100 protein-coding genes, 1 tRNA gene and 1 pseudogene (2 of these 102 cut by a window edge) are annotated in these 114,607 nt (G+C 66.7%); 30 read left to right on the top strand and 72 right to left on the bottom strand.

The window, feature by feature from the left end; translation table 11 throughout:
• The 12 genes from EEB18_RS17265 to EEB18_RS17210 form a co-directional block, all read right to left on the bottom strand.
• A protein-coding gene (locus EEB18_RS17265; protein WP_187138939.1) for an FtsW/RodA/SpoVE family cell cycle protein crosses the window boundary here: on the bottom strand, window positions 1-84 show its start. The gene continues 1,155 nt to the left of window position 1, outside the view; the window shows 84 of its 1,239 coding nt (coding positions 1-84); it begins with the start codon at window positions 82-84; its stop codon lies beyond the left edge, outside the window.
• On the bottom strand, window positions 81-1,385 hold the full coding sequence (gene murD, locus EEB18_RS17260; RefSeq protein ID WP_187138940.1) for a UDP-N-acetylmuramoyl-L-alanine--D-glutamate ligase: 1,305 nt from the start codon (window positions 1,383-1,385) through the stop codon (window positions 81-83). The genes EEB18_RS17265 and murD overlap by 4 nt, the downstream gene beginning before the upstream one ends.
• The gene (mraY, locus tag EEB18_RS17255; RefSeq protein ID WP_187138941.1) at window positions 1,382-2,452 is read right to left on the bottom strand and encodes a phospho-N-acetylmuramoyl-pentapeptide-transferase; all 1,071 of its coding nucleotides are present in this window, start codon (window positions 2,450-2,452) and stop codon (window positions 1,382-1,384) included. Before mraY ends, murD begins: the two co-directional genes overlap by 4 nt.
• Complete coding sequence (gene murF, locus EEB18_RS17250) at window positions 2,452-3,831, bottom strand: UDP-N-acetylmuramoyl-tripeptide--D-alanyl-D-alanine ligase (protein ID WP_187138942.1); 1,380 nt, start codon at window positions 3,829-3,831, stop codon at window positions 2,452-2,454. Before murF ends, mraY begins: the two co-directional genes overlap by 1 nt.
• Window positions 3,828-5,267 carry a UDP-N-acetylmuramoyl-L-alanyl-D-glutamate--2,6-diaminopimelate ligase gene (locus tag EEB18_RS17245; protein WP_187138943.1) on the bottom strand — a complete coding sequence of 480 codons (1,440 nt, stop codon included), beginning with the start codon at window positions 5,265-5,267 and terminating at the stop codon, window positions 3,828-3,830. Before EEB18_RS17245 ends, murF begins: the two co-directional genes overlap by 4 nt.
• Window positions 5,267-6,958 (bottom strand): peptidoglycan D,D-transpeptidase FtsI family protein, encoded by a 1,692-nt coding sequence (locus EEB18_RS17240; protein ID WP_056346884.1) that lies wholly within the window; start codon window positions 6,956-6,958, stop codon window positions 5,267-5,269. The genes EEB18_RS17245 and EEB18_RS17240 overlap by 1 nt, the downstream gene beginning before the upstream one ends.
• Entirely contained in the window at window positions 6,955-7,557 is a 603-nt protein-coding gene (locus EEB18_RS17235) for a hypothetical protein (protein ID WP_187138944.1), read from the bottom strand. Before EEB18_RS17235 ends, EEB18_RS17240 begins: the two co-directional genes overlap by 4 nt.
• Window positions 7,551-8,543 (bottom strand): 16S rRNA (cytosine(1402)-N(4))-methyltransferase RsmH, encoded by a 993-nt coding sequence (gene rsmH, locus EEB18_RS17230; RefSeq protein ID WP_187138945.1) that lies wholly within the window; start codon window positions 8,541-8,543, stop codon window positions 7,551-7,553. Before rsmH ends, EEB18_RS17235 begins: the two co-directional genes overlap by 7 nt.
• A complete protein-coding gene (locus EEB18_RS17225; RefSeq protein ID WP_056346878.1) occupies window positions 8,540-9,061 on the bottom strand; it encodes a division/cell wall cluster transcriptional repressor MraZ in 522 nt (173 codons plus the stop codon). The genes rsmH and EEB18_RS17225 overlap by 4 nt, the downstream gene beginning before the upstream one ends.
• 285 nt (window positions 9,062-9,346) lie before the next feature.
• Window positions 9,347-10,510, bottom strand: coding sequence for a GldG family protein (locus tag EEB18_RS17220; protein WP_262407980.1), 1,164 nt, complete (start codon window positions 10,508-10,510; stop codon window positions 9,347-9,349).
• Complete coding sequence (locus EEB18_RS17215) at window positions 10,507-10,887, bottom strand: hypothetical protein (protein ID WP_262408250.1); 381 nt, start codon at window positions 10,885-10,887, stop codon at window positions 10,507-10,509. Before EEB18_RS17215 ends, EEB18_RS17220 begins: the two co-directional genes overlap by 4 nt.
• Before the next feature lie 2 nt (window positions 10,888-10,889).
• Window positions 10,890-11,861, bottom strand: coding sequence for a cysteine synthase A (locus EEB18_RS17210; RefSeq protein ID WP_187138947.1), 972 nt, complete (start codon window positions 11,859-11,861; stop codon window positions 10,890-10,892).
• 224 nt (window positions 11,862-12,085) lie between these two features.
• On the opposite strand from EEB18_RS17210, the gene EEB18_RS17205 reads away from it, so the two are divergent.
• Window positions 12,086-14,125 carry a TonB-dependent receptor gene (locus EEB18_RS17205; protein WP_262407979.1) on the top strand — a complete coding sequence of 680 codons (2,040 nt, stop codon included), beginning with the start codon at window positions 12,086-12,088 and terminating at the stop codon, window positions 14,123-14,125.
• A 61-nt stretch (window positions 14,126-14,186) separates the two neighbouring features.
• Here the strand turns inward: EEB18_RS17205 and EEB18_RS17200 are convergent, their stop codons facing one another.
• The 6 genes from EEB18_RS17200 to EEB18_RS17175 form a co-directional block, all read right to left on the bottom strand.
• Window positions 14,187-14,726 (bottom strand): hypothetical protein, encoded by a 540-nt coding sequence (locus EEB18_RS17200; RefSeq protein WP_187138949.1) that lies wholly within the window; start codon window positions 14,724-14,726, stop codon window positions 14,187-14,189.
• A 44-nt stretch (window positions 14,727-14,770) separates the two neighbouring features.
• Entirely contained in the window at window positions 14,771-15,514 is a 744-nt protein-coding gene (gene fabG, locus EEB18_RS17195; RefSeq protein ID WP_187138950.1) for a 3-oxoacyl-[acyl-carrier-protein] reductase, read from the bottom strand.
• A 6-nt stretch (window positions 15,515-15,520) separates the two neighbouring features.
• The gene (locus EEB18_RS17190) at window positions 15,521-15,991 is read right to left on the bottom strand and encodes a GxxExxY protein (RefSeq protein ID WP_187138951.1); all 471 of its coding nucleotides are present in this window, start codon (window positions 15,989-15,991) and stop codon (window positions 15,521-15,523) included.
• A gap of 46 nt (window positions 15,992-16,037) precedes the next feature.
• Window positions 16,038-17,990 carry a beta-propeller domain-containing protein gene (locus EEB18_RS17185; RefSeq protein ID WP_187138952.1) on the bottom strand — a complete coding sequence of 651 codons (1,953 nt, stop codon included), beginning with the start codon at window positions 17,988-17,990 and terminating at the stop codon, window positions 16,038-16,040.
• Between the two features lie 71 nt (window positions 17,991-18,061).
• On the bottom strand, window positions 18,062-19,000 hold the full coding sequence (fabD, locus tag EEB18_RS17180; protein WP_187138953.1) for an ACP S-malonyltransferase: 939 nt from the start codon (window positions 18,998-19,000) through the stop codon (window positions 18,062-18,064).
• Between the two features lie 110 nt (window positions 19,001-19,110).
• Complete coding sequence (locus tag EEB18_RS17175) at window positions 19,111-19,938, bottom strand: LD-carboxypeptidase (RefSeq protein ID WP_187138954.1); 828 nt, start codon at window positions 19,936-19,938, stop codon at window positions 19,111-19,113.
• A 55-nt stretch (window positions 19,939-19,993) separates the two neighbouring features.
• On the opposite strand from EEB18_RS17175, the gene EEB18_RS17170 reads away from it, so the two are divergent.
• The 7 genes from EEB18_RS17170 to EEB18_RS17140 all read left to right on the top strand — a co-directional run bounded on the left by EEB18_RS17170 (window position 19,994) and on the right by EEB18_RS17140 (window position 25,711).
• Window positions 19,994-21,373: a Mur ligase family protein gene (locus EEB18_RS17170; RefSeq protein ID WP_187138955.1), complete on the top strand. Its 1,380-nt coding sequence runs from the start codon at window positions 19,994-19,996 to the stop codon at window positions 21,371-21,373.
• Window positions 21,374-21,720: 347 nt separating this feature from the next.
• On the top strand, window positions 21,721-22,089 hold the full coding sequence (rpsF, locus tag EEB18_RS17165; protein ID WP_056346855.1) for a 30S ribosomal protein S6: 369 nt from the start codon (window positions 21,721-21,723) through the stop codon (window positions 22,087-22,089).
• 11 nt (window positions 22,090-22,100) lie between these two features.
• On the top strand, window positions 22,101-22,325 hold the full coding sequence (rpsR, locus tag EEB18_RS17160) for a 30S ribosomal protein S18 (RefSeq protein WP_056346852.1): 225 nt from the start codon (window positions 22,101-22,103) through the stop codon (window positions 22,323-22,325).
• A 14-nt stretch (window positions 22,326-22,339) separates the two neighbouring features.
• Entirely contained in the window at window positions 22,340-22,963 is a 624-nt protein-coding gene (gene rplI, locus EEB18_RS17155) for a 50S ribosomal protein L9 (RefSeq protein WP_056346850.1), read from the top strand.
• A gap of 296 nt (window positions 22,964-23,259) precedes the next feature.
• A complete protein-coding gene (locus tag EEB18_RS17150) occupies window positions 23,260-24,297 on the top strand; it encodes a hypothetical protein (protein ID WP_187140329.1) in 1,038 nt (345 codons plus the stop codon).
• Window positions 24,298-24,305: 8 nt separating this feature from the next.
• Window positions 24,306-24,962: a Fe2+-dependent dioxygenase gene (locus EEB18_RS17145; RefSeq protein WP_187140328.1), complete on the top strand. Its 657-nt coding sequence runs from the start codon at window positions 24,306-24,308 to the stop codon at window positions 24,960-24,962.
• A 5-nt stretch (window positions 24,963-24,967) separates the two neighbouring features.
• Window positions 24,968-25,711, top strand: a complete 744-nt coding sequence (locus tag EEB18_RS17140; RefSeq protein ID WP_187140327.1) for a class I SAM-dependent methyltransferase — start codon at window positions 24,968-24,970, stop codon at window positions 25,709-25,711.
• On the opposite strand, the gene folE is transcribed toward EEB18_RS17140, so the two are convergent.
• Window positions 25,692-26,288, bottom strand: coding sequence for a GTP cyclohydrolase I FolE (folE, locus tag EEB18_RS17135; RefSeq protein ID WP_056346841.1), 597 nt, complete (start codon window positions 26,286-26,288; stop codon window positions 25,692-25,694). The two genes, EEB18_RS17140 and folE, sit on opposite strands and share 20 nt — an antisense overlap.
• Before the next feature lie 437 nt (window positions 26,289-26,725).
• Here folE and EEB18_RS17130 point away from each other — a divergent pair, with 437 nt between their 5' ends.
• The gene (locus EEB18_RS17130; protein WP_187140326.1) at window positions 26,726-29,758 is read left to right on the top strand and encodes a TonB-dependent receptor; all 3,033 of its coding nucleotides are present in this window, start codon (window positions 26,726-26,728) and stop codon (window positions 29,756-29,758) included.
• 126 nt (window positions 29,759-29,884) lie between these two features.
• Here the strand turns inward: EEB18_RS17130 and EEB18_RS17125 are convergent, their stop codons facing one another.
• Complete coding sequence (locus EEB18_RS17125; RefSeq protein WP_262407978.1) at window positions 29,885-32,542, bottom strand: TonB-dependent receptor; 2,658 nt, start codon at window positions 32,540-32,542, stop codon at window positions 29,885-29,887.
• Between the two features lie 286 nt (window positions 32,543-32,828).
• Between EEB18_RS17125 and EEB18_RS17120 the strand changes: the two genes are divergently transcribed.
• Window positions 32,829-33,956 (top strand): EF-hand domain-containing protein, encoded by a 1,128-nt coding sequence (locus EEB18_RS17120; RefSeq protein WP_187140325.1) that lies wholly within the window; start codon window positions 32,829-32,831, stop codon window positions 33,954-33,956.
• 40 nt (window positions 33,957-33,996) lie between these two features.
• On the opposite strand, the gene EEB18_RS17115 is transcribed toward EEB18_RS17120, so the two are convergent.
• From EEB18_RS17115 to EEB18_RS17025, 19 genes and pseudogenes are all read right to left on the bottom strand, one after another.
• A tRNA-Phe gene (locus tag EEB18_RS17115) sits at window positions 33,997-34,072 on the bottom strand.
• 96 nt (window positions 34,073-34,168) lie between these two features.
• Window positions 34,169-34,363, bottom strand: a complete 195-nt coding sequence (locus EEB18_RS17110) for a DNA gyrase inhibitor YacG (protein WP_187140324.1) — start codon at window positions 34,361-34,363, stop codon at window positions 34,169-34,171.
• Complete coding sequence (locus EEB18_RS17105; RefSeq protein ID WP_316248974.1) at window positions 34,353-35,336, bottom strand: ribonuclease; 984 nt, start codon at window positions 35,334-35,336, stop codon at window positions 34,353-34,355. Before EEB18_RS17105 ends, EEB18_RS17110 begins: the two co-directional genes overlap by 11 nt.
• On the bottom strand, window positions 35,320-35,910 hold the full coding sequence (locus EEB18_RS17100) for a Maf family protein (RefSeq protein ID WP_187140322.1): 591 nt from the start codon (window positions 35,908-35,910) through the stop codon (window positions 35,320-35,322). Before EEB18_RS17100 ends, EEB18_RS17105 begins: the two co-directional genes overlap by 17 nt.
• Window positions 35,907-36,125, bottom strand: a complete 219-nt coding sequence (gene infA / locus EEB18_RS17095; RefSeq protein WP_010162480.1) for a translation initiation factor IF-1 — start codon at window positions 36,123-36,125, stop codon at window positions 35,907-35,909. Before infA ends, EEB18_RS17100 begins: the two co-directional genes overlap by 4 nt.
• A gap of 73 nt (window positions 36,126-36,198) precedes the next feature.
• On the bottom strand, window positions 36,199-37,065 hold the full coding sequence (locus tag EEB18_RS17090; protein ID WP_187140321.1) for a cupin-like domain-containing protein: 867 nt from the start codon (window positions 37,063-37,065) through the stop codon (window positions 36,199-36,201).
• Window positions 37,062-38,267 carry a GNAT family N-acetyltransferase gene (locus tag EEB18_RS17085; protein WP_187140320.1) on the bottom strand — a complete coding sequence of 402 codons (1,206 nt, stop codon included), beginning with the start codon at window positions 38,265-38,267 and terminating at the stop codon, window positions 37,062-37,064. The genes EEB18_RS17090 and EEB18_RS17085 overlap by 4 nt, the downstream gene beginning before the upstream one ends.
• A gap of 226 nt (window positions 38,268-38,493) precedes the next feature.
• Window positions 38,494-40,389 (bottom strand): XrtA/PEP-CTERM system amidotransferase, encoded by a 1,896-nt coding sequence (locus EEB18_RS17080; protein ID WP_187140319.1) that lies wholly within the window; start codon window positions 40,387-40,389, stop codon window positions 38,494-38,496.
• Window positions 40,390-40,402: 13 nt separating this feature from the next.
• Window positions 40,403-41,920, bottom strand: coding sequence for an exosortase A (gene xrtA / locus EEB18_RS17075; RefSeq protein WP_187140318.1), 1,518 nt, complete (start codon window positions 41,918-41,920; stop codon window positions 40,403-40,405).
• On the bottom strand, window positions 41,917-43,122 hold the full coding sequence (locus EEB18_RS17070) for a TIGR03087 family PEP-CTERM/XrtA system glycosyltransferase (protein WP_187140317.1): 1,206 nt from the start codon (window positions 43,120-43,122) through the stop codon (window positions 41,917-41,919). Before EEB18_RS17070 ends, xrtA begins: the two co-directional genes overlap by 4 nt.
• Entirely contained in the window at window positions 43,122-44,168 is a 1,047-nt protein-coding gene (locus EEB18_RS17065) for a FemAB family XrtA/PEP-CTERM system-associated protein (RefSeq protein ID WP_187140316.1), read from the bottom strand. Before EEB18_RS17065 ends, EEB18_RS17070 begins: the two co-directional genes overlap by 1 nt.
• Window positions 44,165-45,025 (bottom strand): XrtA system polysaccharide deacetylase, encoded by an 861-nt coding sequence (locus EEB18_RS17060; protein WP_187140315.1) that lies wholly within the window; start codon window positions 45,023-45,025, stop codon window positions 44,165-44,167. Before EEB18_RS17060 ends, EEB18_RS17065 begins: the two co-directional genes overlap by 4 nt.
• A gap of 642 nt (window positions 45,026-45,667) precedes the next feature.
• A pseudogene (locus EEB18_RS17055) lies at window positions 45,668-46,804 on the bottom strand (XrtA/PEP-CTERM system-associated ATPase); the annotation flags it as partial.
• Between the two features lie 13 nt (window positions 46,805-46,817).
• Window positions 46,818-48,545 carry a hypothetical protein gene (locus tag EEB18_RS17050; protein WP_262407977.1) on the bottom strand — a complete coding sequence of 576 codons (1,728 nt, stop codon included), beginning with the start codon at window positions 48,543-48,545 and terminating at the stop codon, window positions 46,818-46,820.
• Between the two features lie 2 nt (window positions 48,546-48,547).
• Window positions 48,548-49,582 (bottom strand): AAA family ATPase, encoded by a 1,035-nt coding sequence (locus EEB18_RS17045; RefSeq protein WP_187140314.1) that lies wholly within the window; start codon window positions 49,580-49,582, stop codon window positions 48,548-48,550.
• Window positions 49,583-49,596: 14 nt separating this feature from the next.
• Window positions 49,597-51,144 carry an XrtA system polysaccharide chain length determinant gene (locus EEB18_RS17040; RefSeq protein ID WP_187140313.1) on the bottom strand — a complete coding sequence of 516 codons (1,548 nt, stop codon included), beginning with the start codon at window positions 51,142-51,144 and terminating at the stop codon, window positions 49,597-49,599.
• Between the two features lie 52 nt (window positions 51,145-51,196).
• Entirely contained in the window at window positions 51,197-51,856 is a 660-nt protein-coding gene (locus EEB18_RS17035; protein WP_056346818.1) for an XrtA/PEP-CTERM system exopolysaccharide export protein, read from the bottom strand.
• A 321-nt stretch (window positions 51,857-52,177) separates the two neighbouring features.
• On the bottom strand, window positions 52,178-53,407 hold the full coding sequence (locus EEB18_RS17030) for a pyridoxal-dependent decarboxylase, exosortase A system-associated (RefSeq protein ID WP_187140312.1): 1,230 nt from the start codon (window positions 53,405-53,407) through the stop codon (window positions 52,178-52,180).
• Window positions 53,404-54,927: an acyl-CoA ligase (AMP-forming), exosortase A system-associated gene (locus tag EEB18_RS17025; protein ID WP_187140311.1), complete on the bottom strand. Its 1,524-nt coding sequence runs from the start codon at window positions 54,925-54,927 to the stop codon at window positions 53,404-53,406. Before EEB18_RS17025 ends, EEB18_RS17030 begins: the two co-directional genes overlap by 4 nt.
• A 35-nt stretch (window positions 54,928-54,962) precedes the next feature.
• Here EEB18_RS17025 and EEB18_RS17020 point away from each other — a divergent pair, with 35 nt between their 5' ends.
• From EEB18_RS17020 to EEB18_RS17005, 4 genes are read left to right on the top strand one after another with little or no spacing between them, the layout of a single operon-like run.
• Window positions 54,963-56,066: a GNAT family N-acetyltransferase gene (locus EEB18_RS17020; RefSeq protein ID WP_187140310.1), complete on the top strand. Its 1,104-nt coding sequence runs from the start codon at window positions 54,963-54,965 to the stop codon at window positions 56,064-56,066.
• Window positions 56,067-56,073: 7 nt separating this feature from the next.
• Window positions 56,074-56,358, top strand: coding sequence for a phosphopantetheine-binding protein (locus EEB18_RS17015; RefSeq protein ID WP_056346809.1), 285 nt, complete (start codon window positions 56,074-56,076; stop codon window positions 56,356-56,358).
• A 17-nt stretch (window positions 56,359-56,375) separates the two neighbouring features.
• Window positions 56,376-57,044, top strand: a complete 669-nt coding sequence (locus EEB18_RS17010) for a hypothetical protein (protein WP_187140309.1) — start codon at window positions 56,376-56,378, stop codon at window positions 57,042-57,044.
• Window positions 57,029-57,862 carry a hydrolase 1, exosortase A system-associated gene (locus tag EEB18_RS17005; RefSeq protein WP_187140308.1) on the top strand — a complete coding sequence of 278 codons (834 nt, stop codon included), beginning with the start codon at window positions 57,029-57,031 and terminating at the stop codon, window positions 57,860-57,862. The genes EEB18_RS17010 and EEB18_RS17005 overlap by 16 nt, the downstream gene beginning before the upstream one ends.
• 96 nt (window positions 57,863-57,958) lie before the next feature.
• On the opposite strand, the gene trxB is transcribed toward EEB18_RS17005, so the two are convergent.
• Window positions 57,959-58,924, bottom strand: coding sequence for a thioredoxin-disulfide reductase (trxB, locus tag EEB18_RS17000; protein WP_187140307.1), 966 nt, complete (start codon window positions 58,922-58,924; stop codon window positions 57,959-57,961).
• 91 nt (window positions 58,925-59,015) lie between these two features.
• Between trxB and EEB18_RS16995 the strand changes: the two genes are divergently transcribed.
• Window positions 59,016-59,639: a class I SAM-dependent methyltransferase gene (locus EEB18_RS16995; RefSeq protein ID WP_187140306.1), complete on the top strand. Its 624-nt coding sequence runs from the start codon at window positions 59,016-59,018 to the stop codon at window positions 59,637-59,639.
• Window positions 59,640-59,658: 19 nt separating this feature from the next.
• On the top strand, window positions 59,659-60,954 hold the full coding sequence (locus tag EEB18_RS16990) for a caspase domain-containing protein (RefSeq protein WP_187140305.1): 1,296 nt from the start codon (window positions 59,659-59,661) through the stop codon (window positions 60,952-60,954).
• A 157-nt stretch (window positions 60,955-61,111) separates the two neighbouring features.
• Here the strand turns inward: EEB18_RS16990 and EEB18_RS16985 are convergent, their stop codons facing one another.
• The 5 genes from EEB18_RS16985 to EEB18_RS16965 form a co-directional block, all read right to left on the bottom strand.
• Window positions 61,112-61,837, bottom strand: a complete 726-nt coding sequence (locus EEB18_RS16985; RefSeq protein WP_187140304.1) for a rhodanese-related sulfurtransferase — start codon at window positions 61,835-61,837, stop codon at window positions 61,112-61,114.
• Window positions 61,838-61,959: 122 nt separating this feature from the next.
• A complete protein-coding gene (locus tag EEB18_RS16980; RefSeq protein WP_187140303.1) occupies window positions 61,960-63,981 on the bottom strand; it encodes a GMC family oxidoreductase N-terminal domain-containing protein in 2,022 nt (673 codons plus the stop codon).
• 472 nt (window positions 63,982-64,453) lie between these two features.
• Window positions 64,454-64,813, bottom strand: coding sequence for a GFA family protein (locus tag EEB18_RS16975; protein ID WP_187140302.1), 360 nt, complete (start codon window positions 64,811-64,813; stop codon window positions 64,454-64,456).
• Window positions 64,810-66,906, bottom strand: coding sequence for a malate synthase G (locus EEB18_RS16970; RefSeq protein ID WP_187140301.1), 2,097 nt, complete (start codon window positions 66,904-66,906; stop codon window positions 64,810-64,812). The genes EEB18_RS16975 and EEB18_RS16970 overlap by 4 nt, the downstream gene beginning before the upstream one ends.
• Window positions 66,907-66,975: 69 nt before the next feature.
• Window positions 66,976-68,637: a phage tail sheath family protein gene (locus EEB18_RS16965; RefSeq protein ID WP_187140300.1), complete on the bottom strand. Its 1,662-nt coding sequence runs from the start codon at window positions 68,635-68,637 to the stop codon at window positions 66,976-66,978.
• A 114-nt stretch (window positions 68,638-68,751) separates the two neighbouring features.
• On the opposite strand from EEB18_RS16965, the gene EEB18_RS16960 reads away from it, so the two are divergent.
• A complete protein-coding gene (locus EEB18_RS16960) occupies window positions 68,752-69,423 on the top strand; it encodes a spermidine synthase (protein ID WP_187140299.1) in 672 nt (223 codons plus the stop codon).
• On the opposite strand, the gene EEB18_RS16955 is transcribed toward EEB18_RS16960, so the two are convergent.
• From EEB18_RS16955 to EEB18_RS16940, 4 genes are all read right to left on the bottom strand, one after another.
• Window positions 69,420-70,778: an efflux transporter outer membrane subunit gene (locus EEB18_RS16955; RefSeq protein WP_187140298.1), complete on the bottom strand. Its 1,359-nt coding sequence runs from the start codon at window positions 70,776-70,778 to the stop codon at window positions 69,420-69,422. The genes EEB18_RS16960 and EEB18_RS16955 overlap by 4 nt on opposite strands.
• Entirely contained in the window at window positions 70,778-71,977 is a 1,200-nt protein-coding gene (locus tag EEB18_RS16950; protein WP_262407976.1) for an HlyD family secretion protein, read from the bottom strand. The genes EEB18_RS16955 and EEB18_RS16950 overlap by 1 nt, the downstream gene beginning before the upstream one ends.
• The gene (locus EEB18_RS16945) at window positions 71,974-73,644 is read right to left on the bottom strand and encodes an MFS transporter (protein WP_187140297.1); all 1,671 of its coding nucleotides are present in this window, start codon (window positions 73,642-73,644) and stop codon (window positions 71,974-71,976) included. The genes EEB18_RS16950 and EEB18_RS16945 overlap by 4 nt, the downstream gene beginning before the upstream one ends.
• Before the next feature lie 122 nt (window positions 73,645-73,766).
• Entirely contained in the window at window positions 73,767-74,957 is a 1,191-nt protein-coding gene (locus EEB18_RS16940; protein WP_187140296.1) for a GGDEF domain-containing protein, read from the bottom strand.
• A gap of 173 nt (window positions 74,958-75,130) precedes the next feature.
• Here EEB18_RS16940 and EEB18_RS16935 point away from each other — a divergent pair, with 173 nt between their 5' ends.
• The 7 genes from EEB18_RS16935 to EEB18_RS16905 all read left to right on the top strand — a co-directional run bounded on the left by EEB18_RS16935 (window position 75,131) and on the right by EEB18_RS16905 (window position 81,873).
• Window positions 75,131-76,342, top strand: a complete 1,212-nt coding sequence (locus EEB18_RS16935; RefSeq protein ID WP_187140295.1) for a hydrolase — start codon at window positions 75,131-75,133, stop codon at window positions 76,340-76,342.
• Complete coding sequence (locus EEB18_RS16930) at window positions 76,339-77,340, top strand: arginine N-succinyltransferase (RefSeq protein ID WP_187140294.1); 1,002 nt, start codon at window positions 76,339-76,341, stop codon at window positions 77,338-77,340. The genes EEB18_RS16935 and EEB18_RS16930 overlap by 4 nt, the downstream gene beginning before the upstream one ends.
• On the top strand, window positions 77,337-78,590 hold the full coding sequence (locus EEB18_RS16925) for an N-succinylarginine dihydrolase (protein ID WP_187140293.1): 1,254 nt from the start codon (window positions 77,337-77,339) through the stop codon (window positions 78,588-78,590). Before EEB18_RS16930 ends, EEB18_RS16925 begins: the two co-directional genes overlap by 4 nt.
• A 258-nt stretch (window positions 78,591-78,848) precedes the next feature.
• Window positions 78,849-79,388: a phosphatase PAP2 family protein gene (locus EEB18_RS16920; protein ID WP_262407974.1), complete on the top strand. Its 540-nt coding sequence runs from the start codon at window positions 78,849-78,851 to the stop codon at window positions 79,386-79,388.
• 78 nt (window positions 79,389-79,466) lie between these two features.
• Window positions 79,467-80,549, top strand: a complete 1,083-nt coding sequence (locus EEB18_RS16915; protein ID WP_187140292.1) for a helix-turn-helix transcriptional regulator — start codon at window positions 79,467-79,469, stop codon at window positions 80,547-80,549.
• A gap of 273 nt (window positions 80,550-80,822) precedes the next feature.
• On the top strand, window positions 80,823-81,071 hold the full coding sequence (locus tag EEB18_RS16910) for a hypothetical protein (RefSeq protein WP_262407973.1): 249 nt from the start codon (window positions 80,823-80,825) through the stop codon (window positions 81,069-81,071).
• Window positions 81,072-81,120: 49 nt separating this feature from the next.
• Window positions 81,121-81,873, top strand: a complete 753-nt coding sequence (locus tag EEB18_RS16905; RefSeq protein ID WP_187140290.1) for an alpha/beta fold hydrolase — start codon at window positions 81,121-81,123, stop codon at window positions 81,871-81,873.
• Here the strand turns inward: EEB18_RS16905 and EEB18_RS16900 are convergent.
• Both EEB18_RS16900 and EEB18_RS16895 read right to left on the bottom strand, forming a co-directional pair.
• Entirely contained in the window at window positions 81,827-82,861 is a 1,035-nt protein-coding gene (locus tag EEB18_RS16900; protein WP_187140289.1) for an alpha/beta fold hydrolase, read from the bottom strand. The two genes, EEB18_RS16905 and EEB18_RS16900, sit on opposite strands and share 47 nt — an antisense overlap.
• 363 nt (window positions 82,862-83,224) lie before the next feature.
• Window positions 83,225-84,604, bottom strand: a complete 1,380-nt coding sequence (locus tag EEB18_RS16895) for a DEAD/DEAH box helicase (RefSeq protein ID WP_056346766.1) — start codon at window positions 84,602-84,604, stop codon at window positions 83,225-83,227.
• Between the two features lie 529 nt (window positions 84,605-85,133).
• Between EEB18_RS16895 and EEB18_RS16890 the strand changes: the two genes are divergently transcribed.
• Entirely contained in the window at window positions 85,134-86,606 is a 1,473-nt protein-coding gene (locus tag EEB18_RS16890) for a glycerol kinase (RefSeq protein ID WP_187140288.1), read from the top strand.
• Between the two features lie 83 nt (window positions 86,607-86,689).
• On the opposite strand, the gene rpmE is transcribed toward EEB18_RS16890, so the two are convergent.
• The 12 genes from rpmE to rpsB form a co-directional block, all read right to left on the bottom strand.
• Window positions 86,690-86,917: a 50S ribosomal protein L31 gene (gene rpmE, locus EEB18_RS16885; RefSeq protein ID WP_187140287.1), complete on the bottom strand. Its 228-nt coding sequence runs from the start codon at window positions 86,915-86,917 to the stop codon at window positions 86,690-86,692.
• 104 nt (window positions 86,918-87,021) lie between these two features.
• Window positions 87,022-87,501 (bottom strand): 3-hydroxyacyl-ACP dehydratase FabZ, encoded by a 480-nt coding sequence (fabZ, locus tag EEB18_RS16880; RefSeq protein WP_187140286.1) that lies wholly within the window; start codon window positions 87,499-87,501, stop codon window positions 87,022-87,024.
• Between the two features lie 4 nt (window positions 87,502-87,505).
• On the bottom strand, window positions 87,506-88,192 hold the full coding sequence (locus tag EEB18_RS16875; protein WP_187140285.1) for an OmpH family outer membrane protein: 687 nt from the start codon (window positions 88,190-88,192) through the stop codon (window positions 87,506-87,508).
• Window positions 88,192-90,894: an outer membrane protein assembly factor BamA gene (gene bamA, locus EEB18_RS16870; protein ID WP_187140284.1), complete on the bottom strand. Its 2,703-nt coding sequence runs from the start codon at window positions 90,892-90,894 to the stop codon at window positions 88,192-88,194. The genes EEB18_RS16875 and bamA overlap by 1 nt, the downstream gene beginning before the upstream one ends.
• A gap of 71 nt (window positions 90,895-90,965) precedes the next feature.
• The gene (gene rseP / locus EEB18_RS16865) at window positions 90,966-92,099 is read right to left on the bottom strand and encodes an RIP metalloprotease RseP (RefSeq protein WP_187140283.1); all 1,134 of its coding nucleotides are present in this window, start codon (window positions 92,097-92,099) and stop codon (window positions 90,966-90,968) included.
• Window positions 92,092-93,255, bottom strand: a complete 1,164-nt coding sequence (locus tag EEB18_RS16860) for a 1-deoxy-D-xylulose-5-phosphate reductoisomerase (RefSeq protein WP_187140282.1) — start codon at window positions 93,253-93,255, stop codon at window positions 92,092-92,094. Before EEB18_RS16860 ends, rseP begins: the two co-directional genes overlap by 8 nt.
• Window position 93,256: 1 nt before the next feature.
• Window positions 93,257-93,931 carry a phosphatidate cytidylyltransferase gene (locus EEB18_RS16855; RefSeq protein WP_056346752.1) on the bottom strand — a complete coding sequence of 225 codons (675 nt, stop codon included), beginning with the start codon at window positions 93,929-93,931 and terminating at the stop codon, window positions 93,257-93,259.
• Between the two features lie 3 nt (window positions 93,932-93,934).
• The gene (uppS, locus tag EEB18_RS16850; protein ID WP_187140281.1) at window positions 93,935-94,621 is read right to left on the bottom strand and encodes a polyprenyl diphosphate synthase; all 687 of its coding nucleotides are present in this window, start codon (window positions 94,619-94,621) and stop codon (window positions 93,935-93,937) included.
• A 117-nt stretch (window positions 94,622-94,738) separates the two neighbouring features.
• A complete protein-coding gene (gene frr / locus EEB18_RS16845; RefSeq protein WP_187140280.1) occupies window positions 94,739-95,293 on the bottom strand; it encodes a ribosome recycling factor in 555 nt (184 codons plus the stop codon).
• Between the two features lie 14 nt (window positions 95,294-95,307).
• The gene (pyrH, locus tag EEB18_RS16840; protein WP_056346747.1) at window positions 95,308-96,039 is read right to left on the bottom strand and encodes a UMP kinase; all 732 of its coding nucleotides are present in this window, start codon (window positions 96,037-96,039) and stop codon (window positions 95,308-95,310) included.
• 114 nt (window positions 96,040-96,153) lie between these two features.
• Window positions 96,154-97,080, bottom strand: coding sequence for a translation elongation factor Ts (gene tsf, locus EEB18_RS16835; RefSeq protein ID WP_056346745.1), 927 nt, complete (start codon window positions 97,078-97,080; stop codon window positions 96,154-96,156).
• 142 nt (window positions 97,081-97,222) lie between these two features.
• Window positions 97,223-98,092: a 30S ribosomal protein S2 gene (gene rpsB, locus EEB18_RS16830; protein ID WP_056346744.1), complete on the bottom strand. Its 870-nt coding sequence runs from the start codon at window positions 98,090-98,092 to the stop codon at window positions 97,223-97,225.
• Between the two features lie 248 nt (window positions 98,093-98,340).
• On the opposite strand from rpsB, the gene EEB18_RS16825 reads away from it, so the two are divergent.
• Entirely contained in the window at window positions 98,341-98,673 is a 333-nt protein-coding gene (locus EEB18_RS16825; protein ID WP_262407972.1) for a hypothetical protein, read from the top strand.
• Here the strand turns inward: EEB18_RS16825 and EEB18_RS16820 are convergent.
• Together EEB18_RS16820 and EEB18_RS16815 are read right to left on the bottom strand one after the other, a co-directional pair.
• Window positions 98,657-99,430, bottom strand: coding sequence for a CDP-alcohol phosphatidyltransferase family protein (locus tag EEB18_RS16820; RefSeq protein ID WP_187140278.1), 774 nt, complete (start codon window positions 99,428-99,430; stop codon window positions 98,657-98,659). The two genes, EEB18_RS16825 and EEB18_RS16820, sit on opposite strands and share 17 nt — an antisense overlap.
• A 1-nt stretch (window position 99,431) precedes the next feature.
• Window positions 99,432-100,166, bottom strand: a complete 735-nt coding sequence (locus EEB18_RS16815; RefSeq protein ID WP_056346739.1) for a phosphatidylserine decarboxylase — start codon at window positions 100,164-100,166, stop codon at window positions 99,432-99,434.
• Window positions 100,167-100,324: 158 nt separating this feature from the next.
• On the opposite strand from EEB18_RS16815, the gene EEB18_RS16810 reads away from it, so the two are divergent.
• Both EEB18_RS16810 and EEB18_RS16805 read left to right on the top strand, forming a co-directional pair.
• Window positions 100,325-101,539: an NADP-dependent isocitrate dehydrogenase gene (locus tag EEB18_RS16810; protein ID WP_187140277.1), complete on the top strand. Its 1,215-nt coding sequence runs from the start codon at window positions 100,325-100,327 to the stop codon at window positions 101,537-101,539.
• Window positions 101,540-101,603: 64 nt separating this feature from the next.
• Complete coding sequence (locus tag EEB18_RS16805) at window positions 101,604-103,394, top strand: cation:proton antiporter (RefSeq protein WP_187140276.1); 1,791 nt, start codon at window positions 101,604-101,606, stop codon at window positions 103,392-103,394.
• 6 nt (window positions 103,395-103,400) lie between these two features.
• Here EEB18_RS16805 and EEB18_RS16800 read toward each other — a convergent pair whose 3' ends face one another.
• The gene (locus EEB18_RS16800; RefSeq protein WP_187140275.1) at window positions 103,401-106,328 is read right to left on the bottom strand and encodes a M16 family metallopeptidase; all 2,928 of its coding nucleotides are present in this window, start codon (window positions 106,326-106,328) and stop codon (window positions 103,401-103,403) included.
• A gap of 87 nt (window positions 106,329-106,415) precedes the next feature.
• Here EEB18_RS16800 and EEB18_RS16795 point away from each other — a divergent pair, with 87 nt between their 5' ends.
• Entirely contained in the window at window positions 106,416-107,273 is an 858-nt protein-coding gene (locus tag EEB18_RS16795; RefSeq protein ID WP_262407971.1) for a carbon-nitrogen hydrolase family protein, read from the top strand.
• Between the two features lie 100 nt (window positions 107,274-107,373).
• On the opposite strand, the gene EEB18_RS16790 is transcribed toward EEB18_RS16795, so the two are convergent.
• Window positions 107,374-107,622 (bottom strand): hypothetical protein, encoded by a 249-nt coding sequence (locus EEB18_RS16790; RefSeq protein WP_156377663.1) that lies wholly within the window; start codon window positions 107,620-107,622, stop codon window positions 107,374-107,376.
• A gap of 179 nt (window positions 107,623-107,801) precedes the next feature.
• Window positions 107,802-108,578, bottom strand: a complete 777-nt coding sequence (locus EEB18_RS16785; protein WP_187140274.1) for an NUDIX domain-containing protein — start codon at window positions 108,576-108,578, stop codon at window positions 107,802-107,804.
• A 115-nt stretch (window positions 108,579-108,693) separates the two neighbouring features.
• Between EEB18_RS16785 and EEB18_RS16780 the strand changes: the two genes are divergently transcribed.
• A complete protein-coding gene (locus EEB18_RS16780; RefSeq protein WP_187140334.1) occupies window positions 108,694-109,323 on the top strand; it encodes a DUF4126 domain-containing protein in 630 nt (209 codons plus the stop codon).
• Here the strand turns inward: EEB18_RS16780 and EEB18_RS16775 are convergent, their stop codons facing one another.
• The 4 genes from EEB18_RS16775 to EEB18_RS16760 form a co-directional block, all read right to left on the bottom strand.
• A complete protein-coding gene (locus EEB18_RS16775) occupies window positions 109,324-110,547 on the bottom strand; it encodes an NAD(P)/FAD-dependent oxidoreductase (RefSeq protein WP_187140273.1) in 1,224 nt (407 codons plus the stop codon).
• Window positions 110,548-110,661: 114 nt separating this feature from the next.
• Complete coding sequence (locus EEB18_RS16770) at window positions 110,662-111,801, bottom strand: aminotransferase class I/II-fold pyridoxal phosphate-dependent enzyme (RefSeq protein WP_187140272.1); 1,140 nt, start codon at window positions 111,799-111,801, stop codon at window positions 110,662-110,664.
• A gap of 204 nt (window positions 111,802-112,005) precedes the next feature.
• Window positions 112,006-113,184, bottom strand: a complete 1,179-nt coding sequence (locus EEB18_RS16765) for a dipeptidase (RefSeq protein ID WP_187140271.1) — start codon at window positions 113,182-113,184, stop codon at window positions 112,006-112,008.
• Window positions 113,181-114,607, bottom strand: partial view of a serine hydrolase gene (locus EEB18_RS16760; RefSeq protein WP_187140270.1) — the 3' portion only. 151 nt of this gene lie beyond the right edge of the window; the window shows 1,427 of its 1,578 coding nt (coding positions 152-1,578); its start codon lies beyond the right edge, outside the window; its stop codon occupies window positions 113,181-113,183. Before EEB18_RS16760 ends, EEB18_RS16765 begins: the two co-directional genes overlap by 4 nt.

The raw sequence follows: 114,607 nt of genomic DNA, 5'->3' as shown, positions 1-114,607 counted from the left end.
CGGGCCGCGCCGCTTGCTGCTGCGCGTCGTGGCGATGATCGGCCGTTCGTTCGTCGCGTCCATATTGTCGAGCCCCCCGCTCATGCCCCGAATGCCTTGACGATGGCGCGAAACCGGTCGCCGCGCTCCTCAAAACTCTTGAACTGGTCGAACGACGCGCAGGCCGGCGACAGCAACACGATGTCGCCCGGCTCGGCGACCGCCGCCGCACGCGCGACCGCAGTCGCGAGGTCGCCCGAACGGTCGACGGGAATCGCATCGCCGATCTCGGCCGCGAAACCGTCCATCGCCTCGCCGACCAGATAGGCACGCTTGACGTGTCCGAACCAGGGACGGCAGGCGGACAACCCGTCGCCCTTGGCCTGCCCGCCGGCGATCCAGTGCAGACGCTGGTCCGGCGCCGGCGGAAAGGCCGCCAGCGCCGGTGCAGCGGAAGCCGCGTTGGTCGCCTTGCTGTCATTGTACCAGCGGACGCCAGCGACTTCGCCGACCAGTTCCATGCGATGCGGCAACGCCTTGTAGGTGGCGAGGCCGCGTTCGATCTGTTCGTCGTTCAACCCGAGCACCCGGCACACCGCGATCGCGCAGACCGCGTTCTGCGCATTGTGCGGGCCCTGCAGCGCCGGCCAGCGCATCTGGTCGACGGGGTCGACATCCTTGCCCGAGACGCGAAACAGGCGGTGATTGATCCGCCCCGCGATGATCTTCGACGGGTCGTCGTCGACCGCGACGATCGCGACCTGATCCCGGTGCTGGAGCGAGAACAACCGCGCCTTCGACGCGGCATAGCCCGCGAAACCGTCGTAGCGGTCGAGATGGTCGGGGGTGAGGTTGGTGAGCAGCGCGACATCGCAGGCGAGGCTGTGCGACAGGTCGATCTGGTAGCTCGACAGTTCGAGGACATAGACCCCGCCTTCGGGGAGCGGATCGCGGCTGAGGATCGGCAGGCCGATATTGCCGCCCATCAGCGTCGGGATGCCCGCGCTTTCGAGCATATGGGTGACCAGCGCGGTGACGGTCGACTTGCCGTTGGTGCCGGTGATGCCGACGACCTTGTGCGGCGGCAGCTCCGCGCGCGCTTCGGCGAACAGCTCGACATCGCCGATCACCGGCACATGCGCCTCGCGCGCGTGGGCGGCGATCGGGTGGCGGTTGAGCGGGACGCCGGGCGACACGACGACGCCCGCGAAACCGATCAGGTCGATGTCGAGCGGGTTGCCGATGTCGGCGCCGAGCGCCATCGCCTCGTCGCGGGCATCCTCGCGGTCGTCCCATGCGGTGACGCCCGCGCCGCTGGCGACGAGCGCCTCGACGGTAGCCAGCCCCGAGCGCGCCAGCCCCAGCACCGCGTAGCGGCGACCGGCAAAGGCGCGGCTGGTGATCACCGGAGCTTGAGCGTCGCAAGCCCTGCCAGCGCGAGAACGATCGACACGATCCAGAAACGGATCACGACGGTCGATTCGGGCCAGCCGAGCTGTTCGAAATGATGGTGGATCGGCGCCATGCGGAAGACGCGTTTGCCGGTGCGTTTGTACCAGGCGACCTGGATGATCACCGACAACGCCTCGACCACGAACAAGCCGCCGATGATGACGAGCACCAGTTCGTGCTGCGCGGTCACCGCGATCGTCGCGAGCGCGCCGCCCAATGCGAGGCTGCCGGTGTCGCCCATGAACACCGCCGCGGGGGGCGCGTTGAACCACAGGAACGCCAGGCAGGCGCCGATGATCGCGGCGGCGAAGATCGCCAGTTCGCCCGCGCCGGGGACGTGCGGGATGCCGAGATATTCGGCGAATTTCACGTTGCCCGAGAGATAGACGATGACGAGGAAGGCGAGGCTGGCGATGATCACGGGGAAGGTCGCGAGTCCGTCGAGCCCGTCGGTCAGGTTCACCGCATTGCCGAAGCCGACGATCATCACCATCGCGAAGACATAATAAAAGGGCCCGAGTTCGAGCACGATGCCGCTGAAAAAGGGCAGGTACAGGTCGGTGCCGGTGCGCGACACGATCAGGAACACCGCGACCCCCGCGATGACGAATTCGATCAGCAACCGCACGCGGCCGGGGATGCCGCGGTGGCTGGCCTTGGTCACCTTGTCGAGATCGTCGAGGAAGCCGACGACCGCGAAACCGCCGGTGACGAACAGGCAGGCCCAGACGAAGCGGTTCGACAAATCCATCCAGAGCAGCGCCGAAATCATCAGCGAAATCAGGATCATCAGCCCGCCCATCGTCGGCGTGCCCTTTTTCGCGAGATGCGTCTGCGGGCCATCGTCGCGGATCGGCTGGCCCTTGCCTTGCCGCATGCGCAGCATCAGGATGAAGCGCGGGCCGATCCACAGGCCGATGATCAGCGCGGTCGCGACCGCGGCGCCCGAGCGGAAGCTCAGATAACGAATGAGGTTGAGGACCCCCGGAAAGCCAAGCCATTCCGCCAGCCAGTACAGCATCAATATTCCCCGTTGGTCAGCGCCGTCACCAGATGCGACAGGCCAACGCTGTTCGACCCCTTGACCAGCACGGCATCGCCGGCGCGGATCAAGTCTTTCAGCCGCTCTTTGGCGGCCCGATGGTCGGGCACATGCGCGAAATCGATACGCCCCTCAAGCGCTTTGGCGAGCGGCGTCATCTCTTCGCCGACGAGCAAGGCGAACTGCACGCCCGCTGCGACGAGCGGAGCGGCCAAACCGGCATGATAGGCCTCGCCGCCCGGGCCGAGTTCCTTCATCGCGCCGAGAATCGCGACGCGGCGATCGGCGGATTCGCTGCCGAGCTGGTCGATCGTGGCGACCATCGAGGCGGGGTTGGCGTTGTAGCTTTCGTCGATCAGCAGGATATGGCCGCCGCCCGCAACCGGCAGGCGATGCCGCGCGCCGCGTCCGGCAAGCCCGGCCATCTCGGCAAAGGCGAGCCCCGCCGCGGGAAGGTCGCCGCCGACGGCTTTCACCGCGGCCAGCACCGCGAGCGCGTTCGATACCCAATGCGCGCCCGCCTGCGCGATGTTGAAGCAGAGCAAGGCTTCCTGAACCTGCGCGGTGACGAGCGAACCACCCTGCCCGTCGGGCAGCCAGTCGACCGCGCGGACATCGGCGCCGGCGCCGAGCCCGAAGCTCACCACCTGCCCGGCGTGCTGCTCGGCCTTGGCGCGCAGCCGTGCATAATGCGGGCTGTCGAAGGGCACGATCGCGGTACCGCCGGGTTCGAGGCCTTCGAAAATTTCGCCCTTGGCGTCGGCGATCGCCGCTTCGCTGCCGAAGAATTCCATATGCGCCGGGGCGATGGTGGTGACGATGGCGACGTGCGGGCGCACCATCCGGGTCAGCGCGGCGAGTTCGCCGGCGTGGTTCATCCCCATTTCGAACACGCCATAATCGGCGGTCGAGGGCATGCGCGACAGGCTCAAGGGCACGCCGACATGGTTGTTGTAGCTTTTGACCGAGCGATGCGCCTTGCCCGGGCGGAAGCGGTCGAGCGCCGCGAACAGCGCCTCTTTGGTTCCCGTCTTGCCCGCCGAGCCGGTCACGCCGATGATCCGGCCGTGGCAGCGCGCGCGCGACGCGATACCCAGCGCGTTCAGCGCGAGGGCGCTGTCGGCGACGCGGACATGCGGATGGTCGATAGCGGTTTCGCACACGATCCCTGCCGCGCCCGCGGCGATCGCCTTATCGATGAAGTTATGGCCGTCGGTCGCCTCGCCCTTCATCGCGACGAACAGGTCGCCCTTCCCCACCTCGCGCGAGTCGAAGGCGACGCCGTGGACGGTGAAGTCGGCGCTGGCGGTGCCGCCGGTCGCAGCGGCGATGGCGCGCGCGGTCCACAGCGGGTTCATGCCGCCTCCTCGCGCGCGACGGTCACATCGTCGAAGGGAATGACGCGCATCGCGTCGCCCCGGCCGACGATCTGGCCCTGTTCATGCCCCTTGCCCGCGATGCAGACGATGTCGTCGGCGCGCGCCTCGGCAATGGCGGCGGCGATAGCGGCGCGGCGGTCGCCGATGACCTGCGCGCCCGGCGCACCGGCGGCGATCGCGGCGCGGATCGTCGCGGCATCCTCGCCGCGCGGATTGTCGTCGGTGATGATCGCGATGTCGGCCTTCGCGGCGGCGACCCGGCCCATTTCAGGGCGCTTGTCCTTGTCGCGGTCGCCACCGGCACCGAAGACGAGGATCAGGCGGCCCGTCGCGTGCGGGCGCAGCGCGTCGAGCGCGGCCTCGATCGCGTCGGGGGTGTGGGCATAATCGACATAGACCGGCGCGCCCGTTTTGGTGATCGCGGCGCGTTCGAGGCGCCCGCGCACCGGCTGGAGCCGCGCGAGATTGCCGAGCGTCTGCGCCACGTCGCCGCCTGTCGCGATAACGAGGCCCGCCGAAACCAGCGCATTGGCGACCTGATAGGCGCCGATCAGCGGCAGCGTGACTTTCTGCACCACCGGCCCTGCGGCGATGACGAGCGATTGGCCGAGTTGGGTCGGCTCGCGCGAGACGAGACGCAGGTCCTCGCCATGCTGGCCGACGGTCAGGATGCGGACGCCGCGCTGTTTCGCTTCATATTCGGCGGCCGGCGACCACATGTCGTCGTTCCAGATCACCACCGTGCCGTTCGGGTCGACGACCTCGCGGAACAGTCGCATCTTCGCGGCCATGTAGCTGTCCATGTCGCCATGATAATCGAGATGATCGTGGCTGAGGTTGGTGAAGGCGGCGGCCTTCACGGGCAGGCCCTCGGTCCGATACTGGTCGAGGCCGTGGCTCGATGCCTCGAACGCGGCGTGGGTCACCCCCTCGGCGGCAAGGCCCGCCATGTTCGACAGGAAGGTGACGATATCGGGGGTGGTCAGCCCGGTGACGACGCGGTCGTCGCCGGCGGTGACGCCGAGCGTGCCGATCGAGGCGGCGTGGAACCCCGCCATGCGCCACAGTTGGCGGGTCATTTCGACGGTCGAGGTCTTGCCGTTGGTGCCGGTGACCGCGACGCAGGTCGCGGGAAATTTGTGGAAAAAGCGCGCGGCGATATGCGCGAAGGCGCGGCGCGGATTGGCGTCGGCGATATGGACCGCGCCGTCGACCTTCGCCTCGGGCCGCGCGACGATGGCGATGGCGCCAGCCTCGATCGCGGCGGCGATAAAATCCTCGCCGTTGAACTTTTCGCCGACGAAGGCGCCGAAGATCGTCCCCGGCGCAACCTTGCGATGGTCGATCGCGAGCCCGGTGACGACAGGGTCGGCGCCCGACAAAGCCTGATTTTCGATCAGCGCCGCGAGACGCATTACTCGGCTTCCCCGTTTCTCCAGAGCAGCGGGGTCAGTTCGGACACATCGACGTCGCGGCTTTCGTCGGGGAAGACGCCGAGCATCGGACCCGCGCGCATCACGACTTTTTTGACCACAGGCGCCGCGGTCCAGCCCGCGGTGCGCTGGCCCGAACTATAGGCATTGCCCTTGGGCTGGTCGATCATCGCGATAACCACGTAACGCGGGTTATCCATCGGAAATGCCGCGGCAAAGGTCGCGACGACCGACGTCCGGTTATACCCGCCGATGCCGGGCTTTTCGGCACTTCCGGTTTTCCCGCCGACGCGGAAGCCGGGCGCCTCGGCCTGCTTGCCGGTGCCGTCGGACACGATCAGACGGAGCAACTGGCGCATCCGCGCGCTGGTCGACGCCTTGAAGACGCGGCGGCCCTGCGGCGGCGCCTTGTCGCCCAGCTTGAGCATCGTCGCCGGGCGGTAGATGCCGCCGTTGACGAGCGCGGCATAGGCGCTGGCGAGGTGCAGCGGGGTGACCGCGATCCCGTGACCATAGCCGGTCGTCATCGTGGTCAGCCGGCCCCAGTTTTTAGGCCACAGCGGAAACGCCCGTTCTTTCAGCTCGATGCCCGGCCGTTTGTCGAAATCGACGCTGCGGAACATCGCCTCCATCTTCTCGCGGCCCAGTTCGTCGGCGATCTGCGCGGTGACGATGTTCGAGCTGTGGATCAGCGTTTCGGGCACATTGTACCAGCGCCCCGCCGGATGGCTGTCGCGGATCCGGAAACCCGCGATCGCGAGCGGCTGGGTCGCATCGTAGCGCCGCGCCATGCTGGTCACCGTGCCGGCGTCGATCGCCGCCGCGACGGTCAGCGGCTTGAAGGTCGAACCCAGCTCATAGAGATTATAGGTCACGGCGTTGCGGCGCGTCGCGGGGTCGCTGCCGGTCAGCTTGTTCGGGTTGAAGGTCGGCAGCGACGACATCGCCAGCACTTCGCCGGTGTGGACGTCGAGGATGATCCCCGCGCCGCCGATCGCCTCGAGGTTCGTCACCGCGCTGCCGAGTTCGCTTTCGAGCACGCCCTGCACCCGCGCGTCGATCGACAGCGCGAGCGGCTGGCCGCGCGTCGCGGCGTCGGTCAGGCGCTTGTCATAGGCGCCCTCGATCCCGGTGACGCCCTGCCCCTCGGCGTTGATGAAACCCAGCGTGTGCGCGGCGAGGCTGAGCTGCGGGTAGAGGCGTTCCTTTTCGCGCGGAAAGTCGAAACCGATTTCACCGATCGCGTTCACCGCCGCGACCTGGTCGGGCAGCGCGCGGCGGCGGATATAGGTGGCGCGCGGGCCGGTCAGCTTGGCGAGAAATTCCTCGCGCGGCGTGTCGGGGAAGATCTTGACCAGTTCGTCGGCCAGATAGGCGCGGTTGTTGAGCAGCTTCGACGGCACGACGCGGATCGAATAGCCGTCGATGGTGCGCGCCAGCGGCACGCCGTTGCGGTCGACGATGTCGGCGCGCGCCGGAACGAACGCCGCGGCGGCGCCGCGCTGCGGCGTCGTGTCGAACGCCGCGAAATAGAGCAGACGCAGCGACACGAAAAAGATCGCCGCCGTGAACAGCAGCATCAGGATCATCAGCCGCTGCTGTGCGGTGAGCAGCAGTTGCTGCCGCACCCCGGCGGTACGGACGCGTGTCGGACGGACGACCAGCGTGTTCATCGGCCCCTGGCTTCCCCTGCTTCGGCGGCGGCGGCCCGCTTGAGATCGGCGAGCGTCGATTCGGCGAGGAGCTGGTCCTCGATCATCTTCAATTGTTCGCGGCGGCGGGTCGGCGCCATGCGCGGCGGCGTGTCCGACTGGACCGCGGCAAGCTTGATCGCCGCCGGCTTCGGCGCCGCGGCCGGGGCGGCGGGGGCGTCCGGCGCCGTGGCGGCGGCGGGCTTGGCCTTTTCGGGCAGCGCGACCGGCGACACCATCGCCATCAGCACCGGCGCGACGTCATTGGCACCGCGCGCGCGCTGCAAGCGGCCGACCGAGGCAAGCTGGCGCTCGTTCGCGAGATACTGGCTCGCCGACGGCGCCGAATAGCCGAAGGTTTCGGCGTTCCATTGCTCGAGCTGGCGCATCGACGCGCGCACCGCGAGTTCGGATTCGAGGTAGCGGATATTGTCACGGGTGCGATTGATCTGCTGGTTGATCTGCGCGAGTTCGCTGCGCGTCGCCGCGACCTTCAGCGACACCGGATAGAGCATCATCGCGAACACCAGCACGAGCAATACCAGCCCGATACCCTGCAATTTGCGCGCCGCCATCAGCATGAGATCGCCTCCTGTGTCGTCGAACCCGCGGACCATGCCGCCGCATCGGTGCGCACCGCGCTGCGCAGCGTCGCCGAACGGGCGCGGGGGTTGCGTGCTTCTTCATCCTTGCCCGGGCGCACCCGGCGCGCCGGGGGCAGGAAAGTTGCGGCCCGCGCCGGAGGGGCTAGCGCGGGCCGGTGGCGCGAACCGGCGGCATCGCCTCCGCTCCGTTCGCGCAGGAAGTTCTTCACGATGCGATCCTCGGTGCTGTGGAACGACACCACCGCGAGCCTGCCGCCGGGACGCAGCAGCCGTTCGGCGGCGTCGAGCCCGGCCTTGAGCTCGTCGAGTTCGCCGTTGATGTGGATGCGGATCGCCTGAAAACTGCGCGTCGCCGGGTCCTTGGGGGCACCGGGGGGGTGGCGCAGCGCCTTGCGGATCACCGTCGCGAGTTCACCGGTGCGGGTGAGCGGGCGCGCCGCGACGATCGCGCGCGCGACGCGGCGCGACTGGCGTTCGTCGCCATAGTGAAAGAGGACATCGGCGATGGCGCCCTCGTCGGCGCTGTTGAGCCAGTCGGCCGCGGTCTCGCCGTCCTGCGCCATCGTCATGTTCAGCGGGCCGTCGTTCTGGAACGAAAAGCCGCGTTCGGCGCGGTCGAGCTGCATCGATGAGACGCCGATGTCGAAGACGATGCCGTCGACGGCGTCGATGCCGCGTTCGGCGAGCAGCCGGTCGATTTCGCCGAAGCGGCCGTGGACCAGCGTCAACCGACCGGCGGCTTCGGCGACGAGTGCCTGGCCCTCGGCGATCGCATCGGGATCGCGGTCGCAGGCGACGACCTGGGCGCCCGCCGCGAGCAGCGCGCGGGTATAGCCGCCGGCGCCGAAGGTGGCGTCGACATGGCATTCGCCGGGCGCGATCGCGAGCGCGGCGACAATCTCGTCGCGGAGCACGGGGTCATGGCGCGGATCCCTGAAGACATTGGAGGCAAGGTCGGTCATTTCCGCCCCCTCGCCTTGCTGGCTTCCCATGCGGTGGCGACGCGGCGCAGGCGCGGGTCGGCCTCTTCGCAGGCGGCGAGCAGCGGCAGCCACCAGATTTCGAACCGGCGCCCCGCACCGACGAAGGCGCAGGCGCTGCCGTCGAACGCCAGCACGTCGGGATCGTAAGGATTGTCGCGGTGCGAGAAGGTCGGCAGGAAGCGACCGCTTTCGTCGAGCGTGTAGTTCTTCGTGAAGTCGAAGCGCTTCTTATATTCGGCGTCTTCGTCATAATCGCGGTCGCGGTCGCGCGCGATGTCGCGATCGCGGGCGATTTCGTCGTTGAGGCGGTCGAACTGGTCCTGGCCATAAGCGACCAGACAGGGCAGCTTTTCGTGAAAGCCGACCCAGAGCACGCGCTGGCCATCCGCATTGAGGGGCACATTGTTGCGGAATTCAGAGGGGACGGCGATGCGTCCCTTGCCATCGATCGCGGCGAATTCGGTGCCGGAATAGCTGCCGGGCGTGATAACCGCCATCGATTTGCCCCCAGCCTAGCACCCCGGGCAAAACTTCCCCGATCCCGGAATCCAAAAATTCCGAATCCAGTGACTCAGGTGGAGATTGCCCCTCTCCGATTCCTGCCTACCAAGTCTCGGTCGGGGTGGAAAGGGGTAAATTAGGGCCTGACCGGGTCAATTCACCACATTTCTAGGGCAGATCGGGGCGAAAGGAGCGCAAATGAGCGGCAATGGCCCGCGACGCGCACGCCGCAGACCGCTGTGGATAAGAATCAAGGGGCGGAAAAACGCCGGTTCCGGCGGTCAGCGGATCCAGATCGGCTCGAAATAGGCCCTGGAGGGGCCGCCCAAGGCGGAGACCAGCCATTTCATATTGTCGGACCGGCGGAGCCATAGCGCATCGGGGATCGGCGACTGCCACAGGCTTTCGTGGAGCAGGTCGGCGTCCCCGACGAGCCAGACGGTCGCCCGACCGATCGGACAGCGCGCGACGCGGCGGTCGCCCCAGGTCGCACAGCCGGCCGGCAGGCGCGTAAAGCGGCCCGCCGAATGGAGCCGGAGCTTCTGCCCCGCCGGGTCGAGGAAGACATCGACATCCCCTGCCCGCTCAGGGTCGACCGCCGCGAGCGCGATCCCCCAATGGTCGAGCAGCGGGGTGAGCAGGCTGGTTACCGGCGGATTGCGCGGATCGCCGAGCGGGTAGGCGGGCGTCCAGCTCGACAGCGCGTCGGCGAGGATGACGATGGTGCGCGGCTGCGCGGTGAGTGTGTCGAGCCGGACAAGTTCCTCTGGCGCAAGCGCGCGTGGATGAGCGACGAGCAAGGCATCTTCATCGCGGACATCCGCGAGACTATCGACGACATGAACGTCCAGCCTCCGGTATAATTCCGAAAGCGCCTGCGCCTCGGAAGGCCCCGCCTCCAGCATCGCCGCAAAATCGCCGCCCTGCCCGGCCCAGCGCAGCGGCAGGCCCGTTATCGTAGCAACGGGCTGCGAAAGCGGCTTGGTCCATGTTGCATAGGCTGGGCCGATCAACGCCTGCCCGCCGACAAACCACAAAATCAGCGTGAGAAGCATTGCCGGCCAACGCAGCGCCGCATGCCAATTACCGGTGCGCCCGATGAGGATTGCCGCAATGCCGCATCCTACGCCACCACATAGCAAGGTGGCGACGAGTTGGAGGCCACCCATTCGCTCCGCCAGTCCATAGTGCAGCGCCAACTGCGTCATGGCCAGGATCAGCAACGCCGCCGCAAAGGTCCGGGCGCGCGCCCGCAGGCTCTCGCCCCGGATGAGCCATGCAAGGAGCAGCGCGCCCGGCATGAGCAGAGGGATTGCCAGCGCCGCGTCGACCCTTCCGAGCAGCATCTGGCCACCGCATATCCAGGCCAGCGCCAGCGCCGGAAGGACATAGGCGGCGGACAGTCGGAGCGTCGGCGCCAGCCCGGCAAAACGCGCGCGCGTCACTGTGCCGATTTGTTCCGTGCGCGCTGCAGTTCGGGATCGGGTTCGAGGTCGGGAACCTTTGCCGTCGCGGGCGGCAAGGGTGCGGCCTTGGCCGCAGACGGGGCCGCCTTTGCGGCGTCGGCCGTCGGCGTCACCGGCTGGACGCCCAGTTCTTCGAGCGGGGCGCCGCTGCCCTTTTCGGCCGCGCCGGTCGCGGCGGGATTCGCGGTCACGGCATCGTTCGCGACCTGTTCGCGCGCCCGATCCCCGATCAGCCCGGCGAGACCGACGAGCAGCAGCACCGCCATCACCCCGGCGATGCCGATCTGCAGCCGGCGCATCGAATCATTGGGACCCAGCGGTTCGGGCGATACGGGCGAGGCCCTGGGCTTTTTCATGTTCACGCCGCCAATCCTTTGCTCGCCAGCCACTCGGGGTTGTAGAGCGTCGAGAGATAGCGAAACCCGCTGTCGCACAGGATGGTTGCAATGCGCTTGCCGGGGCCAAGTTGGCGTGCCAGCGCCATCGCGCCCGCGACGTTGATCCCCGACGACAGGCCGAGGCACAGCCCTTCCTCGTCGAGCAGCTGGCGCACCACCGCCAGCCCTTCGGCATCCGAGATGCGGAATTGCGTGTCGATCGGCGCGCCGTCGAGATTGCCGGTGATCCGGTTCTGGCCAATCCCCTCGGCGACGCTCGATCCTTCGGGCTTGAGTTCGCCGCACTGGTAATAATTATAGAGGCCCGCGCCGTGCGGGTCGGTCAGCGCGATGGTGATTTTCTCATCCTTGGCTTTCAGGCCGAGCCCGGTGCCGGCGATCGTGCCGCCGGTGCCCGCGGCACAGGTGAAACCGTCGATGCGGCCTTCCATCTGGTCCCAGATTTCCTCGGCGGTGCCGAAGATGTGCGACTTGCGGTTGGCGATATTGTCGAACTGGTTCGCCCAGATCGCATTGTCGGTTTCCTCAGCGATGCGCCGCGAGGTGTGGACGAAATGGCCCGGATTCGCGAAGGGCGCGGGCGGCACGAGCACCAATTCGGCACCCAATGCGCGGATGGTGTCCATCTTCTCGGCGCTCTGATTGTCGGGCATGACGATGATCGTCTTGTAGCCGAGCGCATTGGCGACGAGCGCGAGGCCGATCCCGGTGTTGCCCGCCGTTCCCTCGACGATCGTGCCGCCGGGCTTCAGGCTGCCGTTCGCCTCGGCATCGCGGACGATGTACAGCGCAGCGCGATCCTTCACCGATCCACCGGGGTTGGCATATTCGCATTTGCCCCAGATTTCGCAGCCGGTGGCGGCGCTGGGGCCTTTCAGAAGGACGAGCGGGGTGTTGCCGATCAGCTCGAGGCTGGTGTGCGCAATGGTCATGGCCGTTGATCTAGGGCGCCGTCCCGCGGCCCGCAAGACAGCTTCTTTTGTCCGGGCGAAGGTCGGCCTTCATCGACGGACGGCGCCGTGGTCCCGACGAACGGCGGGAACTGGCCCTTGCCTCTGTAACAATATATCATTACTGACGCCGCCACAGTCGCCAACGAAAACAGGATTTCCTCTCCATGCGCTTGCTTTGCTCCGCCGCTTCGACCCTCGCCCTGATGCTGACCGCGCCCGCCTTTGCGCAGGACACCGGACCGCAGACGGGCGACGACGATTATCACACCGACCAGCCGATCATCGTCACCGCGCCTTATGTGCGCAGCCTCGACATATTGGGCAATGTGTCGGTGATGGAGGGCGAAAAGCTGGCGCAGGATATTCGCGGCCAGATCGGCGACAGCCTGACCAGCCAGCCCGGCGTGTCGGCCAGCAGCTTCTCCCCCGGCGCCTCGCGTCCCGTGCTGCGCGGTTTTTCGGGTGAGCGCGTCAGCGTGCTCGTCGACGGCCTTGGCGCAATCGATGCCTCTTCGACCTCGGCCGACCATGGCGTCAGCATCGATCCGCTGACCGCCGAACGCATCGAAATCCTGCGCGGCCCGTCGGTGCTGCTGTTTTCGAGCCAGGCGATCGGCGGCGCGGTCAACGTCTTCGACCGCCGCATCCCGCGCGGCATTCCCGAAGCGCCCTTTCACGTCGACGCGCTCGCCAGCTATGGCAGCGCCGCCGACGACAAGAGCGTCGGCGCCTCGGTCGACGTCGCCCTGACCAAGCAGCTCGTCTTCCACGTCGATGGCAATTATCGCGATTCGAACGATGTTCGCGCCGGCGGGCTGATCTATGCCGAGCCTTTGCGCCAGCGTCTGCTCGGCCTCGCCGCCGATGCGACCGCCGACGGCGATGCCGACGAGGCCGCGCGGCTGACCGGCGCCGCGAACAGCCGCGGCCGCATCCCGAACAGCGCGAGCACGAGCACGAGCGCGGGGGTCGGCGCCGCCTATATCAACGACGGCGGCATGCTCGGCCTGTCGTTCGGCTATCTCGAAACCGACTATGGCATCCCGCCGCGCGCCGACCTGGGCGAGGAACCGACGATCTCGTCGCGCCAGTATCGCGTCGACCTGCGCGGCGAGGTCGAACTGGGCGATGGCCTGTTCGAGAAACTGCGCGTGCGCGGCGCCTATGGCGATTACGCCCACACCGAATTCGACGACGGCGTCCCCGGCACCACCTTCCTCAACAAGGGCATCGAGTTCCGCACCGAACTGGCGCAGAACGACCGCGGCGGCTGGCGCGGCGCGAGCGGCTTGCAGTACAGCTTCCGCGACTTCGCGGCGATCGGCGACGAAGCCTTTTTGCCGCCCAATGAAACCACCCGCCTTGCCGCCTTCACGCTGCAGGAAAAGGAAATGGGTCCGCTGACGCTCGAGGGCGCGCTGCGGTTCGAAAAGAGCAATATCAAGGCGAGCAGCATCGGTTACGACCGGTCGTTCAACGCTTTTTCGGGTGCGGGCGGTTTCAGCTATGCCCTCGCCGACGGGATCAAGGCGAGCATCTCGGTCTCGCACAGCGAACGCGCGCCCTCGGCCGAGGAACTGCTGTCCGACGGTCCGCACGCCGCGACCCAAACCTTCGAGCGCGGCAATCCCGATTTCGACAAGGAAACGAGCTGGGGCGGCGAAGCGTCGCTGAAGTTCAACCGCGACGGCTATTCGGTCGCGCTCACCGGCTATGCGAGCTGGTTCGACGGCTTCATCTATGAAAGCGATACCGGGCTGATCGAAGACGATCTGCCGCTGTTCCAGTTCGTGCAGGACAAGGCGCGCACCTACGGCTTCGAGTTCGAAGCGGCGGCGCCGATCGCACAGATCGCCGGTTTCAACATCGTCGGCGACGTCACCGCCGACATGACGCGCGCCAAGATCAAGGGCGCCGGCATCGATGGAAACGTCCCGCGCATCCCGCCGCTGCGCGTGCTCGGCGGGCTGGAAGCGCAGGGCGACCGGATCGACGCGCGCGCCGAGGTCGAATGGACCGACGACCAGAACCGCATCGCGACCTTCGAAACCCCGACCAAGGGCTTCACCCTCGTCAACGCGTCGCTGACCTGGCGTCCGCTGCCCGAGACGAAGAATCTGTCGCTGACGCTGGCGGCGAACAATATCTTCGACGTCGACGCGCGGCGTCACGCCAGCTTCACCAAGGATTATGTGCCGCTCGCCGGCCGCGATATCCGGATTACCGCCCGCGCGAGCTTCTAGATTCCGGGTCCGCGGGGCAAAGCCTGGTCCAGTACGGCTGGACCAGGCTTGATCGCCGCAATCAGAACGGCAGCAGCTTGCGCTTGTTCCAGTAGATCGAGGTCGCCGCGGCGTATGCGCCGACCTTTTCCCACACCCCCGAATCGACCTTTTCGATGTCGACGCCGATGTCGATATAGGCCTGGACGATCGACATGATCTGGTCATCGGTCATGTCGGCCGACAGGTCCGGATTCGTGCCGCTCGGACCGAAATCAAGCGCCTTGTCGACCGGCGCGTTCGACAGGCTGTTGCGCGCAAGGTCGCCGATCAGCCATTCGCGCGAAATCCGCGCGAGGCCGTAGTCGAAATAGTCGGCCTTGTTTGCATCGTCGATTCCGTGGCGAGCGACACAGGTGTCGGTGATCGTCGCCAATTGCTTGAACAGCGCGTCGCGCGACACATCGTCGCCGACGCCGGTCATCGCCGCCCCGATCGACGCCTTCAGCGTCGCATTGGCGTCCTTCGTCACACAGTCGAACTTGGCGCCTTCCTGCGCCATTGCGGCGCCAGGCATGGCGGTCCATGCCAGCAAGGCGCCCGCCATGATTCCCTTCAACATAGGATCGTCCCTTCCACCCGAATTTCCCTCGGCAATACAGTCACCTAGGACAGCATGGCCATGCCGCCGTTAACATGCAACGTCTGGCCGGTGACATAGCCCGCCTCTTTCGAGGCCAGATAGACCACCGCCGCGGCGATGTCGCTGCCCTCGCCCATGCGCCCCGCCGGTATGCGGGTGTTGAGCGCGTCCTTCTGCGCGTCGGGCAGTTCGGCGGTCATCGCGGTGGCGATGAAGCCCGGTGCGACGCAATTCGCTGTGACCCCGCGGCTCGCCAGTTCCTGCGCCAGCGCCTTGGTCATGCCGGTGACGCCGGCCTTCGACGCCGCATAATTGGCCTGCCCCGGATTGCCGGTGGCGCCGACGACGCTGGTGATCGAGATGATGCGCCCGAAGCGCGCCTTCATCATCGGCTTGGCCGCCGCGCGCGCGAGGCGGAAATTCGCTTCGAGGTTGATGCGGATGACGTCCATCCATTCCTCGTCCTTCATCCGCATGATCAGATTGTCGCGCGTCACCCCGGCATTGTTGACGAGGATATCGAGCTTGCCGCCGAGCGCCTCGACCGCCGAAGGGACCAGCGCATCGACCGCGGCGCTGTCGCCAAGGTTGCACGGCAGCGCGACATGGTCGCCGCCGAGGGTGTCTCGAAAGGCGTTCAGCTTGTCGGCATTGGACCCCGAAACCGCGAGCCGCGCGCCTTGGGCGGCGAGCGCCTGCGCGATGGCCGAACCGATGCCGCCGCTGGCGCCGGTAACGAGGGCGGTCATGCCGGTGAGATCGAACATCAATATCTATCCTTGCAATGGTCCGGTTTTTCCGGACGTCGGTGTATCAGTTTTTTCGCGCAGAGACGCAGAGGACGCAGAGTCTTTATGGTCGTTTACGAGGCGGCGAATTCCCTGCTTCAATGTCGGCTCGCCAAAATTGATCAGCAGGCCGACGGGCATATGCATCAACCGCAGATATGTGAGAACCTGTTTCGCGTGCACCGGATGCAGATTCTCGGTGGATTTGATTTCGACGACCAGCCGGTCGTCGATCACCAGATCGGCGCACGCAACCTCGCGAAATTCGATCCCGTCGAAAACGACGTTGATCGGCCATTGCCGATCAACCTTGTATCCCATGGCGGCCAGGCGACCGGCAAGGAGCGTCTCATAGACACTTTCCAGAAGCCCCGGACCGATCTCGCTATGTAGCCGCATCGCGACGCCAATCACGTCATGCGATATCTGGTCGATATGGAGCGCCGCCTCGCCCATCCCCAGCCAACTCTCCGCGTCCTCTGCGCCTCTGCGCGCAAATCTTCTACCCCGACCGGCCGCCTTTCCTCGGAGTGAAGTCGATGCGCGCCGTTTCGCGTATCTTCCCGTCCTGCCAGCGGCCTTCGACAAGTTCATAGCCCATCAATGCGAAGATGCGACCGCCAAAAAACACCGGACGCGCGTTGCCGTACCAGTCGACGCATGAGGCGAGACAATGATCGTCGCCCTGCCCCGGGCGGGCGTCGAGCGTGCCCGCGAGCGACAGGTCGCGCGCGGCGCGGCGGAGGTAGAGGATCGACGCCGCGCTGCCGAGGAACTTCGTCCCGTCGTCGCTGCCGCGCATCACCGGCAGGCCGAGCAACCCATCGTCGCCGTTGCCGTCCGGGTCGGGGCGATAGAAAAAGGCGTGGCTGCGATTCTCGCCCTCCGCCGCGGCCGGGAAGGCATAGCGGCTCGCGAGCTTCGGCGCCCCGTCGAGCGCCACCGTCGTGAAGGTCAGCGCGCCGCCATCGCCCGAGCCGACGATGATCGCGTCGCGGCCCATGACGTCGATCCGCCCGACCTGATGACCCGGATCGAGCGGGACGACCTCGCCGCCCTTCACAGGGACGGCGTAGAGCGCGGCCTGCTCGCCGCCTTCCTTGCGCAGGTCGCGGCGTATCTGACCGCCCGCATAGAGCAACCAGTCGCCGACGAAGCGGTTCTGCCGCTCCCAACCCTCGACGCCGGGCAGCGCGCGGAAGTCGGCGGGCTTTACCTTAGCCCCGCCGTCGCCAAAGCGCGATGCCGCAAGGTGGAGCAGCGCCATGTCGCCCTTGTCATTCGCCTCGGCCTGCCACATCGCATCGCCGCCGCCCTCGTCCATCGTCAACACGTTGAGCGCGCCGTCGCTTTCTTCGCGGAAGGAAAACTGGTCGAGCGGCATACCGGCGACCTCGACCGCCTGCGGTGCGCCGCCGCCCAGCGGGATGCGATAGAGCATAGCGCGGTTGTCCGCCGGATCGCTGCTCCATTCGGACCCCATGCCGGCCCAGACATAGACGGCGTTCTGCGAGACATAGAAGCTGCGTGACCAGCTGCCGAGCACGTTGGTCGCATCGCAATCCATATCGTCGCTGCCGAGGTCGCAGATCATCACGCTGTGCAGCACATCGCCGGCGAGCCTGTCGTCGGCCCATGCCGGCTGCGGCATATAAATGTCGCGCGCGCCGGTGAACGGCTTGAAGGCGCCGACCTTGCCCTTCTGCCACGTCGCAAGCGCGGGCAGGCTGTCGACGATCCCCTCATAGGTCGGCAGCGGCGCATAGAAGATCAGCCTGTCGCCGATCAGCCGCGAGGCATAGTTGCGCGACGAATAATAATCGCCCGAACGCAGATAATGGGTGTCACGCCACGTCAGCTTGCCGTCGGCGGAGAGGTGGAAGCGGTTCACCTCGGTGCCGCTGCGCGCATAGCTGTAACCGAGCACGACGACGGTATCGTCGCTAACCAGCATCTCGTCATACCAGGTGCCGTCGGCATCGCTCTTGCCCGGAAAGACATCGACCGCCGCGATCGGTCGCATGCCGCCGCCCGAGGCGTCGATCGTGAAGATGCGCCCACGGCGCAGCACGATCAGCAAATCGCCCTGTTTCTTGACGATGCCACCCTCGTCGACCCCGGCGGTCTGGACATTGGTGATGCCTTCGGCGGCTTTGGTCGCGGGCGGAGGTTCCTCGACGTCGAGGGCCATGGCGGGAGCCGGAGCCGCATCGGCCGAAGCGGCCGATGCGTCCATCGGTGGTGGCGGATTGCGCCGCTCAGCGGCTCTTCTTCGGTCCAGGAATGTCTTTAGTTCCGCCTCGCTCGCAAAGGCGCGCATGCTGCTGGTCGCGCCCGTCGCGGCGGCGATCTGCTGCGCGACCGGCGCCGCCGCGCCGGCCCACAAGGGCGACGCAAAGAGCGCCGCAACGAACGCCCATTGGCCAAAAGCCCAAATGCGTGTGAATCCGCTCATCGCCCTCTCCCCGGCTTGAACCAAGGGAGTTATGATACCTTATCTCTTTAGTAGAGAAAAGTGATATTTCGTCAAAGCGTCTTCAGCAGCGCCTCGATATCGTCCATCGAGATCACGCTCGTCACCTCGACCTCGCCGCTTGCGCTACGCTTGACCATCGGGCCGAGCACCTTGCCGCCGAATTCGACGAACTGGCCGACCCCGATAGCCTCCATCGCACCGACGCTTTCGCGCCAGCGGACGCGGCCGGTGACTTGTTGGATCAGTAGATCGCGGATCGTATCGGCGTCGCCCACCGGGCTGGCGGTGACGTTGGCGACCACCGGGACCAACGGCGCGGCGGGCGGATTGGCGCCGAGCGCTTCGGCCATCGCGTCGGCGGCGGGCTGCATCAGCGGGCAGTGGAAGGGCGCCGAGACGGGAAGCAGCACCCCGCGCTTGATGCCATAATCCTTGACCAGCGCGACCGCGCGCTCGACCGCACCCTTATGGCCCGAAATCACGACCTGCGACGGGTCGTTGTCGTTGGCGACGGTGCAGACCTCGCCCTCGGCGGCGGCGTCGGCGAGCTTCTGCGCGGTGTCGATGTCGGCGCCGAGCAGCGCCGCCATCGCGCCGATGCCGACGGGCACCGCCGCCTGCATCGCCTGCCCGCGCGTCTTCAAAAGCCGCGCGGTGGTCGCGAGGTCGAAGGCGCCCGCGGCGCAGAGCGCGCTATATTCGCCGAGGCTGTGCCCCGCGACATAATCGGCCTTGGCCGACAGCGTGACGCCGCCTTCCTTTTCGAGCACGCGCAGCGTCGCGATGGCGTTCGCCATGATCGCGGGCTGGGCATTTTCGGTAAGGACCAGCTGGTCCTCGGGGCCCTCGGTCATCAGCTGGAACAGTTTCTGGCCGAGCGCGTCGTCGACCTCCTGGAACACCTCGCGCGCGACCGGCGACGCGTCGGACAAGGCCTTGCCCATGCCGACCGCCTGGCTGCCCTGACCCGGAAAGATGAATGCGCGCATGACCCTGTCCTTATATCGTCGCCCCCGCGCAGGCGGGGACCGTTGGCGTTCGAACTCTAGCGGCCCCCGCCCTCGCGGGGGCGACGCAATAGGGTCAGGCGCCTATTCCCTCACCCCGCGCGATGCAAGCCGAAGGGGACGACCTTGTTGCCCGCATCATGGCCGATATCGGCGCGGCCAAGATACGGAATGTCGCAGCGCGCACACCAGTGGCGCGCGATATCCTCGGCGTCGGCGCCGAAGGGCCGGTCGTTTTCGGGGATGTCGCTGACCCGGCCGAGCCGCAGCCCGGCAAGCCCGCGCGGGCCGAGATAGCTGGCGACATGGAAGAACGCCCGGTCGAAGGCGTAGAGATATTCGCTCACCTCCTCGACCAGCAATATATGACCACCAAGATCGGGTTCGAGCGGGGTGCCGAGCAGCATCGACAGCGTCATCAGGTTGAACGCCGCGTGGCGCGCGCCATGCTGAAGCCCCGGCTCGCACACCGCAGGATCGCGCGCGACGAGCCAGTCGAGCGCGCGCAGCACCGCCGCATCGCCATCCGCGCGGCGGATATCGGCGACCATCGGCCCGTGCGCGACATGGTCGAAGCCGTCGCGATAGAGCGCGCCGAGCAGATTGCCCTGGTCCGAATAGCCGAGATACGCCTTGCCGCGCGCGACATCGGTCATCGCCGCAACCGCGTCCTCGGCGATCCGGCAGGCACCATAACCGCCGCGCGCGAACCAGATCGCGTCGATGTCGGGACGGTTCGCCATCTCGACCAGCGCCGCGAAGCGATGCCCTTCCTCGCCCGCGAAATGGCCATGCACTGCGAAACATTGCGGGTCGAAGACGAGTTCGACGTCGGGATAGCCGAGGCTCGCCAGCGCGCGCACCGCCTCGGCATCGTCGGGCAATATGGGGGTGCTGGGGGCGACGATCCCGATGCGCATAGCGTTCGCCTCCCCTTCCCTTGCCAAGCCCTCGCCAACGCCATAACGCCGCGCCATGACCGAAAACAAATCCTATTTCTTTTGCGGCATCGGCGGGTCGGGCATGTTGCCGCTGGCGATGATCGTCGCGGCGCGCGGCGCGCAGGTTTCGGGCTCGGATCGCAGCCGCGACCAGGGGCGTTCGCCCGATAAATTCGCGTGGATCGAAGGCCAGGGCATCGCGCTGGTCCCGCAGGACGGCAGCGGCGTCGCCGCCGGCCAGACCCTCGTCGCTTCGGCCGCGGTCGAGGACAGCGTTCCCGACATCGCCGCCGCCAACAAGCTGGGCCTCCCCCGCATGACGCGCGCCGATCTCAACGCGGCGCTGTTCAACGAAGCGGCGCAGGCTGTCGGCGTCGGCGGCACCAGCGGCAAGTCGACTGTCACCGGGATGATCGGCTGGATCCTCGCGCGTGTTGGACGCAAACCCACGGTGATGAACGGAGCGGTGATGCGCAATTTCGCCAGCGACGAAACACCCTTCGCCAGCGCGCTGGTCGGCGATGCGGCCACTTATGTGAGCGAGGTCGACGAGAGCGACGGATCGATCGCGATCTACCGCCCCGACGTCGCGGTGGTCACCAACATCAGCCTCGACCACAAGAGCCTCGACGAGCTGCATCGGCTGTTCAGCGATTTCGCCGCGAAGGCGCGGATCGCGGTGGTCAATGTCGACGACCCCGAATCGCGCCCGCTGATGAGCGGCGAGAATGTCATGCGTTTCGGCTTCAGCCCGCTCGCCGGGATGCGCGGCAGCGATTTCGAGGCACTGCCGGACGGGTGCCGTTTCACCGCGCACTTCAACGTCACGCAGTGCGAGGTGCGGCTGCGGATGCCGGGGCGCCACAATGCGTCCAATGCGCTGGCAGCGATGGCGGCGGCGCGCGCGCTGGGCATTTCGATCCGGGAGTCGGCAGCCGCGCTCGCCGATTTCACCGGCCTTGCCCGGCGCTATGAGGTGCTGGGGCAAGCCGGCGGCGTCACTATGATCGACGATTTCGCGCATAATCCCGACAAGGTCGCCGCGACCCTCGCGGCGGTAGCCGAACTGCCGGGCCGCGCGCTGCTGTTTTTCCAGCCGCACGGCTATGGCCCGCTGCGCCAGATGGGCAAGGAACTCGCCGCCAGTTTCACGGCCGGCATGCGCGACGGCGACAAATTGTTCGTCTGCGATCCCGTCTATTTCGGCGGCACCGTCGACCGCAGCATCGGCAGCGAGGCGCTGGTCGCCGACATCGTCGCCGGCGGCGGCGATGCGGTCCACCTGACGACGCGCGCCAATTGCGGCGCGGCGATGCTCGATGAGGCGAAAGCGGGCGACCGCATCCTCATCCTCGGCGCGCGCGACGATACGCTGACCGAGTTCGGGCGCGAATTGCTGGCGAAGCTCGCATAGTTCCTTCTCCCCTTGAGGGAGAAGGATACGAAGCCTTGCGCCGAAGGCGCTCGGCGTAGTTGGATGAGGGTTGCGCGCCAGAGGCGCGCGCGGCCCTGCGGACCGCAACCCCTCACCCAGCTTCGACTAACCGCCAAGGCGGTAAGTCTTCGCAACCCTCTCCCTCAAGGGGAGAGGGGCGGCATGCTTGATTCCCTCGCGCAAATCTGTATAGGCGCGGCCATCGGGGCGAGGCTTTGAGCCATCGCCCCGTTTGCTTTGCACCGATTCGCAAAGCGAGACGACAGCCGGAGGGGGTTCGCGATTGGCGCGGAACCAGCGATCGGCCAAATCGAAGGAAGCGCACCATGCCGTTCTACGAGCATGTTTTTATCGCGCGTCAGGACCTGAGCCAGGCTCAGGTCGACGCGCTGGCGGAAACCGTCACCAACGTCATCGGCGAATATAAGGGCGAGGTCCACAAGACCGAAACCTGGGGCCTGAAGCAGCTCGCCTACAAGATCCAGAAGAACCGCAAGGGTCATTATGTGATGTTGTCGGCCGAAGTGTCGGGCGAAGCCGTTGCCGAGATCGAGCGTCAGGCTGCGATCAACGAAGATATCATTCGCTGGATGACCATCAAGGTCGACGAACTCGAAAAGGGTCCCTCGGTCATGATGCGCAAGCAGGAACGTCGGGGCGGCCGTGGCGGCCGTGACCGCGACGGCGAAGAATAAGGAACAAAGACATGGCACGACCCTTTTTCCGCCGCCGCAAGACCTGCCCCTTCACCGCGAAGGACGCACCGGTCATCGATTACAAGGACGTCCGCCTGCTCCAGGGTTACCTGTCGGAGCGTGGCAAGATCGTCCCGTCGCGCATCACCGCGGTGTCCACCAAGAAGCAGCGTGAGCTGGCGAAGGCGATCAAGCGCTCGCGCCACATCGGCCTGCTCCCCTATATCGTTAAGTAAGGAGGGCTGGTCCGATGGAAATCATCCTGCTCGAACGTATCGAAAAGCTTGGCGGTATCGGCGATGTCGTCACCGTCAAGAACGGCTTTGCCCGCAATTACCTGTTGCCCAACAACAAGGCGCTGCGCGCGAACGACACCAACCGCAAGCTGTTCGAAGCCAACCGCGGCAAGATCGAGGCTGACAACGCCGAACGTCGTGGCGAGGCCGAAGGCCGCGCCAAGGATTTCGACGGCAAGCAGATCGTCCTGATCCGCCAGGCGTCGAACACCGGCCAGCTCTATGGTTCGGTTTCGGTGCGCGACATCGTCGATGCGCTGGCCGAAGACGGCATCACCGGCATCGGCAAGTCGATGGTCGAACTCGAACGCCCGATCAAGGCGCTCGGCCTGGTCGACGTCAAGGTCAAGCTGCACCCCGAGGTCGTCGTGACCGTCGGCGTCAACGTCGCGCGCTCGCCCGACGAAGCCGAAATGCAGAAGCAGGGCATCGACGTCATCGCCGCGATGTTCGAGGAAGAACAGGCCGAGGCTGCTGCCACGGCGCTGGAACCCGACAGCGAAGACGAGTTCGAAGAAGGCACGCCGCCTTCGGAAACCGCCGTCGAAGCGGTTGCGGACGACGCCGAAGAAGCCTGAGCTTTTTCAGCCAAAGCCATTTGAGAGGGCCGCGTTTCCGAAAGGGAACGCGGCCCTTTCTGTTTGGGGGTGATGGGTTGCGGGCGAACGCCGCGTTTGCGTAATCCGCATCGTCATCCCGGGCTTGACCCGGGACCCGCCTCCCTTCTTTCGCCGTCGGACCAAAGGCAAGGCAGGCCCCGGGTCAAGCCCGGGGTGACGATGAAATAGGTGCCCGCTCCCCACCCCAAAGCCGACGCACCCACCCGCCGATCCCCGCTGGCCAATCCCCCTCGCCTTTCCTATGGCCGCAACTGATGGCCGACGATCCCTTCCAGCGCCGCTTCGCCGGTGACGCGAGCCTGTTGCCGCATATGGCGGACCTCGCGAACGACCGCGTCCTGATCGCGCTGCTGACCGAGGCCGATTATCGCGCCGCGAGCTTCCTCGACCAGCGGCTGCTCACCGACCGGATCGGGCGCGAGTGGATGGCGTGGGATGCGCTGCCCGACCTCGGCACGACGGCACCGCGCCCGCACCATATCTTCCACATCGGCCATGTCGGCTCGACCCTGGTCTCGCGGCTGCTCGCCGAGACGGGCGACGTCCTGCCGCTGCGTGAGCCGATGCTGCTGCGCACGCTGGCGCAGGTCGCCGAGCGCATCGATCGGCCGGAGTCGGTCTGGTCGCCCGATCTGTATCGCCAGCGGCTGGCGCAGGTGTCGGGCTGGCTCGGCCGCGGTTTCGCCGCCGGACAGGTCGCGATGGTCAAGGCGTCGAGCGTCATTACTGCGATTGCCGACGACCTGACAGGTAAAGCGGGCCGCGCGCTGTTTCTCTACGCCCCGCTCGCGCGCTACATCGAAACCATTCTGGCGGGCGAGGCGTCGCTTGCCGAAACACTGGCGCAGGCGCCCGCCCGCATGGCGCGCCTCGCGGTGTTGTTACCCGACCTGCCCTTCGCGCTCTGGCAGCTGGCCCCGATCACCCGTGTCGCGATGAGCTGGCTTTGCGAAATGGCGACCGCCGCGCGCACCCTGCCGCCGGCCGACCCGCGCCACCTGTGGGTCGATTTCGAGGCGATGCTCGCCGACCCCGCGACCAGCCTGACCGCACAGGCACGGCATTTCGGCCTCGCGCTCGACGCGGCGCGGATCGAGGCCGCGCTCGCGGGGCCGATCATGCGCCAATATTCGAAGGCGCCCGAGCATGGCTACAGCCCCGACCTGCGGCGGCAATTGCAGGCGCAGGCCGCCGCCGAGCACGCTCCGGCGATCGCCGAGGCCATCGCCTGGGTTGAAGCGCTCGCCGCACGCGATAAGACAGTCGGCGACCTGCCGATCCACGGCCGATAGGAACGACGATGTTCAAGCTTGTCCAGTTGCTCGACGATGCGGAAGTGCGCGCGCTGCGCGACATCGCCGCGGCCGGCCAGTTCGTCGACGGCAAGATCAGCAACCCGCATTCGACGATCAAGAACAACCTCCAGCTCCACGATGCGCAGGCCTATGAACGCTCGTCGAAGATCCTGCTCGACGCGATGGTGCGCAATCCCGATTTCATGGAGTTCAGCTTTCCCGCGCGGATCGCGCCACCGCTGCTGACGCGCTACAAGCCGGGCATGCATTACGGGCTGCACCCCGATGCCGCCTATATCCCGCTGCCCGATGGCCAGCTGCGCACCGACGTCAGCTGCACGGTGTTCCTGGGCGATCCCGCCGATTATGACGGCGGCGCGCTGCACGTGCAGCTCGGCAACGCCGACCTGCGCTTCAAGGAAGCTCCGGGCGTCGCGATCGTCTATCCCTCGCACACGCTGCACGAGGTCGAGCCGGTGACCCGCGGCGAACGGCTGGTCGCGATCACCTTCATCCAGAGCCTGATCCCCGACGTCGCGCACCGCAATCTGATGTACGAACTCAACGAGGTCGCGGCGCTCGAGGGCGGCAAGATGGATCCCGAAAATTATACGCGGCTGCAGGCGGTGCAATATCAGCTGCTGCGGATGTGGCGGCGCTAGGGCCGGTGAGTGGCCACGAAGAAACCCGCTACGAAGCCCGGCTCAACTACAGCGCGGTCACCCGCTTTCTCCATTCGGTCCGCTACAAGAACCTGCTCGGCGTCGTCGCAGCGCTATCGAGTTTCCGCGGCGGCAAGCCGATCCGAATCCTCGACATCGGCTGCGGCAGCGCGCGCGCCTTCGGCCTGCTCAATCCCCGGTTCGCCATCGACTATGTCGGTGTCGAAATGCGCCAGAAGCTATGCGCAGTCGCCCGCGACCGTTTCGGCGACCGCCCCAATTTTCGGGCCGTGCGGAACATCATCGGCAACCGGCTCGACCTGATCGACCAGGTCGACCTGGTCATCGCGCTCGAAACCCTCGAACATATTCCCGCAGACCAGGTCGCGGTGCTGGTCGAGCATATCGGTCGCGCCGAGATCGACGGATTCTATTGCACCGTACCGAACGAGATCGGTCCCGCCATCGCAGTCAAGAACCTGGGGTCGGCGATGATCGGATATCGGCGGCACCGCGAATATAGCTGGCAGGACACTTTCCACTCGGCGACCTACCGCCTCGACAAGGTCGCGCCGCACCGGACCGGACACAAGGGCTTCGACTGGCGCGCGCTGCAACGGGTGATCGCGGCGCATCTCGACATCCAGGCGGTGCACCGTTCGCCCTATGGCTGGGTCCCCCGCGCGGTATCGCCCAGCATCGGTTTTTATTGCACCCCGCAGCCGCGGCTCAATAGCCCATCAGGCTGAGCACTTCCTTGCGGCTGCGTTCATCCTCAAGGAAGCAGCCGAGCAGCCGGCTGGTCACCATGCCGACGCCCGGGGTGCGCACGCCGCGTCCGGTCATGCAGCCATGCTGGGCGTCGATGACGACCGCGACGCCATGCGGCTGGAGATTGTCCCAGATGCATTTCGCAACCTCGGCGGTCAGCCGCTCCTGCACCTGCAGGCGGCGCGCGTAACCGTTGAGCACGCGCGCCAGTTTCGAGATGCCGACGACGCGGTCCTTGGGCAGATAGGCAATCGACGCCTTGCCGGTGATCGGCGCCATATGATGTTCGCAGTGCGACTGGAACGGGATGTCGCGCAGCAGGACGATCTCGTCGTACCCGCCGACCTCTTCGAAGGTGCGCGACAGGTGGATCGCCGGGTCCTCGGCATAGCCCTGGCAATATTCGAGCCAGGCGCGCGCGACCCGTTTCGGCGTGTCGAGCAGGCCCTCGCGCGACACGTCGTCGCCGGCCCATGTGATCAGCGTGCGGACCGCATCGAGGACCGCGTCGGGCACCACCGGCCTGCCGTCCGGTCCCACTTCCACCTTCGTCATCCGCCCGCCTTCACTGTTGCTATCATGTCGCACATTTCGGGACGAAAGCGCCGCGAAGCAAGCCCCGCGCGACAATAATTTGCTCCAGCGGGCAAAGCTTACGTTGCGGAATCGGAGCTTTTTTCTCGTCTCGCGTAATAATATTCCAGCAGGTGAATCTGGTTCAACAAGTCACTTGACGCTTTCGTCAACTGGGCGCAGTTTTATGAGGTTACAGAGCCTGCTCAAGCAGGCCGTGATCGGAGAGCCGGCGTTATTCCCCGAGCGCCGGGGGGAGAGGACGATGCCCAGCACGGCTGGCTACAATATATCGCGCACGCGCTCGCGCCGGACCGATGAGGTTCGGCGCTCGTAGTCACACGTCTGGACACATCCCCTCCCAATTGAGTGATGCAATTGGGCGATCCGCGACGCGGATCGAAAAAGGGAGGCTATATATGAAGTTCAAGGCACTGATCGGCACCTCGATCCTTGCGATGTCGGTGGCGAGCCCGGCGTTCGCGCAGAACGCGGCGGACGAGACCGAACGCGACGCATTCGGCGGCGAAATCGTCGTGACCGCGCAGCGCCAGTCCGAACGCCTGCAGGACGTTCCCATCGCGGTCAGCGCCTTTTCGACCGAAGCGCTCGAGGCGCAGCAGATCAAGACGCCATCGGATCTTCAGCTGACGCTGCCCAACGTCACCTTCACCAAGACCAACTTCACCGGCGCGAGCTTTACCATCCGCGGCATCGGCGACCTTTGCGTCGGCACGACCTGCGACAGCGCGACCGCGATCCACCTGAACGGCGACCCGCTCTTCTCAACCCGCCTGTTCGAAACCGAATTCTTCGACCTCGAACGCATCGAAGTGCTGCGCGGGCCGCAGGGCACGCTGTTCGGCCGCAACGCGACCTCGGGCGTGGTCAACGTCATCACCGCCAAGCCCAAGCTCGGCGCGTTCGAAGCCGCCGCCGAAGCCGAGTACGGCAATTATGATTCGATGAAGGGCAAGGCGATGGTGAATATTCCCATCGGCGACACCCTGGCCCTGCGCGTCGCGGGCATCTACCTCAACCGCGACGGCTATACCAAGAACACGTTCCTCAATACCCGCATCGACGACCGCGACCTGTATTCGGTGCGCGGTTCGATCCGCTGGGAGCCGACCCCGGATACCACCGTCGATTTCCTCGCTTCCTATTTCCACGAACGCGACAAGCGCACCCGCATCCAGAAACAACAGTGCCAGCGCGACCCGACCGGTATCCTCGGCTGTCTGAACACCCGCCGCGACAATTCGCCGTTCAACGGCAATGCGACCTTTACCGCCGCGCTGACGTCGAAGGAATTCCTCGCGACCCAGGGTATCCCGACGGCGTTCGCACTCGGCAGCCTCTATGGTCCCGACGTCTATGCCAACACGACGATCCCCGCCGATTCGCGTACCGTGAACACCGCCTTCACCCCGCAATATTTCACCAGCGAACTGACGCTGCAGGGCGAGATCGAGCATAATTTCGGGCCGGTCTCGCTGCAGGTTTCGGGCCAGTACCAAAAGGTCAAGCTCGACTCGATGCAGGACTATAACAGCAACGTCGGCAATCGGGCCCTGTATGCGGGCGGCCTGAACACGCTGGCCTTCTTTGCCGCCAATGGCATCCCGACCGGTCTGCCGGCACCCTTTCCCGCCTTTGTTCCCGGTTCGGCCGCCTATTTCGCGCCGGTCGCCGCCGCGATCATTCCGCAGGGCCCGAACGGCCCGCTCTGCACCTCGCTGCCCGAGGAAACCGGCTTCGGCTCGTTCGGCGGCAACAAGATCTGCGACGCGACCTCGCTGCAGTTCGACCGGTCGAACCAGTATAATACGAGCTGGTCGGGCGAAGCGATCTTGAGCAGCGACCTCGACGGTCCGTTCAACTTCCTCGTCGGCGGCATCTATGCCGATTACCACCTGACCGAGAACAGCTATTATGTGAACGCCTTCCCGATCGACTATCTGACCGGCGTTCTCGGCGCGTTCAACAGCTTCGCCAATGGCCTGCCGCCGTCGTTCCTCGCGACGCCGTTCTTCCGCAACAACACCGACGATTTGAAGATCAAATCCTATGGCATCTTCGGCGAGGCCTATTTCGAGTTCAACGACCGGCTGAAACTGACCGCGGGTCTGCGCTACAACAACGACAAGAAGGCGGTGACGGCGCGCTCGACCCTCGCCAGCTTCCTGACGCCGTTCAGCCAGACCGGCGACGTATTCGGTTCGCCCTTCGTCGGTTCGTTCGACGCCGATCCCGGCACGCCGGGCAACCAGATCATCCAGGCGCGCAGCGTGAAGTTCAACAAGCTGACCGGACGCGCGGTCCTCGACTTCAAGGTCACCGAGGATAATCTGATCTACGCCTCCTATTCGCGGGGCTATAAATCGGGTGGCATCAACCCGCCGCTGCAGCCGATCTTCGCGGTGCCCGAAAGCTTCAAGCCCGAACAGGTCGACGCGTTCGAAATCGGTTCGAAGAACACCTTCGGCAACGGCGCGCTGCAGCTGAACCTCACCGCCTTCTACTACAAGTACAAGGATCTTCAGCTCAGCAAGATCGTCGCCCGTACCGCGGTCAACGACAATATCAACGCCAATATCTGGGGCTTCGAGGCCGAAGGCATCGTCCGTCCCGATCCGAACCTCGTCATCAACCTGGGCTTCAGCTATCTGAACACCAAAGTGTCTGGCGACGAGTTCAGCAGCAACCCGCGTGACTTTGGCGGCGGCCGTGCCGATGCGGTGATCGTCAAGGACATCACCAATGCCGCGAACTGCGCCGTCGCGTCCACATCGGGGAATGTCGCGGGAATCAATGCGTTCGTGAATCAGGTGAACAATCTGATCAACACCAACCCGGACATCAATCCCGATCCGGCGGTTACCACGCGCGTTATCCCCGGCATCCAGCCTGGCGCCGGATTGCAGGGAACAACGCCCTTCCCGTCCGACGGTGGCATTGCCTCGACCGGCGCATTCGGCATTTGCGGTGTTCTGAGCGCCGCAGCACAGGGCGCCTTCGCTCCGCTGGGTCTCAACCCGGCGAACTTCGGCGGTGTCGAATATTTCTCCGCTGGCATCCCCGTCAACCTCAAGGGCAACAAGTTGCCGCAGGCGCCGAACTATAAATTCTCGGCGGGCGTCCAGTACACCATCAACTTCGGGGACGGCATGTCGCTCGTTCCGCGCGTCGACCTCGCCTACACCGGCGACAGCTATGGCAGCATCTTCAACGGCAGTGTGAACAAGATCAACGGCTATGCCCAGGTCAACGCCCAGATGCAGCTGAACGGTACCGACGACAAATGGTATGTGAAGGGGTTCATCCAGAACCTGTTCAACTCGTCGAGCGTCACGGGCCTGTACATCACCGACCAGTCGTCGGGTAACTACACCAACATCTTCACCCTCGAACCGCGCCGCTACGGCATCGCGGCGGGCGTGAAGTTCTAAAGCTCGACGGCGGCGACGCCCACAAGAAAACCCGGCCTCTCGGCGGAGAGGCCGGGTTTTTCTATGCCCGAAATCCGGGGACCCGATAGCGGGGGGCAGGCGTGCCGCCCCTCGCTATCCCGATCCTCAGAATTTGAAGCGAACGACACCGCCATAGGTGCGCGGCTGGTTCGGATAGCCCGAAACGCTGCCCGACTGCGCAACCGCGGGGAAGATCGTCGTCAGATAGGTCGCGTTGGTGAGGTTGCGGCCCCACACGCCGACTTCGACGCCATTGGTCAGCGCGACGGTGAACGATGCGTTGAGCTGGTTGACTTCGCGCTTCAGATTCTGCGCGACGCTGGCCGGGAAACCGGTCAGGCCCTCGACGATCTGCACCGGGCTCTCATAATGATAGTCGACGTGCAGGATCGCGCGCGTACCGCCCGCGAATTCATGCGTGTAGGTACCGCCAGCCGACACCGTCAGCGCCGGGATGCCCGCGGGCGTGCTGCCCGAGATATCGCCGAACGCCGAATTGATGAAGCTGTCGTACTTCGGGTCGAGATAGGTGAGCGCCATCGTCAGGTTCAGGCCCTCGACCGGGCGGACCGAGCCGTCGAACTCGACGCCGAAGGTCGACTGCTTGCCCGCATTGGCGAGCGCGAAGCCGGTCCCGGTGAAGATGTTCGACTGGAAGCCCTTGATCGACTGCTTGAACACCGCGAGGTTCAGCGACGCGACCGACCAGTTGGCCTTGAGGCCCGCTTCATAAACGGTCGATTCTTCCGGCGCCGCGAAACGCGAACCCGAGGTGAGGTTCACCGTGCCCAGACCGCCGCTGATGATCGCCGGCAGGTCGCTGGCGAGCGGACGGCTGTCGCGCGACAGATTGACCGAGCTCGCCTTGAAGCCCGTCGCATAGGTCGCATAGAGGTTGACCGTGTCGGTGAGTTCATAGGAAGCGCGGACGCTGTAGGCGAGATCGCTGTCGTTGGTCTTGCCGGGCTCGACCGCATTGGGCAGGTTCAGGAACGGCGGCAGGAACTGGAGCGGCCGCAGGGCCAGCAGGGGGTTGCCGACGGTCAGGGGATTGCCGTCATTCGCCACGTCGGCGGGGTTGAGTCCCGCATTCAGCTGACCAAATTGCGTTCCGACCGTTGCGATCTGCTGGAAGCCGGCGGGCTGGGCCTGTGCGAACGCCTGAATTTGCGCGGCACTGGCAAGCTGTCCGGTGGGCAGTCCCAGAGCCGCCCCGACCTGCGTCGCGACGAACTGCTGCGTCAGCGCCCGTCCGCCGGTCCCGGTCAGATCGATACCGGAAAACACGTCACTGCTGACCACATTGGTCGCAAAACGCTTGCGATCCTTGGTATAGTTCGCGCCGACCGTGAAGGTAAGGCGGTCGGTCACTTCCAGATCGACCGTGCCGAACAGCGAGAAGGCTTCGTTCTTCAGGCGATAAGCTTCGTCGAGACCGTCGCCGGCGCGGAAGAACTGACCGCTGTAGTTGGTGCCATTGGCGCTGCCCATCACCGCCTCAAGCTGTGCCACGTTGAACGCCCCGCCGCTCGCCTGCTGAATCAGCGCGCTGGCATAGGGACGGAAGTCGTTTCCGAACTTGATCGCGCTCTGCTGGTCGATCTTCTCATTGAAATAATAGCCGCCGAGCAGGAAGTTGAGCGGGCCGTCGAAGTCGGACGCGACGCGGAATTCCTGCGTGAAGGTGTCGATGTCGACATAATCGCTCTTCTCACCGATCAGGTCGGCACCGGTGAAATCCGAATCCTGGTTGGTGTCGGCACGAACCTGACGATAGGCGGTGATCGAGGTCAGCGCGAGGTTGCCGAGGTCGTAATCGATCTGGGCCGAACCGCCGTAGTTCTTGATTTTGTTCGACGACAGGAAGTTGTTGTACACATTGTACGAGAAGGGGTTGTTCGCGTCGACGCTAGCGCCGCCCGCCAGCGCGTTGGTGATCGCGACGGTGGGACCGGCGATGACGTTACCGGCGATGCAGCAATTTTCGTCGATCTTGTCATAATCGCCGATCAGGCGGATCGACAGCGCGTCGGTCGGTTCGAACAACAGCTGGCCGCGCACGCCGTAACGGTTGCGGTCGTTGACGTCGGTGCCGAGCTTCAGGTCCTGGGCATAGCCGTCGCGGCGATTGTAGTTGCCGCCGATCGAGAAGGCGATCGTGTCGCTGATCGGGCCGGTGACATTGCCCTTCACGGTGATGGCGTCGTAATTGCCATAGGTGACTTCGGCGCTGCCGCCGAACTTGAACTGCGGCTTCTGCGTGACGATACTGATCACGCCTGCCGAGGCGTTCTTGCCGAACAGGGTCGACTGCGGGCCGCGCAGCACTTCGATGCGCTCGACGGCGGGAAGGTCGCCGATCTGGGCGGCCGAGCGCGAGCGATAGACGCCGTCGATGAAGACGCCGACCGACGGTTCGATCCCGGCATTGTTCGCGCCGTTGCCGAAGCCGCGGATGATGAAGTTGGTGTTCGCGCTCGACTGGAGCTGCGACACGCGCAGGCTCGGCACCGCCGACTGCAGGTCGATGAGGTCGCGGATCTGCGAACGCTCGAGGTCGGCGGCCGAGGTCACCGAAACGGCGACGGGCGTGTCCTGCAGCGTCTGCGAGCGCTTGGTCGCGGTGACGATGATCTCGTTGCCATAATCGACGGTTTCGGTCGTCGTGTCGGCGGCCGGGGCGGCGTCCTGGGCAAAGGCGAAGGCAGGGGTGGTTGCGGCGCACAGCATGGTGGCGCCCAACAGGATGTTGCGCAAGGTCATGAGGTCTCTCTCTCCAACCCGCCGGAACGCGGCCCATGGGCCAAAGGAGGGGATGCTCCAGCGGGAACTGGCGGCTCTAGCCGCCCGGTTCGCCGCGTCAACGGGGCGGCGTTATCACATGACTGATTTTCCGGGGTTAAGTGACCAAAAAGCAACAGTTTGCACCGCACCATGACGGGTCAAGTCAGGCCATGGCATCGCCACAATAGGCCATGTCTTAACCTTGCCCCTTTAGGGTGACGCTACTGCGAGCGAGGAGATCATGATGCAAGCTACACATAGGAGCATGCCCCCCGGGATCGCCGCGGCGGCCGCGCTGGCGATCGCGGCATCCGCTGCCGCACAACCCGCAGTCCCCGACGTTCCGATCGCCCTCGTGAACGGATTCCACAGCGGCGGCCATATCGAAGACTATGTAGCGCGGGTGGTCGGCGAGCTTCGCCAGGCGGATCGGGCCGGCGACGGCCTCGACCAGGGCGACATCGACTTTGCCATGGCACGGCGCGCAGCGGTCCAGCGCGCCGGGCCGATCCAGCGAATCCTGCCGATGGACCTCGACGGCGACCTCCGCATCACCCGCGACGAAATCGGGACGAGCACGAGCGCCGATTCCGGCACGCCCGACGATCAAACCGCGCGCGACCGCCGCATCGAGCATCATCTCCAGCAATATGACATCGACGGCGATGGCGTCATTACCCTCCCCGAAGCCGCCGCGACCGCGCGCCAGCAGGCATGGGACTATCGGCTCGTCGCGCTGCTCGCGACCGATCCCGACGGCGACGGCCGGCTGACCGCCGCCGAACTGACCGTTTTGGCGGAAAAGGCATTCCGCGCCGTCGATGCCGATGGCGACGGCACCACATCGGAGCCGGAACTTGCGGCGATCCGGGGCCGGATACGCGAAAGCCAGATGACCTGGCAGGCCGAAATCTGCCAATTACCAGCCGTGCCCGCCGCTGCGAGGCTGATCGCCTATGGCGGCTATGAGAGCCGGACGATCTCGCCCGTCCAGATCGAGAGCAACGACAAGCGGGAAAAGACGCGGCTGGTCGAGGTGACGATCGAGCCGGGCGGGCAACCGCTCTATCTTGTCCTGACATCCTATGAAACGACGCTCTGGCGCCTCACCGGCGCGACCGACCGGGTGAGCCATGTCGTGGCCTCCTCCTACCGCGCCGGGCGCGGATCCATATCGGCGGCGGGAGTCACCGGGGTGCCGGCGAGGAAGATCACGATCTCGAAGGCGGGGTGCCCCAATTATTTCAGCTCGACCACCGAGGAAGAGGCCGAGCGCGCCCGCGCATCGATCCGCTTTTCGCTGAAGCGCGATCCCGACGCGATGTTCGCCGACTATGCCGCCGACCGGATATCGCTACCCTCGGGCACGATCGCGGCGACGCCGGACGAATGACCGCGAGACCGTCCGGTTGACGTCACAAGGATGGGAAAAGTGGTGCCCGGGGACGGATTCGAACCGCCGACACTGCGATTTTCAGTCGCATGCTCTACCAACTGAGCTACCCGGGCACGGGCCTCGCGAAGCCGACCGGCCCGCTGGCGAGCGGCGGCTATAGGCAGGGTCTCGCGTCCTGTCCAGCACCTTTGTTGTCGTGTTTCGACCGGCTATTCGTCGGTGAAATAATCCTCGTCGGCGGTGCCGTCGGCGGGCTGGTCGACCGGCACGCGATAGCCCTCGCCGAACCAGTTGAGCAAGTCGCGGTCGCGGCAGCCGCGGCTGCAGAAAGGCTTGAATTCGTCGGCGCGCGGCTGGCCGCATAGCGGACAGGTACGCGGTCTGGCGGCGGGTTTACTGGGCATGGCCCGATCCTTTGATGGCGGCATCGGCGATGAGTTCGACCGGGCGTCCGGTGCGTGTCTGCAGCATATGGGTCCACGCAGGGTGCGCCGCAATATGGTCGGCAACCGCCGGGCGCACGGTCAGGCGCAACACCCCCGTCCCCGCCGCGCGCTCTGCCTGCCGCAGCAGCAGCGCCGCGTCGGTCGCGGTCGCATCGAACCGCACCTGCTCGATCAGCGACGGCCGCTCGCGGCGGCGGATGATCTGCAGCAAGCCGAACCCGTTGGTTGCAGTGCGTTCGAAAGGCTGTGGCAGGATTTCGTCGATGAGCGCGTCGACGGCCAGCCGTTCGGCGCGGGTGCGAAGTGACGGAAAGTCGATTCCGATCGACCCGCCGACATCGCAGCAACGGATGACATGGGCCGCCGCCGCTGCCCCCGCCTTCGCGAGCGCCAGGGCGTCACCTTCGCCGTCGATATCGATCAGCGTCATCGCGGGCGTCGTATCGACCCACAGCGCGCCGCCGGCAAAGGGCCAATGGCCGGCGCGGACATGGTCGATCACCTCGGACCACCCGGCCTCTTCAAGGCGGTCGGGGTCGGTCGGGCGCAAGTCGACCACCGGAAATTCCGTCGCGGCGATGCGCGCGCGAAGATCGGGTCCCGCGACCGGCGAACTGCCCTCGGTCGCCAGCCGAACGCGGGCGGGCTTGTCGCGCCCGCGTTCGCGTAGCGCCATGCGCGTGATTTCGACGATGAGCCTCGTACCGAGCGAGATGGGGGATGGCAGCGCCGCGATCGTCGCGACGGGTTGGCCCGGCACGTCGAGCATGACCTTGCCCGATTCGACCAGCCGGGCGGAAACAATCGCTCCGACGAGGGGACCTTCATCGTCGCGCTCGATCCGGGCCTCGACGATTTCACCGTCCTCGACCAGCGCGGCGCGCGCCTCGCCGATCCCGGCTTCGTACAGCCACTCAGCCAAGCGGCACACCCGCGCTGCTCAGCAGGCCGCGCGTCTCGAACAGCGGCAGGCCGACGACGTTCGAATGGCTGCCCGACAGGAGGCGGACGAAGCTTTCGGCCCGGCCCTGGATCGCATAGCCGCCCGCCTTGCCCATCCCTTCCCCACATTCGACATACCAGTCGATCTCGGCGGCGCTCAGCACCTTGAAGGCGACGATGGTGTCGGCGACGCGGACGCGCGGCTTGCCGTCGGCGCCGACGACGCAGACGCCCGACCAGACATGGTGCCGCCGTCCCGACAGCAGGCCGAGCATGCGGCGCAAATCGGCCTCGTCGACCGGCTTTTCGAGGATACGGCGTCCGACCGCGACGGTGGTGTCGCCGGCGAGCACGACCTCGTTTGCGGCGCGGTCGACCGCAAGCGCCTTGCCCTCGGCGAGCCGCGCGACATAGGCGCGCGGCAGCTCGCCCTTCAGCGGCGTTTCATCGATTTCGGGGGCTGCGACGCGCGCCGGGGTCAGGCCGATGCGCGCGAGCAATTCGAGCCGGCGCGGCGACGTCGAGGCCAGCACCAGCGCAGGAGCATCCACCGCCCCGCTCACTTGAAGCGATAGGTGATCCGACCCTTGGTCAGGTCATAGGGGGTCAGTTCGACGAGAACCTCGTCACCGACGAGCACGCGGATGCGATTCTTGCGCATCTTGCCGGCCGTGTGGCCGAGAATCTCGTGATCGTTTTCCAGTTTGACGCGAAACATCGCGTTGGGAAGCAGTTCGACCACCTGGCCGCGCATTTCCAGAAGTTCTTCTTTCGCCATCAATCCTCAAGGGTCTCGAACAAATTGGGATGCGCGCCCATAGCCGCAAAAGGCGGCGATGGAAAGCCATCTGTCAGTGGACAAGCCGCAGCTTCCGCGCGAGCCGCCAGCCGATGGTCTTGGCCCAGGCGTAGCTCGGCCAGCGCGGCGGCATCGCGGGGTCGAGCCCCATGCGGCGCAGCGCGGCGTTGGCGGCATGGGCTTCGGATTCGCGATAGCTCCATTCGCTGCGCCAGGTGATCGACAGCGAGATCGACGGCGCGTCGCCATTGGCGACATAATGCGGCGCCATGACGGGCATCAGAACCGCGTCGCCGGGCGCGAGCGGCACGGCCTTCTGCCCACCCTCATAGCCTTCCTCCCACGGCAAATTGCGGTGGCCGCCGGTGTGATAACGCTCATGCTCGCGGCGGTGCGCGAAGCGTTCGTCCCCGGCCGGCCAGACGTTCATCACCTTGGTCCCGCGCAGTTGCAGCAGGATATTATGCTCGGGGTCGAAGTGGAACGGGGTGATCGACCCCGGCGACGAGATGAAGATAAACCCCTGCGGCGTCAGCATCGCGCCGGTGCGCGGCTGCACCACGGGTTCGAGTTCGCCGAGCAACGCCATCAGCAGGTCGCGATACGGCCCCTCGCTCTCGATATTCTTGAGCACCGCCCAGCTGCCATTGCTGTCGATGGTGCGGATCGTCTCGCCGATCGACAGGCCGTTGGCGGGAATATCTTCGGGCAATATGCCGATCGGCACGTCGCCCGGATTATATTCGACCTGCCCCGCGGGCAGGCCTTCGCCGAGCCGCGCCAGCGCTTCGAGCGACAAGAGCGGATGGTCGGGCAGCCGGTGATGCAGCAATCCGGCCTGTTGCGGATAAAGCCGTTCCATCGTTTCGAGCGTCTCGGGCGGAAAGACGCGGCTATCGATCTTTTGGTGCGCGGTCATGGCTGGTCCTGGTCTTCGGGCGTTTCGGCGGGTGCGGCATCGGTCCGTTTCCAGCGCCGCCACGCCCTTTCGGCTTTTGTGAGCAGCGAGAAGCGCAGCCGGTCGCCGGCGCCGCTCAGCGGCACATTGATCCAGACGAGCGCGCGGCGTTCGCGCCATACGCTGTCGATCATCGGATGGCCCGGCGCGGCGCAACTGTCGATCCAGTCGACGCGGTCGTCGGCGAGCAGGTCGAGGTTCGCCTGTTGCAGCAATACCCCGGGCGAAAAGCGCGCATAATTCTCATCGAACGCGGTCTTGAACGAAAAGCCGCCCGGCGGGCAGAGGAAGTTGACCAGCATCGCGAGCGGCCGGCCGTCGAGGTCGAGCGCACGCATGTCGAGCCGCCCGGCTTCCGCGGCCCCGGCGAGGATCGCGCGGAACCACGCCTCGGTCTCGCCATGGCTCGCGAGCGCCGATCCGGCGCGGCCCTTCCAGCCGCGCGCTTCGAGGTCGAGGAAGGCATCGATCCATGGCTCGACCGGCTCGTCCGCCGACCAGCGGCGAAAGGCGACCGCGCCCTGTTCGGCCAGCCGGTTTGCCTGCCGCCGATGTTCCTTGCGCTTTTTCGCGCGCACCGCGCCGTCCCAATAATCCTCGGGCGACAGGGTGCTTTCGAGCAGCGCGCGCTCTTCGCGATGGACGATCTCAGCCTCGCCGCCGCGACCGCGAGCGATATCGACCAGCGCGCGGTGAAGCGGCCCGTCCTCGGTCAGTCGCGGCATATGGACCAGCGTCTTCGCCCAGCGCGCGGCGTCGCACCAGCCGAGCAGGATCGACCAGAAGAGGCTCTCGAACCCCGCGCGGACCAGCGGGGCGCCATGAAAATGATTGGGATGTGCCCAACCCGTGACATGGCGAAACGGAAGGCGGCCATAATGACTGGCGGGCGCCAGCGGCATGACGCCGATTACCGGCCCGTCGGCGCCGTCGCGAACCATGACGAGCCGCGTCAGCCGCTCGGGATCGAGCAGGTGCAGCGCCGACTGCAGGCACCAGCGTTCGGCAAAGGGGTTCGGCTCGCTCGCCTCGGCCGCAACCGCGTCCCACGCGACCGCAAGCGCCGGAGACAGCGCCAGCGGATCAACGACGCGCACCGTCAGCGGCGTAGCGCTGGCGGGCATCGGGGCGCCGTCGACCGGAAAGGCGGGGTAAACCGTCATTGCGGGCAGGCTAGCAGCGAGGGGTTAAGATGAGGTGGCTGGAAGGATAAGCGGAGCGACCGGTTTCAGGCGGTAGAGGATAAGCTGCGCTATAGATCCCGTTTGTGTCGAGCGAAGTCGAGACACGCTTGGGGAGCGCCGGCCTTCGCGTGTCTCGACTTCGCTCGACACAAACGGAAATAGAGGATGGTCTAGAAATCATCCGCAAGCGGACCGTCGTCGCACCTCAAATCCCGAACAATTTCGCCAGCGACTTTTCCAGCATGAAGAATTGCCAAATCAGCCGCCCGTGATCGCGCCGTCCGCTCTGGTGCGCGGAGACGATGCGTTCGATCTCGGCCATGTCGAACCAGCCCGACCGCGCGAGGGTGGACGAGGTCGCAAGCGCCCGCGCCTGCTCGACCAGCGGCCCGCGGAACCAGTGCGAGACCGGGGTCACAAACCCCATCTTGGGGCGATAGAGGATGTCGTGCGGCAGATAGCGTTCCATCGCCTGCTTCAAGATCGCCTTACCGGTGCCGCCCTTCACCCGCATCGACGCCGGCAGGCTCGCGGCAAATTCGACCAGACGATAGTCGAGCAACGGCTCGCGCGCCTCCAGGCTCACCGCCATGCTCATCCGGTCGGTCTTGGTCAAAATGTCGCCGGGCAACCAGATCTTCAGATCGGCATATTGCGCACGGTCGAGCGGCTCGCGCGCGGGCGCATCGGCCATCGCCTGCCAGTAGCGCGCCTCGGCGACATGATCGCCAAGCGCGTTTTTCGCGGCATCGTTGAATAGCCGCGCGCGCTGGTCGGGGCCGGTCACCCCGACCGCCTCGGCATAACCCTCCGCGCCGCTCTTCGACAGGCTGGCAAGCGTTGCGCGCGCACGCAACGGGCGCGGCGCCCAGTCCATTTGCGGCCAGACCTTCGCCAACGGGCCGAGGACATGGCGGCGCAGCACGCCGGGGATCAGCCCGCGGAGTTTCTCTTCCTGATGCTGGAACACCAGCCGGCGATAACCAGCAAACGCCTCGTCGGCGCCGTCGCCCGATAGCGCGACGGTGACCTCTTCGCGCGCCAGTTCGCACACGCGGTAGGTCGGCAGCGCGCTCGCATCGGCGAACGGCTCGTCGAACATGTCGGCGATCGTATCGACCAGCCCGAAATCGGCCGCCGCGACGGTGCGTGTCCGATGATCGGTCGCGAAACGCTCGGCGATCGCCTGCGCATAGGCGGTCTCGTCGAGCGCCGCCTGGTCGAAGCCGATCGTGCAGGTCTTGACCGCCTTGCTGCTCGCCTCGGCCATCAGCGCGACGACCGCGCTCGAGTCGACCCCGCCCGACAGGAAGGCGCCGAGCGGTACGTCGGACACCATGCGGTCGGTCACCGCGGCGCGCGTCAGGTGCGTCAGATGCTCGGCCGCCTCGCCCTCGCTCGCGCGGATGCGTTTCGAGAAATCGGGCGCCCACCAGCAGGTCGGCGCGGGCACCGGCTTGCCGCGTTCGAGCAGCAGATAATGGCCCGCGGGCAATTTCTGCACCCCCGCGACGATGCAATTGTCGTCGGGGACGTAACCGAGCGCGAGGAAATCCTCGATCGCCGACAGGTTCGCATCCTGCCGCAGCAGCGGGTGCCGCAGCAGCCCCTTGAGCTCGGACGCGAACGCCAGCGACCCGTCCGACAACCGCGCATGATGGAGCGGCTTCACCCCCAACCGATCGCGCGCGAGGAACAGGCAGCCGCGCTGGTGATCATGGAGCGCAAAGGCGAACATGCCGTTGAGCCGCGACAAGCACTCGACGCCCCATTGCCTCCACGCCGCGATGATGACTTCGGTATCGCCGCTGGTGCGGAAGCGGTGCCCACGCTCCTCCAGTTCGGCGCGCAGTTCGCGGAAATTATAGATTTCGCCGTTGTAACTGAGCGTCACCGCCTCGTCGTCGCTCGCCATCGGCTGCGGGCTGCCGGCGATGTCGATGATCGAGAGACGCAGATGGCCGAGACCGACGCCCGGCGCGGTCCACACACCGGTGCCGTCGGGGCCGCGATGGCTCATGGGATGGAGCATCGCGCGCAGCCGCGCCGGATCGACCGGCTTTGCCGTGTCCAGATGATAAAGGCCCGCGATCCCGCACATATTCGGTGGGGCTCTAGCGCAGTTTGAGCGCGCGGTCAGCCATCGCCTGCGCTCCGCCCGACGCGGAAACGAAATCGGCGATCGCTTTCGTCCCGCCCCGCCCCTCCTCAGCCGAGACGATCAGCGATAGGGCTCGGGGATCGCCACCGAGCAGCCGCGCCTTGAGGCCCGCGAGCTTCGCACCACGCGGACTGCCTGTGGCCGTCCCATTGACGACATACCAGGTGGTGGCGTCGCGCAGCCAAGGGCCGGGGTGCAGCAACCTTTCTGTCTTGCCTCCATCGATCGACGGGAGCGATGCGCTCCAAGCCCATTTGCTGTCAGGGTCGATCGCGCCCTGCCCATAAGCAGCGACCTCGCGTCCCTCGGCTTGCCGCTCGTACCCGCCAATGGCAACGGTGACGAGGTGGCCTTTCGCATTGAAGAAATAGCGAGTGAGATATCGGTCCGCTCCATCGAAACGCGGCAGCCAAAGCGGACTCGTTTCCCTCAGCGCAGTCCACCCGGCTGGTGTTGCCACAGCCATCGTTGGGGCCAAGGGAGCCGAACGCCCACCGATCAGTGTCGCCCAAGCCATGAATAGCAGCGGTATGAAGAGCGCCCCGGGGAGCACGGCTTTCGCACGCCCCGCAAAAAGCGGCACGCCTTCAAGCCCGTTCCCATCGATCGCGACATCATTGGCCGGCCGATCGAACCAGCGCCGCGCCACCAGCATCACCAGCGCGATCACCACGCCGAAGAAGATCCAGCCGTAAAAGATATGGTCGATCCCGCCCGCCGCCTCGACACCCCAGATCTCGGCGGCGACCATCGTGCCCCAGGCGCGCAGCGCATTGGCGAGGATCGTCGTCGCGAGCGCGCCCGCGACAAAGACGATCCGCCGCGTCCAACTGCGAAAACACAGATGCGCCGCGAACACCGCGTAAGCGAACATCGCGATCAGGAAACTGATCCCCGAACATTCCTCGGCGACCTCGAAGAAGCCCGCGCGGGTGGTGATGAACACCCCCTCCATCTGCGCGTCGAGCCCCACCAGATGGAGCAGAACGATGCTGATATGCGCGGTGAGCGTCTGGAGCAGCGGCACCAGTTCCTCGCCAAACGGCACCAGCAACAGCGCATAGGCAAGCGGAAAGAGCAGCCCGCGCACCAGTTTCTCGCCGAGCGTCGCCGCGACCGCCCCTTGCAGCATCAGTACCAGCCCGATTTGCCGGAACAGCCCGACCCCCGCCGCCTCGCCGACGAGCCACACCAGCCCCGCGCCCGCGATCCAGATCAGCGCGGGCCACCAGTAAACGGGCGTCAGCGGGCGGAGCAGCGCGGCACGCTGCGACACCAGCCAGCCGATCATCGGCACCATCAACAGGCAATGGGTGAAGGTCGAGCTATGCCACCAGATGCCCGCGATATCGGCGGTGTCGCGGTGGAAGAGCGCAAGGATCGCGAGCGAAAGCCCGGTCAGCGCGATCAGATGCGATTGCCAGCGCGTCCAGCTTTTCGGCTGCGTCAGGTTCAGCGCCCCCGTCCTCATGCGGCCAGCCCCAGCAATTGCCCGAGCGGCGCGAGGCGCGCGTCCCAGCCATAGCGCGCGATCATCTGCGCACGCGCGGCCTGGCCCATCCTTTGCGCCTGCGCGCGGTCGTCGATCAGCGTGCCCACCGCCACCGCCATCGCGTCGGCGGTGTCGGCAACGAGCATATGCTCGCCCGGCGTTGCATCGATTCCTTCGGCAGCCGCACCGCTCGCCACCACCGGCCGCGCCATCGCCATCGCTTCGAGCAGCTTGTTCTGGATACCGCGCGCCAGCAGCAGCGGCGCGACCACCGTATCGGCGGCGGCGAGCCAAGGGCGCACGTCGGGAACCTCGCCGGTGACGTTCACCCCGGGCAGGCTGGCGAGCGCCCGTACCTCGTCGGTCGGCGCGCGCCCGACGATCGCGAAGCGCGCGTCGGGGTGATGTTTCCGGATCAGTGGCAGGATGTCCGTGGCGAACCAGCGCACCGCGTCGATATTGGGGCGATAATCCATCTGCCCGGTGAAAACCGCGAGCGGGCCCTCGCCCTGCCCCACCGGCGCGAAGGGCAGCGCGGGATCGAAGATGTCGGTGTCGATGCCGTTTTCGACGGCCTGAACGCGCCTCTCGTCGAGCCCGCTGCGGGTGCGGAACAAGGTCGCTTCGGCTCCGCTGACAAACAGGCTGGCATCGACGCGCTCCGCCACGGCGGCCTCAAAAGCCCCGAGCCGGTCGGCCTCGCGCGCGTGAACCCAGTGGAGCGGCTGACGCTTGTCCTGCGCCGCGTAGGTCGCGAATTTGGCCGAATCGACGTCGACAAAATCCATGACCACCGGGCCGGCGAAATCGGCGGGCAGATATTGCGCCATCTGGCCCGAGAAGGCGACGATATGGCTGATCTCGCCGTGGCGGATCAGGCCGCCGACGTGGCGCGCCAGCGCGGCGTTCCGGAAGAGCCGGTTCGACACCGGCTCGCCGCGCAGCACCGCCTGCGCCAGCGCGAGCGGGCGCGAGACCTTGCGCACCTCGATGGCAAGGCTCGCGCAGAGCGGCGCCATCTTGCGGCGCGCGACCTCGGCCTCGGCTTCATTGTCGGCGAGCGCGGCGACATGGACGGGCGCGAGCTTCGCCAGCGCCTCGAACATATGCCAGCTGCGGATGCGATCGCCGCGGTCGGGGGGCCAGGGCGCGCGGTGGACGAGGAACAGGATTTCGGCCATCAACCCAGCCCGCGCGCGATCAGCGGTCCGATGCGGTTGGCGGCCCAGAGCGGGAGTTTTTTCCACAGGTCGACCTGCAGGCGGTATTTGGCGCTGGTCGGGTTGGTGTCGCGCGGGGTCTCACCCTCGGCGAGCCAGCGCGCGTAGGTCAGTGCTTCGGGCTCGAAGCCCCAATTCTTCTTGTAGCTGTATGGCCCGGTTCCAAGTTTCGAGCGGCCGAAGTCGAAGCGGGTGCAACCCTTCGAACGCGCGTGGTTCATCAGCGCGAAGTACATCATTTCATTGGCGCGTGAGCCGCGCGCGGAGGCGAGGCCGCCGCCCCAATAGGGCATGACGGTGCCGCGCCAATAGAGGCTGAGGACGCCGGCCACAACTTCACGATCGTTGCGCACATTGAGGATGTCGGCGTCGGATCCGAATGCGTCAAGAACATGTGAAAACAAGGACTTGGGGAACACAGGCGTGCCAAGGTTGCGGACGCTGGTGGCGTAGACGCGGTAGTGGTCGGCGCGGTGGGCTTCGTCGGTGCCGACGGTGACCTTCAGATCGCTCCCAAGCGCCTTGCGAACCTCGGCGCGTTGCTTGCGGGGGATAGCGAGGAGTTCGGCCTCTTCGTCGCTGGCAAGGTCCCGCGCGAAGCCGGCGTAGACACCCTCCTCGATAGGCCATCCCTCTGGCAACGAACCACCCCGCAATTCGATCGACGGGACGCCGAGCGAGCCGGCGAGGTCGATCGCAGCGTCGGCCAATACCGCAGCGATGTCGGCATTGTCGGCGAGCAGGCCGCCGCCAACCGCAAAGCCGCTGGCGACAAGCGCCTGCCCGAACAGCGGCGAGCGGACATGGTGCAGCGGCAGGATGCCCACGATCTGCCCCGCCGCATCGCGCTGCGCGATCAGATGATGCTTGTGCCCCGTCGCCCTCGTGATCGCCTCGCACCAGGCGCGCGTGTGAAAGGGCGTCGCGTCGGGGTGCGCGGCGACATAGGCGTCCCACGCCGCGTCGTCGGAGAGCGGCGCGGCGACCGGATGCAGCGGCGCGTTCATGCCGCCTGCTGCCACGGCACCGCGCGGCCCTGTTGCGCGGGCAGCAAAGCGTCGGCGCGCGTCCATTCAAAATCGTCGAGCAGTTTCTTGAGCTTGCCCGCCATCGCCGAGAGACCGCTGTAATGGCGGATCTTCGATTTCAGCGGCGCATCGGCGACGCGCGGCTGGCCGGGGTCGATCTCCCACGGGTGGAAATAGAGGATAGCGGGATGCCCTTCGGCGTTCATGCGCGCGATCGCCCAGCGGGTGAAGCCATAGGGAAGCAGGCGCATGAAGCCGCCCCCCCCGGCCGCAAGCGTGCGCCCGGCGAAGCGCGCGGTGGTGACCGGCCATTCGACCAGATCGCTGTCCGCGACCGGGCGCCAGGCGTGGCGCGGGCTGGCGGGCCAGCCATAATGGTCGTGCACGACGGGCGCGACACTCGACGAATAGGCATAGCCCTGCTCGGCGAGGATCGGATGCGCCCAGGGGGTGCGCTGGTCGACCGAGAAACTCGGCGCACGATAGCCGCGCACGGGCACGCCGCCGAGATCCTCGAGGATCGCCTGCGTCTTCTTCAGGTCCGCCGCAAAAGCGTCGGGGGTCATCGCGAACACCCGCTGATGGTCGTACCCATGGCTCGCAAGTTCGTGTCCCGCATCGACGATGCGTTTGATCAGCGCCGGATAGCGTTCGGCGACCCAGCCCAATGTGAAGAAGGTGCCGCTGACCCCGGCCTCGGCGAAGAGTTGCAGCACCGCGTCGCAATTCGCCTCGACGCGGCATTCGAGCGCCGGCCAGTCGGCGCGGTCGATCACGCGCTCAAAGGCACCGACCTGGAACCAGTCCTCGACATCGACCGACAGGCCGTTCTGCATGATCCCTCACCTTCATCGATCCGGCAGCTAGCCGCGACCGGGACGCCGTCAGGCGGCCCAGGTCTGCGTCAGCGTCGGATCGGGCGCATTCGCCGGATCGCGTTCGACCCAATCGATCAACAAATCAAGCACACGGCGCAGCGCCACATCCTGTTCGGCGATCCGCGCCTCCAGCCCGGCGAGCTGGCGCTGGAGGGCGACCAGTTGCGCCTCGTCGACCAACGCGGCGGCCGGGGCTTCGGCCGACGCCTCGGCTTCGACCGGTTCGGGTGCGATCGCTTCGGGTTCGGCGAAGGCCGCGCTCGGTTCGGATGCTTCTGCTTCCTGCTCGACCGCGGCTTCGACGGGGTCGGGGGCAATGGCGAAACGCCGCGCTTCGGCAACGGGTTCGACTTCGGCGGCCGCGGCGGGCGCGAGGCCAAGCTGTTCGGCGACGAGCGAACGGGCTTCGACGAAGCTCGTCGCGGCGTGCGACGGCGGCAGGATGTCGACCTCTTCGAGCGCGGCGCGCATCGACAGGCGTTCGAGGCCCATGGCGGGGGCTTCTTCGTCCGGGGCGGCGAAGGGCGCCGGCGCCGCTTCGACGCTTTCGGCTTCGACGACCGGTTCGGCGATAGCGGCGGCAGCCGGCCATTCGAGCGGCGCTTCGACCTCGGCGACCGGGGCGGCAAAGGGCGCGGGTTCGGGTTCTGCTTCGGGTTCGACCGGCACGACGACGGGGTCGGGTTCGACGAAGGCCTCGACCAGTTCGAACGGCGCCTCTTCGGGGTCCGCGGGTTCGGGTGCGGCGGCCACCACGGGCGCGGGTTCGGCCCACACCGGTTCGGGTTTCGGTGCGGGGGCCGCCATCGCCGCGAGCGACGCCACCGGCGCCGGTGCGAAGGCAGCGGGTGCGGGTGCGGGTGCGGGTGCGGCGAAAGCCGGTTCGACCGGGGCCGGCGGCACCAGCGTCTTCGCGTCGATGCCGCGATCGGCCTCGATCTCGGCGACGACGTCGCGCACATGCTGGGCGGTGATGCGATGCTGTTGCTCGACCGCGCCGAACAGCAACAGGCGGCTGACCAGCACGTTCAATTTGCGCGGCACGCCTTCGCTATAATCGAAGATTTCCTCGAAGGCGTCGGGGCTGAAGCTGGGGTTGCCGGTCCAGCCGACCTTGCCGAGGCGGTGGAGGATATAGGGTTCGACCTCCTCGGGCTCCATCGGGTCCAGATGATGCGTCGCGATCACCCGCTGGCGCAGCTGTTCGAGCTGCGGCGAGTGGAACAAAGTCTGGCGGAATTCGGGCTGGCCGAGCAGGAATATCTGCAGCAGCGAATGGCCGCCGAGCTGAAAGTTCGACAGCATGCGCAATTCTTCGAGCGCCGAGATCGCGAGATTCTGCCCCTCGTCGACGATCAGCAACGTGCGGCGGCCGGCGCGCGCCTGTTCGCGCAGATATTGTTCCATCGAGCGCAGCAGCTCGGCCTTGCTCTCGCCTTCCCAGTCGAGCCCGAATTGTTCGGCGACGAGGCGGAGCAGGTCGTCGCCCTCGACCTGCGTCGACACCAGCTTGACCGCGGTCAGGCGGTTGGGGTCGATCGTGTTCATCAGATGGCCGACGAGCGTCGTCTTGCCCGCGCCGACGTCGCCGGTGATCACGATGAAGCCCTCGCCCTGCGCCAGCCCATAGCCGAGATAGGACATCGCCTTGCGGTGGGTGCCGCTCTCGAAATAGAAATTCGGGTCCGGCGTCAGCTGGAAAGGACGTCCCGTAAAGCCATAATATTGATCGTACATATTATCTTCCCCGTTACCGGAAATTGTAGCGCAGACCGAACAGCGCCGATGCCACGAGCTGGCTGTTGAAACCGTCCTGGTCGAAGCCGGTGAGGCTGGCCGCCGCGCTGCCGGTCAGCCCGCGCCAGAAGCGCTGCGAATAGACCGCCGACGCGCCATAGGATTGCACGTCGGTCGCGCCCGGCGAGCCATTGTCGAAATAATTGTAGAAGCCGCTGAACGACAGGTCGGCATCGCGGCCGAGCTGGCGCCCGATCGACGCGAAGAGATAATAATTCTCGTCGGTCACCCCGTTGAGGTCGGCAATCTGCGACAGCGCGGGCACGAGCAGGCGGCGGCGATCGTAACCGGCGCCAAAGCCATAGCTCCACGCCCCGGCGCGGCTGGTGAAGATGCCCTGGATGCCGCGGCTGCGGAACTGCGCGCCGGTCGCGTTCGACAGCGCGTTGTTGAGACAGCCGCCGCCCTGCGCGCCGAACTGGCAGCTGTTGATATCGCCGTCGATCGGGTTGCGCGTCGGGTCGAACTGGGTCGGCAGGCCGGCGAGGCCAGCGGAAAGCCCGCGCCCGAAGCTGGAGATGCCGTCATAGACGCCGACCTGGATCTGCGTCGCATGGCCCGGGCGGTAATAGAAGCTGCCGGTGTAGATGGTGTCGCCATAGCGGCGCCCGACCTTGGCGGTCAGCGAGGTGCGGCGGCTGGGCTGCCACATCACGCCGGCGTCCCAGATCAGCCCGTCGGTGTCGAACGACAGCTGGCGCGGGCTCGACTTGTCGGTGACGAAGCGCCCGTTCGCGTCGCGGACCGGCACGCCGTTCGCGTCGACGACGGGGTTGCGTTCGCTGATCTCGATATCTTCATAGCCGACGCCGCCAAGCAGCGCGACGGTCGGGCCGATCGGCACCGTCACGTCGGCGCGGGCGAACTTGCCCTCGAACCGCTGGTCGAGCTGGGTCGCATCCTCGCGCTCGTAACCGCCCGACACCTGCCAGCCGAACGGCAGGTCGCCCGGCCGCTGGCCGACGCTGCCCCACGCGACATGGTTGGTCGAGCTGTCGAAAATATCCTGGCTGGTCGCACCCGGCGGCAGCACTGCGGGGGTGTCGACCTCGACCTTGTTATAGCCGAAGCGATAACCGGCACCGACGTCGAGTCCGCCGATGCGGCGCGCGAAGGTCGGGCCGGCATAGATCGAATAGACGTCGGCGGAGTTCGACCCATTGCCGACGAAAATCGGATTGTCGGCGCCCTGCCCGTCGGCGCGGGTGCGCGTCGCGAGCGCTCCCGCCTCGACATTCAGCCCGCGCGCGAGTTCATAGCGGCCGCGCAGCAGCCCGCTGATCGTGTCCGAATCGCCGAGGCCGCCCGATTCGCCGATGCGATATTCGTAGCGCAGCGTCGCCGCGACTTCGGCGCGGCGCGTCGTGATGACCGCGTCGACCCCGGCGGCGAGCGTCGTGTAGGTGAGCACATCGCCATCATTTTTGAGATCGGCCTGCAGCACCTGCCCGACTTCGAGATAGGGTGTGACTTCGACCGTGCGCTTGCTGCGCTTCTGGCCGCGCTCGTCGCGCTTGCCGGTGCCGCTTTCGGCCGAGGCCGGTGCCGACGACGCAGCGCCATCACCGCTGCCGCCTTCGGGACCCGAGAATTGTGCATGCGCGCTGGTCGCGGTGCCGGCGAGCAGCAGCGCCACCGCCGTCATGACGCCACGGCGTGCGTGGGGGAGAGTGGTGCGCATGGTCAGGCGCCTCCTTGTCCATAATAGGTGCCGAAGCGTCGACCGCCCGGCGAATATTTGACCCCGTTGAGGAGCAGCTGGATGTGCGGGCAGGCGCCCATCAGCCCGATCGCGTCGCGCAGCGCGCTTTCGAGCGTCGTATCGGCGCGCACCACCATGATCAGCTGGCCGACATGGCCGGCGAGCACCGCGGCGGGCGACGCCGCGAGCACCGGCGGCGAATCGAGGATGATGATCCGGCCCGGCGCCCCCGCTTCGAGCTGCGCGAGCAAGGTTTCGGTGCGCGCCGAGGCGAGCAATTCGGTGTCGTGCATATGCGCGGTGCCCGCGGGCATGACCTTCAGCCCCGGAATATCGGTCTGGATCAGGCAGTCGCCGAGCGGCAGGTGCGGGTCGGCGAGCGCGTCCATCAGCCCGGGACCATCCTCCAGCCCGAGCGCGTTCAGCACGCTGGGCTTGGCGATGTCGGCGTCGATCAGCAGCACGTCATGGTCGGTTTCGACCGCGAGGCTGAGCGCGAGGTTGACCGCCGAGAAGGTCTTGCCTTCGCCCGGGTTGGCCGAGCCGATCAGCACGCGGTGGCCGCGCGGCAACACCGGACGGCTGCCGCTGCCCGCGAAGTTGCGGATCAGTTCGCGCTTCACGATGCGATATTCTTCGGAAATGCCGCTGACCGCCGCCCCCGGCACGATCATGCCGCTGGCGGCGAGCCGTTCGCGGTCGATCGTTCCCTGACGCGTCGGCACGACGGCGGGCGCCGCCCTGGCGACATCCTTGCGCGGCGACGGTTTCGGCGCCGCCTCGACCGCGGGCGCCGTCTCGACGACGGGATCGAGCGTTTCGGCCTCCGGCGTAAGCGGGGGCGTCGCCGGTGCTTCGGACTCGGCCTTTTTCTTCGCCTTGCCCTTGCGGACCGGCTCCTCGGGCAGGCCCGAGACGTCGATCGTCGGTGCGCCGGCGGCGGGATCGGTGCCGAACATGTCGGCGGCGCGTTCGAGCAGCGAGGGCGTGCGCTTGATGGGGCGATGTTCGTTCATTTTCTTGTCCCCCGTCACGCGACCATGCCACGCTGGACGAATTCGGCGACCAGCAGCAGGACGAACAGCGCCACCAGCGCGCCGCTGCCCCCCGCGAGCCAGACGAGTTTCTTCTTGCGGTCGGCGTGCCGTTCGGGCGTCACGACCTCGGTGATCGATCCGATGACCGGCAGGCCGCTGGCGCGTTCGAGCTTGGCCGCGGTCGCATAGCTGGTGCGCACCTGACCGAGGCCGAAGGCGACCCCGATGCCGCCGCCGATGCCCGCGAACAACACGAGGGTCAGGAACAACGGGCGGTTCGGCGCCGCAGGACTGGTCGGCTTCGTCGGCGGGTCGAGCAGTTCGACCTTGATCGCATCGGTTTCGGTCTGCACCTCGCCGCGCATGCGCACCTGTTCGCGCTGTGCCATCAGCCGGTCCGACTGCGCCTTGAGCGCGGTATATTCGCCGTTGATCCGTTCATATTCGGCGGCGACGCCGGGGTTCTGGATCTGCGCGGTGGTGATGCGGTTGATGTCGGCCGACAATTGCGCCTTGCGCGACGACAGCGCCGCGACGGTCGCCTGGCGTTCGGCGCGCATCGCCTGCAGCGTCGCATAGGCGGGGTTCTGGGCGTTGCCGCCGCCACCGGCGCCCGCGCCTTCGCGGTCGGCCATCGCCTTCAGCGAGGCGATCTGGCTTTTCAGCGCGATGACGTCGGGGTGCGCGTCGGTCAGCCCGCGCGCGCGCATCGACGACAGTTCGTTCTGTGCCCCGGCGAGTTGCTGGCGCGCGACACCGCCGCCGACGCCGCCCATGCCGGGGACGTTGATCGTCGCCGGCGTCGACGCCATCTGGCCGTTCGCCGCCGCGAGCGAGCCTTGCGCCGCGGCCAGCTGGGTTTCGATCTGGCTGAGTTCGGCGCGCGCGGCGTCGATACGCTGGCCGGGCGAGCCGGTGCCGCTGGAGATCAGCCCGATATTCTTCGCCTCAAAGGCGGCGCGGCGCGCCTCGACCTCGCCGAGCGCCTTTTCGCGGTCGGCGAGCTGGGCGTCGAGGAACTTCAGCCCCTCGCGCGCGGTCATCCGGCCGCCGCGCAGCTGTTCGTCGCGGAACACGGTGATCAGGCTGTCGAGGACGCCGCTCGCAAGCTTGGCATTGTCGGCGTCGGACAGGCTGCCGACTCCGATCGACGAGGTGATCTCGAAGATATTTTCCTGCTGCGGGATGACCTTGATATTCTTTTGCAGCATCGCGACCGCGCCGGCCTTTTCGCGCTCGCCGGCGCCGGCGGGGAGCATGCCGGTCGTCACCGCGACCTTCTCGAGGTTGCGCGCGCTGGTCAGCGTCTCGCGAATCTGGTCGATCTGGGCGCGATCGGCATAGGGGCCGCTCTGGCTGTCGGCGGGGACGATCTCGTTGATGTCGACGAGCAGGCGGGCGCGCGAATCATACCGGTTGGGGATCGACGCGATCGCCAGCCAGCCGAGGATGCAGATGCCCCAGGCCACGGCCAGAACCAGCCAGCGGCGCGTCCAGACGCTGTGCAGCGCCACCCGGAATTCGTCGTAAAGGCCGTTCATTGTCTGGTTTCAGTCCTTGGCAGGTTTGGGGAGTCGGCCGCGCGGTGGCGCGTCAGAACATGCTTTCGGGGATGATGATCACGTCGCCCGGCTGGAGCCGGACGTTCGCCTTGATGTCGCCGCGCTTGACGAGGTCGTTGAGGCGCAGGCCATATTCATGCTGCTTGCCGCTGCCCTTGTCGTAACGGACGAGACGCGCCTTGTTGCCCGCGGCATATTCGCCGAGGCCGCCGACCGCGATCATCGCGTCGAGCACGGTCATATTGGCGCGGAACGGGATCGACGCGGGCTTTTCGGTCGCACCGACGACGCGCACCTGCTGGGAGAAGGTGCTGTTGAAGCTGGTGACGATGACGCTGACGATCGGGTCGGTGATATATTGGCTGAGCTGGAGCTTGAGGTCCTGCTGGAGCATCGTCGGGGTCTTGCCGACCGCGGGCATGTCGGTGATCAGCGGGGTGGTGATGCGGCCGTCGGGGCGGACCTGGACCTTGCCGCCCAGCTCGGGGTTGCGCCACACGAAGATCTGCAGCTCGTCGAGCGGGCCGATGATATATTCCTCGCCGGGCCCTTCCTGATTCTGAACGAAGGTCGCGCTCGGCAGCTGCGGCGCGGCGGCGCCGCCGCCCATGCAGCCGGTCAGCGCGGTCGCGGCGATCCCGCACGCGAGGGCCACGCGCGCGGCGCGAAGGGCGGGGAAGGACGTCGTCATGGTATCACCTTTCCTGCGGCAGCGGCGTCGCCGCGAGCTAAATGCCCGGGGCGAAAGCCAATGCGTCAGGATCAGCGATGACCGAAAAGGGTGAATATACCGTTAGTAGTCGGCTAGGTTTGCGCCGCGCTCGTCGCACTCTGTGCCAGTTCGGGACAGAAACGGCCATTCCGATCCTCCCCATCGCGTAGCGTTGGGGAGGTGGCAGCCCGCAGGACTGACGGAGGGGTCGACGCCGTCAGGCGTCGGTGCAACCTTTCAACCCCTCCACCACCGCTTCGCGGCGGTCCCCCTCCCCAACGCTTCGCGATGGGGAGGATCTTAAACGAGCATCTCGCGCGCCGGACCCTGGCCGAGGAAAGCCGAGGGGCTCGCGGTGGCGCCATAAGCCCCCGCCTGAAAGATCGCCACAAGATCGCCGACCTCGCCGCGCGGCAGCGCGACCTGGTCGCCCAGCCGGTCGAGCGGGGTGCAGAGGCAGCCGACGACCGACACCGTCTCGACCGGCTCGGCGCCGAACTGGCTGGCGAGCGCGATCGGGTAGTTGCGGCGGATCACGGTGCCGAAATTGCCGCTCGCCGCGAGCTGGTGATGAAGGCCGCCGTCGGTGACGAGGAAGGTCTCGCCATGGCTGGTCTTGCGATCGACGATTCGGGTCAGATACACCCCCGCCTCGGCGACGAGCCAGCGCCCGAGTTCCATCGCGAAGCGGCTGGCACCGAGCATCGGGTCACGCGCCGCGAGCGTCGCGGCGAGCGCATCGCCGACCGCCTTCGCATCGACCGCCTTGTCGCCGGGAAAATAGGGCACCCCCATGCCGCCGCCGAGATTGACGAGCGGCGGCACCGCGCCGATTTCATTGGCGAGCCGCGCCGCGAGCGCGACGGTCTGCGCCTGCGTATCGGCGATGGCGCCGGCATCAAGCGCCTGCGATCCGGCAAAAATATGGAAACCCTGCCAGTCGGCGCCGGCATCGAGCAGGCGCCCCACCAGCGCCGCGACCTCGGCGGCATCGACCCCGAAAGGCTTGGCACCGCCGCCCATCTTCATGCCCGACCCCTTGAGGTCGAAGTCGGGGTTCACGCGCACGGCGAGTCGCGGGACGATGCCGAGCCGCGCCCCGATCGCGAGCGCGCGTTCGGCCTCGCCCGCCGATTCGAGATTGAGCGTCGCGCCCGCCTTGATCGCATATTCGAGTTCGGAGTCGCGCTTGCCCGGCCCCGCGAAGCTGATGTGCCCGCTCGCCATACCGCTGGTGCGCGCGGCCTTGAGCTCGCCGCCCGACGCGACGTCGAGTCCGTCGACCATCGCCGCCATATGGCCGAGCAGCGGGCCATAGGGGTTCGCCTTCATCGCATAATGAAGCTGCAATTCGGCGGGCATCGCGGCGCGCCATTCGGCGACGCGCGCGGTGAGCAGCTTGCTGTCATAGACGAACAGCGGCGTGTCGCCGGCATCCTCGGCGAGGTCGTCGGCGCGCTGGCCGCCGATCAGCAACATGCCGTCGGCATCGGCGGCGAAGCCGGGCGGGATCGGACCATGCGGTTTCATGCTGCCACCTTCCAGTCGGCGGCGATCGCGACGCGGTCGAGCTTGCCATTGGGGTTGCGCGGCAGTTCGGCGCGCCATTCGATCGCCTGCGGCTGCATGAAATTGGGCAGGTTCGCCTTGAGATAGGCGGCGAGACCGTCGGGATCGCCCTCCCCCTTGCCGCGCACGATCAGCACGATCGCCGCGCCGAGCCGGGCGTCGGGGACCCCGAATGCCACCGCCTCGTAGATCAGGCCCGAGGCGATCGCGACATCCTCGACCTCGGTCGGGCTGACGCGGTTGCCGGCGGTCTTGATCATCGCATCGTCGCGGCCGACGAAGTACAACAGGCCATTGGCGTCGCGGCGCACCGTGTCGCCCGACCACACCGCCATGCCGCCATAGTGCGACGCACGCGGCGCGGGCCTGAAGCGCTGCGCGGTGCGTTCGTCATCCTGCCAATAGCCCTGCGCGACGAGCGGCCCGCAATGGACGAGCTCGCCCGGTTCCTCGTCGGCGGTGATCGTGCCGTCGGCGCGGCACACCAAAATCTCGGCATGCGGGATCGCGCGGCCCATCGAGGTCGGATGATCGGCGACCAGCTTTGGTGGCAAATAGGTCGATCGGAAGGCCTCGGTCAGCCCATACATCGGATAGACGTCTGCGTTCGGGAAAATGCCCCGCATCGCGTCGATCAGCGACGGCGTCAGCGCGCCCCCGCTGTTGGTCAGGCGCTTGAGATGCGCCGCGCTTTCGGCGGGCCATTCGCTTTCGACGAGCTGCACCCAGAGCGGCGGCACACCCGCCAGCGTCGTTGCGCCATGCCGCGCCACCGCCTTCACGACGTCGCGCGGGGTGAGATAGTCGATCGGGGCAACCGCGGCCCCCGCATACCAGGTCGAAAACAGCTGGTTCTGACCATAATCGAAGCTCAAGGGCAGCACGGCGAGCACGCGGTCAGCGGGCACGATCTCCAGATAATCCGCAACGGCCTCGGCCCCCAGCCACAGATTGGCGTGGCTGAGCATCACTCCCTTGGGGCGCCCGGTCGAGCCGCTGGTATAGAGGATCGCCGCCAGATCACCGGGCTCAGCGAGCGACGGGGGAAGCCCCTGCCCGCCCGAATCAATCACTTCGTCGGCGATCCTCAAATCCTGCACGACGCAATCGACCGGCAGGGCTTCGCCGAGCGTGTCGCTGCGCGCGGCATTGGTGACGAGCAGCTTCGCGCCGCTGTCCGCCAGGATATGCGCCACCTGCGGCGCCTTGAGCAGCGGATTGACCGGCACATGGATCAGCCCCGCGCGCGCCGCCGCGAGCGGCATCAGGCACGCGAGCCGCGTCTTCGCGCTCCAGCTGGCGACGCGTTCGCCGGGGCCGCCCGCCTGTTCGAGCAGCCAGGATGCCAGCCGGCCGACCCCTGCGTCCAATTCCCCAAAGCTCGTCCCCCGGTCGCCGATCAGCAACGCGGGCGCATCGACCGCGCCGCGGCGGGCGAGATGGTCGATCGGGCGCGACGAGGGGATCAGGGCTTCGGTCATCGGTTCTTTAGGACTGGGTGATAGAGCGCCAGCCTATGCAAGGGAACGGTGAACATCGCGCTAATGATGAAGGCGGGCTGCCCGCCGACGCGCGCGCCGCTGCGCCTGCGTCGCCGTTCGACCGCGCGGCGTGGTTCGACCTGCTGACAGACTATGGTTTTGCGGGCGAAGGCCGCGTCGATGCGCATGGCCATGCAGGTGACGTGACGGCATGGCTGCCGCTACGCCGCGATCAGCCCGGCCATTTTGCGGGCCTCACCAACTGGTACAGCTTTGCCCTTCGACCGTTATATCGGGCAGCGATCCCCGGCGAAAGCCGGGGCCCAGAGCGCGCGGGTTCTGCGGTTGGCGACCGAAGCCTTGACCCCGGCTTTCGCCGGGGAGCAGTTAGAGGAATCGGTAAGGGCGAGAGAGATGGCGCGCTTGTCGATTTGTTCTCCAAGCTTCGCAAGCGGGCGGCACGGCTGTCGCTTTATCCGGTGCCCGACGCCGACCAGGCCGACCTCGCTACCGCGCTCCGCGCCGCCGGCTGGTGGGTCAAGGCGACCCCGGCGGGCGACCGCCACTGGCTCGACCTGACCGGCCTGACGCATGACGCGTGGTGGGAAAGTCGCCCCGGCGCGCTCAAAAACACCGTCAAGCGCAAGGCGAAGAAGGGCGTGGTCGATATCCAGCTGCTCACCGCCTTCGATCCCGGCAGCTGGGCCGCCTATGAGAGCATCTATGCCGCGAGCTGGAAGCCCGAGGAAGGCCATCCCGCCCTGCTGCGCGCCTTTGCCGAGGCCGAGAGCGCGCGCGGCACGCTGCGCATGGGAATCGCGCGGATCGAAGGCATCCCGGTCGCCGCGCAATATTGGACCGTCGAGGACGGCACCGCCTTCATCCACAAGCTCGCGCATGTCGAGGACAGTCTGAAGGCCTCGCCCGGCACGCTGCTTTCGGCGGCGCTGTTCCGCCATGTCATCGACGTCGACCATGTCGAGCGCATCGATTTCGGCACCGGCAACGACGGGTACAAGAAGGACTGGATGAACCGCCACGAACCGCTGTGGCGATTGGAGGCTTTCAATCCGTCGCGCATCGCGGCATGGGGACCCGCGATAAAGGCTTTTGCGCGTTCCCTTACGGCACGCGAGTGAGGACGTGATGACCGATACCCCCGCCAGCCCCACCTCTTCCGGCGTCGATGCGACGCTGCGTGCGTTGCTCGCCGACATTTTGGGCCTCGGCGAAGCCCGCGCCGCGGCGCTGACCGAGGACAGCGGCCTGTTCGGCGCGCTGCCCGAGTTCGACTCGATGGCGGTCGCGACCGTGCTGACCGAGATGGAAGATCGCCTCGGCATCATCATCGACGACGACGAGATCGACGGCGAGATTTTCGAAACCTACGGCAATTTGCTGGCATTTTCGCTGCGCAAAGTGACCGACTGACCGCTATCGACGCGCGCATGGGCGAACATCATCTGCGCGTCACACCCGCCGGAGCGCCGCGCGCCACCGTCCTGATCGTCCCCCCGCTGTTCGAGGAAGCGAACCGCACACGCCGCACCCTCGTGCTCGCGATGCGCGCGCTTGGCGAGCGCGGATTCGCGGCGGCGATGCCCGACCTGCCGGGGCAGAATGAGAGCCTCGTGGCGCTGGAAAGCGTCGACCTCGACATGTGGCAAAATGCCCTCGCCGAAGTTGCGGCGACAATCGACGGACCCGTCCTTGTTGCATCGGTCCGGGGCGGGGCGCTGATCGACCATCGCGTGAAAGCCGCCGGCTGGTGGCGACTGGCGCCGGTGGGCGGGGCGTCGCTGCTGCGCACCCTGCTTCGCGCGCGCGTCTCGGCCGACCGCGAGGCGGGAGTGACATCGTCGCTCGAAAGCCTGACCGACACGGCGAAACGCGAACCACTGCTGCTCGCGGGCAATCGGCTTTCGCCCGCGATGATCGCGCAGTTGGGCAGCGCCGAGGCCCAGCCGGTCGAACCGCTACGCAACGTCGCGCTCAGCGCCGACGGCATCGCGGGCACCCCGCTATGGCTGCGCGCCGAACCCGGCGAAGATGCGGTCATGGCCGAAACGATCGCCGTCGACATTACGGCATGGGGGGCGTCATGCGGCGTCAACTGAGCTTCGCCTGCGAAGGCGCGGCGCTCGCCGCCACGCTCGACGAAGCGCCGGGAGCGCCAGGGACGACCGGGCTGCTGATCGTGTCGGGCGGCAACGAGATTCGCAGCGGCGCGCATCGCGGCATGGCGATTCTGGCGCAGCGCGTCGCCGCGGCGGGGCATCCGGTCTTTCGTTTCGACCGGCGCGGCATCGGCGACAGCGAAGGCGAAAACGGCAGCTACCGATCGAGCGGGCCGGATATTGCGGCGGCGATCGCGGCATTTCGCGACGCGGCGCCGCAGCTGACCCGCGTCGTCGCGTTCGGCAATTGCGATGCCGCGAGCGCCTTGCTGCTGCACCAGCCGCTGGCGCTCGACGGGCTGATCCTCGCCAACCCCTGGACTTATGAGGATGATGGCGACGACGACGCTGAAGCCGACGAACCCGCCCTGCCCCCGGCCTCGGCGATCCGCGCGCGTTACCTGTCGCGGCTGAAGGACCCGAAAAGCCTGCTGCGGCTGGTGAAGGGCGAGGTAGATTTCCGGAAATTGTTTCGCGGCTTGTCGGCGCTGGGGAAAAAGCCGGCGGCACCGGCGTTCGGCAGTCTCGCCGACGAACTCGACAGCCTGTTGGCAGAGATCTTCTGTCCGGTGACGATCCTGCTCGCAACCGGCGACCGGACCGCGCAGGCCTTTATGGAAAAGCTGGCGAAATCGCTCGCCTATATCGAGCAAAATCCGGGATCGATCCGCGTAGAGCGGCTGGCGAGCCCGTCGCACAGTTTTGCGGGGGATGATGCCGAGTGGCTGGCGGAACGGATTTTGGCCGCCCTCAAATAACCGTCGCCCCCGCGAAGGCGGGGGCCGCAATCGGCCTAAATCTGCGTCGCTGTGTAAACCGACAGCGGCCCCCGCCTTCGCGGGGGCGACGGTTTGTTACGCATCCACCATCGCGTGATACTCGGCCTCGGCCAGAAACCGCTCGGCGTCGAGCGCGGCCATGCAGCCCATGCCCGCCGCGGTCACCGCCTGGCGGTACACCTTGTCGGTGACATCGCCCGCCGCGAACACACCCGGGATCGACGTCAGCGACGTACCCGGCGTGACCTCCAGATAGCCGTCGGCGTCGAGCGGCAGCTTGCCCTTGAACAATTCGGTCGACGGGCTGTGGCCGATCGCGACGAAGCCGCCGTCGGTCGGCTCATGGCTCGCTTCGCCGGTGACGGTGTCGATCAGGTCGACCCCGACAAGGCCCGCGACGCCCTCGCCCGCGACGAAACGGTCGACCTTCTTGTTCCACAAGACCTTGATCTTGGGATTGGCGTGGAGCCGGTCCTGCAGGATCTTCTCGGCGCGCAGATGATCGCGGCGGTGGATCAGCGTCACATCGTCGCTGTGGTTGGTGAGGTAGAGCGCTTCCTCGACCGCGGTGTTGCCACCGCCGATCACCACGACCTTCTTGCCGCGATAGAAAAAACCGTCGCACGTCGCGCACGCCGAAACGCCCTTGCCGCCCAGCTCCTGTTCGCCTTCCACGCCGAGCCACTTCGCCTGCGCGCCCGTTGCGATCACCAAAGTTTCCGCCAGATAGACATCGCCGCCGTCGCCGGTCAGCCTGAACGGGCGCTGCGACAGGTCGACGTCGACGATCGTGTCCCAGATCATGCTGGTGCCGACATGCGTCGCCTGCGCGGTCATCTGCTCCATCAGCCAGGGGCCCTGCACCACCTCGGCGAAGCCGGGGTAGTTTTCGACGTCGGTGGTGATGGTGAGCTGGCCGCCGGGCTGGAGCCCCTGCACCACGATCGGTTTCATGCCCGCGCGCGCCGCGTAGATCGCGGCCGACAGGCCCGCGGGACCGGAGCCGAGGATGAGCATCTTGGTGTGGTGGGTGGCGGGCATGATCGTCCTTAAACTGGCGGGGTTCGCCTAAATGGGTGTTGCCAACCGCGCTAGCAAGGGACAGGCTGCGCGCCAAGGGGAGTGTGCCGATATGGCGAGCTGGTGGGAACGTCACGGAGTACCGCGCCTGATCAAATGCGCCTGTTCGCAGGGGCAGATCATGAAGGCGCGCAGCAAGGTCGTGCCGCATGCGGCGGGCGATGTGCTCGAGCTTGGCTGCGGCGGCGGCATCAACATGGAATTTTACGACCGCGCGCGGGTGACGAGCTTCACCGGGCTCGACCCCTCGCCCGAATTGCTGGCGATGAGCCGCGCGGCGGCGCAGGCGCACGGCATCGACGCCAATATCCAGGGCGGGGTCGGCGAAGCGATGCCCTTCGAAAGCGGGCGTTTCGACACGGTGGTGACCACCTTCACCCTCTGCTCGGTCGCCGAGCAGAGCGCGGTGCTGCGCGAAATCCGCCGCGTGCTCAAACCCGGCGGCACCGCGCTGTTCCTCGAACATGGCGGCGCGCCCGATGCCGGGGTCGCGAAATGGCAGCGGCGGATCGAGCCGATCTGGAAACGCATCGGCGGCAATTGCCACCTCACCCGGCCGATTTCGGATGCCTATGCCGCCGCGGGTTTCGCGGTCGAGCGGCAGGCCGCGCTGTATATGCCCAAGACCCCGCGCCCCTTCGGCTGGGTCGAATATGGAGCCGCCCGCCCGAACTGACGACGAAAGGACAGCTAAGATGACGCGTTTCTGGCTACCCCTTTTGACCCTGCTGATGCTGCTGGCGCCCGCCAGCGCCGAGGCGCGCAAGGTCGCGCTGGTCATCGGCAATTCGGCCTATGCCAACACCGGCGCGCTGACCAACCCCGTGAACGACATCCGGATCGTCGCGGACGCCGCGAAAGCCGCGGGCTTCGAGGTGGTCACCGCGAGCAATCTCGGCAATCAGGCCTTTCAGGGCGCGATGCGCGATTTCCGCACCAAGGCCGACGGCGCCGAGGTCGCGATGGTCTATTTCGCGGGGCACGGGATCGAGGCGCAGGGCAAGAACTGGCTGCTCCCCGTCGATGCCAAGCTCGAATCGGACCTCGACCTGCCCTATGAGGCGATCGAGCTCAGCCGGTTGATGGAGGCGGTGTCGGGGGCGCAGGTGCGCATGGTCGTGCTCGACGCGTGCCGCAACAATCCCTTCGGCAGCAAGTGGCGGTCGGGCACCCGCGCGGTGGCGCGCGGCATGGCGGGGGTCGAGGCCGACGATGTGCTCGTCATCTTCGCCGCCGCCCCCGGCCAGACCGCGAGCGACGGCAATGGCGCGAACAGCCCCTTTGCCCTCGCGCTCGCGCGGCGATTGCCCGAGCCCGATCTGCCGGTGCAGCTGCTCGGCGGCGCGATCCGCGACGATGTGCTCGCCGCGACCGGCGGCAACCAGCGGCCCTTCGTCAGCGCGAGCATCACCGGCACCCCGGTCTATCTGGTGCCGCGCATCGTGCCGACACTGGTCGCCGCGGCGCCGGCGGTGCCCACGGGTGATCGCACCGCGAGCGAGGAGATTTTCTGGAAAGGCGCGCTCACCGAAAGCAGCGTGCGCGCGTTCAGCGCCTATCTGTCGGAGTTTCCGAGCGGGCGTTACGCCGCCGACGCGTCGGACGCGATCGCGCGGCTGCTGACGCCGAGCGCCGACGGCAGCGCGGTGCGCGGGGGCCAATATCGCGTGTCGGATATTGTCATCGAATGCATCAAGGTGACGGGTTTCCTCGGGCTGCCCGACCAGCTGTTCCTGCGCTTCGGGGGCAGCCAGCGCTTTCCCGAGAGCAAGAAGGACAGCTATACGATGAAAAAGGGCCAGCGCTGGGTCGTGCCGCGCAGCTTCGATTTCGACGGCAATTCGACGGTGCAATTGCTTGAGGACGACGACGTCGGCGGGAACGACATATTGGGGACGATCGACCTGGAGCCGAGGGTCGGAAATTTCACCCGGACGATCAACGGGGATCGGAGCGAGTATAAGGTGACCTATCGGGTGAGCGCGGAGTAGCGGGCGGAAGTGGCTGGTTTCGGATGAATTTTTCTACTCCGGTCCACTACCTCGTCATCCCCGCGAAAGCGGGGACCCAGCGAGCCAACGTTGCTACTGGGTCCCCGCTTTCGCGGGGATGACAATTTTGGACGTCCGCTTCCACCCCAAAACGCCGCTATCCCTTCTCCCCCACCTCGACCAGCCCGTGCCCGACGCTCACCCGCTCGTCGAAGACGAAACAGCTGCCGTGCCAGCGGCTTGTCGCCTCGGGAACCTGTTCGAGATAGGCGAGGATGCCGCCCTTCAGGTGGACCACGTCGTCGATACCTTCGCTGCGGAGGTACGCGGTCGATTTTTCGCAGCGGATGCCGCCGGTGCAGAACATCGCGATCCGCTTGCCGGCGAATTCGTCCTTGTGCTCCTGCCACCAGCCGGGAAAGTCGCCGAAGCTTTTGGTCTGCGGGTCGATCGCGCCGTCGAAGCTGCCATAACCGACCTCGAAATCGTTGCGCGTGTCGATGACCACCGTGCCCGGATCGGCGATCACTTCGTTCCAGTCGGCGGGCGCGACATAGCGGCCGACGTCGCGCGACGGGTCGATGCCCGCGACCTTCATCGTCACGATTTCCTTCTTCAGCCGCACCTTCAGCCGCTGGAAGGGCATCGCGGCGGCGGCCGAATATTTGACGTCGAGGTCGGCGCAATCGGGGAGCGCGCGGATATGCGTGAGGACGGCGGCGACGCCCTCGGCGCTTCCGGCAATGGTGCCGTTGATGCCTTCGCGCGCGAGCAGCAGCGTGCCCTTGACGCCTTCGGCCGCGCAGAGGTCGAGCAACGGCTGGCGCAGCGCGGCGGGGTCTTCGAAGGGCGCGAAGCGATAGAGGGCGGCGACTTGAAACATCGGCGCCCCCTACTCCCACAGCGCATCAAACAAAAGTACGTCATTGCGAGCGAAGCGAAGCAATCCAGAGCCCGCGTAAACCGCTCTGGATTGCGTCGCTTCGCTCGCAATGACGAGTCGGGTCACCGAAACGGATCGCCCCGCCCGGTCGCATAATGCGCCATCGCCATCGTCGTCCATTGCGCATTGACGCGGATGCAGCTCGGGAAGACGCTCGCGTCGGTGACCAGCACATTGGTCGTCCCATGGACGCGGCATTCGGGGTCGACGATGCCATATTCGGGATTCTCGTTGATCGCATTGCCGCCATGCGCGTGGCTGCTCGACAGCGTCAGATCGTCCTGTTGGCCGATCTCCCGGGCGAAAAATTCGTCGACGTCCATGCCGGGCTTGATCGTCTTGCCGTTCGCCAGCGCGGGATAGCATTCGAGCGCGCCCGCCGCGAAATGGACCTTGGTCAGCGTCGCCATCGCATCGCGCAGCACCGGCATATCGTCATCGACGTCGAGGCGGAAGTGCAGCTTGCCGTCGACCACCTGCCCGCGCCGGTCGGCGGGGAAGAGGATGCCCGCCGAATGGACGCGGCTGAAATTCCGCATCCGCTCGGCATGGGTGCCGAACCAGCCGGGCATCAGCGACGCCATCGCCATCGGCGGCTGAAAATGGCTTTCGAGCAGATATTTGCCGCAGTCGACATAGCTGGTCATCTGGTCCTCGTCCCACGCATTGCCGCCGACCCCGGCGGGCATCAGCGCGACCACCGGCGAGGCGACGTTGAGCGAGATCTGGTAACCCGTTCCTTCGATGCCGCTGCTGTCGAGCAGTTTCGACGAGGCGATAGTGCCGCCCGCGACGATCACCCCGACGCGGGCGCGGACGAGGCGGCGGGACCCGTCGGGCATGACGAGGCGGACCGCCTCTGCCTCCAGCTTGTCGTTCGCGGCGTCGCGCCACAATATTTCCTCGGCCTTGGTTTCGGGCAGAATACGCGCGCCATGGTCGCGGCACGCCTGCGGCAGATAGGTCTGCGCCATGCCCATGCGCCGCCCATAGGGGCAGCCCGAGTTGCAATAACCGCAATAGGCGCAGGCGTTCGGGGTGTTCGGCGGGCCGAAATTCTTGTCGAACCAGTCGGTCACCGCACGCTGTTCGCGCGGGTCCGACGAAGCGGCGGCATGTTTGTGCCAGCCGTTGATCAGATGCGTGCCATTGTGGCGCCCGCTGCGCGGTTCGGCGCGGCCGATGCCGAGCTTTGCCTGCACCGCGTCGTAACTGGCGTGAAAGGCGGCGGCGTCGACGGGCGCGCCGATGCTCGCCCATTTGGCGAGCACGTCGGGCGCGTCGGGATGCGTGCGGCCTGCTTCGTTGACGCGCAGGCAGATGCCGTTGTTGACCGTCGACGACCCGCCGACGCAGCGCCCCTGGAAGATCACGAAATCATTGTTGGTCGTCGTCTGGACGCCGCCATGCTTGTATAGCGCGGCGATCATGTCGAGTTCGCGGTGGGTGATGCGCGGCGAGGGATAAAAGGGCCCCGCCTCGACGATCAGCACCTTATAGCCCTGCGCCGCGACATTATAGGCGGCGACCGCGCCGCCCGCGCCCGAGCCGATGACGACGACGTCATAATCGTCCTCCAGCGTGTCGGCGGTGAGGATATGGTCGGGGTGGATCTCGCGCCCCGTCACGTCGGCGATCGGCATTTCGGGCGGGTCGGTGCGGGTACGGAATTTCGGCAGGGTGAAACCGATCTGCTTGTGGACGGGGTTCGCGACATTGGCGTCCTGCCCCGCGTCGCGCGGCTGCTCGCCGCCCTCCCAATAGCCATAATAACACGCATAAATGATGCCGCGCAGCCGGGCCATGTCCTGGAACAGGTCGAACTCGCTGTTCTGGAGCCGGTCGCGGACGCGTTCGGCGCGGGTGTCGACGTCGAGTTCGACGAACACCGGCGCCAGCGCCAGTTCGGTCATGTTGAGCGAGAATCGCAGCTCGTCGAGCTTGGTCCCGCCGACCTTGCCGAACAGCTCGACGACATTGGCGACGACCTGTTCGGCGGTGATCGCCATGTCGACGCCGTGGAACAGCGCCTCGGTCAGCGCCTCCAGAAATTTGAGTTGCCCGAAATTGAACGGTGCCGTCATCGCCCTGCCCCCCTGTTAGTCCCCGCGTCCGCAAATGCGGGTTTATAGCAAATGAAGGCAAGAGGTTATTGTACGGGAACGACGGCGCTTGGGGTGGGAAGCGGACGTTGCCGCTCCTCCCTGTCGCGAAGCGATGGGGAGGTGGCAGCCCGAAGGGCTGACGGAGGGGCCGACGCCGTCAAAGGCTGGTGCGAGGCGGCGGCCCCTCCACCACCGCTTCGCGGCGGTCCCCCTCCCCACGGCTTCGCCGCAGGGAGGATTTATGCCCGCTATTCGGTCATTAGCGGTCGCCCCGACGGCGAATATCAAATGCGCGCAGAGGCGCAGAGGTCGCAGAGAGGAGAGACCCAGCGCCTCTGTGATCTCTGCGCCTCTGCACGCACATCTTCGAAACGGGCCAGAGACGCGGGATTCCCGCCTTCGCGGGAATGAGGAAGACAGGTCGTCGGCGGCCACCCCCGACGCTGCCCGGTCAGCCTATCCAGTCCCAGCCGTCGTCGCGGTGACTGACGATCAGGTCGCGCGGCGCGGGCAGATCGTCGATCAACCCGCCGCGCAGCCGCAGCACCCCCGGCAGATCGTCGCGGCGACTGTACACCGGCGCACCGCAACCCGTGCAGAAGGCGCGATATTTGCCCGGCGAACTTTCATATTCGCGCACCCGGTCGCGCGCGTCGAAGCGGACCTCGGCGACATCGGCGAGCACCGCGACGTTATACGCGCCGCCGTTCGCGCGGCGGCACTGGCCGCAATGGCACAGCACCACCTCGCCCACCGGCCCGTCGAAGCGATACCGCGTCGCGCCGCACAGGCACGAAGCGGACAGCGTCACGCCGCCGCCTTCTTCTTCTGGCGATAGGCGTGCAGCAGCGGTTCGGTGTAGCCCGACGGCTGGGTCACGCCCTCGAAGATCAGCGCGCGCGCCGCCTGGTAAGCGATGCCGTCGGGGGTCAGCTTTTCGTAGAGCGCGTCGCCGGCATTCTGCCCATCGACCTTCGCCGCCATGCGCGCCAGCGCGGCGTCGACCTGCGCTTCGGTGCAGACGCCGTGGAGCAGCCAGTTGGCGAGCGCCTGGCTCGCGATGCGCAGCGTCGCGCGGTCCTCCATCAGGCCGACATCGTCGATGTCGGGCACCTTGGAGCAGCCGACGCCCTGATCGATCCAGCGCACGACATAGCCGAGTATGCCCTGGCAATTATTGTCGAGTTCGCGGGTGACTTCGGCCTCGCTCCAGTTGCGCCCCGTCGCGACGGGGATGTTGAGCAGCCGGTCGAGCGACGGCACCGCCTCGCCCGCGATCTCCTTCTGCCGCGCGAACACGTCGACCATATGATAGTGGAGCGCGTGCAGCGTCGCGGCGGTCGGCGACGGCACCCAGGCGGTGTTCGCGCCCGACTTCGGATGGCCGATCTTGGCGTCGAGCATCCCCTTCATCAGGTCGGGCATCGCCCACATGCCCTTGCCGATCTGCGCCTTGCCCGAAAGCCCGCAGGCAAGCCCGATGCGAACGTTGCGGTCCTCATAGGACGCGATCCAGTCCGACGCCTTCATCTCGCCCTTGGGGATCATCGGGCCGGCGCGCATCGACGTGTGGATTTCGTCGCCGGTGCGGTCGAGGAAGCCGGTGTTGATGAAGACGATGCGGTCCTTCACCGCATGGATGCACGCGCCCAGATTTGCGCTGGTGCGGCGCTCCTCGTCCATCACCCCAACCTTGATCGTGTGGCGCGACAGGCCGAGCATATCCTCGACGGCGTCGAACAGCCGGTCGGTGAAGCCACATTCCTCGGACCCGTGCTGCTTGGGCTTGACGATATAGATGCTGCCCGCGCGGCTGTTGCGGAGCGTGCCGAGGCCCTTCAAATCATGGAGCGAGCAGAGGCTGGTGAACACCGCGTCGCAAATCCCCTCGGGCGCTTCGCTGCCGTCGGCGAGCTTCACCATCGGGGTCGTCATCAGATGGCCGACATTGCGCACGAACATCACGCTGCGCCCCGGCAGGGTGAAGGCGGCGCCGTCCGGCGCGGTCCACTCGCGGTCGGACTCCATCGCGCGGGTGACGGTGGCGCCGCCCTTGGCGAACACCTCGGTCAAATCGCCGCGCATCAGGCCGAGCCAGTTGGAATAGCCGAGGGTCTTGTCCTCGCCGTCAACCGCCGCAACGCTGTCCTCAAGGTCGATGATGGTGGTCAGCGCGGCTTCGAGCAACACGTCGGCGATGCCCGCGGGGTCGGTCTGGCCGATCGCGCTCGCGGGATCGATGACCAGTTCGATGTGGAGGCCGTTGTGCTTCAACAGGATGGCGCCCGGCTTCGTCCCGACAAGCTGCGCCGGGTCGGCAAGCGCGGGCGTGCCGCCAGTCCACTCGGCCCAGCTTCCCGCCGCGAGCGGCACGGCGTCGTCGAGGAAGGCCTTGGCGCGCGCGATCACCGCCGCGCCGCGTGCCGCGTCATAACCGCCGGGCTGCGCGGGCGGCGCGTCGAGCGCGTCGGTGCCGTAAAAGGCGTCGTACAGGCTGCCCCAGCGCGCATTGGCGGCGTTGAGCGCAAAGCGCGCGTTGAGCGCGGGGACGACAAGCTGCGGCCCCGCCATCGTCGCGATTTCGGGGTCGACGTTCGTCGTACCAACCTGGAAGGCGGCGGGTTCGGGGACGAGGTAGCCGATGTCGCGGAGGAAGGCCTGATAGGCAGCGGGGTCGTGCGCCTGCCCGGCCCGTTCGAGATGCCAGGCGTCGATCTTTGCCTGCAAATCCTCACGCTTCGCGAGCAAACCCGTATTTTCGGGGGCGAATTTTCCGAGAAGCGCCGCAAAGTCCGCCCAGAATCTGTCGGCGTCGAGCCCGGTGGCGGGCAGCGCGCGATCCTGGACAAAATCGACCAGCCGCGCATCGATCGACAGCCCGTGGCGGTCCAGAAATTCGGTCATTGCAGCACCCTTTGGTTCGGCGCATTCGCGCCCGTTGGTCCGGGGAGGAAAGGGTGCCGCCCTATGCCTTCATTGCGGCATATTGGCAATGGGGGGTGCGCCGCTCGCGATCATCTGTTCGAACGTCAGCACGATAAACTCCGCCGGATGGGTGATCGCCAGCGTCGCCGAAACGACCAGCCGGCCATCGAGAAGATCCTGTCCCGTCATCGTCGTCCCCACGCCGCACTGCACCTGAAAGGCGTCGCTCGCCTTGTCGCCCATCAGCCCGCCCTGCTGCCACAGCCCGGTCAGGAAGCTGGAAATCGCGGCGCTGACCGTCGCCCAGGTGGTCGCGTCATTGGGCGCGAAGACAAAGGATTGCAGCGCCGCCTTGATCGACTGCCCGACATAGATCAGTTCGCGCCGCATCTGGATATACCGATAGTCATTGCTGTTGCCGTCGAGCGTCCGGGCGCCCCACACCACCACCCCGCGCCCCGTCTGCACGCGCAGGACGTTGATCGCCAGGCCATTGACGGGGGCGTTGAACCCGCCCTGCTCGTCGTCGGTGAAGCCCCACAGCGGCGACGTCACCGCGCCGAGCGCGACGTTCGCCGGGGCGTTCCACACGCCGCGTTGCTGGTCGTTCTGCGCCCACACCCCGGCAACGATGCCGCTCGGCGGCTGGACATTCAGCGCGTCGGTCATCGCCTGCGCGATTCGGGCGTACAGCGGCAGCGCGGCCCGCAACAGATCGTCGAGCGTGAGCTGCCATTGCGCCGGCGTCTGCGGCGGGGCGAGTATGGGATAGGCGCTGCCGTCGGCCGAATATGTCGCGCTGTTGCCGGTAGTCCCGGCCGAGGGCGGAAACGCCGTCGCGATCGCCGCCTGCACCGTCGCCAGTTGGGGGTCCCTATACAGCTCCACCGCATTGGCCGTCAGCAGGCCGTTGATCGCATCATTGCCGCCGTCCGCCGCGCGCAACTGCGTATAGCTTGTGTCGGCCGGCGCGACGATCGACGCATGGACCGCGGGCGCATAGGCCGCGCCATAGCGGACGCTGGCCAGCGCCGGGGCGATCGCGGTCCAGAAGTCATCCTGCGCGGCGGTCAGCGAAGCGAAGCTATCGGCGGCAAGGCAGCCCGGCAGGTCGAGGATCGCCACACGGTCCTGCAGGCTGTCCGCCTGCGTCAGCATCGCACAGGCGACGGTGCCATAACCGGCAAGGTCGAGCTGGCACGCCTCGGGCACCGCCAGCATCGCCGGACCGACCGCATGGCCGGCCGCGTTGATCCCGCCGATCAGGTCGGCGGCGCGGATGGCGCCGGGCGGCGACGTACCGATATTTCCCGCGTTGGTCGGATGGTCGTCGGCGCCATAGCTGCCGACCGACACGATAAAACAATCGCCGCCGCCATTGGCGAAGAACAGGCGCATCTGCCAATAAAGGTTGAAGGCGTCGGGGCCCGCCCCGCCCGCGACCGGCGCCAGGGTGAAGCCGTCCGCGGCGGCCGCGTCCGCCGCAACCACGAAGCGTTGCACCGCCGGGCCGCCGAAATAACTGACAAATTCGGCCATCGACGCGATCGCGACCGGCGTGTTGTACAGCGACGCCCCGGTGACCGGGTTGCCGGCAAATTGCGTATAGCCGACGAAAACGGGCACGCCAGTCGCGACGCCGACGACCGACGACCCGAAGGCATCGATTTCCGTGATATAGACTCCGGGCGTTCTATACTGGGTCGCCATCCGGTATCTCCTTTGGCTCACAATGGCAGAGCCGGCGCAGGGCGGCCAGCGGATTGGCGTGACCGCGGCGCCGGGGCCTCGCCAAACGCCCCGCCATCCGTCTATACGCGCCGCATGACCCCGCGCATCCTCCTCGCCACCGCCGACGTCCCCGGCGGCGACCCGCTGCGCCTGTTCCAGCGCGGCGACGATTATTTCATCACGCTCGGCCACAGCGAATTGATGACCAGCCGGATGAGCGGGTCCGAGGAAGCACTCGCGGAAATGAGCTGCGACCGGCTGCGCGACGACGCCGCCCCGCGCCTGCTGATCGGCGGCTACGGCATGGGCTTCACCCTGCGCGCGGCGCTGGCGCGGCTCGGCGCCGACGCCCGCATCACCGTCGCCGAGCTGGTGCCCGAGATCATCGACTGGGCGCGCGGGCCGATGGCGACGCTCACCGCGAGCTGCCTCGACGACCCGCGCGTCGACCTGGTGCTGGACGATGTCGGCGCGGTGATCGGCGGTGCGACGCGGCGCTACGACGCCATCCTGCTCGACGTCGACAACGGCCCCGACGGGCTGACCCGCACCGGCAACGACCGCATCTATTCGATGGCGGGTCTGGCGCGGGCGCGCACCGCGCTGCGCCCCGGCGGCATCCTCGCGATCTGGTCGGCGGCGCCCGACGTTCGCTTCACCCGCCAGCTCAAGGACGCGGGCTTCGCTGTCGAGGAAGCGGCGGTGCGCGCCCGCGCGAACGGCAAGGGCGGCCGCCATGTCATCTGGTTCGCCCGCACGGCCTAGGTCGGCGCCCCGCCCCCCAGCGCCTGATAGAGCGCGACATAGGCGGTGAGCCGGTCGGTGCGCAGCTGGATCAGCGCGATATCGACCGCGAACAGCGCGCGCTGCGCGTCGATCTGTTCGAGATAGGGCGAATAGCCGGCACGGTAGCGGTTGGTCGCGTGGCGCAATGTTTCGGCGACCGCCGCGCGCTGGGCGAGCAGCGCCTGTTGCTGCACCCCGATCCGGTCGATCACCGCCAGCTGGTCCTCGACCTCGCGAAAGGCGGTGAGCACGGTGCGGCGATAGGCGAAGGCGGCCTGGTCGCGCTGCGCGGTCGCCGCATCGAACTGGCCCTGCAACCGCCCGCCCGAAAAGATCGGCGCCAGGATGCTGCCGCCGATCGACCAGACCGAGATCGGATCGTCGAGCAAGGACGAAATCGCCGCCCCCGCCGACGCCGACAGGCGGATTTGCGGCAGGAACTGCGCGCGTGCGCCGCGCAAATTGGCGTCGGTCGCGGCGAGCGCATATTCGGCTTGCGCGATGTCGGGGCGGCGGCGGACGAGGTCGGAGGGCAGCACGGCGGGCACCCCCGGGGTAACGAGCGCGTCGAAATCGGCGCCGCGATCGATCGCATGCGGCGTATCGCCGACGAGCAGCGACAAGGCATTTTCCTGCCGCGCGATCGCCGCCTCGATCGCCGGAATCTGCTGCTCGGTGCCGCGATATTCGGCCTCGGCCTGGCTGAGTTCGAGCCGCGAGGTATAGCCCGCCTCGGCGCGGTCGCGCGCGATGCGCAGCGCCTCGCCACGCGACGCCAGCGTCTGCACCAGCAAGGCGCGCCGCTCGTCGAGCGCGAGAAGGACGATATAGCTGCTCGCGGTCGCGGCGCTGACCGACAGCGTCGCCGCCTCGCGCGCCGCCGCGACGGCGGCGGCATTGGCGCGCGCCGCGTCGACCGTCGCGGCGTTGCGCCCGAACAGGTCGATCTCATACGCCGCCTGGAACGCCGGCTGCGCCGAGAAGCTTTCGCTCGGCTGGCCGAAGGCATTGACGCTGCGCGCCTCGGCGCCGGGGACATTGGCCGACAGCGTCGGCAGCAGCAGCGATCGGGCGACGCGTTCCTGCGCCCGCGCCTCGGCCACCCGCGCCGCCGCGATCGCCAGATCCGTATTGTTCGCGCGCGCCTGGTCGACCAGCGCCGACAATCGCGCATCGCCGAAGCCCGCCCACCAGGCACTCTCGACCGGACCGGCGGCGGGCATCGCGGTGCGCCAGTCGGCGGGCGGTGCGACGAGGCTGGCATCGGGGCGCGGCGTGATCGCCGGGGCACAGCCGGCAAGCAGCAGCACCGCGATCGGAAGAACGCGCCGCATCACTCGGCCCCGGTACGAACGGTCGCGATCACCGACATGCCGGGTCCCAATCGCTCGGCGAGCTTCTGACCGGGTTCGATACGGATCCGCACCGCGATACGCTGCGGCACCTTGACGAAATTGCCCGATCCGGTGTCGGGCTTGACGATGCTGAACTCGCTGCCCGCCGCCGGGGCGATGTTTTCGACCACCCCTTTGAGCTCGGCGCCGCCGAGCGCGTCGATGCGCAGCGTCGCCGCTTGGCCGACGCGGATCTTCGCGGTCTGCGCTTCCTTAAAATTGGCGACGACCCAATGTTTCTGCGGTACCAGATACATCATCTGGGTCCCCGGATTGACGAGCTGGCCGACGCGCACGGTGACTTCGCTCAGCTTGCCGGCGCGCGGCGCCCGCACCACCGTCCGCATCAGGTCGATGTCGGCAAGCCCGCGTGTCGCCTTCGCATTTTCGACCCCGGCCTGCAGCCCGCCGCGCCCGACGGTGACCGAGCGCACCTGTTCGAGCGCGATCTGGCGCTGCGCCTCGGCCGCGCGGACCCCGGCTTCCGCCTGACGCAGCGCGGCGAGCGTCTGGTCGCGTTCGCGCAGCGACACCGATCCCGCATCGACCAGTTCATTGACGCGGCGCATGTCGGCCTGCGCGCGCTGCAACTGGGCGCGGGCGTTGGCGACCGCGGCGTCCTGCGCCTTGACCTGTGCCTCGGCCGAGCGCTGACTTTGCGCGCTGTTGTCGAGGCTGGCGGTCTGCGCCGCGATGCTGGCGGCCCCTTGCGCGACGCGCTGGCGATAGATGCTGTCGTCGATCCGCACCAGCACCTGCCCGGGCTGCACGGTCTGGAAATCCTGCACCAGCACCTCGGTCACATAGCCGCCGACCTGCGGCGCGATGATCGTCGTCTGGCCGCGCACATAGGCGTTGTCGGTGGTCTGGCTCGACGCGCGGAAGGGCGGCAGGCCCCAGGCATAGAGCGCCGCGAGCACCCCGGCGACGATGACGAGGCCGAACAGCACCATCTGCCGCCGCGAACGATCGGGCCGCCAGCCGCTGCCTTCGCCGCTTTCGGCGGGCGCGGCGTCGGCGGGCGGCGCGGCCGGTTCGGGTGCGGGCGTCGGCGCGGGCGCGGGCGCGGGCTTTGCCGTTTCGGCGGGAACCGGCGGCGGGCCGGCGGGCGCGGGATCGGATGTGGTCTTGTCGGTCATTGAGTCCTTGCCAACATTTTCTGGAGGGCTTCGAGTTCCTTCGCCAGCGGGTTGACCCCGCGCCGGCGATCATAGAGCCAGCGCGCGAACATGACCACGAAGGCCAGCGCCGACAGGCTGCCGATGACGAAGAAAATATCGTTGAAGGCGAGGATCGCGGCTTCGCGCGCCACCTCCTGCACCACCTGGGCCCCCGCGACCCCGCTGCGCAGCGCCGGGTCGGTCATCGTGCCGCCGAGGCCGTTCGCGAGCGCGTTGATCGCCTGCGCCACCCCGGGGTCGCTCGTCGACAGGCTGCTGCCCAGCGTCATCAGATGCTGCTTGGTGCGCAGCGTGTGGAACGCCGACAGCGCGCCGACCCCGGCGAGGCCGCCCAAGGTCTGCGACAGGTTGAAGACCGCGAGGAAGCTGATGACGTACGACGGCCCCTTGGCGAGCGCGCGCACAAAGCCCTCCATCAGCATCGGCCCCATGAAATAGACCGCGGCAAAGGCCAGCGCGGCCTGGGTCAGATACAGGTTCCCGGGCCGCGTCATCAGGCCCGAATGGGTGTCGGCGAACGCGGCGACCGCGATCACCGCGAGCGAGACGAGGATCGGCCGCCGCAGGTCGAGCGGGTTGAGCCGCGCCACCGCGAGCACGCCGCCCGCCAGCGTCGCGGCCGCGAGGATCGCATAATAAGTGACAAGCTGGTCGTTCCCCATGCCGACCGCAGAGAGCAGGCCCGAGGCGCCGAAATTCTGTTCGGACAGCAGCACGCGGACCGCGGCGCCGGTCAGCGCGAATTTCAGCAGGTCGCTGCTCCCCATCCAGCGCGTGTGGAGCATCGGGTTGGCACGGTTATGCTCGATCAGGAACGCGATACCGATCAGCAGGATCGCCGCCGCCAGCGTGCCGCCGAGCCAGGGCGTCGTCCACCACACGATGCGGCCCTGGACAAAAAAGGCGCAGAGCAGCCCCACCCCGACCGCGAGCAGCGGAAAGGTCACGAGGTCGAGCTTGCCGAACGAGCGGACGGTATCGCCCTGCGGCAATTGCAGGACATTGACCAACCCGACCGCGACCAGCGACATCGCGAATTGCAGCACGAACAGATTATAGACATTGCCGTCGGCGAGCAGCAGCGGCGAAATCGCGCGCGCCAGCGGCAGGCCGACCTGCGAAATGCCGATCGCTAGCAGCAGCCCGCCGATCCGCGCCTTCGCCGGCATCCCCTGCATCAGATAGAAGGCCGCGAGCGTCGACAGCCCGCTCGCCGCGATCCCCGATATGCCGCGCGACACCAGTTCGAGCCGGTATCCCGCATCGAACAATTGCAGGAAATTGGCGAGCAACAGCGCCCACATCGTCGCGCGCACGAAGCGCTGGATGCCGAATTCCTGCCGCACCTTGAACAGCAATATGCTCATGCAGGCGTTGGTCATGCTGTAGACGGCGGTGACCCACCCCGACTCGACGGGGGTGAGGTCGAGATGGCCCTGCAACGCGGTCAGGTTGGCGAGCAGCAGCCCGTTCTGGAATCCGCCGACGATCGCGAGATAAAAACCGATAAACAGGTAGAAAAGCTTGCGCCGCCCCGGATGGTCGGGGTTTGCCGGCGACCCCGGCATGATCGGGCGTTCGTGCGGCTTGTAGACATAACCGCCGGATACGGCCCCCTCAGCCATGGCGAGTAAAGGGCGCGGTTCCCGCGCGCATGGTCCGGCCGTTTCCGATCATCGGCCTCCTATAGCAGCGCAGGCCGGATGCGACACACCTTATCGTCGCGCCGGGCGCTGCGCCGCGCCTCCTAACCCGCCGCCACCCCCGCCGGCTGCATCGGTGCGAGTTCGGAGAGCATGGTACCGACGCGGTTCCGGCCTCGCGCCTTCGCGCGGTAAAGCGCGGCATCGGCGCGACGCGAGAGGGTGAGCAGACCGTCGCCGGCCGCCAACTGCGCGACGCCGAACGACGCGGTGACGGCACGCGTGATGCCAAGATGGGCGAATGATGTCGCGGCAAAGGCGGTGCGGACCGCTTCGGCAAGGCCCCGCGCCTCGGCGAGCGTCGCGCCGGTGACGAACACCGCGAACTCCTCGCCCCCCAGGCGGCTCACGATCGCGCCGGGCGGCATATGGTCGCGCAACAATCGGGCAAAGGCGGCGATCACGTCATCGCCCGCGGCATGGCCGAAACTGTCGTTGATCGCCTTGAAATGGTCGAGGTCGGCGGCGATCAGCACCGCGGGCTCGCCAAGCCGAAGTGCGCGGGCCAGCGCGTCTTCGGCCCGCGCATCGAACCCGCGGCGGTTGAGCAGGCCCGACAGCACGTCGGTTTCCGACCGCGCGACCATCTCCGCCGCCGTGTCGCGCATGATGACGAGCAGCAACACGAGCGCGATCGCGACGAGCAGCACGACGCTCGCGCTCTGCGAGATGGCGGCATAGGCCGTGTCCATATAGCCCTGCGGCGAGCGCGCGGTGCCGACGATCGCGGCGATCAGCGGCTTGGCGAGATAGAGCAGCGCCACGCCCAGTTGCAGCGCGAGGAACAGCATGTCGAGCGGCTGGCGGCGCTGCGATCGCCAGACGAGCACGGCGAACAGCAGCTGCATCGCGATATAGGGCGCCTGATAGAGGATCGACCGCAGCGGCGAGCCATAGACGAGGCTGAACACCACCGGCACCGCGAGGATCGTCAGGCTCCAGATCGCCGCCATCGCGATCCACGGCGGCGCGACACCATAGTGCCGCGCCACGCCGATCATGCAGAAGCTTTGCGAGAGCAGGAAAACCAGGAAGATGCTCACGCCGACCGGGGTCGGGTCGACCTGTGTCGTCTGCAGATATTCGAGCGCGAGATAGGCGATTCCCATCGCATAGCCGAGCGCGATCCACCGCACGCCGCACGCGTCGCGATTCATCGCCGCGACCACCGCAAAGGCGATCGCGAAGATGCCGATGAGCGACATGTTGGTGGAAAGAATGAAGGCGGCTGTCATGGACCCGAACTGCAATGATGTCGCCAACGATAGGATAGCAGCGACGAATCTTTCGTTAATGGCGCCCCCTGCGACGCGATGATGCGGCGGGCCAGATTGTTACGGTATCATCCGCAACGATATTGCAGCGCGGGGGGTGCCAAAGCGCGTCCTCGCTCGCTATACCCCTTCGCATGACCAGCCTCACCACCAGCGAAAGCGCGACGATCGAACGCGCCGCCGATGCGCCGATGCTCGGACAGGTCGAGCGCTGGGCGGCGGTGAACAGCGGCACCGGCAACCTTGCCGGGCTCAAGACCGTCGCCGCCATGCTCGCCGATGCTTTTGCGGTACTGCCCGGCGACATCCGGCTGGTCGCGCCCGATCCGGTCGAAAGCGTCGATGCGGCGGGGAATATCCGGACGACGCAGCGCGGCGACCACCTGCACCTGCGGGTGCGGCCCGCGGCGCCGGTGCAGTTGCTGCTCACCGGCCATATGGACACGGTGTTCGCCGCCGATCATCCGTTCCAGACATTGCAATGGCGCGAGCCCGGCGTGCTCAACGGCCCCGGCACCGCCGACATGAAGGCGGGCATCTCGGTGATCCTTGCCGCGCTGACCGCGCTTGAAGCCTCGCCGCTTGCCGCGCGCGTCGGCTACGACGTGATGATCAACAGCGACGAGGAAACGGGCAGCCACGCCTCCGCCGCGCTGATCGCCGAACTGGCGAAGGGCAAGACCGCCGCCCTCACCTATGAACCCGCGCTGCCCGACGGCACGCTGGCGGGCGCGCGGCCGGGCAGCGGCAACTTCAGCATCACCGTGCACGGCCTGTCGGCGCATGCCGGGCGGAACCCCGACGACGGGCGCAACGCGCTGATCGCGGCGGCCGATCTGGCCTTGCGCCTGAACGCGCTCAAATCCTTGGAATTGAAAGTCAATCCGGCGAAAATCGACGGCGGCGGGCCGAACAATGTCGTCCCCGACCAGGCGATCCTGCGCGTCAACATGCGCCCCTCGACCCCTGAGGCGATGGTCGCCGCCGAGGTCGCGCTGCGCGATGCGATCGCCGCGGTATCGCGCGACCACGACGTCCACTGCCACCTCCACGGCGGCTTCAACCGCCCGCCCAAGCCGCTAGACGCCGCGGCGACGCGCCTGTTCGAACTGGTGCGCGACTGCGGCGCGGCGCTCGGGCTGCCGCCGATCAGCTGGAATGCGACCGGCGGGGTGTGCGACGGCAACAATATCGCGGCGTGCGGCGTGCCCGTCGTCGACACCATGGGACCGCGCGGCGGCGCGATCCACAGTTCGGACGAATTTCTGATCGTCGACAGCCTGGCCGAACGGGCGCAATTGTCGGCGCTGACCATGATGAAAATAGCGGAACGGGGGACGGTGTGAATTATGTGATCCGGGCGGCCAAGCCGGGCGATTTGCAGAGCATTTACGAGATGGCGAAACTGACCGGCGGCGGCTTCACCAACCTGCCCCCCGACCGGCAGGCGCTACGCACCAAGCTCGAGCGCGCCGAGGCGAGTTTCGCGTGCGAGAAGGAATATCCGTCGGACGAGCTGTATCTGCTCGTGCTAGAGGACCTCGACAGCGGCGAGGTGCGCGGCACCTGCCAGATTTTCGGACAGGTCGGCCAGCGCTGGCCCTTCTACTCCTATCGCATCGGCACCGACAGCAAGCATAGCGAGCAGCTCGGCCGCACCTTTCACGCGCAGGTGCTGATGCTCAGCAACGACCTTAACGGCGCGAGCGAGGTCGGCGGACTGTTCCTCCACCCCGCGGCGCGCGCCGGCGGGCTCGGGCTGCTGCTCGCACGCTCGCGCTATCTGTTCATCGCGCGGCACCGCGCGCGCTTTGGCGACCGCATCCTCGCCGAGTTGCGCGGGGTGATCGACGAGGCGGGCGGATCGCCCTTCTGGGACGGGGTCGCGGGCAAATTCTTCGGGATGAGTTTTCAGGAAGCCGACCAGTTCAACGCGGTCCATGGCAACCAGTTCATCGCCGACCTGATGCCCAAGCATCCGGTCTATATCGCGATGCTGAACGACCATGCGCGCAGCGTCATCGGGGTGCCGCACCCCAGCGGCCGCGCGGCGATGCGGATGCTGGAAAATGAGAATTTCGCCTATGAAAATTACGTCGACATCTTCGACGGCGGCCCGACGATGACCGCGCGCACCGACCAGGTCGCGAGCATCAAGGACGCGCGGCACGGCACGGTGACCGCGGTTGCCGAAGGCGGCGCCGATGCGCTGGTCGCGACCGGGCGGCTCGCCGATTTCCGCTGCTGTTTCGGCAAAGTCGGCGATGGCGACACGCTCGACGGCGCGGCCGCGAAGCTGTTGGGTGTGGGCGAGGGCGACGACATCAGCTGGATCGGGCGTTGATGCTCACCGAAATCAATTTCGACGGGATCATCGGCCCGACGCATAATTATGCGGGGCTGAGCCGCGGCAATATCGCGTCGGCGTCGAACGCCGGCGACGTGTCGCAGCCGCGCGCCGCGGCACTGCAGGGCATCGACAAGATGCGCCACAATCTGGCGCTCGGCTTGCCGCAAGGCTTCTTCACCCCGCTCGACCGGCCCGATGCGCCATGGCTGGAGGTGCTGGGAACGACGCTCGAGGGTGCCGAGCCGCATCTGCGCGCGCAGGCCTGGTCGGCGTCGGCGATGTGGGCGGCGAACGCCGCGACGGTCTCTCCCGCCCCCGACAGCGGCGATGGCAAATGCCATCTGACCGTCGCCAACCTCGTCACCATGCCGCACCGCAGCCACGAGTGGCAGGGCACGCTGAAGCAGCTCAGGGTGGCTTTCGCCGACCCCGCCTTCGCGGTGCACGGGCCCGTCCCCGCCCCATTCGGCGACGAGGGCGCGGCAAACCATATGCGGCTGTGCGACGGCCACGGCTCCGCCGGGGTCGAGATCTTCGTCTATGGCGTCGGTGGCGGGCGCTATCCGGCGCGCCAGCATCTCGACGCGTCGAAGGCGATCGCGCGGCATCACCGGCTCGATCCCGCGCGCACGCTGTTCATCCGCCAGTCGGACAGCGCGATCCAGGGCGGCGCCTTCCACAACGACGTCGTCGCGGTGGCGAACGAGCGCGTGCTGTTCACCCACGAAACCGCCTTCCACGACCGCGAGGCGGCGCATGCCGAAATCCGCGCCGCCTTCCCCGCGGTCGAGATCGTCGAGGTGCCCGCCGATGCGGTGAGCCTGCCCGACGCGATCAAATCCTATCTGTTCAACGCCCAGCTCGTCTCGCTGCCCGACGGCGGCGGCATGGGGCTCGTCCTGCCGACCGAGGCGCAGGACACCGCATCGGTGTGGAGCTGGCTCGAAGCGCATGTCGCGGGCAACGGCCCGATCCGCAAACTGCTGCCGGTCAACGTCCGCCAGTCGATGGCCAATGGCGGTGGCCCCGCGTGCCTGCGGCTGCGCGTCGTCGCCGATCCGGCGAGGGTCGATCCGCGCTTCATGGCCGATGCCGGCAAACTCGACCGGATTTCCGAGATTGTGGCCCGGCATTGGCCGGAGGCGATTGCAGCGGCCGATCTCGCTTCGGCGGGTCTGACCGCCGACGTACGGCGCGCGCGCGCGGCGTTGCTGGAGGCGCTGGAGCTGAGCGAGCTGGCCTGAGCTGGCCGGACGGCCGGACAACCCGACCGGCACCTGACCCTCGCGGCGCCGTGACGGCATAGGACTCCCGCTTATGCCGGTCCCTTTGAGCGTCTGCTTATGGGCATGATCCGGTCGCGGCCCTAGCCTTTGAGCGACGGGTCTGCCGTCGTCGAATTGCGCCGCGCGATGCTCCACTTTTCCTGTGCGTCGCTGACGCAAACGCGCTCCGGGACGGCAGCGATTCGACCCTTTTGGTCGCCGGTCGGGAGAGATGCCGTGCGTAGATCGCTGATCGTTCTTGGTGGCGCCACGGCGCTGGCGTTTGCCCCCTCCGCTCACGCGAGCGACAAGGGATGGAATGATGCCGGATCGCTCGCGCGCGACGCGCTCGTCGTCGCGGCCTTCGGCGTGCCGGCGGCGCAGAGCGACTGGGACGGCGTCTTGCAGGCCGGGGGAAGCGTCGGCGTGGCCGGGGGCCTGTCCTATGGGCTGAAGGAGGCTTTTCCCGAACGCCGCCCCGACGGCAGCGACAACAAGAGCTTCCCGTCCGGGCATACCTCGATTTCCTTCGCCGCTGCGGCGACGCTGCAGAATCGCTACGGCTGGAAGGTCGGCGTTCCCGCGCAGCTGGTCGCGGCCTTCGTCGGATTGAGCCGCGTCGAGGCGGAGAAGCATCATGTGCACGACGTACTCGTCGGCGCCGCCATCGGCGAAGCCGCGGGTTTCCTGATCACCCGCAAGGCGAACGACCGCGTCCAGATATTGCCCTGGGGCGGCACCAAAAGCGGCGGTATCGCGATGACGATGCGCTTCTGAAGACCCGCGCCGTCGCGACGCGCTTGCATTCCACCGTCAAAGTCCGACTATGGCGACAATTCGCCGGGGGGCTTTTCGATGCAAGACGATCTGATCGACCGCATCTACGAATGTTCGGTGGTGCCCGAGGCTTGGCCTGCGGTGCTCGACGATGTCGCTGCGCTGGCGGGATCCACCGGCGGTTTGCTGTTTTCGGCGCGCAAGGCACTGAACTGGACGGCGTCGGACAGCGTCGCCGAGGCGTTCGATGCCTATGTCCACGACGGCTGGTTCGGCAAATGCAGCCGCCGCGTCTGCCTGATGAGCCAGGAGGCGCCCTCCTTCTTCGTCGAATATGATTTCTGGAGCGAAGAGGAGCTGAGCGCCGATCCGGTATATCGCGACTTTTTTCGCCCGCGCGGGCTCGGCTGGTCGGCGGGGACCGGGCTGCAGCTGCCGACCGGCGACAATATCGTGTTCAGCGTCGAGCGCGCGTTCGACGGCGGACCGATCGAGCCCGAGAATGTCGCGCGGCTCAATGGGCTCCGCCCGCATATCGCGCGCAGCGCGCTGGTCAGCGCGCGCTTGCAGCTGAAGCGCGCCGAGGGGGCGACCGAGGCGCTGGCGGCGCTGCGCCTGCCCGCGCTGCTGCTCCACGCGAACGGCGACGTCGCCGAGGCGAGCCCGCTGGTCGACGAGCTCGGCGGCCATCTCGTCTGGGGCGCGATGGGGCGGTTGCGGCTGGCCGACAAACAGGCCGACACGATGCTGGCCGAGGCGCTCGCGGCGCTGGGCAGCGATGCCGGCGACCGGGTGCGATCCTTTCCGATCCGCGATTTCGCGGGCGATCCCGAACTGGTCGCGCATGTCGTCCCGGTACGGCGCAGCGCGCACGACGTGTTCGGCGATTCCTATGCGTTGTTGCTGCTGATCCCGGTCGCATCGGAGCGCGCGCCGTCGGCGACGCTGATGAAGTCGCTGTTCGACCTGACCCCGTCGGAGGCCCGCGTCGCGAGGGGCATCGCGGGCGGCGAGACCCCCGAGGCGATCGCCGCCGACGGCGACGTCGCGATCAGCACCGTGCGCACCCAGCTGCGCCGGGTCCTCGAAAAGACCGGCTGCGCGCGGCAGGCCGATCTGGCGTCGCTGCTGGCGCGGATCGGCGCGACGACACCCGGCTGAATATTTCGCTCCATCCTCCATATGGAGGATGCGGGACGGGTCCGGGGTAGCGATAAGGTGCGCAACTGCCGGCCCTTCTGCGACCCTGGGTTGTCAGTCAGCGGCACCCTTGCAGCGATGCGGGGGTGCCGCTTTGCGTTTCGGCGATGGGTTTTGGGACAATCTTTCCCCGCCCTTCCCTCGCTTGTCGGATTAACTTACAGTTTACCATAAGTCCGTCGCGCCGAATCCCCGATTTGCGCCACTGGCACGGCTCTTGCTGGATAAATGGTGATGCTGAAAAAAATCGGACGCCTGTTCGTCATCAAAACCAAGCTCGAGGCTTGCCTCATCATCTACGCGCTCGGGGTCGGGGCGATGGCGCGCGGGATGATCTATCTCCACGAATATCCGGGGTTCGGCGGCAAATTGCTGCTCGTCGCGTGCAGCGGGTCGGTGTTCCTCGCCGGCGCCAAGATTTTCGATTGCCTGCGCTACGAGCGCGCCGAGAAGGCGGCCGCCCCCGTCCCCCAGCCGGGCTGAGGCGCCCGCGGACTTTCGCGCGTCACCAAAAGCTGCCAAGGCTGGGGCCATGAGCAGGATCAGCGGCGCCCCCACCCTCAGCATGGAACATGTGTACGGCCTGACGCTGCGCGTCGCGCGCTGGCGCGTCGGCGCGGGCGAGACGCCCTTGCTGTTCCTCAACGGGATCGGCGCCGATATCGCCGCGGCGGCACCGCTGCTGGCGCAGCTTCACGACCGCGAGGTCTGGACGCTCGACATGCCGGGCGTCGGCGGGTCGCCCGATGCGCTGCTGCCTTATGGCGCCCCGACGATGGCCGCGATCCTGATCGAGATCGCCGATCGCTTCGGCCACAAGACGATCGACATCGCCGGCTTCAGCTGGGGTGGTGCAATGGCGCAGCAGGTCGCGGTGCAATTCCCCGGTCGCATCCGGCGGATGGTGCTGATGGCGACGACCCCGGCCGTGTCGGCGCCGGGCATCGGCTGGGCGGCGCTGCTCGACGACGACATGCTCGCGAGCGGGCTCAAGCTGCCGACCGCGACCCCGCTCGGCCTGGCCTATCAGAGCATGGCGATGGCGGGCTGGACGAGCGCGGCGATGCTGCCGACGCTGAAGAGCATCCCGACATTGGTGCTGATGGGCGAGCAGGACGGGGTCGTACCCGCGTGCCACGGCCAGTTGATCGCCGAACTGATCGACGGCGCGCTGCTCGAAGTGGTGCAGGGGTCGCACATGTTCCCCTTTACCCATGCGGCGAAGATCGCCGGACGGATCAGCGACTTTCTGGACGCGCCGGCGGGGCAACAAGCCGCCGCTTGAGGAAATCGGCGATCGCCGCGGCGGTCTCGTCGGGCGCTTCCTCCATCGGCAGGTGGCCGATGCCGTCGAGCAGCACGACCTCCGACCCCGGCAGGCGTTCGTGGAAACTCTGCGCCGCACTCGGATTGATCAGCCGGTCCTCCTTGCCGAACAGGATCAGCGTCAGCGCCTTGATGTCGCCGATACGGTCGGCCATCGCAGGCTCGCGGTCGAGGGTCGCGCGCAGCGAGGTCGCCTCGCGGTTGCCGGGGAAACGCAGCAACTCCCAATAGCGGTCGATCATCGCATCGTCGACGATGGCCTGCTTCGACACCGACCCGCGCAGCGATTCCTCGACCAGCGAACGCGGGGTGATCTGCGTCGCGAGCCAGCGTCCCGAACGATATTGCAGGATGCGGAAACCGATGTTCGACGGCGGGCGCTTCTCCCCCGCGCGCAGCGGCATACCGGCGGCGTCGAGCAGCAGCAGCGCGTCGACATGCTCGGGATGACCCAGCGCATAGCGCCACGCCACCCAACCGCCCATCGAATTGCCGCCGAGGGTGAAACGGTCGAGTTCGAGCTTGGCCGCGACGACGTCGACCGCCGCCATCATGCCGCTCGCACCATAATCCTTGTCGGGGGTGCTGCCGGTCAGGCCGTGGCCGGGCAGGTCGAGGGTGACGATGCGGTAATCGGCGCCGAGGCGCTTCACCAGCGGCTCCCACGTCTGGAGACTGCTGTTGGACCCGTGCAGCAGGACGATGACCGGACCGTCGCGCTTTCCCTGATCGCGGTAATGGATGGTCTGCCCCGCCGGACCGGCGGCGAAGGTCGCGCTGGGACCACCATATTTGGCGATCATCTCGGCGCGGTCGGTGTCGGGGGTGCGCAGCGCGAGGAAGGCGATGACGATCGCGAGCAGCAGCCCGAGCGGAATCAGCACCCGCTTGCGCCGCATCATGTGCCGCCGCGGCGGCGGTGCTTCATAGTCGTCGTCGTCGATCATCGCGGTCCCCCACCCTGACCCACAACGACCCTAGACCCTGTTTCAGGCATATGGAAGCGCGTGACGGAGCCGATTTTGACGCGAGGCGAGGCGCGAGGAGGGAGCGATGGTTTTCCATCGTGACCGAGGAGCAACGACGTCCTCGCGTAAAAATCGGCCCGCCGCCGGAGGCGGTCGTCCAGCGAGCCGCGCTGGGCGCGTCGCGTCGCTGGCACGGGCCCACCGGCCCGCCCTGCGCAACGCTCCTCCCCAGCACAGCTCGCTGGACGATCACGTCGCTCCCATATGCCTGAAACAGGGTCTGGCGCACCGGGGGCCGCCGTCAATGCGCCAGGCGGGCGCATCGATCGGCGGCCGATTGGATCAGTTGACGCGGGTTACCGCGCCCTTGTGCGCACCGACGCTCTTGTTGCGCGGGCGGAAGCGGCGCTTGCGCTGGCCTTCGGCGCCCTCGCCCGCCGCACCGTCGCGGCGCGGACCACGATCGCCGCCGGGCTTGGCGCCGCCACGACCGCGCATCGCATCCTGGCGCTGGCGACCCGGATCACGGCCCTGGCTGCCGGTGTCGCGCGGACCCGCAACGGGCTTGGGCAGGTTGCGGACCAGCTCGTTGAAATTCTCGGGCAGCGGCATCGGCTCGGACTTGCTCCGCGTGACGCGCTCGATATCGCGCATATACGGACGCTCATCGGGGGCGATGAAGCTGATCGCCTTGCCCTCGGCGCCGGCGCGCGCGGTGCGGCCGATGCGGTGAACATATTGTTCGGGCACGTTCGGGATTTCGAAGTTGATCACATGGCTGACGCCCGACACGTCGATGCCGCGCGCGGCAATATCGGTCGCGACGAGCAGCTTGATGTCACCCGAACGGAACGCCTGCAGCGCGTGGGTGCGCTGCGACTGGCTCTTGTTGCCATGGATCGCCATCGCCTTGATGCCGGCGCCCGCCAGATGACGCACGACGCGGTCGGCGCCATGCTTGGTGCGGGTGAAGATCAACGCGCGGTCGATATCCTCGCTGGCGACGACCGCGTGGAGCAGCGCCTGCTTTTCCTTCTGTTCGACGAAGGTCGCATATTGGCTGATCTTTTCGACCGTTGTCGCCGCCGGGGTCACCGACACCGTCACCGGATCCTCGAGGAACTGTTCGGCGAGGTGCGCGATTTCCTTGGGCATCGTCGCCGAGAAGAACAGATTCTGGCGGCGCGAGGGCAGCAGCTTTGCCACGCGGCGCAGCGAATGGATGAAGCCCATGTCCATCATCTGGTCGGCTTCGTCGAGCACGAAGATTTCGACATCGTCGAGGCGCAGCGCGCGCTGGTCGATCAGGTCGAGCAGGCGGCCCGGGGTGGCGACGAGGATGTCGACGCCGCCCGACAGGTCGCGGATCTGCTTGTTGATCGGCACGCCGCCGAACACGGTCGAGACGGTCAGCTTGGTGAAGCGGCCATAGTCGCGGCAGCTCTGCGCGATCTGCGCCGCGAGTTCGCGCGTCGGCGCGAGCACGAGCATCCGGCAGCCGCGCGGGGTCGGGCGGTGCGGATAGGTCAAAAGGTGATGGATTGAGGGCAGCGAGAAACCGGCGGTCTTGCCGGTGCCGGTCTGCGCGATGCCGCACAGATCGCGGCCCTTCATCAGCGGCGGGATCGCCTGCACCTGGATCGGGGTGGGAACGGTATAATCCTTGGCGGCAAGCGCACGGTTGATGTCGGCGTGCAGGCCAAAGTCGTTGAAAGTCGTCATAAAATACTCACTATGGGCGACGCGCAGGCGCATCCGTTCGCATCGAACGGACGGCGCACGGGCCGCGGGTTCGAAACGACCCGCGTGAAAGGGTGCCTCTGGGGACAAAGCGCTGGTCCGGCTCGTCCCGCGCCTGAAAACGGGCGGGAAAATCACGCTGCCGGGTGTTGCGGCGGGATATCCCGCCATGCTGCGCTGCACAACATATGGCATGGGTTGCGCGCTTTTGCAAGATAATTACGTTTCCGTTGTGCAGTGTTCGGCGTCGGCGAGAAAAGAGATTCGCGCAGAGGCGCAGAGAACGCAGAGATTTTGTTCGCGCGGAGACGCGGAGGGACGGAGAGACGAAGAGGGAAAATTGGCGGCTTTGCCGCCTTTTGCTCTTCTTCCTCTGCGATCTCTGCGCCTCTGCGCCTCTGCGCCTCTGCGCGAATATTCTTCTTCGCGCCTCCGCGTGAACCCTATTCCTGCCCTTGTTCTAAACCGCCCCCTTTGGCAGGTTCACCGTCAAAGCTTTGGGGGAAACCGGTTGGCCGAAAAAATCATCGTCATCGACGAGGGCACGACCTCGACCCGCACGATGCTGTTCGCCGCCGACGGCACCCCGCTGGGCAGCGCGCAGCGCGAGTTCCGGCAGCATTATCCCGGGCCCGGCCTCGTCGAGCATGACGCCGCCGAAATCTGGGAAGCGACGCTCGCCTGTACGCGGGCGATGATCAAGAAAGCGGGCGGCGCCGACCGCATCGCCGCGATCGGCATCACCAACCAGCGCGAAACCATCGTTTTCTGGGACCGCACGACCGGCGAACCGCTGGCGCCCGCGATCGTGTGGCAGGACCGGCGCACCGCGGCGGACTGCGCGGCGTTGAAAGACGCGGGGCATGAAGCGGCGGTACAGGCCAAAACCGGATTGCTGCTCGATCCCTATTTTTCGGGGAGCAAGATCGGCTGGGCGCTGAAAAACTGGCCGCAATTGAAGGAAGCCGGCGACCGGCTCGCGGTCGGGACGATCGAATCCTATCTGGTCTTTCGGCTGACCGGCGGGGTGCATGTCAGCGATGCGAGCAACGCGTCGCGCACGCTGTTGATGGACATCAACGGCGGCGGCGGCTGGGACGCGGACTTGTGCGACCTGCTCGGCGTGCCGATGAACCTGCTCCCCGAGATCACCGGATGCACGGCCAGCGTCGGCACCACCGATCCGGCGTTGTTCGGCGGCGCGATTCCGATCTGCGGCATGGCGGGCGACCAGCAGGCGGCGACGATCGGCCAGGCATGCCTGTCGCCGGGGCAGACCAAGGCGACCTTCGGCACCGGCGCCTTCATCCTGTCGGCGAGCGGGACGACGCGCCCGCAATCGAACAACCGCCTGCTCGCAACGGTGCTGGTGCAGGAAGGCGATAACCGCAGCTATGCGCTCGAAGGCTCGGTGTTCGTCGCGGGCAGCCTGATCAAATGGCTGCGCGACGGACTCGGCCTGCTCGCGAACGCGGGGGAGAGCGAGGGGCTGGCGCGATCGGTGACCGACAACGGCGGGGTCTATCTGGTCCCTGCCCTCACCGGGCTTGGCGCGCCGCACTGGCGCCCCGACGCGCTCGCCGCGATATCGGGGCTGAACTTTGCAAGCACCAAGGCGCATGTCGCGCGCGCCGCGCTCGAAGCGCAGGCCTATCAGGCGCATGATTTGAAATCGGCCTTCGCCGCCGACGGAGTCGACTGGGCAGACCTGCGCATCGACGGCGGCATGGCGGCGAACGACTGGATGGCGCAGGACCTGGCCGACATGCTCGACCTGACCGTCGAGCGCCCCGATTTCGTCGAGAGCACCGCGCTGGGCGCGGCGATGCTCGCGGCGACCGGTGCGGGGCTTTATCCCGACCTGGCGAGCGCCGCCAAGGCAATGCGCGGCACCGCGACGCGCTTCACCCCGGCGCTCGCCGCCGACAAACGCAAAACGCGCCTTGCCGGGTGGCAAAGCGCGCTTGCAAAGATTTTATCTTAACGTCGCCCCCGCGAAGGCGGGGCCGCTGTCGATGCAGCGCAAGGTTACCAGCGGCCCCCCGCCTTCGCGGGGGCGACGCCTGATCAGCGCTTGAGGGTAAGACCGCCGAAGCGCTTGTTGAACTTGGCGACCTGGCCCGCAGCGTCGAGCATGCGGCCGCTGCCGCCGGTCCACGCCGGGTGCGCGGTGGGGTCGATTTCGAGCGTCATCGTGTCGCCCTCTTTGCCCCAGGTCGAGCGCGTCTGATATTCGGTGCCATCGGTCATCTTGACCGTGATCATGTGGTAGGCGGGATGAATGTCTTTTTTCATGTCGGGCTCCTGTGCCGCTGGTTACCGACCAGCGGCTGAGTCTGTGCGTCCGGGGACGCGAAGCGGCGTCCCCTAACGGCGAACGGGTGATTTGGCAAGGGTGGTCAGTCGGCGGGCGGATCGGCGATCATCGCGGTGAACTGGCACTCGGTCGCAAGGCTGTCGCCAAGCATCGCCCGTCCCTCGAACTTGCAGATGTTGCGCTTCGCCTGGAGGATCGTGACGTGAAGGTCGAGCAGGCAACCGGGCTCGACCGGTTTCCGGAACTTCACGCCGTCGATCCCCATGAAATAGACGAGCTTGCCGGTACCGGCGAGGCCGAGCGATTCGATCGCCAGCACGCCGCCGGCCTGCGCCAGCGCCTCGACGATGAGGACGCCGGGCATGATCGGCCGGCCGGGAAAATGCCCCTGGAAAAAGGGCTCGTTCATCGTCACCGCCTTGACCGCGTGGATCGAGGTGTCGGGCACCATCGAAACCACCCGGTCGACGAGCAGCATCGGATAACGATGCGGCAACAGCGCCAGGATCCGGCGGATATCCGCCGGTCCCTTTGCGCCGTCCGTCTTTTCCCCGTCCGCCACGATCTTAGCGGGTGGTCGGCGCAGTGCCGGCCGGGGCCGGCGCGGCGGCGCCCGGCTGGGCGGCGCGGGCGGCGTCCATCAGCTGCTGGTTGCGCTGCTGGACAAGCTGGCCCGGCTGGTAGCCGGCCGGTACCGCGGTCGAGACGGCGGGCAGGATGCGGTTGAGTTCGACCACCAGCGCATCGGTGATGTCCACGCTGTCCTCACGGCGGATGACCGCATCGGGGTTGAGCAGCAGGTCGACCTTCTTGGCGGTCATCGCGGCCTTGATCGCCTCGTTCATGCGAACGCTGATCTGGTCCTCGACATAAGCGATGGCGAGGTCGACCGGGGCGCCGATCTGGCTGAGTTCGGCCTGCGCGGCCTGGCGCTTGTCCTGCACCGCCTTGGCGGCGGCCTGCAGCGCGGCCTGGTTCGGCGTCGGCTTTTTCGACTCTTCGCTATATTTGGCGACGAGGACGTTGACTTCGGCCTGCAGCGTCTGCGCGCGCGTGTTCTGATTGTCGATCACGGCCTTGTAGGTCGTTTCGATCTGACCGCTGGCGGTGGTGAAGGCGGTCGAACGCGCGGCGGCGACGCGGACGTCGGCGACGGCGACGCCCTTGGCCTGCGCAAATGCCGGAGCGGCGATCATGGGCGAAACCGACAGCGTGGCGATCGCCAGTGCCGATGCGACAAGGATTTTCTTCATTAGAATTGGGTTCCTACGTTGAATGAGAAGCGTTTGGTGTCATCACCCTCTTCTTTGCGAAGGGCGTAAGCGAAGTCGATCCGGAAGGGACCGAAAGGAGAGTTCCAGTTGACGCCCGCGCCGATCGAAACGCGCGGCATCCAGCTGTCGCCGAAGAAGCGTTCCTCGAACGGCGCGAGGTTCGAGGTCGTGCCCGTGGGGCAGGTCGTATAGGTCGTCCCGGAGACCGGCGGCGTGGTCGGATCATTGTCATGGTCGGTCGGCGGCGCCAGCGTGCCGAAGCTAGTGCCCCCGGTCGCCGAATTGCGACAGAGGTTCTTGGCCAGGCCGTCAGCCGGATCGATGAACGTCGCCAGCGTCGTCAAGGTCGGGCGCTTCACGCCGAACACCGAACCGACGTCGAGGAAGACCGACGGCCGCAGCCCCAGTTCCTTGGCGCCCGTGCCGAGCGGAATATCGACCTCAAGCCGGCCCTGATAATAAGCGCGGCCACCCAGCGCATCGTCGATCTGTCCACGGTTGGTGGTGTCGGTGACCACCTTGGGGTTGGCCGGATCGGTATTGTCGACCGAATAGCGAATGACGCGGGGGCCGACGCCGCGGATGTCGAAACCGCGCATCTGCGGTTCGCCGAGGAAGAAGCGGTCGGTCAGGCGGACCTTGTCGCTGGTCGCGGTCGGCGCGCTGCCGAACGGATAGATATACCCGCCTTCGGCCGAGACATTGAGGATGAAGCGGCTGCCAAGGTTGAAATGCTTCGACGCGTTGGCGCGGGTGCGGACATATTTGACGCTGCCGCCGAGACCCGCGAAATCCTGGCTGATCGACAGCGACTGGCCGCGCGTCGGGCGAATGCGGTTATCGCGGTCGTCATAGGCGAGCGTGAAGCCGAGCAGCGAGGTCGTGCGCTTGCCGATCGCGTCGCACAGATAACGGCCGGCAACCAGCGGATCGCACTCGTCGCCGAAATAATAGAGGGTCTTGTCGAGCGTCACATCGTCGAAGTTGAGGCTGTAGCGGCCGAACGCCGACAGATATTCGGTCAACGGCACACCGACGGTGACCTGCGCGCCGGTCGTGACCTGCTGGAAGGTCGTGCGGCGGTCGTTGTTGATGAAGTTGAACGAGTTCAGGTCGCGGCGATAGACGCTGCCGCCGATCGAGATGTTGCGGTCGAACAGATAGGGTTCGGTGAAGCCCAGTTCGATCGACTTCGAATAGCTCGAATAATTGACCGACGCCTGCAACTGCTGGCCGAGACCGCGGAAGTTGCGCTGGCGGATCGAGGCCTGGAGCAGGAAATTCTCGATCGACGAGAAACCCGCCGACAGCGACAATTCGCCGGTCGGCTTTTCCTCGACATTGGTTTCCAGGATGATGCGGTCGGGGGCGCTGCCCTCCTTGCGCTCGATCTCGAGATTTTCCTGGAAATACCCCAGGCTGTTGATGCGGTTTTCGGTGCGCTTGACGCCGAAGCTGTTGAAGGCATCGCCCTCGTTCAGGCGGAATTCGCGGCGAACCACCTTGTCCTGGGTCAGCGTGTTGCCGTTGACGTCGATGCGCTCGACGTAGGTACGCGGGCTTTCGGCGACGTTGAAGCTGATCGCCATCGTCCGCGTTTCGGGATCGCGGCGGAAATCAGGATTGATGTCGGCAAAGGCGTAGCCGAACAGGCCCGCGGTCTCGCTCAGGCTTTCGACCGTGTCCTCGACCAGCTTGGCGTCGTACCAGTCGCCTTCCTTCATCGGCAGCAGCGTCTTCAGCGTTTCCGGGCGGAAGTCGCGCAATTCGCTTTCGACGTTCACCGGGCCGAATTTATAGCGCTCGCCCTCTTCCACCACATAGGTGATGATGAAGTCCTGCTTGTTGCTCGTCAGCTCGGCGACCGCCGAAATGACGCGGAAATCGGCATAGCCGTTCGAAAGATAGAACAGGCGCAGCTTCTGCTGATCATAAGCCAGACGATCGGGGTCATAGCTGGTATTGGACGACAAAATGGTCAGCAGGCCCGATTCCTTAGTCGCCATCTCGCTCTTGAGATCGCCGTCGCTGAATTTCTCGTTGCCGATGATGTTGATCTGGCGGACCTTCGATTTCGGTCCTTCGTTGATTTCGAACACCACATCGACGCGGTTCTGGTCGAGCGACACCATCTTGGGCTCGACGGTCGCAGCGAAGCGGCCCTGGCGCTTGTAGAGTTCGATGATCCGCGCGACGTCGGCGCGGACCTTGGACCGGGTGAAGATCTGGCGCGGCGAGAGCTTGATCTCGGGCCGGATCTTGTCTTCCTTGAGGCGCTTGTTGCCCTCGAGGATCACGCGGTTGATCACCGGGTTCTCGGCGACCTGGATCGTCAGCGCGCCATTGTCGTCGCTGATCTGGAAATCCTTGAACAATTCGGTCGAGGCCAGGTCTTTCAGCGCCTGGTCGAGCATCGCGCGGTCATAGGTCTGGCCGACGCGCAGGCGCAGGTACGACAGGATCGTCTGCGCCTCGAGCCGCTGGTTGCCGGTGACGGTGATCGAACGGACCGTCGTGGCGGCCGGAACCGCCTCGGTCGAAGGGGCGGGAACGGTGGACGCCGGGACGGTCGGCGGCGGCACCGGTTGCGCGAACGCTGGCCCCGCCAGCATCGTGCCGGCAAGGAGGAGCGTCGTCAGCTGCGTCCGCGCCGAAAATTTGTGTGAAGCCACGCTGTTCATCCCGCAAAAATAACTCAAAAGCGACGAACCCGCTTGCCCACGGGTCGGCGCGCACTCCTGCACCAGTCCGCCTATCCAATCAAGCGCGCGATCCCGTCCCACAGGCCGAATGAGGCCAAATCATTGAAAGTCACGACCAGCATGAGCGTGACGATGGCCGCGAAGCCGAATCGGAACGCCCATTCCTGTGCCGCCGCCGGTGCCGGGCGCCGCCGGATCGCTTCATACGCATAGAAAAGCAGATGTCCGCCATCGAGCATGGGCAATGGCAACAGGTTGATGAACCCCAGATTGATGGACACCAGCGCGATCAGGAAGATGAACGAGTCCGGACCGAGCGTCGCCGCCTCGCCCGACACCTTCGCGATGCCGAGCGGACCGCTCATATCCTTGATCGAGCGGTTGCCGGTAAGAAACTGGATGAGGACGTCGCCCGTCTGGCTGATGATCTGGCCGGTCTGCCGCACCGCGACGATCGGCGCTTCGCTCAGCGGGACGGTCTGAAAAACGCGCTCGCCCCGCTGCTCGATGCCAATGATCGCCATCTTCACATCGTTGCCGAACGAGTCCTTCGCCTTGTACAGCCGCGGCGTCAGACGCAGCGTGCGTTCGGTCCCCGCGCGGTCGAGCCGGACATCCATCGCCTCGCCCGGCCGGTGCGCGACCGCCATCGTGATATCCATGAAAACCTCGATCGGGCGCCCGTCGATCGACAGGATGCGGTCGCCCGTACGCATACCCGCGGCTTCGGCGGGCGACCCCGCGACGATGCCGCCGGCGATCGGCGGCGTCGTGGGCGTGCCGACGAACGCCGCGAAGCCGGCGAGGATCAGGATCGCGAACAGGAAGTTGGTGACCGGCCCGGCGAGGACGATCAATGCGCGTTTCCACACCGGCTGGGCGGGAAAGGTATGCGCGCGTTCGGCGTCGGACAGCCTCTGCCAGTCGGCGTCGGGCTGGCTGACCGCATCGCGGTCGCCCGCGAACTGGACATAGCCGCCGAGCGGCAGCCAGCCGATCTTCCATTCGGTCCCACGCTTGTCGGTCCAGCCGAGGATTTTGCGCCCGAACCCGATCGAGAAGGTATCGGACTTCACCCCGCACCAGCGACCGACGATATAATGGCCATATTCGTGGACGAAGACGAGCGGGCCGAGCACCGCGAGAAATGCAACGATATAAAGCCAATATGGCACGTTAGACATGTTCGAACTGATCCACAAAATGCTGCGCGGCGGCGCGGGATGCGGCGTCGACGCTGAATATGTCCTGAAGCGACGTCGGAGCGGCGGGCGCGGAGGCATCGAGCACGCGCCGCACCGTGTCGACGATCGCGGGGAAGGAGATCCGACCGGCGAGGAAAGCAGCGACCGCCACCTCGTTCGCGGCGTTGAGCTGCGCCGGGCGCGCGCCGCCCTCGGCGATCGCGGCGCGGCACAGCGCAGTCGCGGGGAAACGCGCCTCGTCGGGCGCCTCGAAATCAAGCCGCGCAATGGTCGCGAGGTCGAGCGGCGCGCAGGGCGTCGCCATGCGGTCGGGCCAGGCGAGCGCGCTGCTGATCGGGATCCGCATGTCGGGCGAGCCGAGCTGCGCCAGCGTCGAGCAGTCGATATATTCGACGAGGCTGTGGATCACCGACTGCGGATGAACGAGGATTTCGATGCGGTCGAGCCCGACCGGGAACAGGTGATGGGCCTCGATCAGTTCGAGGCCCTTGTTCATCATCGTCGCCGAATCGACGCTGATCTTGGCGCCCATCGACCAATTGGGATGCGCGACCGCCTGCGCCGGGGTGACACGCGCCATGTCGGCGGCGCTCATCGTGCGGAACGGCCCGCCGCTGGCGGTCAGGATGATGCGGCGCACCTGGTCGATGCGGCCGCCGGCAAGGCACTGGAAGATCGCATTATGCTCGCTGTCGACCGGCAGGATCGGCGCCCCCGACGCGCGCGCGGCGGCGGTCATCAACTCGCCCGCCGATACAAGCGCTTCCTTGTTGGCGAGAGCGACCGGGGTGCCGGCCTCGAGCGCCGCCATCGTCGGGGCAAGCCCCGCGCAGCCGACGATCGCCGCCATCACGAGATCGGTAGATTGCTTTGCCGCCGCGACCAAGGCGTCGGCTCCGGCGGCGACGTCGATTCCGGTTCCGGCGAGCGCATCGCGCAGATCGGCGTAGCGCGCCTCGTCGGCGATCACCGCGATTTCGGGGCTAAACTCCCTGGCGAGCTTCGCCAACTCAGCAACGTCGCTGTTCGCGGTCAGCACGCCGACGGTCCACGCCTCGCCGTCGCGGCGCACCAGATCGAGGGTCGATTGCCCGACCGATCCCGTCGCGCCGAACAGCGAGAGGCGACGTGTCATATCAGTGCGCCGTTCGCACGATAATATCGCCGGCAAAGGCCAGCGCGCCGAGGATCAGCGCGACCGGCAACAGCCCGTCGACACGGTCGAAGACGCCGCCATGGCCGGGAATCAGCTTACCCGAATCCTTGACCCCGGCGCGGCGCTTCATCCAGCTCTGGCCGAGGTCGCCGAGTTGCGCGATCAGGCCCATGACGAGGCCGATCCACAGCGGCACCCCGATGATGCCCGCCCGGTCGCCGAGAGTCGCACCCGCGACGAGCGCCGCGATCATGCCGCCGAACAGGCCGGACCAGGTCTTCGACGGGCTGATTTTGGGCGCGAGCCGCGCGCCGCCAAAGGCGCGCCCGGCGAAATAGGCGCCGATGTCGGTCGCCCAGACCATCGCGAAAACCCACAGCGCGGCGGTCATGCCGAGCGTGTCGCGGATAAACCATAGCCCGCCGACCGCCCCGATCGTCAGCACGGGGCCGAGGACCATCAAGCCGGTCTTGGCACCAGTGCCCAGCGTCATCGCGCGCACCAGTGCGAACCATTCGACCAGCAGCAGCGCCGCCCCGACGAGCAGCAGCAGCGCAAAGGCGATCCCGCCGAACCACAGCGCCGCGCCCGCGATGGCGACCAGGATGACCGCCGATCCCGCGCGTACCATCAGGTCCGATTTCCCTGCCGCCATGCCCTATAGTCCCCCGTAACGGCGTTCGCGCCGCGCAAAATGGTCGAGCGCCGCCTGAAGGTCGGCGGGCTTGAAGTCCGGCCACAGCCGATCGGTGAAATAGAGTTCGGCATAGGCCGCCTGCCAGAGCAGGAAGTTCGACAGCCGTACCTCGCCCGAGGTGCGGATGAGCAGGTCGAGCGGCGGCATGTCGGCGGTGTCGAGATGCGCCTCGATCGCTTCCGCGGTGATCGCACCCTCGGCGGCCGCGGCGGTCGCGGCCCGCACCAGTTCGTCCTGCGCGCCATAGTTGAGCGCGACCGCAAGCGTCGTGCGCTTGTTGCCCGCGGTGCGGTCGAGCGCATTTTCGATCAGCGTGACGACGTCGGGTGCGAGCGCCCGCCAGTCGCCGATGACCTTGAGCTTCACATCGTTGGCGGCGAATTCGTCGAGGTCGCTGATGATGAAGCGCTTCATCAGCCCCATCAGGTCGGAAACCTCGTCCTCGGGGCGCTTCCAGTTTTCCGACGAGAAGGCGTAGAGGGTCAGCGCCTCCAGCCCCATGTCGCCCGCCGCGCGCACGATCGTGCGCACCGCCTCGACTCCCGCACGGTGTCCCGCGACGCGCGGCAGCAGCCGCTTCTTCGCCCAGCGACCATTGCCGTCCATGATGATGGCGACATGGCGCGCGCCGTGGTTCTGAATCGTCACAAAAACCTCAGAACCCGTTTGTGTCGAGCGAAGTCGAGACACGTGAAGTCTGGCGCAAGCGCAGCGTGTCTCGACTTCGCTCGACACAAACGGCGGAGGGGCGCAGCCTCGAAAGCACTAGCCCAGGATTTCCTTTTCCTTGGCACTCGCGGCGGCGTCGAGTTCGGCGATCGTCGCGTCGGTCAGCTTCTGCACCTCGGCTTCGTGGCGCTTGCGCTCGTCCTCGCTGATTTCCTTCTTATTCTCGTCGGCCTTCAGATTGTCCATGCCGTCGCGGCGGACGTTGCGCACCGCGACGCGGGCCTTTTCGGCATATTGGCCGGCGAGTTTCGACAATTCCTTGCGGCGTTCCTGCGTCATCTCGGGGATCGGCAGCCGCAGCGTCTGGCCGTCGACGATCGGATTGAGGCCGAGACCCGCCGAACGGATCGCCTTGTCGACCGGGCCGACGTTCGACTTGTCCCACACCTGTACCGACAGCATGCGGGCTTCGGGCGCGCTGACCGAGGCGACCTGGTTGAGCGGCATGTGGCTGCCATAGACCTCGACCGTCACCGGATCGAGCAGCGCGGTGTGCGCACGGCCGGTGCGCAGGCCCGCAAGGTCGCTCTTCAGCGATTCGACCGCGCCGTGCATGCGGCGCTCGAGATCGGCCTTGTCATATTTCGCCATCGTAATTTCCTCTCTTATGCGTGGCCGGCCGCGTCGCTGACGACGGTCGAGACACCCTCGCCCGCCAGCACCCGCGCCAGATTGCCCGGCTCGCGGATGTTGAACACCACGATCGGGATATGATTGTCACGGCACAGCGCCACCGCGCTGGCATCCATCACCTTCAGATTGTCGGCGAGCACCCGGTCGTAACCGAGCGTGTCGTACCGCACCGCGTTCGGATCCTTCTTGGGATCGGCGTTATAGACGCCGTCGACGCTGGTGCCCTTGAGCAGCGCGTCGCACTTCATCTCGGCGGCGCGCAGCGCGGCGCCGCTGTCGGTGGTGAAATAAGGGGCGCCGACGCCGGCGGCGAAGATCACGACGCGGCCTTTTTCCATATGGCGTTCGGCGCGGCGGCGGATCACCGGCTCGCAAACCTTGTCCATCTCGATCGCCGACTGGACCCGCGTTTCGACGCCGAGTTGCTCGAGCGCATTCTGCATCGCGAGCGCATTCATCACGGTGGCGAGCATGCCCATATAGTCGGCCTGCGCACGGTCCATGCCCTTGGCGGCGCCCGCCATGCCGCGAAAAATGTTGCCGCCGCCGATGACGAGGCAGATTTCGAGCCCGCGCTCCTTCGCCGCCTTGACCTCGGCGGCCATGCCCGCGACCGTTTCGGGGTCGATGCCGAAGGGGGTCGGTCCCATCAGCGCCTCGCCCGACAGTTTGAGCAAAATGCGTTTCAGGCCGGGCAATGCCATGTCTGGGTGAACCTCTTGTCAGTTATCAATATGCGAATGGCGCGCACCCTAGTCAGAGTGCGCGCCATTGCCAAGCGGACTGCCGCGCCGCGGCGCAGCAACCCCACGTTTCTTTTAGACGCCGGCGACCGCCGCGACTTCCGCCGCGAAATCGCTTTCTTCCTTCTCGATGCCTTCGCCGAGCTGGAAGCGCGTGAAGCCCTTGAGCGTGATCGTCGCGCCGACGTCCTTGCCGGCGGCGGCGACAACTTCGGCGACCGGGGTCTTGCCGTCCATCACGAACAGCTGCGACAGCAGCGCATTTTCCTTGCGGAACTTGGCGATGCCGCCGTCGACCATCTTGGCGACGATGTCAGCGGGCTTGCCCGACTGGGCAGCCTTTTCCTCGGCGATCGCGCGTTCGCGGGCGACGAGTTCGGCGTCGAGATCGTCGCCGTTCAGCGCCAGCGGATTGGCGGCGGCGACGTGCATCGCCAGCTGCTTGCCGAGCGGTTCGAGAACGTCGGCACCGGCGGTCGATTCGAGCGCGACCAGCACGCCGATCTTGCCCATGCCGGGCGCGGCGGCGTTGTGGACATAGGCGGTGACGACGCCCGAGTTCACCGACATGATCGCCGAACGGCGCAGCGACTGGTTTTCACCGATCGTCGCGATATTCTGGGTCAGCGCCTCGGTGACGGTGCCGCCGGCCGGATAGGCCGCGGCACCGAGCGCATCGACGTCGGTCAGGTTACCGGCAAGCGCGACCTGGGTCACGTCGCGGACGAAGCCCTGGAACTGCTCGTTCTTGGCGACGAAGTCGGTCTCGCTGTTGACTTCGACCATCGCGCCGCGGGTGCCATCGGTGGCAACGCCGACCAGGCCTTCGGCGGCCACGCGGCCGGCCTTCTTGGCGGCGGCGGCAAGGCCCTTGGTGCGCAGCCAGTCGATCGATGCTTCGATGTCGCCGCCATTTTCGGCCAGCGCTTTCTTGCAATCCATCATGCCGGCGCCGGTACGGTCGCGCAGTTCCTTGACGAGGGAGGCCGTGATCTCAGCCATGGGTGATCCTTTCCTGTGGGGCAAGCCGTCGATCCGGCCTGCATGACGCCCGCGCGCATGGCGGGGCGATAAGTCAAAACGATGACCGGGACGGCGTGCGAACCCGAGAGTTCGCGCGCCGTCCCGTCATCCGAGCAAGCGCTTAGGCGTCGCTCTGGCGTTCGGTTTCGGCCGCTGCTTCGGGCGAGACCTGTTCGTCTTCGGTCACCGGAGCGGCAGCATCGGCGGCCGGGGCTTCGTCAGCGACCGGAGCCGTTTCTTCGACGAGCACGGGTTCGGCGACGGGGTTCACTGCGGCGCCAAGGTCTTCGCCGCGATCGGCGCGGGCCTGCTGCCCGCCACGGGTCGCAGCCTGGGCGATCGCATCGCAGTACAGGCGGATGGCGCGCGCGGCGTCATCGTTCGCCGGAACCGGGAAAGCGATGCCGTCGGGCGAGACGTTCGAATCGAGGATCGCGACGACGGGGATGCCAAGGACATTGGCTTCCTTGATCGCCAGCTCTTCCTTGTTCGCGTCGATCACGAACATCACGTCGGGAATGCCGCCCATGTCGCGGATGCCGCCGAGCGACATTTCCAGCTTGTCGCGTTCGCGGGTGCGGTTGAGCACTTCCTTCTTGGTCAGGCCCGAGGTGTCGCCCGAGAGCTGCTCTTCGAGCGTCTTGAGGCGCTTGATCGAGTTCGAGATCGTCTTCCAGTTGGTGAGCATGCCGCCCAGCCAGCGGTGGTTGACGAAATGCTGACCCGAGGCGCGGGCCGCATCGGCGATCGGGCCCTGCGCCTGGCGCTTGGTACCGACGAACAACACCTTGCCACCCGAAGCCGCCGACGAGGCGACGAATTCGAGAGCGCGCGCAAAGAGCGGCACGGTCTGCGACAGGTCGAGAATGTGGATGCCGTTGCGCGCGCCGAAGATATACGGCTTCATGCGCGGGTTCCAACGGTGGGTCTGGTGGCCGAAGTGGGCGCCAGCTTCGATAAGATTCTGCATCGTGACGACAGGGGCCGCCATGGTCTTTCTCCTTCCGGTTGGTCCTCTGGAAAGCAAGAACCGGGTGTCGCAAGCGACGGATCCCGGCACCGGTTTATGTGCGCTTTCCATGTGGAATGGGCGGCCCGTTAGCGGGCTTGCGCGCCGAAAGCAAGGGTCGGCGCACGCTTTTCGTCGCATCGAGCCATCGCGCCCGCCCCGCGGACGGACTCGTCCCGGCGACAAAATGACTCCATTCGTCGCAAATGCCTTGAGAACAAAACGAGAACATGGAACGAAATGTGCAGCGAGGCCGTCGTTCCGATCATGGTTTCGCACAAAGAAACCGGAAGGACAAGATGATGGTTCAGGTCGCAGCAGCTCTCCTCTTCGCCATTGCCGCCGGGCTCGGCATCACTGTGATCCTCGCGATGCTGAAGAACAACGAATCGGCCATTCTCTCCGCGCTGCTCGGCGAAGGCGCCTTTCCGATCGCGACGGGTCCGGTCACCGGTCCTACAAATGATGCGGTGCTGCTGCGCCGCCGCGCCGAACGCCGCGACGCGCCGCGACCGGTTCGTGCCGTGCTGACGGCCTACCCGGTTCTCAGCCGCGCCGCCTGACGCGGGCGTAGCTGGCGATACCGAACGGCAGCAGCGCCAGATAGACCGCGCACACCCCGAGCAATGTCAGCCAGGGTGCAGTGACCAGCGCCGCGCCGAACAGGCCCACGCCCGCCAGCGCGAACAGCCGCCACGAGCGGCGCAGGCGAAAGGACGACCAGCCGTAGGTCGGGATTGCCGAGATCATCAGCATCGCAACCCCGAGCGCCCAGGGCATGACCAGATACCATTGGCGGAACAGCTCGTTACCCGTCACCAGCCACAGATAGACCGGCACAAAGGACAGCCCGGCCCCGGCCGGCGCCGGGATACCGGTCATGAAACCCGCCGATTTGTGCGGCTGGAAATCGGCATCCATGCGCGAGTTGAAACGTGCGAGGCGCAGTGCACAGCACACCGCGAGCGCGAGCGCCGCGGTCCAGCCGAATTTCGGCGCATCGGTGAGCGACCACAGGAAGAGGATCATCGCCGGCGCGACGCCGAAGGCGATCACGTCGGACAGCGAATCGAGCTCGGCCCCGAACTTGCTCTGCGCGCGGAGCAACCGGGCGATACGGCCGTCCATGCCGTCGAGCACCCCGGCAAAGATCACCGCGCCGATCGCATATTCGAATTGCCCGCCGATCGCGAACCGCACCCCGGTCAGCCCGAAACAGAGCGCCAGCACGGTGATCGCGTTGGGCGGAAAGGCGCGCAGGCTGATGCCGCCGATGCGACGGCCGGCAGCGTCCGCGGGAATCTCCTCGCCCGCCGCCATATTATTGGCCGATGCCGTCGAGGAGGTCCGCGGTGCCGATCCGCGCGACGACGGTTTCGCCCGCCAGCGTGCGCTGGCCGAGCAGGACCTGCGGCGTCGTGCCCGCGGGCAGATAGACGTCGACGCGGCTGCCGAACCGGATCAGCCCGATCCGCTGGCCGGTCGAGACATCCTGCCCCATGCTGACGAACGGCAGGATGCGCCGCGCCACCAGCCCGGCGATCTGGGTAAAGCCGATGCGTACCCCGTCGCCGCGCTCGACGACGAAATGCTGGCGTTCATTCTCCTCGCTCGCCTTGTCGAGGTCGGCGTTGAGGAACTTTCCAGGGATATAGACGATCTTGCGCAGCGTCCCCGCGATCGGGGTGCGATTGATATGGACGTCGAAGACACTCATGAAGATCGAGACGCGCAGCATCGGCGCGTCGCCGATGCCGTCGGCGCCCGCGATCTCGGGCGGCGGCGCGACTTCGGCGATCTGGGTGACCAACCCGTCGGCGGGCGCGATCACCACATCGCTGCCGGTCGGGGTGACGCGCACCGGGTCGCGAAAGAAAGCCGCGACCCAGGCGGTGATGCCGAGCATCAGCCAGCCGGCGATTTCCCAGCCGAGCAACCAGAAACACAGGGTGACGATGGCGGCGATCAGGACGAATTTCCGTCCCTCGGGATGGATCGACGGCCAATGCCATTTGATACCGCCACCGGGGCGGTTGGAGGATATGGATGAGGACATGGCGGTCTTTCTAGGGGGCAGGTCTCGCATAGACAATGCATAAGGTCCGCTGATGGTGTCGTCGGGGCGCCAATTCACGGACCACGGGGCAGTTGAACAATCGCGCGGCTTTGCTTAAGGCCCCTGCAACTCGACTCCCCGCAGGAAAAGGCACGCATATGGGCAAGATCAAGGTAGTGAACCCGGTCGTCGAACTCGACGGCGACGAAATGACCCGGATCATCTGGCAATGGATCCGTGAGCGCCTGATCCTTCCCTATCTCGACATCGACCTGCATTATTACGACCTCAGCGTCGAAATGCGCGACGAGACCAACGACAAGATCACCGTCGATGCTGCCAATGCGATCGCCAAATATGGCGTCGGCATCAAATGCGCGACGATCACCCCCGACGAAGCGCGCGTCGAGGAATTCAAGCTGAAGAAGATGTGGAAGTCGCCGAACGGCACGATCCGCAACATCCTCGGCGGCGTCGTCTTCCGCGAACCGATCGTGATGAAGAATGTCCCGCGTCTGGTTCCCGGCTGGACCGACCCGATCGTCGTCGGCCGCCATGCGTTTGGCGACCAGTATAAGGCAACCGACTTCCGCGTCCCCGGCCCCGGCAAGCTGCGCCTGGTGTTCGAAGGCGAGGATGGCACGCTGATCGACGAGGAAGTGTTCCAGTTCCCGTCGGCGGGCGTCGCGATGGGAATGTACAACCTCGACGATTCGATCCGCGACTTTGCACGCGCCAGCCTCAACTATGGCCTCGCGCGCGGCTGGCCGGTGTACCTCTCGACCAAGAACACGATCCTCAAAGCCTATGACGGCCGTTTCAAGGACCTGTTCGAAGAGGTGTTCAACGCCGAGTTCAAGACCCAGTTCGACGCCGCCGGCATCGTCTACGAACATCGCTTGATCGACGACATGGTCGCCTCGGCACTCAAATGGTCGGGCAAGTTCGTGTGGGCGTGCAAGAATTACGACGGCGACGTCCAGTCGGACACCGTCGCGCAAGGCTTTGGCTCGCTCGGGCTGATGACCAGCGTGCTGATGACCCCCGACGGCCAGACCGTCGAATCCGAAGCGGCGCACGGCACCGTCACCCGCCATTACCGCATGCACCAGCAGGGCAAGGCGACCTCGACCAACCCGATCGCGTCGATCTTCGCCTGGACCGGCGGGCTCAAGCATCGCGGCAAGCTCGACAACACCCCCGAAGTGGTCCAGTTCGCCGAGACGCTGGAACGCGTCTGCGTCGACACCGTCGAGAGCGGCAAGATGACCAAGGATCTGGCGCTGCTGATCGGTCCCGACCAGAACTGGCTGACCACCGAAGGCTTCTTCGAAGCCGTCGTCGAGAATCTCGAAAAGAAGATGAGCGCCTAAACAAGCGAATTACTTGAGATAGACGTCTAGCCAATCGGGGCCGGCCTGCATAAGGTCGGCCCTTATGGTATCGGAAACAGAAACCTCCGCCATCGGCAATGCGCTGGTGGTCCTCGGTGCCGCGGGCATCGTCATCCCCGCGTTCGCGCGCTTTCGCCTACCCCCGGTGATCGGTTTCATCCTCGTCGGCCTGCTCGTCGGGCCGTCGGGGCTGGGGGCGCTGGCCGGCGACTATCCGTGGCTGAAACACATCACGATCGGATCGACCGAGGACATTGCGCTCTTCGCCGAGTTCGGCATCATCCTGCTGCTGTTCTCGATCGGGCTCGAGCTGTCGTTCCGCCGTTTATGGCAACTCCGCAAGCTGGTGTTCGGGATCGGCGCCGCCGAACTGCTGCTCGGCGGAGTGATCCTCGGCGGCGCGCTGTGGCTGATCGGCGGCTATTCGACCCCCGCCGCCTTCGGGCTCGGCATCGCGCTCGCGCTCTCGTCGACCGCGCTCGTGCTGCCGATCGCGGGTACAAAGTCGGCGGTCGGGCGCGCGTCCTTCTCGATGCTGTTGTTCGAGGATCTGGCGATCGTCCCGATCATCTTCATCCTCGGCGCGCTGGCGCCCAATGCCGCCGCCGACAACACCGAAGTGCTGCTGACCACCCTGTGGCAAGGCGCGGTGGTCGTCGCGGCGCTGGCGATCGGCGGCTGGTTCCTGTTGCCGCGCATCTTCGCGCAGGCGGCGCGCGCCAAGGACCCCGAACTCTTCCTCGCCGCCAGCCTGCTGGTCGTCATCGTCGCCGCGCTCGCGACCGCGACGGTCGGGCTGTCGCCGATCGTCGGCGCGCTGCTCGCCGGCCTGATGATCGCCGAGACCGAATATCATGGCGAGGTCGAGGCGATCACCGCGCCGTTCAAGGGCCTCGCGCTCGGGGTCTTCCTGATCAGCGTCGGCATGGGGCTCAACCTGATGACGATCGCCGACCAATGGCCGGCGCTGATCGCCGCGGTCGTTGGCGTCGTCGCGATCAAGGCGACCGTCACCGCCGCGCTGCTCCGCTTTTCGGGCGTCGCGCGGCGCGGCACCGCGACCGAGGTCGGCCTGCTGATGGCCAGCCCGTCCGAAACGACGCTGATCGTGCTCGCCACCGCGCTGCAGGCGCAGATCATCAGCCGCGACACCGCCGAATTCTGGCAGCTCGTCACCGCGATCGGCCTGACGATCACCCCCCTACTCGCCCGCGTCGGCCACGATATTTCGCGGCGGATCGAGATGCGAACCGGCGATGCCCAGACCGACGACACGCCGACGGGACGCACCGTCGTCGTCGGCTTCGGCCGCGTCGGGCGTACCGTCGCCGAACTGCTGCGCGAACATCAGCGCCCCTATATCGCGGTCGATGCCGATATCGACACCGTCGCGGCGGCGCGGCGCGACGGCTTCCTGGTCCGCTTCGCCGACGTCGCGCGTCCGGGCAGCCTCGACAAGCTGGGGATCGAAAGCGCCGACGCGGTCGTGCTGACGATGGACGATCCCGTCCAGCAGCTGCGCATGACGAAGCAGATGCGCCAGAAATATCCCAGGCTGCCGATCATATCGCGCGCCCGCGACGCCGATCATGCCGCCGCGCTCTATCGCGCTGGCGCGACCGATGCGGTCCCCGAAACGCTCGAAAGCTCGCTGCAACTCGCCGAAGCGGTGCTGATCGACCTCGGCGTCGCGATGGGGCCGGTGATCGCCTCGATCCACGACGTGCGCGCCAAGATGCGGCGCGACATCATGACCAAGGGCGACCTCGACCAGGAACCGCGAATCCGCAAGCTGCGCCCGCGCCCCGCCGCCCGCGCCGACGACACCGCCTAGGCCGGTTTAGCGCCCGCCCGCGGCCGCGGCAGCCGGGGCATCGAGCGCCGACGCCTCGGCCAGCGTCATGCCCGTTGGCAGGATCGCCAGCGACCATTGCTTGTCGGGTGCCAGATAGAGCCGTGCGAGCCGCTGGACATCGGCGGCGGTGACCGCGCCGATATCCTGTTCCATCGACAGCGCCGCCGCGGCGACGCGCGGGTCGGTTGTCGCGCCCTCCAGCAGGTACATCCAGAAGACGTTGCCGGTCGACGCACGTGCCACCTGCTCGCGGATCGGGCCGGCGTTGCGCGCCAGTTCGTCGGCGGTCACCGGATTGGCGGCGAGGTCGGCGGCGATATCCCCGGCGATCGTATAGAAACGGTCGATATCCTTGGGCGCCAGCAGACTGCCGACGAGCAGATAACCGCCGCTGTCGAAACCGGTCGGCCAGTGGCTGTCGACGACGGGACCATAGCTTGCCCCCTGTTCGGCGCGCAGCCGGTCGAACAGCCGGTCGTTGAAGATCGCCGCGAGCACCTCGAGCGTGCGCGTATCGCGCGGCGCGGCCAAGCCGCCGCTTGTCGGCCAGGCGGTCATCGCCGCCGCCTGCCCCTTGTCGCCGCGATGATAGGCGAGCGCGGGCGCCGCAAGATGCTTGGCAAAGGCGACCTGCTGGCCGCCGGCGGGCAGGATCGGCGGGCGCGGTGCGAGCGCGCCGAGCGTTTCGGACAGGATCTTGCGATAGTCGATCGCCGACAGGTCGCCGAAAATCTGGACCTCGATCGGCCCGCTCGCGAGCCGCGGTTCCCAGAAGGCGCGGAAAGCGGCGGGCGTCAGCGCCTCGATCGCCGCCTTGTCGGGCGGCGACCAGCGCTTGTCGTCGGCGGCGAGCCAGCCACGCAGATTGCGGTCGAGCACCGCGTTGGGCGTCGCGTCGTTAAGGTCGTATCCGGTCAGGAAACCGATGCGCAGCCGTTCGACCGGCGCCGCGTCCCAGCGCGGAGTCGCGAGCTTACCGGCGATCAGCCGCAGTTGGTCGTCGAGGTCGTCTGGCTTGGTTTCCGCCGACAGTTCGAACGCATCGTCGTCGATCGCGAAATTGAGCTGGATCTGGCGGCCGTTGGTCAGCGCGTCGATCTCATTCTGTCCCCACGGACCGATACCGCTGGCGATCAGCGCATAGTCGCCGGTCCACAGCAGGTTCGGCTCGTTCGCCGCGACGCTGCGGTTGCCGGTGCCGAACCGGACGTTGACGCGCACCTTGCCGGGTTCGACCTTGTTGTCCGAGATCAGCGCCGTGACGCCATTGCCGAGTTCGATCCGTTCGGCGCGCAGCCCGAGCAGCCGCTCGGTCTTGACGATCGGAGTCGGCGTACCGAGCGGAGGCAATTGCTTGAAATTGACGTCGGCGGCGGTCAGCCGGTCGTCGCGGATCGCCGCGGGCGCCTTCAATGCGGCGAGCAGCGCGGGCTGGCCGCCGGGGATGGCGGTCGGGGTGGTCAGGACGACACGCGTCGCGGGACCCGAGAAGATCGCCTTGCTGATGTCGAGCATCACCTTCGGAGTTGCCGAGGCGCGGATCGCGGCGAACATGTCGACCTGTCCCTGCGGGCTGGTCACCGTCTCGCCGATGTCGACGGCACGCACCATGTCGTCGGCGAGCCGAGCGCCGGGTTCGTTGCGCGCGTTCTGCAATTCCTTGACGAGGAACGCCTGAATCTCGTTCGCTTCGCGGTCGATGTCGGCCTGCGACGGCGGGTTCTGGGTCGCATCGGCGATGACGCCGCGGACATCGGCGAGCGCCGCCTTCCAGTCGCCGAGCGGCACGATCTGCGCCAGCGTCACATCGGCGCTGCGGCTGACATATTGTTGTTCGGCGGTCGCGACCAGGTAGCTGCCGCCCGCGCGCGCGCGGTTTTCGAGCCGCCGGTTGACCAGCGCGATGGCGAGGAACTCGAGGTACAGCCGCCGGGTGTTCTCGACCGTGTCGATCCGCTTGATCCATGGCCGGACCATCGCGAGGGTCAGCGCCGGGGGCTGGTTCGCCTCGACGATCTGCAGTGCCGCGGGCGCTTTGGGGTCGGGTTTGCCGAAATCGGGCTGTTTCGGCATCGGCCCGCCGGCTTTCCAGTCGCCATAATATTTGGCGATCAGCCGTGCGAATTCGGCGGGGTCGCCGTCACCGACCATCACCACCACCGCGCGGTCGGGGCGGTACCAGCGATCGTGGAAGGCCTTGACGGTGCTCGCGCGTGCCGCAGCAAGCGAGTCATAGGTGCCGATCGGCGAGCGGTCGCCGAGCAGTTGGCCGGCGAACAGATGCGCGTTGGTCGCATCGGCGATCCGCTTTTGCGGCCCGTCCGATTCGCGCAGTTCGGACTGCACGACACCGCGCTCGGCGGCGACCGCAGTGTCGGAAATCAGCGGTTCGCGGACCATGCCGGCGAGCAGTTTCATGCTTTCGTCGAGCGTCGCCGGGGTCGCGCTGGGCAGGTCGAGTTGATAGGCGGTCTGCGTCGGCGTCGTCTGGGCATTGGAATCGCTGCCGAAGCTCACCCCGAAGCGCTGCCAAATGCGCTTGGCCTCGCCGTCGGGAATATGTTCGGAACCGCGGAAGGTCAGATGTTCGAGAAGATGCGCAAACCCGCGCTCCTGCTCGGTTTCGAACATCGAGCCGACGTCCATGCGGACGCGGATCGACACCTGCCCCGGGGGCACGCCATTGTTGCGCACCGCATAGCGCACGCCGTTGGGCAGCGTGCCGAACTGCCACGCGGTGTCGCGCGGGATGTCGCTGCCTTCGTACAGCCAGCTGTCGGGCTGAACCTGCGCGGTCGGCGCGCTGCCTTGGGCCAAAGCGACGGGCGGCGCGCCAAGCAATGCCAGCGCGGCGCAGGCGGACATCAGGGAACGGGCGAAGCGGGCGGGGGCCAGCGCTGAAAGATCGGACATTGCCCCACCTTATCGCGTCCGAACCTTGCTCGCCACTGAACTGTCGCGATGCTTGCCCTCTTCGTCGCATCGGCTTAGCCCATAGCGATGACCATGGAGGCCGCCTCGCCGCTGATCGCGCTCGTCGAAATGACGAGCAGCATCGATCCCGACGCCAATCTGGGGACGATGGACCGCGCGCTGGCGGCCGCCGCCACGGCGGGCGCGGTCATGGCCTTTTTCCCCGAAATGTCGGTGCTGCTCGACCGCGACCGCGCCCGGTCGGCGGGACATGTGGCGCGCGAGGCCGACAGTCCCTGGCTGCCCGCGCTCCAGGCGATGGCGCGCCGCCACGGGCTGTGGGTTCATACCGGATCGATGCCGTTCCTGAGCGACGACGGCGGTCGCCGCGTCAATCGCAGCCATGTCATCGCCGCCGACGGCACGATCGCCGCCGCCTATGACAAGATCCACATGTTCGACGTCGCGCTGCCCTCGGGCGAAAGCTGGAGCGAATCGTCGAGCTATGCCGGCGGCGAGTCGGTGGTCGTCGTCGAGACTCCGGTGGGCATGCTGGGCCTGAGCATCTGCTACGACCTGCGCTTCCCCGAACTGTATCGCGCGCTGGTCGAGCGCGGCGCGAGCCTGATCGCGATCCCCGCCGCCTTTACCGTCTCGACCGGCGCGGCACATTGGCACGTCCTGCTCCGCGCGCGCGCGATCGAGACCGGGTGCCATGTCGTCGCGGCGGCGCAGGCCGGCACGCATGCGGACGGGCGATCGACCTATGGCCATAGCCTGGCGGTCGGGCCGTGGGGCGAATTGCTCGGCGAAAGCGTGGCGACCGGGCGGCCCGCCGCAGACTTCCAGATCGTCGTGGTGCCGATCGATCCCGCGACGACTGACAGCGCCCGCCAGTCGATCCCGCTCGCGCGTTCGCGTGCCAATCGCCGCCCCGCGCTCTAACCCCACCCAATCCGGCGCGTTTCGCTTGCCGGTTCTTCAGACGCACAAAAGGCCCCGAGTGAAACTCGGAGCCCCTTGAAGCTTAGACGACTAGGCCGAATTACGGGCTGGTCGGGGTATCGCTGTTGTTGCCGGCTGCAATCACAACGCCGCCGATGATGGCGAGCAGTGCGAGGAGGGCGATGATCCAGCTGCTGCCTTCAAGTTCGCTCTGGCCGTCGACGGCCGAAACGGCGCTGACGTCGTCAAACGACACCGACGAAATGGCGGGTGCAGCCGAAGCCGCCACCGGTGCTGCAATCATCGAAGTCGCGGCGAGGGAGATCGCTGCTTTCTTGAGGAAGTTCATCGTTTTCTCCATCCACTGGAATTTTGATCTTCTCGAATCGAGCCTGAGAATCACATCCCGAACTCGTTTCCGCCCCGCCCTTCTATGCATCGCTGCCAGATATTGCAAGGCGTTTTGCCGTACTGCAGCATTTCTTATGAATCTGCTAAATAGAGAAAAAGTTGTCCAAAAGGCCTGGCCTACCCCCGGCGCACCCGTTCGAAGGGTTCGCTGGTCACGGGATAGCCCAGATGTCCGGGGATGCAGAGGTGCGACTCCCCTTCGCGTTCCTCGATCCATGGCGTCACCAATTCGACCGGATGTGCGGCAGCATGAGCCGAAAATGCGGCGAAATCATCGGCCTGCGCCAGCTTTTCGAGATTGCGGCGAGTCGGGAAGATGATCGACACCTCACCGCGATCGGCCATCGCCAGCGTTTCGCGCGCGCCGGCCCAGAAAATATGGCTGTGTTCGGCCTCCTCGACGGTCAGTTCATGACCGTGCGCGGGCGCCTCGACCGCAAAGAAGCGGGTGTCGAAGGTGCGCGCTTCCTTGAAATTGGGGCACCAGCGCGCGAAGGGCACCAGCGCATCGAGCGCGAGTCGGTCGCCGCGTTCGTCGAGGATTTCGGAAAGCAGCCGTTCGGCGAGCAGCGCCTGCCGTACCGCGGGAACATCCGCGTCGGCCAGCGCGGGCCAGCCCACCGCGAGTCCCGTTTCCTCGAGCGTTTCGCGCAAGGCCGCAACGCGACCGGCACCATCGGTGTCGCTGTCGCCATAGCCGTGACGGCTGGCGACGAGATAGTCGTCGGGGTCGATCCGGCCGCCGGGAAACACCACCGCACCCGCCGCGAAGGCCATATTTGCGGCACGCTTGACCATCAATATCTCGTCGGGGCCACCGTCATCGGACGGCCGCATGATGACGAGGGTGGCCGCGGGAATCGCGCCGTCGGGCAGTTTGTTTGCATCGCTCATTATCACCGGCGATAATCCTCTCGATCCTTGTTGTCATCCGGCATTGCCCACGCCGGGGGCTGCGTGCAAGATGGCAATCGCCCGGCGCCTTGCGTCGGCGGCGGGAGAAGGGCCGATGGGCATCGTCGAGATACTGGGCGTCGCAGGCAGCCTCAGCCTGCTCGCGGGCTGGCGGCTCTACCTCACCATCCTTGCCACCGGCGTGGCGATGCATTTCGGCTGGCTGCCCCTGCCCGACCATCTGCAATCCTTGCAGATCTTGGCCAATCCGTGGGTCCTCGGAGTCGCGTTGGTGGGCACCATCGCCGAATTCCTCGCCGACAAGATCGCATGGGTCGATTCGATCTGGGACGGCGTCCACAGCTTCATCCGTCCGCTCGGCGGGGCGCTGCTCGCGCTGGCGCTCGTCGACAGTTCGGATCCGGCATGGCAGGTTGTCGCCTTCCTGCTCGGCGGCGGCGGCGCGCTGCTCAGTCACGGCGCCAAGGCGACGACGCGCGCGGTGGTCAACGTCAGCCCCGAACCGTTCAGCAATGTTGCGGTGTCGACCGGGGAGGATGTCGCGACCGGCGGACTGCTCGCGCTCGCCATCGCCTATCCGCCGATCGCGATCGTCATCGCGGTGCTGATGTTCGTCGCGGCGGTGATCGTGATCATCGCGCTGCGCCGCCTGCTCCGCAACATCAAGGCGACGCTGAAGCGAACGCTGGGCGATGAACCGACGGACGAATTACCGCCCGCCTGATCAGGCGGGCAGCAGCGCCTTCAGCGGTGTCTCGACATCGGCAAGCTGCTCAGCCGTCGCCTGCAGGCCTGCGGTGACCAGCATCCGACCCTGGACATAATCCTTCGTCGCGTTGACGCAGTCGAGCGCGATCACCCTGCCCTGACGCAGATAGACGACCGAGAAGCTGCGGCTGGCGATATCGCCGCGCAGCACCGTCTGGTCGTGGCCCGTCGACAGGCCCGCGGTCTGGAGCTTCAAATCATATTGGTTCGACCAGAACCAGGGGATCGCGTGATAGCGCGCCTCGTCGCCGCAGATGCCCTTGGCGACGACATTGGCCTGGTCGTTGGCATTCTGCACCGATTCCAGCCGGATGACCGCACCCTCGGCAAAGTCGTTCTCGTGCGCGGCGCAGTCGCCGATCGCGTAGATGTCGGCCAGGCTGGTCTTGCAATGATGGTCGACGAGCACGCCGTTGCCGCCCGCCGCGCCCGCCGCGATCAGCGGTTCGACCGCGGGGACGATGCCAATGCCGACAATCACGAGATCGGCGGCGACGACTTCGCCGGAGCCGAGCCGCACGCCCGTCGCGTGGGCATCGCCCTCGATCGCCGCGACCTGCACGCCGAGGCGAAGGTCGACGCCATGGTCGCGATGTTCCTTTTCATAGAAGCGCGACAGATCCTCACCGGCGACGCGCGCCAGTACCCGGTCGAGCGCTTCGAGCAGGATGACCGGCTTGCCCGCCTTGCGCAGCACCGCCGCGGCTTCGAGCCCGATGTAGCCGCCGCCGATGACGACGATCTGCTTCGCGGTTTCGGACGCCGCCTTCATCGCGTCGGCGTCGGCGCGGGTGCGTACCCCCTGCACGCCCGGCAGGTCGCCGCCGGGGATCGGCAGCATCCGGGGACTGCCGCCGGTCGCCCAGACGAGCTTGCCATAGGCGATCGTCTCGCCGCCGTCGGTGGTGACGCTGTGCGCCACCGGATCGACCGACACGACGCGCTTGTTCAGCAGCATCGTGACCTCGCGTTCGTCCCAATATTTGGCGGGACGGATCTGGATGCGTTCGAATTCCTTTTCGCCGGCGAAATATTCCTTCGACAGCGGCGGACGCTCATAGGGAAGTTCGGGCTCGTCGCCGATGATCGCGATGCTGCCTTCGAACTTCTGGGTGCGCAGCGATACCGCGACCTGCGCGCCGCCATGCCCCGCCCCCACGATCACCACGTCGAACCGCATCGCCAAATCTCTCCCGCATAGGTTTATGCGAGAATGTCCCTTGCACGCAGGGCGAGGCGAGGCAAGCGGCGGCGAGGCCAGCGCGGAATAGAAATTCTTGGGGTGGCGATGCCGCTAGGGCAAGCGGGCATAATTCTCGAACCAGGGCGCCATACGGCGGCACGCCTCCTCGATCTCGGCGGTCGACACCGCGAAGCTCAATCGCATGAAGCGCGATCCGTCGACCGGATCGAAATCGACGCCCGGCGCCGTCGCGACGGCGGTGTCGACCAGCAATTGCCGGCAGAAGGCGATGCTGTCGTCGGTCAGATGCCCGATGTCGGCATAGATATAGAAAGCACCGTCGGGCGGCGCGATCCGCCGCAGCCCCATCGCGGGCAGCCGACCCAGCAGCAGTTCGCGGTTGCGCTTATAGGTGGCGAGATGCCCTTCCAGTTCGTCCCTTTCATCGAAGGCGACCAGCCCTGCATGCTGGGCGAGGCTGGGCGGAGTCAGGAACAGATTGCCCATCCGCGCGCGCGCCGCGTCGATCTGGTCGGGCGGCACCACCAGCCAGCCGAGCCGCCAGCCGGCCATGCTGTAATATTTGGAGAAGCTGTTGACGATGAAGGCATCGGGCGCCTCCTGCAACATCGACGGCACCGGCCCGACATAGGACAGGCCATGATAGATTTCGTCGGAGATGATGCGGATGTTCCGCCGCCGGCAGACCTCGGCGATCGCCGCCAGTTCCGCTGCCTCGATCACCGTCCCGGTCGGGTTGGCGGGACTGGCGACAATCAGTCCCTCGGGCGCCGGATCGAGCGCCTCGACCGCGGCGGCGGTCAGCTGAAAACGCTCTGCCTCGCCGCAGCCGATCTCGACCGGCACCATGTGCAGCGCGCGCAGCGTGTTGCGATAGGCGACATAGCCCGGCCGGGCGAGCGCGACGCGGGCGCCGGGCGCGAAGGCGCAGGTCAGCGCGAGGACGAAAGCGGGCGAGGCACCGCAAGTCAGGATCACCTGCTCGGCATCGACCGCGACGCCATGCGTCTCCTGATAATAGCGCGCGATACGTGTCTTGAGCGCCGGGCTTTCCCAATAGCCCATGCCGTCCTGCGCCAGCACCTCCTGCGCGCGCGCCACCGCGGCGACGGGGGCGCCGGTCGAGGGCTGGCCGAACTCCATATGGATCACCGGATCGCCCGCCGCCGCCATCTGGTGCGCGAGGCGGCTGATCGAGATGGCGTAGAAGGGATCGACGGTAGCGGTCATGTTGGGCCTGCTATGCGGTTCGGTCGCCGGTTGCTAGCCCCTTGGGACCGTGAACCGGCGGCCTTTGGTGGGCGAGCTTTTCCTCAATATAGCCCGTGCCCCGGCGAAGGCCGGGGTCCAGGGCGGCCGGAAGCCGCCGTCACGCTATCACGCTCTGGGCCCCGGCCTTCGCCGGGGATCAGGCTGGATGTTTCCGGCCTTTCCTCATTTCCTCTGCGCCGCCAGCACGCGCAATATATTGCCGCTCCACATCTTCGCGATATCGGCGTCCGAATAGCCTGCGGCCTTCAAGCGCTCGGTGACCTTGGGCAGCGCCGAGATATCCTCGATCCCCGGCAGGCCGCCGCCGCCGTCCCAGTCGGCACCGAAGCAGATATGATCGACCCCGCCGACCGCGATCGCCCGCAGCACCATCTTCATATAGGCCTCGAAATCGGCGGCCCACATCTGTTCGCTCTTGTCGAGTTCGCGCCAGCGCCGGGTGAGGTCGGCCTGTTCGGCGGCGGTCATCTCGCCGATATGTTCATATTTTCCGAACAGCTCGGCGCGCGCGGGCGTCATGTTCATCTCCGACAGGAAGATCGTCGAGAGGCACATCGCGCCACCCTTCGCGGCAAGCGCCTTCAGCCGCCCCTCGTCGAGGTTGCGCGGATGATCGTGCGCCGAGCGCAGGCTCGAATGCGAGAGCAGGATCGGATATTTCGACAGCGCCAATATCTGGTCGAAGGTGGCGTCCGACGAATGACTGGCGTCGATGACGATGCCAAGGCGGTTCATTTCCGCGACCCATTTTTTGCCGAGCGGGCTGAGGCCGTTCCAGCGCGGCTTGTCGGTGGCGCTGTCGGCGAACTGGTTGTTCTTCGAATGCACCGGCCCCGCGAGCCGCACGCCCTTTTTGTAGAATTCATCGAGCAATGTCAGGTCTTCGCCGAGCGGATAGCTGTTCTCCATCGACTTGAAGGCGATCAGCTTTCCCGCCTTGTCGAGCCGGCGCGCATCGTCGGCGGTCAGCGCAGGGCTGATCGCGTCGGCGTGTTTGGCGATCATTGCGTCGATCAGGTCGGATCGCTTGCGCGCAAAGGCCAGCGCATCGGCATAGCCCTTGGCATCGAGCGGCCCCTGTTCGGTGTAGATCGCGAAAAAGCCGCCATCGAGATTGCCGTCCTTCATGCGCGGGATGTCGAGTTGCGACAGGTCGGTCGCGAGGCTGTGGCGGTCGGCGAAGCTCCACTCCGCCCGATCGAAATGGAGCGGGGTGTCGAGATGGGTGTCGAGCACGAGCATCCGGCTGTGCAGCGGCCGCTCATCGGTCGCGCCCTTTTCCTTGGTCGCCGTGCAGCCCGCCAGCGCGGTGGCGGTCATCAACAGAACAAGGCGCTTCACTTCGCCCCCTCCACCGGCTTCAGGTCGAGATCGTGATAATCCCAGCTGAAGTCGGCGATCTTGCTCACCGCCTTCATCGTCACGCCGCTGACCTTGCCGTCGGCGTCGAGCGCGAAGGTGACATAGGCGGGCTCGATCGCGGGATCGTCAAAGTCGGTGACGAAGCTGTCATATTGCCAATGCTTCAAACGCCCGACCATGCGCGGGGTCGAGGTGAAGTCAATGGTCAGGCCCTTGGGCGTCGATGCGACGACGATGTCACCATACCAGGGATCACGGTAGCGCCCGGCGTAGCGCGCGGGGTCGAGCGACGGCCCGACCTTCGCAGGCGTCGCCTGCGCCTGCTTCAGATATTCGACGCCGCCCGCGAGCCGCTCCTTGTACCAATCCTGCCATTTTGTCGTCCAGCCATAGTCGGGCTGGTCGAGATAATGGTCGATCAGCTTGAAGGTCAGCCCCAGCAGCATCCCGCTTTCCTCGCTGTTCATCATGATCGCGAAGCCGACATTCTTGTCGGGGATCATCACGACGCGGGTGATCGATCCGAACACGCCGCCGCTGTGCTGGATGATGCGATGGCCACGATAGTCCTGCACCTGCCAGCCGAGCGCATAGGCCTGCTGCATCGGCTGCGCGGGTTTGAGCGCGGCGGGCAATTCGGTGATCGGCATCGGCGTCACCGGCTTCCACATTTCGGCGGCTTGGGCTTCGCTGAACAGATGTTGGCCATTCGGCAGTGCGCCATGCGCGAGCTGGATCTTGAGCCAGGCGGCCATATCGTCGGCGCTGAGCGCCAGCCCGCCCGCCGGCGCGCCGTTGCGGCCGAGTTCGTCGCGCTCGTCGAGCGCCTGCTGGTCGCCGAGCCCGCGCAGCGGCCCGTTCAGCCGCGCGTGCGGCCACGACCGGTTCGGAATGCGGAAACGATCTTCGCTGTCGCTTGTCGCATTCTTCATGCCCCCGGGGCGCAGCACGCGGTCGCGCATGAAGGCCTCCCACGTCTGCCCGCTGACCTCTTCGATCAGCTGCCCCGCCACCGCATAGAGGATATTGTCATAGGCATAGGCCGAACGGAAACTCGTCTGCGGCTTGAGGTACGCGACGCGTTCGACCGTCTGCTTGCGCGTCAGATGCGTGCGCGGGACGAACATCAAATCGCCCTGCCCCAGCCCCAGCCCGCTGCGATGGACGAGCAGGTCGCGGATCGTGATCTCGCGCGTGACCCAGGCGTCGTACATGCGGAACCACGGCATATGCTTGATGACGGGGTCGTCCCAAGCGATCTTGCCTTCGTCGACGAGGATCGCGAGCGCGGCGGCCGTCATCGCCTTGCCGGTCGAGCCGGTCTGGAAGATCGTCTGGCCATCGACCGCCCCGCGCTCACCGATTTTGCGCTCGCCCCAGCCGCGCGACAGCGTCGTCTTGC

The organism is Sphingopyxis sp. OPL5 (assembly GCF_003797775.2).
GTDB lineage: Bacteria > Pseudomonadota > Alphaproteobacteria > Sphingomonadales > Sphingomonadaceae > Sphingopyxis.
The sequence above is the reverse complement of the archived record's forward strand: the minus strand, read 5'-3'. Positions and strand labels throughout refer to the sequence as shown.

Coding starts and splice junctions, on each gene's coding strand:
- EEB18_RS17035 (WP_056346818.1), bottom strand. CDS start 51,856: ATGACGACGTCCTTCCCCGCCCTTCGCGCCGCGCGCGTGGCCCTCGCG.
- EEB18_RS16795 (WP_262407971.1), top strand. CDS start 106,416: ATGACCATGGAGGCCGCCTCGCCGCTGATCGCGCTCGTCGAAATGACG.
- rpsB (WP_056346744.1), bottom strand. CDS start 98,092: ATGGCGGCCCCTGTCGTCACGATGCAGAATCTTATCGAAGCTGGCGCC.
- EEB18_RS17215 (WP_262408250.1), bottom strand. CDS start 10,887: ATGAAAAAGCCCAGGGCCTCGCCCGTATCGCCCGAACCGCTGGGTCCC.
- EEB18_RS17040 (WP_187140313.1), bottom strand. CDS start 51,144: ATGAACGGCCTTTACGACGAATTCCGGGTGGCGCTGCACAGCGTCTGG.
- EEB18_RS17050 (WP_262407977.1), bottom strand. CDS start 48,545: ATGCGCACCACTCTCCCCCACGCACGCCGTGGCGTCATGACGGCGGTG.
- EEB18_RS17085 (WP_187140320.1), bottom strand. CDS start 38,267: ATGACGGTTTACCCCGCCTTTCCGGTCGACGGCGCCCCGATGCCCGCC.
- EEB18_RS17190 (WP_187138951.1), bottom strand. CDS start 15,991: ATGGGCGAGGCGGCGCTCCATATCGACCAGATATCGCATGACGTGATT.
- EEB18_RS16855 (WP_056346752.1), bottom strand. CDS start 93,931: ATGGCGGCAGGGAAATCGGACCTGATGGTACGCGCGGGATCGGCGGTC.
- murF (WP_187138942.1), bottom strand. CDS start 3,831: ATGAACCCGCTGTGGACCGCGCGCGCCATCGCCGCTGCGACCGGCGGC.
- EEB18_RS17090 (WP_187140321.1), bottom strand. CDS start 37,065: ATGACCGCGCACCAAAAGATCGATAGCCGCGTCTTTCCGCCCGAGACG.
- EEB18_RS16790 (WP_156377663.1), bottom strand. CDS start 107,622: ATGAACTTCCTCAAGAAAGCAGCGATCTCCCTCGCCGCGACTTCGATG.
- EEB18_RS17060 (WP_187140315.1), bottom strand. CDS start 45,025: ATGCAGAACGGCCTGTCGGTCGATGTCGAGGACTGGTTCCAGGTCGGT.
- EEB18_RS16995 (WP_187140306.1), top strand. CDS start 59,016: ATGGCGAGCTGGTGGGAACGTCACGGAGTACCGCGCCTGATCAAATGC.
- EEB18_RS16810 (WP_187140277.1), top strand. CDS start 100,325: ATGGGCAAGATCAAGGTAGTGAACCCGGTCGTCGAACTCGACGGCGAC.
- EEB18_RS17145 (WP_187140328.1), top strand. CDS start 24,306: ATGTTCAAGCTTGTCCAGTTGCTCGACGATGCGGAAGTGCGCGCGCTG.
- rpsF (WP_056346855.1), top strand. CDS start 21,721: ATGCCGTTCTACGAGCATGTTTTTATCGCGCGTCAGGACCTGAGCCAG.
- infA (WP_010162480.1), bottom strand. CDS start 36,125: ATGGCGAAAGAAGAACTTCTGGAAATGCGCGGCCAGGTGGTCGAACTG.
- EEB18_RS16940 (WP_187140296.1), bottom strand. CDS start 74,957: ATGACAGCCGCCTTCATTCTTTCCACCAACATGTCGCTCATCGGCATC.
- EEB18_RS16780 (WP_187140334.1), top strand. CDS start 108,694: ATGGGCATCGTCGAGATACTGGGCGTCGCAGGCAGCCTCAGCCTGCTC.
- EEB18_RS16775 (WP_187140273.1), bottom strand. CDS start 110,547: ATGCGGTTCGACGTGGTGATCGTGGGGGCGGGGCATGGCGGCGCGCAG.
- bamA (WP_187140284.1), bottom strand. CDS start 90,894: ATGAACAGCGTGGCTTCACACAAATTTTCGGCGCGGACGCAGCTGACG.
- EEB18_RS16965 (WP_187140300.1), bottom strand. CDS start 68,637: ATGGCGACCCAGTATAGAACGCCCGGAGTCTATATCACGGAAATCGAT.
- EEB18_RS16990 (WP_187140305.1), top strand. CDS start 59,659: ATGACGCGTTTCTGGCTACCCCTTTTGACCCTGCTGATGCTGCTGGCG.
- EEB18_RS17120 (WP_187140325.1), top strand. CDS start 32,829: ATGCCCCCCGGGATCGCCGCGGCGGCCGCGCTGGCGATCGCGGCATCC.
- fabD (WP_187138953.1), bottom strand. CDS start 19,000: ATGCGCGCATTCATCTTTCCGGGTCAGGGCAGCCAGGCGGTCGGCATG.
- xrtA (WP_187140318.1), bottom strand. CDS start 41,920: ATGAGGACGGGGGCGCTGAACCTGACGCAGCCGAAAAGCTGGACGCGC.
- EEB18_RS17170 (WP_187138955.1), top strand. CDS start 19,994: ATGACCGAAAACAAATCCTATTTCTTTTGCGGCATCGGCGGGTCGGGC.
- EEB18_RS16800 (WP_187140275.1), bottom strand. CDS start 106,328: ATGTCCGATCTTTCAGCGCTGGCCCCCGCCCGCTTCGCCCGTTCCCTG.
- pyrH (WP_056346747.1), bottom strand. CDS start 96,039: ATGGCATTGCCCGGCCTGAAACGCATTTTGCTCAAACTGTCGGGCGAG.
- EEB18_RS17205 (WP_262407979.1), top strand. CDS start 12,086: ATGCTGACCGCGCCCGCCTTTGCGCAGGACACCGGACCGCAGACGGGC.
- EEB18_RS17065 (WP_187140316.1), bottom strand. CDS start 44,168: ATGAACGCGCCGCTGCATCCGGTCGCCGCGCCGCTCTCCGACGACGCG.
- EEB18_RS16875 (WP_187140285.1), bottom strand. CDS start 88,192: ATGAAGAAAATCCTTGTCGCATCGGCACTGGCGATCGCCACGCTGTCG.
- EEB18_RS17225 (WP_056346878.1), bottom strand. CDS start 9,061: ATGGCGGTTATCACGCCCGGCAGCTATTCCGGCACCGAATTCGCCGCG.
- EEB18_RS16950 (WP_262407976.1), bottom strand. CDS start 71,977: ATGACCGACAAGACCACATCCGATCCCGCGCCCGCCGGCCCGCCGCCG.
- EEB18_RS16935 (WP_187140295.1), top strand. CDS start 75,131: ATGACCAGCCTCACCACCAGCGAAAGCGCGACGATCGAACGCGCCGCC.
- rseP (WP_187140283.1), bottom strand. CDS start 92,099: ATGTCTAACGTGCCATATTGGCTTTATATCGTTGCATTTCTCGCGGTG.
- EEB18_RS17015 (WP_056346809.1), top strand. CDS start 56,074: ATGACCGATACCCCCGCCAGCCCCACCTCTTCCGGCGTCGATGCGACG.
- EEB18_RS17235 (WP_187138944.1), bottom strand. CDS start 7,557: ATGCTGATGGCGGCGCGCAAATTGCAGGGTATCGGGCTGGTATTGCTC.
- EEB18_RS16955 (WP_187140298.1), bottom strand. CDS start 70,778: ATGCGGCGCGTTCTTCCGATCGCGGTGCTGCTGCTTGCCGGCTGTGCC.
- EEB18_RS16900 (WP_187140289.1), bottom strand. CDS start 82,861: ATGATCGACGACGACGACTATGAAGCACCGCCGCCGCGGCGGCACATG.
- mraY (WP_187138941.1), bottom strand. CDS start 2,452: ATGCTGTACTGGCTGGCGGAATGGCTTGGCTTTCCGGGGGTCCTCAAC.
- EEB18_RS17245 (WP_187138943.1), bottom strand. CDS start 5,267: ATGCGTCTCGCGGCGCTGATCGAAAATCAGGCTTTGTCGGGCGCCGAC.
- EEB18_RS17150 (WP_187140329.1), top strand. CDS start 23,260: ATGGCCGACGATCCCTTCCAGCGCCGCTTCGCCGGTGACGCGAGCCTG.
- folE (WP_056346841.1), bottom strand. CDS start 26,288: ATGACGAAGGTGGAAGTGGGACCGGACGGCAGGCCGGTGGTGCCCGAC.
- EEB18_RS17200 (WP_187138949.1), bottom strand. CDS start 14,726: ATGTTGAAGGGAATCATGGCGGGCGCCTTGCTGGCATGGACCGCCATG.
- EEB18_RS16960 (WP_187140299.1), top strand. CDS start 68,752: ATGACCCCGCGCATCCTCCTCGCCACCGCCGACGTCCCCGGCGGCGAC.
- EEB18_RS17240 (WP_056346884.1), bottom strand. CDS start 6,958: ATGAACACGCTGGTCGTCCGTCCGACACGCGTCCGTACCGCCGGGGTG.
- EEB18_RS17185 (WP_187138952.1), bottom strand. CDS start 17,990: ATGAGCGGATTCACACGCATTTGGGCTTTTGGCCAATGGGCGTTCGTT.
- EEB18_RS16825 (WP_262407972.1), top strand. CDS start 98,341: ATGGAACGAAATGTGCAGCGAGGCCGTCGTTCCGATCATGGTTTCGCA.
- EEB18_RS17005 (WP_187140308.1), top strand. CDS start 57,029: ATGCGGCGTCAACTGAGCTTCGCCTGCGAAGGCGCGGCGCTCGCCGCC.
- EEB18_RS16820 (WP_187140278.1), bottom strand. CDS start 99,430: ATGGCGGCGGGCGAGGAGATTCCCGCGGACGCTGCCGGCCGTCGCATC.
- EEB18_RS16945 (WP_187140297.1), bottom strand. CDS start 73,644: ATGGCTGAGGGGGCCGTATCCGGCGGTTATGTCTACAAGCCGCACGAA.
- tsf (WP_056346745.1), bottom strand. CDS start 97,080: ATGGCTGAGATCACGGCCTCCCTCGTCAAGGAACTGCGCGACCGTACC.
- rplI (WP_056346850.1), top strand. CDS start 22,340: ATGGAAATCATCCTGCTCGAACGTATCGAAAAGCTTGGCGGTATCGGC.
- fabG (WP_187138950.1), bottom strand. CDS start 15,514: ATGTTCGATCTCACCGGCATGACCGCCCTCGTTACCGGCGCCAGCGGC.
- EEB18_RS16910 (WP_262407973.1), top strand. CDS start 80,823: ATGCTGAAAAAAATCGGACGCCTGTTCGTCATCAAAACCAAGCTCGAG.
- EEB18_RS16860 (WP_187140282.1), bottom strand. CDS start 93,255: ATGACACGTCGCCTCTCGCTGTTCGGCGCGACGGGATCGGTCGGGCAA.
- EEB18_RS17210 (WP_187138947.1), bottom strand. CDS start 11,861: ATGACCATTGCGCACACCAGCCTCGAGCTGATCGGCAACACCCCGCTC.
- EEB18_RS16815 (WP_056346739.1), bottom strand. CDS start 100,166: ATGTCCTCATCCATATCCTCCAACCGCCCCGGTGGCGGTATCAAATGG.
- EEB18_RS16895 (WP_056346766.1), bottom strand. CDS start 84,604: ATGACGACTTTCAACGACTTTGGCCTGCACGCCGACATCAACCGTGCG.
- trxB (WP_187140307.1), bottom strand. CDS start 58,924: ATGCCCGCCACCCACCACACCAAGATGCTCATCCTCGGCTCCGGTCCC.
- EEB18_RS17010 (WP_187140309.1), top strand. CDS start 56,376: ATGGGCGAACATCATCTGCGCGTCACACCCGCCGGAGCGCCGCGCGCC.
- rpmE (WP_187140287.1), bottom strand. CDS start 86,917: ATGAAAAAAGACATTCATCCCGCCTACCACATGATCACGGTCAAGATG.
- EEB18_RS17045 (WP_187140314.1), bottom strand. CDS start 49,582: ATGAACGAACATCGCCCCATCAAGCGCACGCCCTCGCTGCTCGAACGC.
- EEB18_RS16980 (WP_187140303.1), bottom strand. CDS start 63,981: ATGACGGCACCGTTCAATTTCGGGCAACTCAAATTTCTGGAGGCGCTG.
- EEB18_RS16970 (WP_187140301.1), bottom strand. CDS start 66,906: ATGACCGAATTTCTGGACCGCCACGGGCTGTCGATCGATGCGCGGCTG.
- EEB18_RS16785 (WP_187140274.1), bottom strand. CDS start 108,578: ATGAGCGATGCAAACAAACTGCCCGACGGCGCGATTCCCGCGGCCACC.
- rsmH (WP_187138945.1), bottom strand. CDS start 8,543: ATGACCGACCTTGCCTCCAATGTCTTCAGGGATCCGCGCCATGACCCC.
- EEB18_RS17070 (WP_187140317.1), bottom strand. CDS start 43,122: ATGGCCGAAATCCTGTTCCTCGTCCACCGCGCGCCCTGGCCCCCCGAC.
- EEB18_RS16985 (WP_187140304.1), bottom strand. CDS start 61,837: ATGTTTCAAGTCGCCGCCCTCTATCGCTTCGCGCCCTTCGAAGACCCC.
- EEB18_RS16805 (WP_187140276.1), top strand. CDS start 101,604: ATGGTATCGGAAACAGAAACCTCCGCCATCGGCAATGCGCTGGTGGTC.
- frr (WP_187140280.1), bottom strand. CDS start 95,293: ATGGCGAAATATGACAAGGCCGATCTCGAGCGCCGCATGCACGGCGCG.
- EEB18_RS16905 (WP_187140290.1), top strand. CDS start 81,121: ATGAGCAGGATCAGCGGCGCCCCCACCCTCAGCATGGAACATGTGTAC.
- rpsR (WP_056346852.1), top strand. CDS start 22,101: ATGGCACGACCCTTTTTCCGCCGCCGCAAGACCTGCCCCTTCACCGCG.
- EEB18_RS17020 (WP_187140310.1), top strand. CDS start 54,963: ATGCAAGGGAACGGTGAACATCGCGCTAATGATGAAGGCGGGCTGCCC.
- EEB18_RS17175 (WP_187138954.1), bottom strand. CDS start 19,938: ATGCGCATCGGGATCGTCGCCCCCAGCACCCCCATATTGCCCGACGAT.
- EEB18_RS17110 (WP_187140324.1), bottom strand. CDS start 34,363: ATGCCCAGTAAACCCGCCGCCAGACCGCGTACCTGTCCGCTATGCGGC.
- EEB18_RS17025 (WP_187140311.1), bottom strand. CDS start 54,927: ATGACCGAAGCCCTGATCCCCTCGTCGCGCCCGATCGACCATCTCGCC.
- EEB18_RS16915 (WP_187140292.1), top strand. CDS start 79,467: ATGCAAGACGATCTGATCGACCGCATCTACGAATGTTCGGTGGTGCCC.
- EEB18_RS17125 (WP_262407978.1), bottom strand. CDS start 32,542: ATGACCTTGCGCAACATCCTGTTGGGCGCCACCATGCTGTGCGCCGCA.
- EEB18_RS16770 (WP_187140272.1), bottom strand. CDS start 111,801: ATGACCGCTACCGTCGATCCCTTCTACGCCATCTCGATCAGCCGCCTC.
- EEB18_RS17030 (WP_187140312.1), bottom strand. CDS start 53,407: ATGAAACCGCATGGTCCGATCCCGCCCGGCTTCGCCGCCGATGCCGAC.
- EEB18_RS17130 (WP_187140326.1), top strand. CDS start 26,726: ATGAAGTTCAAGGCACTGATCGGCACCTCGATCCTTGCGATGTCGGTG.
- EEB18_RS17080 (WP_187140319.1), bottom strand. CDS start 40,389: ATGTGCGGGATCGCGGGCCTTTATCATCTGGACACGGCAAAGCCGGTC.